Raw genomic sequence first — 115,343 nt, forward strand, 5'->3', positions numbered from 1 at the left:
TTATGCAATTAAAGCAATTAAACAGTTTTTAACAACAGAAATACCTATTTTTGGTATTTGCTTAGGTCATCAATTACTGGCATTAGCCAGTGGGGCTGATACTGTTAAAATGAAATTTGGCCACCATGGTGGTAACCATCCAGTAAAAGATTTAGTTAATAATCGCGTTATGATCACTGCACAAAATCACGGTTTTGCAGTCGATGAAGCAACCTTATCTGACAAATTGCGCGTGACCCATAAATCACTGTTTGATGGAAGTTTACAAGGCATACATCATACCGAGAAGCCTGTATTTGGATTTCAAGGGCATCCCGAAGCAAGTCCAGGCCCTAAAGATGCAGAACCCCTATTTGATTATTTTATTGAATTGATTAAAAAATATCGTCAAACAAATTTAGATACTCAAGTTGATTGATCAGGAGCGAAAAATGGCGAAGCGGACAGATATCAAAAGCATCCTGATTTTAGGTGCAGGTCCAATTGTTATTGGCCAAGCTTGTGAATTTGATTATTCAGGTGCACAAGCGTGTAAAGCACTACGAGAAGAGGGTTATCGAGTTATTTTAGTTAATTCCAATCCGGCGACAATCATGACGGATCCGGATCTAGCTGATGCGACTTATATTGAGCCAATTCAGTGGGAAGTGGTACGCAAAATTATTGAAAAAGAACGTCCTGATGCGATTTTGCCTACGATGGGAGGGCAAACTGCTTTAAACTGTGCTTTAGAATTAGAGCGTAAAGGCGTATTAAAAGAATTTGCTGTTACCATGATTGGCGCAACGGCTGATGCAATTGATAAGGCAGAAGATCGTCAGCGATTTGATAAAGCAATGAAGAAAATCGGCCTTGAAACAGCACGTTCAGGAATTGCTCATTCCCTGGAAGAAGCGTTAGACGTAGTAGCAAAAGTAGGTTTCCCATGTATTATTCGCCCTTCATTTACCATGGGCGGTTCGGGTGGTGGTATTGCATACAACCGTGAAGAGTTTGAAGATATTTGTCTGACAGGTTTAGATCTTTCACCGACCAACGAATTATTGATAGATGAATCGCTGATTGGTTGGAAAGAGTATGAAATGGAAGTGGTGCGTGACAAAAATGATAATTGCATCATTATCTGTTCTATTGAAAATGTCGATGCAATGGGGATCCATACGGGAGATTCTATCACTGTCGCACCTGCTCAAACATTAACTGATAAAGAATATCAAATCATGCGCAATGCATCGATGGCAGTGTTGCGAGAAATTGGTGTAGAAACTGGTGGTTCAAATGTTCAATTTGCCGTTAATCCTAAAACTGGCCGCTTAATTGTTATTGAAATGAATCCACGAGTATCACGTTCTTCGGCCTTGGCATCTAAAGCAACTGGTTTTCCTATTGCTAAGGTTGCAGCCAAACTTGCCGTAGGTTATACACTTGATGAATTAATGAATGATATTACCGGAGGACGGACACCTGCTTCTTTTGAACCTTCTATTGATTATGTCGTGACTAAGATCCCACGCTTTAACTTTGAAAAATTTCCGGGTAGTAATGATCGTCTGACAACACAGATGAAATCTGTTGGTGAAGTAATGGCTATTGGGCGAACTTTTCAAGAATCAATGCAAAAAGCATTGCGTGGATTAGAAGTTGCCGCAACGGGTTTTGATCCTAAAGTAGATTTGGATGAATTCGACTCGTTAACAAAAATTCGCCGTGAATTGAAAGATGCTGGTGCTGAACGTATCTGGTATATAGCCGATGCTTTCCGCGCAGGTATGTCTGTGGATGGTGTATTTAATCTAACCAATATTGATCGTTGGTTCTTGGTACAAATTGAAGAGCTTGTTCGTTTAGAAGAGAAAGTTACTGAGTTTGGCATTAATGGCTTATCAGCAGAATTCTTGCGGCTATTGAAACGAAAAGGGTTTGCTGATATTCGTTTGGCTAAATTAGTCGGTGTTTCTGAAGCTGAAATCCGTAAATTACGCCAAAATTATAAACTGCATCCTGTTTTTAAGCGAGTTGATACTTGTGCAGCAGAGTTTGCTACAGATACCGCTTATCTCTATTCCACTTATGAAGATGAATGTGAAGCCAACCCTGACAATAGCAAATCTAAGATTATGGTACTCGGTGGTGGACCAAACCGTATTGGTCAAGGAATAGAGTTTGATTATTGCTGTGTTCATGCTGCGTTGGCGTTACGTGAAGATGGCTATCAGACAATAATGGTAAACTGTAATCCTGAAACGGTTTCTACTGATTATGATACATCTGATCGTCTTTATTTTGAACCAGTAACGTTAGAAGATGTATTAGAAATAGTCAGGGTCGAACAACCTGAAGGTGTAATTGTGCAGTATGGTGGCCAGACACCTTTAAAATTGGCGCTTGCCTTAGAAGAAGCGGGGGTTCCAATTATTGGCACTAGCCCGGATGCGATTGATCGCGCTGAAGATCGAGAACGTTTTCAACAAGCAGTGGCCCGTTTAGGACTTAAGCAACCAGAAAACGCCACGGTTACAACAATTGAACAGGCTATAGAAAAGGCTCACAGTATTGGTTATCCATTAGTTGTACGTCCTTCCTATGTTTTAGGCGGGCGAGCAATGGAAATTGTTTATGATGAAACTGATTTACGTCGGTACTTTCAGACCGCGGTAAGTGTTTCCAATGATGCACCAGTATTGCTCGATCATTTCCTGGATGATGCCATTGAGGTTGATGTAGATGCCATTTGTGATGGGGAAACCGTATTAATTGGTGGTATTATGGAGCATATTGAACAGGCGGGCGTTCATTCTGGTGATTCGGCCTGTTCCTTGCCACCTTATACCTTGAGTCAGAATATACAAAATGTCATGCGTGAACAGGTAAAAGAGCTGGCCTTTGAACTACCCGTTCGAGGATTAGTAAATGTTCAATTTGCGGTTAAAGATAATGACGTCTATTTAATCGAGGTGAATCCCCGTGCTGCGCGTACAGTACCTTTTGTATCAAAAGCAACAGGAATACCACTGGCAAAAGTAGCCGCTCGTGTCATGGTCGGGCAATCCTTAACTAAACAGGGTGTAACGAAAGAAATTATTCCACCTTATTATTCGGTAAAAGAAGTCGTATTACCATTTAATAAATTCCCTGGTGTTGATCCTATTTTAGGGCCAGAAATGCGTTCCACCGGTGAAGTTATGGGTATTGGTCGCACTTTTGCCGAAGCATTTGCTAAAGCTATGTTTGGTTGTTCTTCTACTATGAAAAAATCTGGCCGCGCATTACTTTCAGTAAGAGAGAATGATAAAGCCAAGGTTGTTGATTTAGCGGCTAAATTAATTGCGCATGGTTTTGAGTTAGATGCAACTCATGGTACCGCAATTGTGCTGGGTGAGGGCGGAATTAACCCGCGTTTAGTTAATAAAGTGCATGAGGGACGGCCTCATATTCAGGATAGAATAAAAAATGGTGAATACAGTTATATTGTCAATACTACCGCGGGCCGTCGTGCAATAGAAGATTCGAAGCTGATTCGTCGTAGTGCATTACAATATAAAGTAAATTATGATACCACTATCAATGGCGGTTTTGCGACCGCGATCTCTCTCAATGCTGATCCTACAGAGCAGGTTATATCTGTCCAAGAGATGCATAAAATGATCCAGCATTAACTATTACTTATTTGAAATGGCCTGTTTAACCGGGCCATTTTCTTATTCTGGGCAAATAAAATCCATAATATTTAACTGCTTTTTTTATGTTTCCAATATACGACAAGTGAGCCGATAAATCCGCTAATGAGTAGCAGTATCGGTAAAAATATTAAAATATTCATAACGATATTCTCATGGCGTTTTATAAAAGGAATTTGATTTATTGCGTAACCCACAGAAACAATGATCCCAATCCATAATAGGCCGCTAAGCCAATTGAATAATTGAAAGCGCCGGTGGCTTAAAGTCGAAAGTCCTGCTAAAACTGGCAATAGTGTTCGCACAAAAGCTAAAAAACGACCGATCAAAAGCGCATACAAGCCTTGGTTGTTAAATAATCGGTTTGCACGATCGTGATACTCTTGTGGGATCTGTTTTAACCATTGTTTTACTAAATGGGTATCACTAAGCCAGCGTCCTTGTAAAAAACCTAACCAGCAACCTAAGCTAGCAGCAATAGTTAAAATAATAATTGTGGGAATAAAAGAAAGAACACCTTTTGCAATCAAAGCACCTGAAAGAATAAGCAACGTATCTCCTGGCAGAAATGCGGCAGGAAGAATACCGTTTTCTAATATAATAATGGTAAAAAGTACAGCATAAATAATCCATAAAATATCGGGATTATTTAGTTTAGCAAAATCATGATGCCAAATTGCAATCACGATCTCATTGAGAACTTGCATAGCTTACCCTGTTAGGAACAACCAAATGAAAAATCGATATAGTTGCCAGTTTACCTTAAAAAACTGAATTATGTTGGATTTATTCAAGCGTTAAGTATAAAAGCCAGTTAGATAAAAAATGTTTATTTGAGATAAGGAAGTATTAAAAATGGCAAATATCTGTTGCGATTATCAGTTATTAGAACAAGTCAAATTGCAGCAAAACTTATTGATAGCAGTTAAATAAATAAAAAATTCATCAAATAGTAATGATAATTACTATCAAATGATTTAATGTCTGGTATGATCACTCAGTTTTTCATAATGTAAGCGTGGTAAATCAAAATTTACTACCAATAGACTAGCTGGCATAAGTTATGTTCAGCTAAAAGGATCACATTAAATAACCGAAGAGTGATAGCCAACTGATGCGTAAATTGATAGCTTCTATTTTATTGGCAATGAGTTTGATAAATATAACATTCGCCGAGACAAATCCGGCAGGTCTGTCTGAGCAGTTTCAGCCTGTTAATACACCTAACCAGCAAAATATATCCACTACAAATCAAATCCAAACGACTTCAGCTAATGAAGAGCAATCGAGCGAGAAACAGCTTGCTGCGGAAAAAAATTTAGTGAGTCTACAGCAGGAGCCTAATTTATTAACCGCACAAGGAGGATTTGATCAAGATCTTTCGATTTGGAGTATGTATCAGCATGCTGACATGGTTGTAAAGGTAGTAATGCTAGGATTAATTGTTGCTTCAATCATTACCTGGGCACTGTTTTTCTCAAAAGGCATCGAATTGATTGGAGCATACCGACAGCTACGAAAAGAACAGCAAAAACTATCTAAAGTAAAATCACTCGATGATGCGGTAGAAATTGCTGTAACATTTAAAAAAACTAGTGTTACTAGAAAATTATATGATGAAGTCGTGGCAGAAAAAACATTATCAGCTGGCAGTCATGATTTAAATGGAACCAAAGATCGCGCCAGTTTTCGCCTTGAAAGAGTGGTTGCTTCAATTAGTCGTTACATGGGACGAGGTAATGGTTATTTAGCAACTATAGGGGCAATTTCTCCCTTTATCGGTTTATTCGGTACGGTTTGGGGAATTATGAATAGCTTTATTGGTATAGCCCATTCTCAGACGACAAATTTAGCAGTTGTTGCGCCTGGTATAGCAGAAGCTTTGTTAGCCACAGCAATAGGGCTGGTAGCTGCGATACCGGCGGTGGTTATTTATAATTTATTCGCACGCATGATTAATACTTACCGTGGTCAACTGGGTGATGTAGCTGCTCAAGCGACGGTATTATTAGGTAGAGATTTGGATTTAGCTGATAGTAAAAAAGAAAGGTAAGTGCTTATGGCGATCCGTTTAAACGATGATTTAAATGATAGTGGTGAAATGCATGAAATTAATGTTACACCATTTATTGATGTAATGTTGGTTTTACTGATTATCTTCATGGTTGCTGCACCTTTAGCGACAGTAGATATTAAAGTTGATTTACCGGCTTCTGCAGCTAAACCCCAACCTAGACCGGAAAAACCGTTATTTTTGACAGTGAAAGCGAATGGTCAAATGTATGTTGGAGAGCAAAATGTCTCTCAAGAACAATTGGCATCAGCATTGGATCTAATAACCGGTACAAATAAAGAAACCACTATTTTTTTTCAAGCAGATAAAACAGTAGATTATGAAAGGATAATGGATGTAATGAACTTATTACGTAAATCTGGCTATCTTAAAGTGGGATTAGTTGGCATGGAAATGTCACAGAGTACAAAATAGAGTATTGCTAATAATGTCAAAGCTGGGTAATTAAATACCCAATATTTATTCAATTATGTTATTAATAAATCAATAGAGTTATATATTTTTATATTTAATATCCATGTTATTTATATGGTTAATAAGTAATATAATTAATAATTCCAAATTTATTAATGTAGCAAAATAATAAACTATTAATTGAAGTTAAAATATCACAACAAAAAATTTATATTCATATTTTATATTATTTAAGGTTATTAATTTCATTTTTCCTTAAGCTAATAAATGAGAAGTAAATATTAGCAATTTTTTATTCATATACTAGTTAAATTCTATTTATAATATATATAATTCTAATGAATTAACTAAGCAAGATCAGTTTAATGTACAGTATAATTACCTATAAAAAATAAGGTAATTTAATTGCGTTATAAATTGACAAAATAATTTAACAAAAAACACTTGCATCAAAATAGATTTTAATTATAGAATAATTATTATAAATATTAGATAATATATTATTAATACTGCTGATAATCACTATTGATAGTAGAATCTTTGTATTTATAAATCATTTGTGTAAATAATATAGTTATGTTTACAATAGAATTTATATCTAATTGTATTTATTAGCTAATTAACATAAGCATTTACTAAGCTAGCTATGATTTACAGCTATTTTTTAGAAATTTTAATGGGCTGACTATTTAATCACTATATACAGCAAAGTATATCAATAATATTTAACTATATTAGTATTAACGTTATCTAGCCAAGATAACGTTTTTTTTAATCTATTTAATATTTTCAATATAAAAATCGGTATATTCAATTCTCTGTTAAGTAAATAAGAAAAATTCTTATTTGCTTTTTAATATATTTATATTATTGATTTTAATAAAACTGCCGGTCTTATATAACTAAAACAGTTATTGCTATTATTTTTAGCGATAAAATCCTAATCTGAGAATCATAAATAATAATCTATATAGTTGGCAATTTTGTAATAAAAAATATATAAGTTATTACAAATAATTATATTTATTCATTTAAACAAGTAAAGGTATAGTGATATGAGTTTATTTATCATTCAGCCCAGAAGGGGGAATTTACCTAGTCGATAAAATTAAATTGGCGATTAAAAATCGCCATTCCCAGTGATTTTAGTGCATTAACAAGCCAATCACATTAAGTATTCATTTCTGCACCTAAAGCATCAATTAGGCATTTTATCAACGCACTTATTTCGTTTGTCATCAAGATATAATCAGCATCAAAACGTTGGGCAAAATCTGTTTTATCAATATCATCATTTTGTTCTTTTATTAGATCACTAAATTTTAGTCTTTTAACAGTTCCATCGTCCGAAAGAATGAATTGAATACGCTCTTCCCACTCTAATGCTAATTTTGTTACCCGTTTTTTAGCTTCAATATGGGCAATAATTTCATCGCTGCATAAATCTTGTTTTTTACAATGGATCACGCCCTCTTCTTCAACAGGTGCTTTTAATTCAGCTTCACCCAATAAACTAAAACCATTGGCTGGTTGGCCCGAGCGTAGCCACTTAGTTAATGTCAGTTCGATCGGATTTTGATAACTTAAAGGAACAACTGGCAGCAAACCTAATGTTTTACGTAAAAAAGCCAGGTTATCTTCAGCACGCTTAGTACTGGCTGCATCTACGATAATCAGGTTATTGATTATATCTAACCAGATATAAGTATGACTGATTTTACTAAAAGCTCTGGGCAAAAGCGCATGAATTACTTCGTCTTTCAATGGATCTTTTTCGCTTTTTTTCAGTTTTCGCGCCTGAGCTGTTTCTAGTTTTTTAATTTTTGCTTGTAACTCTTGTTTGATAACTTGTGCTGGCAGCAGTTTTTCTTCTTTCTGTGCACAAAGTAGAATTTGATTATTAACCGAGTGTATTAGCGCTTCACTGTGAGGTCCCATCGGTGATGTCCAACCTATTTTCATCATATCTTGGCTTCCGCATGGGCTATAAGCCAGTGTGGCAAGTTGTTTTTCAAGCTTATCGACGGATAATGTAAATTCCCGATTTAAGCGGTAGATCATTAAATTTTTAAACCACATCTCAAGGCTTCCTCGTTATTCCATTTCAAAAGATCGTGGATATAATAACGGATCATACACCTCTACCCTAGTTTTCAATTGCAATTTTTATTGCTTAAGTCAATTTTAATGGGTTTTAACCATCTGGATATGTCACTCTTATCTTAAATAATAATGTATTTATAGTGATAAATTGATTTTAAAATTAAACTTTTGCAATATAAGGTAATATTTTGTTATCCATTATGATTAAAATAAACTTCTAACAATAAAAGGATAATTTTAATAATAAGAAAAAGAATAAAAACAATATCTTGTTTTAATGATTAAATTTAATAAATAGATTGATTAATTATAATATAAGCTTTTATGCCAACAAATAGAATGTAAATATAATATTATTTTAAACATAAAAATAATTTTTTTATTGTATTATCACATTTGCTTTATTAGTAACTTGCTGATTTTATTTGTTAGTTTCTCATTTCACTAGTGGTGAGACTTTAATAAATCCTTATTCTTTGTTTATTTTTCAAAACATTTTCTATTTATTATTTCAGTGTAAATTTTTAAATTACCTTAAAGCAAATTGATTAACTTTATTATTTGAAGTGAGATTTTTAAATTATTTTATTAGCTTAAATTAATGGGTGTTCTTATGGTAAGAAAATTAAAACCCATCATAAAATTTATTGTTACTTTATCTTTATCACAGATTACACAGGCAACAAGTATTTATGATGATCAATATACACGTTTTGATATTTATGGGCAGATTAGATTAATAAATAGTTGGGATACTGAAAAGAATAAAACCATTATTGGTGATGATGGAAGCCGTATTGGTTTTTATGCCGAGCATAAGTTGCCTCATGAGGTTAAAGTATTTGGCAATATTGAATTAGGTTTAGATACGCAAAAATCGAATAGTAATAATCCCAACAGTCGGTTTGAGCTCTATAATCGCGTTGGATATATCGGTGTTTCCCATGCAGAATATGGTAAAGCACACACGAGTTTCGCACCAATAAAAAAACGCGCTATTTTTAAGTTTAATTCAGCATGATATATAAATAGACAAAACCTTATAAATTAAATACAAATTATTGTAATTTAATAAAATTTATGTTTTAGTAACTTGCAGATTAACCATTGCTTTTAAGCCATTTCTAGAACTTTATATGCCTGTGCGAAACTCGTGGCACAATTTGACCGTACTTATATGCCTATCGATTCCGTTGCAAAATCTAATTTAGGTTATAACAATACTGGAATGCTTTATTTTGCTGATGTACTAGGTCGTAATACCGGTATATCTTCCGGTTTTGTAGCGCAACAAAATGGTAATACCATCTATCGTGGTACTGGACAGAATCGTTTTACCCTACCACGAGTTTCGCACCAATAAAAAAACGCGCTATTTTTAAGTTTAATTCAGCATAATATATAAATAGATAAAACCTTATAAATCAAATACAACTTATTGTAATTTAAGAAAATTCATGTGTTTTAGTAACTTGCAGATTGATCATTGCTTTTAAGCCATTTCTAGAATTTTATATGCCTGTGCGAAACTCGTGATTTTGCCGCAAATTGAGTTAATTTTTTCCAAAGACTTTGAAACGCACGTCATCGTCAATATATGTTTTTTCATTGGCTGGTTGTTTAATTGCACCAAAAACTAATTGAGCGCGTAATTTCCACGAGTTTGGGATATGCCAACTGGCATGCACTTTTTCATCAATTAATGGATTGTAGTGTTGTAGTGATGCGCCCACTTTTTCTTGCGCCAGGCTAGTCCAAACCGCATATTGTGCCATACCACTACTCTGTTCTGACCAAACTGGAAAATTATCGGCATAAAGTGGAAATTTTTGCTGTAATTGTTCGATAATATTTTGTTCTTCAAAAAATAATACCGTACCTGCGCCGGCAGCAAAACTATCGATTTTTTTCTCTGTCGTGGTAAATATCTCTTTAGCCACAATTTCTTTTAGTGTTTCTTTGGTAATGTTATGCCACAGTTTTTTATGTTCATCACCAAATAGAATAACTACACGCGATGTTTGCGAATTAAATGAAGAGGGCGTTTCTTTAACTGCTTCTTTAACCAATGTAATAAGTCTTTCTTCAGAGATAGGTAATAAATTATCTATATTATAAATAGTTCTTCGTTTTTTAATCATTTCAATAAATTTGTTTGGCATTATATTTTCCTTATATTAATAAGGTCATAAATTAATTATGTGTAGATAGGTTATTGATAACTATAATCTGGTCGATAAAAAATCATAGATAAAAATTTTAACCATATCGTTCAAAAATTCAGTTATTAATTAATTTTGTGAATTAGATATCAAATCTCATATCTCATATTTAGCCTGAAAATTTGCAACTTGACGAAATTCGCCACAATATTTCATAAAATGGTCATAAATATGAAATAATGGCGCCTACTAATTTGATAATGAAATAATGATAGGATCAATCATGGTAAGACGTATTCTGGTCGTCGAAGATGAAACCGCGATCCTTGAGATGGTTTGCTTTGTATTAGAACAGAATGGATTCCAAACCATTGAGGCTGATGATTATGATTCAGCTATTGCGCAGCTCATAGAGCCTTATCCGGCACTCATCTTGTTAGATTGGATGATCCCGGGTGGTTCGGGTATCCAGCTTATTGCCCATATAAAGCGTGATCAACTGATCCGAAATATCCCGATTATGATGTTAACTGCAAGGGGAGAAGAAGAAGATCGGGTGCGAGGTTTAGAAATTGGGGCAGATGATTATCTGACAAAACCTTTTTTACCTAAAGAGCTGATTGCTAGAGTAAATGCAATTTTGCGTCGCGGTTCAGCTATGGTTAGCGACAATGTTATTGAAATGAAGGGGTTGAAGCTAGATCCTACCTCTCATCGGGTAACGAGTGAGACAACGTCGATAGAAATGGGGCCGACAGAATACAAATTACTGCATTTTTTTATGACCCATCCAGAACGAGTTTATAATCGTGAGCAATTATTAAATTATGTTTGGGGTGTGAATATTTATGTTGAGGATCGGACAGTAGATGTGCATATTCATCGTTTACGTAAAGCACTTGCTGTGGGGGGTCATGATAAAATGATCCAGACAGTTCGAGGTACAGGCTATCGTTTCTCTGTCCGTTATTGATTGTTGGTTATAAGGAAAAGTCGGCGTGCTTGAACGTTTGTCGTGGAAAAAATTAGTGGTTGTTCTGATTTTATTCTGTTTACCGGCATGTGGATTATCACTTTTTATTGGCCATCTATCTTGGTTGCTCGTGATTTCATTATTAGCCGCTTTGTGTTGGCATAGTTATCATTTACTGAAATTATCTGATTGGCTTTGGCTTGAACGTCGTTTACTGCCACCAACTGGACAAGGTGCTTGGGAGCCGATTTTTTATGGTATTTATCAATTACAGCAACGCAATCGTAAACGTCGGCGTGAATTGGTACAGATTATTAGGCGATTTCGGAGTGGTGCAGAATCTTTGCCTGATGCCGTTATTATCATGACAGCAGAAGGTAATATTGTTTGGTGTAATCGTTTAGCTGAATATTTATTGGGGTTTCGTTGGCCAGAGGATAGTGGGCAATCTATTTTCAATTTACTCCGTTATCCTGATTTCAACCATTATTTTATGTTAGCCGACTATTCTGTGCCGTTTACGATAGCGTTAAATAACGGTGCGATGGTTGAATTTCAAATTATGTCTTATATTGACGACCAATTATTAATGGTTGCAAAAGACATAACGGAAAAGGTGAAATTGGAAAAATTACGCGGCGAATTTTTTGCTAATGCTAATCATGAATTACGTACACCATTAACTGTTTTACAAGGTTATTTGGAAATCATGGATGAGCAAATCGATAGTCATTCGGCTAACAAAAAAGCTTTACACTCAATGCGTGAACAATTGGCACGCATGGATAGTTTAATTAAACAATTACTTCAGCTTTCCCGCATTGAAATAGCACCACATATTAATTTGAATGAGCAGATAAATATTCCGGCAATGCTAAATACAATAAAACAAGATGTAATAAATTTAAGTTTGGGAAAGCATGAAGTTATTTTTGATGTGGATAAAAAATTACATGTTTATGGTAATGAAGAGCAACTGAGAAGCGCTATTTCAAATCTTATCTATAATGCGATTAACCATACACCGGTTGGAACATCTATTCATATTGGTTGGCAACAAATTAAACAAGGAGCACTTTTTTCTATTCGCGATAATGGTCCGGGAATTGCTTCAGTGCATTTGACTCGGTTAACCGAACGTTTTTATCGAGCAGATAAATCGCGTTCACGTCGAATGGGGGGTGGTAGCGGATTGGGATTGGCAATTGTCAAACATGCATTAATACACCACCATTCCCAATTAGATATTGAAAGTCAATTAGGTAAGGGGTCGGTGTTTAGTTTTATTTTACCGTCTAGTTTAATTGTAACAACAAAAAATGGCCAAAATTAAATTTCATTTGCTGAATTTTAGTTAAACAGATTTAGCTAAATAATGCATTTGCATGAATAGATGTTAGTGTTGATTAAATTTTATGCAAATCATATAACGTATATTGAGTAAACACTAAAACTAATCACTAAATAAAAAATTTATTTCAGATTTTTATTCTGCTTTTTCGATTTACTATTGCCTTTTATCATTATAAAAGTTTTACTTGTAATTTGTTATTATTGGCGGATTTTTCTGTTTTTACTAAATTTATCAGGTTAATTAAATATTCTTATTGATTAAAAATCAGCAGAGATAAGCGTCAATAAATAATAAGTGGTTTAGGTTTTGGTTCTACTTAAGCTGAATTATAAATAACAACAAATTAACAAATAATTATGGCATATCGTTTAACATCTCGAGATATTTTAGCGTTAGGGTTTATGACCTTTGCGTTATTTGTAGGGGCAGGAAATATTATTTTTCCTCCTATGGTTGGATTGCAAGCTGGTGAACAAGTATGGACAGCGGCAGCTGGATTTCTGCTAACAGGTGTCGGTTTGCCTGTTATTGCAGTTATTGCGCTAGCAAAAGTAGGTGGTGGCATCGAACAGCTTAGTGCTCCAATTGGTAAATGTGCGGGGTTATTGTTAGCTATTGTCGCCTATTTATCTGTTGGGCCATTATTTGCCACACCTCGTACGGCAACAGTTTCTTATGAAGTCGGAATTGCCCCACTAGTAGGCGGTGTTTCATCGATTTCATTGTTTATCTATAGCCTAGTTTATTTTGCTGTGGTGATAGCTATTTCACTCTATCCAGGTCGACTACTCGATAGCGTAGGGCATATCTTAGCGCCAATAAAAATGCTTGCATTGGCTATTTTGGGCATTGCTGCAGTACTTTGGCCGGCAGGTGAACCCATTATATCAACGCCATCATATACTGAAATGGCATTTTCTAATGGTTTTATTAATGGTTATCTGACAATGGATACCTTGGGTGCGATGGTGTTTGGCATTGTTATTGTTAATGCTGCCCGTTCACGTGGTGTCGAAAATTCTGCTCTTTTAACCCGTTATACCATGTGGGCTGGATTAATTGCCGGCGTGTTATTAACATTGGTTTATGTTTCACTGTTTAAACTGGGTGAGAATAGCGGCACCTTATTACCTAATGCCAGCAATGGTGCTGATATTTTGCATGCCTATGTGCAACATACTTTTGGTAATTTTGGTAGCTTTTTCTTAGCGATACTCATTTTTGTTGCTTGTCTGGTAACTGCGGTTGGGCTCACTTGTGCTTGCGCGGAATTTTTTGCGCTTTATGTGCCGATTTCTTATCGTAAATTAGTCTGGATACTTGGAATCTTTTCTATGGTGATCTCGAATTTAGGATTGAGTAAACTGATTGAATTTTCTATTCCTGTATTAATCGCGATTTATCCACCATGTATTATATTGATTTTAATGAGTTTTACCTTGAAATGGTGGAAGTGCCCATCCAGGGTGGTTGCACCAACTATGTTGACCAGTCTAATCTTTGGCTTATTAGGTGCGATGAAATCTTCTGAACTTTTGCAAGCATTTATTCCTGATGTCGCGAAGAAATTACCACTTTATGTTCATGATTTAGCTTGGTTGTTACCTTCATTAATCGTTTTAGTGATTTTTGCACTCTATGATCGTATTAGCACTAAACAACACTGATATAAAGCGAGCTACTTAAAGAGTGTTATTTAATCGGTAATAAACCCTAGCCTCTAATCAGCTAGGGTTTATTTGTTTTCATTAATGGCGCTCTTTTTTCTGATAGAGTTTCGGCAAAAGCGATCATTGCTGGATAAAGTTGCCAAAAAAAAGCAGAAAAATCACGGTAATGCAGAATAAAATCATCAAAAGAGCCGATTAAATTAGCCAGTTTAGGACGCCTGCGAGCCATGCTGTTTAATACATTATTAATATATTCAGGTTCTGCATAATGGATCAGCCAGTTTTGTGACCATAAATACTCATTTAATTCTTGAAATTTTTCTGGGGTATAATATAGGTTTGGTTCAATTTGCTGGCGAGCATAATGAACAAATTGGGGTAGAGTCTGTTTTGCTTCGATTTGATCCCAATATAAAGCGAGAAAATGATCCCAAACTAAATCGAGAGTGATCGCTGCGACTCGGCGGTATGGCGGTCGAAAAAGTTGCTTGGCATTAATCACAATGGAGTGCTGGTCAGTGAATTTATCTACCTGACGATGCATTCTGATCCCGGCTACAACATCTGGTGAATATAAGCCTTCAGGATCACCGCGAACGAAATCCGCCATTAAATTTCCTAATAAGGAACTTTGTGCTCGTTGAGCTAAATGTAAGTGTGCAAGAAAATTCATAGTGTCATTATAAGTGAATTTTTAATTTTCGTGATGCTTATTTGTTGCACTGTTTTTATCGCCGCACTAGACTAGTGCGCTTGTTTTGATCAAATAGTGTAAAGAAATGCGTGTCTCTGATTTTGCTTTTAAATTACCTGATGAGTTAATAGCCCATTATCCCTTAGCCAAACGTAGTCATTGCCGGCTACTTTCTTTGAACGGTTCAACAGGTGAACTGGCACATGGTATATTTACTGATATTGTTGATAAATTAGAATCAGGTGATTTGCTGGTTTTCAATAATACTCAGGTTATACCGGCTCGTCTTTATGGTCGTAAAATGTCTGGCGGCAAAATTGAAGTATTGATTGAACGCATATTGGGAAGTCATCGGGTGTTGGCGCATATTCGTGCTTCTAAAGCACCCAAGGTAGGAACCGAATTATTATTAGGTGATGATGAAAGTGTCAAAACCATTATGTTGGCAAGACACGATACGCTATTTGAAATTGATTTTCAGGATAAGCGAGATGTGTTAGCTATTTTAAATGATATTGGTCATATGCCATTACCACCTTACATTGACCGCCCTGATGAAGAGGTTGATAGAACACTTTATCAAACAGTTTATGGCCAAAGGCCTGGTGCCGTTGCTGCGCCGACGGCAGGATTACATTTTGATGAATCATTACTAGCGGCGCTGCAGCAAAAAGGGGTGGCAATGGCGTTTGTGACGCTACATGTTGGTGCCGGCACATTTCAACCTGTGCGGGTGGAGAATGTTGCTGAACATACCATGCATGCAGAATATGTTGAAGTATCGCAACAGGCTGTTGATGCAATATTGGCGTGTAAAGCGAGAGGTAAACGGGTTATTGCAGTTGGCACAACTTCGATTCGATCATTAGAAAGCGCGGCTTGTGCATGTAAAGAAGCTATTATTGGCCCCTTTTTTGATGATACTCGAATTTTTATTTACCCAGGCTTTCATTTTAAAATTGTTGATGCATTAATTACTAATTTCCATTTACCTGAGTCTACTTTGATTATGTTGGTATCTGCTTTTGCTGGCTATCAAAATACGATGAATGCCTATCAACAAGCAATCGCAGAAAAGTACCGTTTTTTTAGTTATGGTGATGCCATGTTTATCACGCACAATCCTAAAGCAGAAAGTGAAAAAGTGGCTAACTAGTTGTTAACTATTAAATTGATATCAGCAATTTATTTAACTGAATATGTAACTAACCCATCAGACTGTTTTTCTGATGCTAGAGAGGCAAAGTGAAATATGAATTACAAAGCCAAGACGGCCAAGCTCGTCGTGGTCTCTTGATTTTTGAGCGTGGGATTGTAGAAACGCCTGCTTTTATGCCGGTTGGCACTTATGGTACAGTCAAAGGGATGACGCCAGAAGAAGTTAAACAAACCGGAGCCCAAATCCTGTTAGGCAATACTTTTCATTTATGGTTACGTCCTGGACAGGAAATAATGAAATTACATGGCGATCTGCATGATTTTATGCAATGGCAAGGACCAATTTTGACTGATTCCGGTGGATTTCAGGTTTTTAGCCTTGGTGCCATGCGTAAAATTAAAGAAGAGGGTGTTTATTTTCGCAATCCAATCAATGGCGAAAGGGTTTTCCTGAGCCCTGAAAAGTCGATGGAAATTCAGTACGATCTTGGTTCGGATATTGTCATGATTTTTGATGAATGCACACCCTATCCGGCAGAGTGGGGTTATGCCAAAAAATCGATGGAAATGTCTCTTCGCTGGGCAAAACGTAGTCGCCAACGATTTGATGAGTTAGCTAATAAAAATGCGTTGTTTGGCATTATTCAGGGCAGCGTTTATCCGGATTTACGTGATATATCCGTAAAAGGCCTGGTCGAGATTGGTTTTGATGGTTACGCTGTTGGTGGTTTAGCTGTCGGTGAACCTAAAGCGGATATGCACCGTATTTTAGAGCATGTTTGCCCACAAATCCCGCACAATAAACCACGCTATTTAATGGGGGTCGGTAAACCGGAGGATCTGGTTGAAGGGGTTCGGCGCGGTATTGATATGTTTGATTGTGTAATGCCAACTAGGAATGCTCGAAATGGCCATCCATTTGTCACTGAAGGTGTAATTAAAATCCGTAACGCTAAATACAAATCGGATACTTCGCCGTTAGATGCCCATTGTGACTGCTATACTTGCTCTCACTATAGCCGTGCTTATTTACATCATCTTGACCGATGTAATGAAATTCTTGGTGCCAGGCTTAATACCTTACACAATTTGCGTTATTATCAACGGCTAATGGCTGAAATTCGACAAGCGATTGAAAAAGGTGAGTTTGAGGCTTTTGCAGTAGATTTTTATCGACGGATCAATAAATCGATTTCATCAAACTAGAGTATAATTTCAGTCGTGCTAATTGAATCAAATCAGTGTAGGATTTATAGGCTTGGATTAATTTTTTGAGCTAGAAATATTGTTTTAATCACAATGAGGAAATTTTGATGAGTTTGTTTATTTCTGAAGCAGTCGCTTCAGCTGGTGGCCAAGCGCAAGGAAACCCATATTCTTTGATCATCATGCTGGTTGTTTTCGGATTGATTTTTTATTTGATGATCTTACGCCCACAGCAGAAGCGAGCTAAAGGGCACAAAAAATTAATGGATTCTATTGCTAAAGGTGATGAGGTACTAACAACCGGTGGATTAATTGGCCGCGTCACTAAAGTATCTGAAACGGGTTACATTGTTGTTGCATTAAATGACACCAATGAAGTAACCATTAAACGTGATTTCGTTGCTGCTGTACTTCCAAAAGGTACAATGAAATCTATCTAATTTCTGATTTTCCCGAAGGGAATTGCCGTGCTAAATCGTTATCCTTTGTGGAAGTATTTGATGCTGATCGCTGCGTTGCTCATCGGTCTGCTGTATGCGCTTCCCAATCTTTATGGAGAGGATCCGGCTGTTCAGATTACTGGCGTGCGGGGAACCGCAGCCAATGAACAGACTTTGGATCAAGTTCGCAATATTTTAAAGAAAGAGAAAATCGAAAGTAAATCAATTGCACTGGAAAGTGGTGTAATTCTTGCTCGTTTTAATAATCCAGATGTCCAGCTACATGCACGCGAAACTTTAGTTGCCGGTTTAGGAGAGCAGTATATCGTAGCGTTAAATCTGGCACCTGCAACCCCTCATTGCTTAAGAGCATTGGGCGGTGAACCAATGAAATTAGGGTTAGATTTGCGTGGTGGCGTTCACTTCTTAATGGAAGTGGATATGGAAACAGCCTTAGGTAAATTGCAAGAACAGAATATGGATGGCCTGCGTAGTGATTTACGTGAAAAAGGGATCCCATATTCAACTATACGTAAAATAGATAATTACGGTGTTGAAATTCGTTTTCGTGATAATAGTGGGCGTTCGCAAGCGGAATCTTATTTGACACCACGTTATCGCGATTTGGTTTTTACTGCTGGCAATAACAATCTATTAACGGCAGTAATGACAGATGAGCGGATCCGTGAAGCACGTAATTATGCAGTATCACAAAATATTAATATTATCCGTAATCGTGTTAACCAATTAGGCGTTGCTGAACCATTGGTACAGCGTCAGGGCGCTGATCGTATTGTCGTTGAATTACCGGGTATCCAAGATACGGCGCGAGCAAAAGAGATCCTTGGTGCTACTGCAACGCTGGAATTTCGCTTAGTTAATGTCGGCATAGACAGTTCGGCTGTTCAACGTGGCCATATTCCGGGTGATTCTGAGATAAAATATACTCGCGATGGTGAGCCTGTTGTTCTTTATAAACTCGTTATTTTGACAGGCGATCATATTACTGATTCGACATCGGATTTGGATGAAATGGGCAGCCCGCAGGTAAGCATTGGTCTGGATAGCGCTGGTGGCTCAATTATGTCTGATTTTACCCGTGATAATCAGGATAAATTGATGGCAACCCTATTTGTTGAATATAAAGATAGCGGGCGAAAGGATGCCAATGGTCGTGCTATTTTGGTAAAAGATGAAAAAGTCATTAATGTCGCCAGAATTTCTGCCCGCTTTGGTAGCAAATTTCGTATTACTGGTATCAGTCATCCAACTGAAGCTCGTCAATTATCTTTATTATTACGTGCTGGCGCATTAATTGCACCTATTCAAATTGTTGAAGAACACACAATTGGGCCAACATTAGGATTGCAAAATATTGAGCAAGGAATGAAAGCATCATTAGCCGGTTTGCTAGCTTCAGTTCTATTTATGGTCATTTATTATCGCAAGTTTGGTCTGATTGCCAGTTCTGCATTATTAGCAAACTTGATCCTCATTATGGGGATTATGTCGCTATTACCGGGGGCTACTTTAACCATGCCGGGAATTGCTGGTATTGTTTTAACGCTTGCTGTTGCCGTTGATGCGAATGTGTTGATTAATGAACGTATTAAAGAAGAATTAAAGAATGGTCGTTCAATACAGCAAGCGATACATGAAGGTTACAAGGGGGCATTTTCCAGTATCTTAGATGCGAATTTGACAACTGTGATCACGGCAACCATTTTGTATGCGGTAGGCACCGGCTCAATTAAGGGTTTTGCCATTACTACGGCTATTGGTATTGCCACCTCCATGTTTACTGCAATTGTAGGAACACGTGCTATCGTGAACTTATTGTATGGTGGTAAACGTATTAAAAAGCTGTCTATTTAAGGAGCGTGGTTGTGGCGCAAGATTACACAGTAGAACAGTTAAATCATGGCCGTAAAGTTATTGATTTTATGCGTTGGGATTATTTAGCTTTTGGTATCTCAATTGCTTTATTTATTCTTTCGGTTACGGTTATTTCATTGAAAGGATTTAACTGGGGATTGGATTTCACCGGCGGGACTGTTATTGAAATTAATCTCAGTCAACCTGCGGATCTTGATAAAATTAGAGAGAGTTTAGCGAATAATGGCCATCAAGAGCCGTTGATTCAAAATTTTGGTAGTAGCCGAGATATTATGATCCGATTGCCTCCTACTGAAGGCGTGGCAGGTCAAGAAATCGGTAAGTCCATTATTTCAGTCATTAACAAAAATGTTGATGATCAAGCAACGGTTAAGCGCATCGAATTTGTCGGGCCGAGTGTAGGCAGTGAATTAGCTCAAACCGGTGCAATGGCACTGTTAGCTGCTTTGATCTGTATTTTGATTTATGTATGTTTCCGTTTTGAATGGCGTCTGGCTGCTGGTGCAGTAATATCATTAGCGCATGATGTGATTATTACATTAGGCATTGTATCGCTTTTTCAGATTGAAGTTGATATGACTATCGTTGCTTCATTAATGTCGGTCATCGGTTATTCATTAAATGACAGCATTGTCGTCTCTGATCGTATTCGTGAAAATTTCCGCAAGATCCGCCGCGGTACTTCTTACCAAATAGTTAACGTTTCATTGACCCAAACATTGAGTCGAACACTTATTACATCAGGAACTTCTTTATTAGTGGTATTGATGCTCTATCTTTTTGGTGGGTCAATACTGAAAGGATTTTCTCTAGTTATGTTAATTGGCGTGACGATTGGAACCGTTTCTTCTATTTATGTTGCTTCTGCTCTAGCATTAAAGATGGGAATGAAACGAGAGCATTTGCTTCCTCCTAAAGTAGAAAAAGAGGGAGCGGATCAACATTCTCTGCTGCCGTAAAGGCGAATTTTGTTAACTCACACCCTGTTAGATTGCGCTAGCAGGGTGTTTTTCATTGATAGCTGAGTTAAACTGAAAAACCGGACCCTAAAATCAGGAAATTTTATGCATTGCCCATTTTGCACCGCTGTAGATACCAAAGTGATTGATTCACGTCTGGTTGGCGATGGTTCGCAGGTTCGTCGTCGTCGACAATGTCTTGAATGTCATGAACGTTTTACTACTTTTGAAGTGGCTGAATTAGTCATGCCGCGTGTGGTAAAAAGTGATGATGTACGTGAGTCATTTGATGAACACAAACTTAGACGAGGTATGCAAAAAGCATTAGAAAAACGCCCGGTAAGTTCCGATGATGTGGAAACAGCTATTAACAATATAAAATCGCAACTTCGCGCAACCGGAGAGCGAGAAATTCCGGCGAAGATGATTGGAAAAATTGTCATGGATGAGTTGAAAAAGCTGGATAAAGTTGCTTATATACGTTTTGCTTCGGTATATCGTAGTTTTGAAGATATTCGTGAATTTGGCGAAGAAATTGCTAAGTTACAGGATTAATAGTAAAAATGACCACGTTTGATAAGCAGTTTATGAGCCGTGCGTTGTCATTGGCCAAGCAAGGACGATTTACTACCTCACCAAACCCGAATGTAGGCTGTGTCATTGTACGCAATGGTGAGGTTGTGGGTGAAGGTTTTCATTGCAAAGCAGGCGAGGCGCATGCTGAGATTCATGCTTTACAAATGGCGAGTGAAAAAGCGAACGGAGCAACTGCTTATGTCACATTAGAACCCTGCAGTCATTATGGTAAAACGCCACCTTGTGCAGATGCGTTAATTAGAGCAGGTATTCGGCGAGTTGTTGTGGCTATGCAAGATCCAAATCCACAGGTTGCAGGGCGTGGTTTACTTAAATTACAGCAGGCTGGCATCGAAGTATTACATGGTTTACTGATGGATGAAGCTGAACAATTAAATCAAGGTTTTCTAAAAAGAATGCGAACAGGGTTCCCCTATGTTCAACTTAAGTTAGCCGCATCACTTGATGGGCGGACGGCCCTTGCATCAGGTGAAAGTAAATGGATCACTTCGCCAGTAGCTCGCCAAGATGTACAAAGTTTCAGGGCTCAGGCGAGCGCAATTTTGACTACCAGTGCTACTGTTTTAGCTGATAATCCAGCTTTGAATGTTCGTTGGACAGATTTTGCGCCTGAGCTACAAAATATTTACCCTAAAGAGCGTCTTCGACAACCAATAAGAATTGTTTTGGATAGTGAGAATCAAGTAAAACCAGAACATATTATAACAAAATCAGATGGTGAATGTTGGCTTATTCGCCCTAATCCCATATCGCAAAATTGGTGGGGTGATGTTGAGCAAATCGCCATCCCAACCTACGAAAAAGGCATTGATTTAGTTTTGCTGATGATGCAGCTGGCTAAACGTAATATTAATTCAGTTTGGGTCGAAAGCGGTCCAACACTTGCCGGTGCTTTGTTAACACTAGGATTAGTTGATGAATTGATTGTTTATATTGCGCCTAAAATTTTAGGTGGAACCGCAAAAGAATTAATTAATATTCCAGCATTACAAAAATTGAAAGATGCAGCTGCATTTGAATTTATTAATATTGAACTTATTGGACCTGATTTACGTTTAACACTTCGACCATTGTAATGTCATATTCATTAACTGGTTAGCTTAATATAGTAAAGTAGTATAGTTAAAGTAATGTAACATTTAATTGATTAAATTTAGCGTTCCTAATGACTGTTTTAAAGTTAGCTAAATTCAGCAGCGCAGTATAGAAAAGAATATGATAAAATTGTCGTTTCTGTAAAGAATAATTAGTATTTAAGGAAGGCTATGAAGGTAATAAAAGGTACGGTAGCAGCACCCAAAGCTCGTATAGCAATCGTTGTTGCACGTTTTAATCATTTCATCAACAATAGCTTGCTGGAAGGCGCTATTGATACCTTGGAACGTGTTGGCCAAGTTGCAAAGGAAAATATTACGGTAGTTTGGGTACCAGGTGCTTATGAACTGCCTTTGACGATTAAAACATTAGCAGAAACCAAAAAATATGATGCAGTTGTTGCACTTGCTAGCGTTATACGTGGTGCAACCTCGCATTTTGAATATGTAGCCGGTGAGTGTAGTGCTGGACTTTCTAATGTTGCGATGACAAGTAATATTCCGGTTGCCTTTGGTGTATTAACCACCGAGGATATTGAGCAGGCAATTGAGCGCGCAGGTACAAAAGCGGGAAATAAAGGTGCAGATGCTGCATTAGCTGCACTAGAAATGGTTAATGTAATTCAAGCCATTAAAGGCTAACTATTTTATTTAAGGGGAATTTTGTGAAACCTGCTGCTCGTCATCGCGCGCGTGAGTGTGCTGTTCAGGCGATTTATTCTTGGCAATTATCGGGTAATTGTATTGCTGATGTTGAAGTGGAATTTTTATCTGAACAGGATATGTCAGATGTTGATGTAACTTATTTCCGTGAACTACTTAATGGCGTTTCAACTCATGTGTTAGAACTGGATAAAAAAATGGCTCCTTATCTTTCTCGTCAGCTTGGCGAGCTTGGTCAGGTAGAGAAAGCGGTTTTACGTTTAGCTATGTTTGAACTCTGTTATCGTGATGATGTACCTTATAAAGTTGCTATTAATGAAGCGATTGAATTAGCAAAAGTTTTTGGTGCCGAGGAGAGTCACAAATTTATCAATGGTGCGCTCGATAAAGTTGTTCCTACTACTGTGCGTAAGAAATAATGGTGTTCAGGCTTTTCGAATAATCTGATGTTCATTTTGATTATAAGGTGCAGTGATAGCCTTATAGCAATCGGAGCATGGTATATTGGAATATTATTATGGTTTGTGGCGAATTTGATATCATCGCGCGTTATTTTAATCGTCAACAGCAAAATCGGCATGACGTTAATATCGGTATTGGTGATGATTGTGCATTGATAACAATACCGGAAAGACAGCAATTAGCGATTACTACCGATACACTAGTTGCAGGTATCCATTTTCTTGATAGTATTTCACCTGAAGATTTAGCCTATAAATCTTTGGCGGTTAATTTAAGTGATTTAGCCGCTATGGGAGCGGATCCTGCCTGGGTTTCTCTGGCGTTGACATTGCCACAAATCAATGAAGATTGGCTGGCAAGATTTAGCTCTAGCTTATTTGAACAGCTTAATTACTATGAAATGCAACTTATTGGTGGCGATACAACACGAGGGCCAATGAGTTTAACCTATACAGCCCATGGTTTGATTCCGACAGGAAAATCACTAACCCGGTCTGGAGCCTGTAATGGTGATTGGATTTATGTTACCGGAACATTGGGTGATAGTGCTGCAGGTCTTGCGATTTTACAATCACAGCTGGTTGTCGATGATGAAAAAGATCGTCATTGGTTGATCCAACGTCATTTAAGGCCACAGCCTCGTATTTTGCAAGGGCAAGCTTTACGTCATCTTGCTTCTTCTGCGATTGATATTTCTGATGGCTTGATTTCTGATCTTGGACATATTCTCAAAATCAGTGGCCGTGGCGCTAAAATTAAATTAGATTCTTTGCCATTATCAGAGGTATTGCGCAGACAAGTTACCTCAGAACAGGCGTTAACCTGGGCGTTAAGTGGTGGAGAAGATTATGAACTGTGCTTTACAGTGCCTGAGATAAATCGTGGTGCATTAGAGTCAGCACTAGCGCATACTGGGGCAAATTTTCATTGTATCGGCCAGATAACACCAGAATCAGAAGGGATCCGCTATTTTTATGGGAATAAAGAGGTTTCACCTAATTTAACTGGTTTTGATCATTTTATTGTGGAAGCTTGCTATGACTGATGCAAAATCTCGTTTAAAGCTATCAAATCCCTGGCATCTATTGGCAACCGGATTCGGTAGTGGTTTATCACCCATCATTCCTGGAACAATGGGATCGTTAGCTGCTATTCCATTCTGGCTACTGATGTATTGGTTATTACCCGTTTGGTTATGTTGGTTTATTATTTTATTTGGTTTTTTTGTTGGTATTGTTATTTGTCAACGGACATCCGATGATATGCAAGTTCACGACCACGGTAGTATTGTGTGGGATGAATTTATTGGCATGTGGATGACCCTGATGGTGATACCGTTAGTTAGTTGGCAATGGGTATTGATAGCGTTTGTGCTTTTCCGCTTTTTTGACATGCTAAAACCTTGGCCTATAGGTTGGTTTGATCGGCAAGTAGGTGGCGGGCTAGGTATTATGTTAGATGATATTATCGCGGCTATTTTTGCTATGGTTATCGTGGCTGCGCTTGCACACTGGTTACCCGTTTTATAATGTAAGTGAATTACTAAAAATCAAAAGCGTTTGGTAAACCGCTGCTTTTGATTTTCAACATATTTATTAATTTATTTGGCGTAATAGTTGTTAATTGATTTTACAATTCCTTCCGCATTAAGTCCTAATTCAGCCTGAATTTCTGTTTGATTTCCTTGTGCGATATAGTGATCAGGCAAGCCGAGGTTAATGATAGGCATAATGTGATGGGCTTTTAATAAAAATTCATTAACGCCGCTACCGGCTCCCCCCATAATTGCATTTTCTTCTAATGTTACTAATAGCTTATGGTTGTGAGCTATTTCCAATATCAATGTTTCGTCCAACGGTTTTACAAACCGCATATCGACCACGGTGGCATCGAGTAATTCTGCGGCTTTCATCGCTTCATTAAGTAATGTGCCAAAATTTAGGATGGCAACATTTTTTCCTTGGCGGCGAATTATTCCTTTACCGATTGGAATTTTTGCTAAAGGTTGTAGAGTGGTGCCAGAGCCTGTTCCCCTTGGGTAACGAACCGCAACAGGGCCATCCTGATAGTGATAACCCGTATGTAGCATTTGCCGGCATTCGTTTTCATCACTCGGCGACATAATGATCATATCTGGTAGACAACGTAAAAACGATAGATCGAAAGCACCTTGATGGGTTTGTCCGTCGGCACCAACAATGCCTGCTCTATCTATAGCAAACAGGACAGGCAATTTTTGAATGGCGACATCATGGATCACTTGATCATAAGCGCGTTGTAAAAAAGTAGAATAAATAGCAACGACAGGTTTATAGCCTCCAATGGCAAGGCCAGCAGCAAAAGTCACAGCGTGTTGTTCTGCAATAGCAACATCAAAATATTGTTTGGGATAGGTTTTGGAAAATTCAACCATTCCCGATCCTTCTCGCATGGCTGGTGTGATAGCCATCAGCTTAGGATCATCTGCTGCTTCTTGGCATAACCAATCGCCAAAAACTTGTGAAAATGTTAATTGACTATTATTGTTTTTTGGAAGGCTAAAAGTTGCTGGATCAAATTTAGGCACCGCATGCCAGCTGATAGGATCTTTTTCGGCGGGCTCATACCCCTTGCCTTTTTTGGTCATGATATGTAAAAACTGTGGGCCTTTTAACTCACGCATATTTTTTAATGTTTGTACTAATGTGAGTACATCATGGCCGTCAATGGGACCAATGTAGTTAAAGCCTAGTTCTTCGAACATAGTACTAGGGATCACCATACCTTTAAGGTGCTCTTCGGTTTTCTTTAACAATTCTTTGATTGAGGGAATATTGGAAAATACCTTTTTGCCCCCTTCACGTAAACTAGTATATAGATTGCCCGATAACAGTTGCGCTAAATGATTATTTAACGCCCCGACGTTTTCTGAAATTGACATTTCATTATCATTGAGGATCACTAACATATCTTTATGAATGTCACCCGCATGGTTCATTGCTTCAAAAGCCATACCTGAGGTAATGGCGCCATCACCAATAACACAAACCGTTTTGCGATCTTTATTTTCATATTCAGCAGCTACTGCCATGCCAAGTCCAGCACTGATAGAAGTCGAGGAATGACCGACACTGAGAATGTCATATTCACTTTCTGCTCGCCAGGGGAAAGGATGTAAGCCATTTTTTTGTCGTATGGTATCAATCCGGTCGCGGCGGCCAGTTAATATCTTATGTGGATATGCCTGGTGACCGACATCCCAGATAAGATTATCAAATGGGGTTTTATAGACATAGTGTAAAGCGACAGTAAGTTCAATGGTTCCTAATCCAGAAGCAAAATGTCCACTGGAACGGCTAACACTATTTAATAAAAATTGTCGCAACTCTTCACATAATTTGACCAGACTTTCTTTTGGTAAAAGTCGCAATTCTTCCGGCGTTTCTATTAATGCTAAAGTTGGATAGGAAGTGATATCAATGCTCATGTCTGCCCATTAAATAATTGTTTTTTGTTTATACCCATGACGCTGTAGTAGGCCGCCAAAAGATTATTTTGAATTTTTATTACTGGTAAAATATTCTGTTTTTGAATCAAGAAAATTAGCTTTTTCGTTCGATAATAAAGTGTGTTAAATTTTGTAGTGTTTCCGTATTTAATCCATACTGTTGTTCTAACCTATAAAGCGCATCCAGTGTTTGTTCAAATAAATTGTTGGCTTTTTTTTGTGCTTGTTCAACACCGATTAATGATGGATAGGTGCTTTTTTTATGTTTTTCATCAGATCCCTGATTTTTACCTAAAGTGTCTGTATCACCAGTAACATCAAGAATGTCATCGTGGACTTGGAATAGCAGTCCAATCGCATTGGCATAATTATCTAATAATGGTAGTAATTTGTAGCTTTGGCTGCCAGCCGCAAGTGCACTCATTCTGATGGCGGCACGAATTAAAGCGCCGGTTTTATGATGGTGAATAGATTTTAAGGTTGCTATATCAATTTGTTGACCTTCTGATTCCATATCGAGTGCTTGACCGCCACACATGCCGGCTGCTCCACTAGCAGTAGCCAGCTCAGCTATCATTGCCAGCCGATTAGTATCACTAACATCAGGCATAGCGGAACGAGACAAGATGTCAAAGGCAAGTGTTTGCAGGGCATCACCAGCCAAAATGGCATGAGCTTCACCGAAGGAAATATGGCAGGTAGGCTGGCCACGACGTAGATTATCGTTATCCATTGCGGGTAAATCATCGTGGATTAATGAATAAGCATGAATACATTCAACGGCCACAGCAGGTACATCCAGGTTTTCCACGGCAACATTTAACATATCACCTATAGCATAAACTAAAAAAGGCCTTAGTCGCTTTCCACCAAGTAATGTGCCATATTTCATCGCTGTGACCAGTTGACTTTGATTAAACGGTAGGCGCTGGAATTGCTTTAGTAGTGTTTTATTGACGCGATCCTGTACCCATTGGCGTTGATCCGCAAAAGAAAGTGTCACTATTTCAGACATGATTTATTTATCTTCCGGCGTAAAGTTGTCTAGTGGTGCATGGTCATCGGCTTGTAACAAAATTTGGACACGTTGTTCTGCCTGTTGCAACGCTTTCTGGCCTTGTCTGGCTAATTGGATCCCTTGTTCAAATTCACTTAATGCTTTTTCCAGCGGAAGTTCGCCTGATTCTAAGCGTGTGACTATCTGCTCTAACTCTGTCAGAGAAGTTTCAAAAGATAGCGGATCTTGTCTATCAGATATTTTCTTTTTAGCCATAATCGTTTTACTTGCCTTAATATCAGGTGAATATGCCCGTCAGGCGATTTATTTTACTACATTTATGCAGAAAATTTATTCTTTTTGTGATTTTTAGCGACGAACAGCAATATAGTGATATACTTCCCATCTTAAAATCAAATGCTCTGCTAATAAATATGCATAATATGCGTTTATTCGCAAAAATAAAAACCGACTTTTATACAAAATTATGAAGTTTATTATTAAACTATTTCCTGAAATTACCATTAAAAGCCAATCAGTGCGCTTGCGCTTTATTAAGATCTTGGCTAGCAATATTCTTAATATATTGAAGGTGTTAGATGCGGAAATAACCGTTATTCGCCATTGGGATAATATCGAAGTTCGCACCAAAAAAAACACATATCATGATGAAATTTGCGATGCCTTAACCAGAATTCCTGGCATCCATGATATTCTGTTAGTTGAAGAATATCAATTCCGCGATCTCCATGATATTTTTGAGTTAGCTTATGCAACTTATGCTGAATGGCTAACCAATAAAACTTTTTGTGTACGCGTTAAGCGTCGTGGTCAGCACGACTTTACTTCAATTGAAGTAGAACGTTATGTTGGTGGGGGATTAAATCAACATATTTCATCAGCTAAGGTAAAACTCAATCAGCCTGATATCACCATCAATCTTGAAATTGAAAAGGATAAAGTCATGCTTGTTAAATCCCGTATTCAAGGGATTGGTGGCTTTCCTATTGGTACTCAAGAAGATGTTTTGTCGTTGATATCGGGTGGCTTTGATTCAGGTGTGTCTAGCTATATGTTAATGCGGCGTGGTTGCCGAGTTCATTATTGCTTTTTTAATCTGGGTGGCGCCAGTCATGAAATTGGCGTCAAGCAGGTTGCTTACCATCTTTGGCATCGTTTTGGTCGTTCACATAAAGTGCGTTTTGTCGCGATAGATTTTGCTCCGATTGTAAGCGAAATTCTTGAAAAAATTGATGATGGCCAGATGGGCGTGGTATTGAAAAGGATGATGGTTCGCGCTGCATCTATAATAGCAGAACGTTATGGGGTTCAGGCTTTAGTAACCGGAGAAGCGTTAGGACAGGTTTCTAGCCAGACATTAACCAATCTACGTGTAATTGATAATGTTATAGATACATTAATTTTGCGGCCATTAATTTCACATGATAAAGAAAATATTATTAACATTGCTCGCAAGATAGGAACGGCAGATTTTGCCCGTACTATGCCTGAGTTTTGTGGCGTGATTTCGAAAAAGCCAACTGTGAAAGCAGTAAAAGCTAAAATTGAAGCGCAGGAAACTAATTTTGATTTTTCTCTGCTTGATCACGTTGTTAGTACAGCACAAAATATTGATATTCGTCAGATAATGAATGATAGCGAAGATAAAACGCTAGAAGTGGAAATTGTCACTACATTTTCAGGCGATGATATTGTGCTGGATATTCGTTCCCCTGATGAACAGGAAGCGCGTCCACTGAAGCTTGAAGGTGTTAAAGTAAGGTTATTGCCATTTTATAAGCTAAATAACCAATTTGGTGAGTTACCACAAGAAAAACCCTATTTGCTTTATTGTGAGCGCGGTGTTATGAGCCGCTTACAGGCACTTTATTTACATGAACAAGGTTTTAAAAATGTAAAAGTGTATCGTCCTTAGTGGTAATCTATTGACTTTTTCGTCTCAAGGATAGGCGAGTTTTAAGTGAATATACACAATTTGCCATATCACCGTTAGTTGGCATAGTTGTAAATACCAGGCGGCAGGACAAGCTGCGAAGCAACTTCCGCTGCCTTTTTTTTGCCAACTAATAGCTCGATAAGTTTAAGTGAAAAGTCAATAGCTGTGGCAGGCCCTTGGCTAGTAAGTAGTTTTACCCGTTCATCATAATAGACACGACAATCAACGCGTTTGTGGCTGGCAATTTTACTTTGTAAAGCCGGATAACCGGTCATATTGCCGATTGGAAATAAATTATGGTGTTCTAGTACGATTGCCGGCACGGCACAAAGAGCAGCAATGATTTTACCCTGATGATGAGATTGGCGAATTTTTTCAATGATCAGCGGATTATCACGAAACGCCTCCGCGCCTTTCAATCCACCAGGTAATACAATAGCAGCAAAATCCTGTTCAATGATATTGACTAACTGAGTGTCAGCAACAATTTTTACTCCACGTGAGCAAGTTAACACCAATTCGCTATTATCTGCGGTACTTGCAGTTGTTACTGGGATCTCGGCTCTAGTTAACAGATCAATCACTGTTACGGCTTCTATTTCTTCGCTACCATGCGCCAGGCAGACGAGAACGGTTGGTGACATTAGAGTTTCTCTCGGTCTAATTAATGGATAAATGATTGGATTTAGCATGTTGTCAGCCATAACTTGCTAACAGCGCCAGCACTAAAGATCGCTATTGTTTTTTATCTGACTGAATCAATTATGCTTTTTGGGGAATTTATTTAACATTAAGTATAGAGCTTTTGCTGATAATAAAAAGTAGTATTATGCTATTTTATGAGTAATAAGGAGGTCATGAAATATGCCATCATTTGATATAGTTTCTGAAATTGACATGCATGAAGTGAGTAATGCCGTTGAAAATGCGCAACGTGAATTGGCTAGTCGTTGGGATTTTTGCAATGTTGAAGCCAGTTTTGAACTCAATGAAAAGAATGAGTCGATTAAAGTAACGAGCGTGTCCGACTTTCAAGTAAACCAATTGGTAGATATTTTACGCGAGAAATTAGCTAAGCGTGGAATAGATGGCGCTGTCTTGAATATACCTGACGATATTGTTCATAGTGGCAGAACTTATAGCCTTGATGCTTCCTTACTGCAAGGCATTGATTCGGTAATGGCAAAAAAGATCATTAAACTAATTAAAGAAAGTAAATTGAAGGTTCAGGCGCAAATTCAGGGAGAACAAGTGCGAGTAACCGGTAAGTCACGCAATGATTTACAATCTGTGATAGCGCTAGTGCGAGAGGCTGAACTTGGGCAACCTTTTCAATTTACTAATTTTCGTGACTAAATTTATCATTCCTGCTGTATCCTACAGCAGGTAGTGTGTTATTGGTTATTAATAATAGTTTCCAACTGTTGCCGACTGATAATTTTTTTATCTATTTTAATGTAGGCACTAAGTGCTTTAAGATCGAACATCACTTCCCGCACACCGGGCTCATTCATTAATTGGCTTTGTAGTAAATTAACATCTTTGATCTGTTGGGGGAAAAGTAAACGAATGCTACTAGTATAAGCAGGTTGATGCATATTTAAGCTAATAAAAAACCAACATGTACAAAGTATCAGTCCGGCCATAAAGACCAAGGAAGCACCATTTAATTGAAAAAGCCATCCCCCTAAGATCCCGCCTAAAGCAACGCCTAGAAACTGACTGGTTGAGTAGAGACCCATCGCGGTTCCTTTATATCCAGCAGGCGCTTCTTTACTGATAAGTGAAGGCAATAATGCCTCCACAACATTAAAGGCAATAAAAAATAGCTGAAGACCTAATACGATTAACCAAAATTGTTGTTTGGAAAAACAAAATGTTAATTCAGAGATAAATAAGATGCCAATGCATAATAGAAAAACTTGTTTCATTCGACGCTGCTTTTCAGCATAGATAACAAAAGGTAGCACCGTAATGAAAGCAAGAAGTAAAGTTAGTAAATATATTTTCCAATGTTGATTAGCTGCCAGACCTGAATCGATCATCACTAACGGTAAAGCAACAAAATTTGCCATCAACAACGTATGTAAACAAAAAATGCCAAAATTAAGTTTAACTAGTTGGCGATTATTAATCACTGTTTGTACACTATTTTTTATAAAATGGGTTTCGCGATTAACGCTATGATATCGGCTATCTGGTACGGCAAAGCGAGTTATTAATATCCCGCCAAAGGCAAGTAAGCTTATTCCCCACAAAAGGCCATGTAAACCGATAGCATGGGTGATAATTGGGCCGAGAACGAGTGCAATAGCAAAAGTGATGCCAAAGCTTATTCCCATAAAAGCCATCGCTTTAGTTCTATTTTGTTCGCTAGTCAGATCGGACAGCAACGCCATAATTGCAGCAGAAATAGCCCCTGCGCCTTGTAACGCGCGACCTATAATGATACCCCAGATAGAATCTGTCATTGCGGCAATCACACTACCGGCAATAAAAATGAGTAAGCCGGCGATAATTAATTGCTTACGACCAAATCGGTCGGACATTAAACCAAATGGGATTTGGCAGATAGCCTGACTGATACCATAAATGCCAATAGCCAGACCAAGTAACAATTCATTGGCATCTTTCAGTTCGCGTCCATAGCTGGCTAAGATGGGTAATACCATGAACATGCCTAACATACGTAATGTAAATACCGCCCCTAACCCCCAAGTTGCCTTTAATTCAGTAGGCGTCATTTTAGTATCATTCATAGTTTATCTCAGAAATTTTACAAGTGAACATTGTAAAATGGTTTAATCTATTAGTTAATCTATTTGTCGAGTAAGCATTAGCAAGATATAGATAAAAAAGTGAGGAATTCATTCGCATATTGGATGTTTTAACCGTGAAGGTAGTGGCAATTATCTGCCACTATTTAAGATCAATTATTATTTGAGATAGACAAAAATCTGTTCAGCGGTAACAGTTGGATTCAATCGACATCATGACACTGAGAGAAGTAATTGCCAGGATAGAGAATATAAACAGTTTCCGTGCCCAAAGGCGATCATCATTCTGATTTTTAAAGCCAGAAATTGCCATACCAAGCCACCATAAACTCACCGCGGCGGCAACAATAAGATATTTGTAGCCGGCATAGCCACTAATGGTGAGCATAATGGTTGCTACCATAAAAGCAAGGATATATAAAAAGATATGAGTTTTGGCGACCGAAATTCCTTTAATCACTGGTAATACGGGAATATTGGCGGTTTGATAATCTTTGAAGCGAAAAATAGCAATTGCATAAGAGTGTGGCATTTGCCATAAGCTAAAGATCAATAGCAGAATCAATGCTCCCATATCAAATTGATCAGCAACAGCGCAGTAACCAATAACTGGCGGCGCAGCGCCGGACAAGCTACCTACCAGGGTGCCATAAACCGATTTACGTTTCATATAGAGACTATAAATACCGACATATATGATAAAACCGATAACGGCCAGTAGTGCCGCTAAGGCATTGGTGGCAATATAAAGTAAAGCTATGCCAGCAATACCCAGTAGGGTGGCATAAATTAGGCAAAATTTCGGCGCAATAAGTCCTTTAACTAAAGGTCGATTTTTGGTTCTCTCCATCATTCGGTCGATATCTCGGTCAATATAGTTGTTAAAAACACAACCAGAAGCGATAACCAGAGATACGCCGAGTAATGTGGCAATAAATAGTGGGTAATCTATTATACCTTTAGCTGCGAGCAGAAAGCCGCCAATAACAGAAATTAGATTACCGAAAATAATGCCTGGTTTGGTCACTTGTAGATATTGCTTCATTAGATCCACAACTCTTTAGTCGAGCATCATATTGATGTTCAGGTTATACATTATCCACAGCGAGCCAATAACGACAATGCCTATAATTAGCATTGTGAACAGGAAGGCAACCAGATTCCAACGGTCATCTGAAGAGGTATTCATATGTAAGAAACAGACAAGATGTACCAAAATCTGGCTAATTGCCGTACCAACAACGATCCATAAGACAGTGTCATGGGATGCGGTACTATTCATTACCATCCAAAAGGGGATGACCGTTAAAGTGACCGAGAGTATAAAGCCAATTAAATAAGTCTTCATACTGCCGTGGCTAGCACCAGAGTGCGGTGTATTTGTGTAACTCATGCAAGTGCCCCCCAGCAGATAAACAACGGTGAATACACAGATCCAAACAACATCTAAGAAATGCCAAAAAAGACTTAAACAACTTAAACGGGTTTGATTGACGGCAGTGAGGCCATGACGTGAGATATGGATTATCATGATGATGATCCAGGCTACACCAAAGCTTACATGAATACCGTGAGTACTAACTAGCGTAAAGAAAGCGGAAAGAAAAGCGCTGCGATCAGGCCCATAACCTTCAGAAATGAGCTCATGAAATTCGTAAATTTCCATGATAACAAAGCCGAATCCGAATAAAAAAGTAATCAGTAGCCATAATTTCACCAGATTTATTTTCTGCTTATGCATCGCAAGCATGGCAAATCCATAAGTGATGCTACTAAACAATAACAGGAAGGTTTCGACCAAGACAAAATTGAGGTCGAAAATCTCTTTTCCTGTCGGGCCTCCGGCAGTACCATGAACTAGAACAACGTAGGTAGCAAAAAGGCAAGCAAACAGGATCAGATCGCTCATTAAATAGATCCAAAAACCAAATATTTTTGTTGCGCCTATGTCATGATGCCCATGATTTTCATGGGCAATATGTTGATTAGCTATTGAATTAGTTGACATGATGGATACCTGCTTTTTTCAGTTCATCGTAATGCTGTTTTTCAATACGTTTAATTTCTTCTACAGGGACATAATAATCAACATTGTCATCAAAACTTTTGCCAATCCAGGTGGCTATAATACCAGCAAAACCAATAATCGCTAGCCACCAAATATGCCAGACCATAGCAAAACCGAAGATTAAACAAAACGCTGAAATAATTATTCCGGCAGCAGTATTTTGTGGCATATGAATGGGTTCATATTTGGTTGGTTGTTGATATGCAATCCCTTTTTCTTTCATATCCCACCAAGCATCACGCGTATCAATTTGTGGTTCTTTCGCGAAGTTATAAAAAGGTGCAGGGGACGATGTTGACCATTCTAATGTACGACCATCCCATGGATCGCCGCTGAAATCGCGATTTTTGTGGCGATCGCGAATACTGACAATTATTTGAATGACTTGGCAGAGAATACCGATAGCGATAAGCGCAGCACCGAGTGAAGCGACCATCAGCATTGGATGATATTGTGGATCAATATTTTGACTTAAACGACGAGTCATTCCCATAAAGCCCAGTATATAAAGTGGCATAAAGGCAATAAAGAAACCACTGATCCAAAACCAAAAAGCACGAACGCCCCATTTTTCATTTAATGTAAAGCCAAATGCTTTCGGGAACCAGTAGGTCATACCAGCAAAGCAACCAAAAACCACTCCACCGATAATGACATTATGGAAATGGGCAATCAGAAATAAACTATTGTGCAGCACAAAATTTGCACCGGGAATGGCCAATAGTACGCCAGTCATCCCACCAATCGAAAAGGTAACAATAAAACCAATCGTCCAGAGCATTGGTGTTTTAAATTCGATACGGCCATGGTACATGGTAAATAACCAATTGAATATTTTTACTCCAGTTGGAATAGCAATAATCATGGTAGCTATACCGAAGAAGGCATTGACATTTGCCCCACCTCCCATGGTAAAGAAATGATGTAACCAGACGACAAACGACATTACAGTAATAACAATGGTCGCCCAGACCAGAGACGTATAACCAAATAAACGTTTTTTACAGAATGTCGCTGTGACTTCCGAAAATACGCCAAAAACAGGTAACACTAATATATAAACTTCAGGATGTCCCCAAGCCCAGACCAAATTGATATACATCATCATATTGCCGCCCATATCATTAGTGAAGAAATGGGTGTCTAAATATCGGTCAAGTGTGAGTAGTGCGATAGTAACGGTTAGGATAGGAAATGCTGCAATAATTAGTACATTAGTACAAAGCGCTGTCCAAGTAAAAACAGGCATTTTCATCATTGACATACCAGGCGCCCGCATCCGTAGAATGGTGGCAAAAAAGTTTATTCCGGTTAGGGTGGTGCCAATGCCTGATATTTGTAAACTCCATATCCAATAATCTACCCCGACACCAGGATTGTATTCCTTACCTGACAATGGGGGATAAGCTAGCCAACCGGTCTGCGCAAATTCTCCGACACCTAATGATAGGTTAATCAAGATAACACCAACGACAAATAACCAAAGACTGAGAGAATTTAAAAACGGAAAGGCTACATCGCGAGCACCAATTTGCAATGGCACAACTAAATTCATTAAGCCAACCACGAAAGGTGTTGCCATGAAAAAAATCATGATCACACCGTGAGCGGTAAAGATTTGATCATAATGATGAGGAGGTAAAAAACCGGCCTCGCCGGCTGACGCTAATGCTTGTTGACCTCGCATCATTATGGCATCAGCAAAACCGCGTAGTAGCATTACCATGGAAACGATAATATACATAATGCCAATTTTTTTATGATCTACACTAGTTAGCCATTCGCTCCACAGCCACGTCCATTTACCAAAATAGGTGATAACGCCTAAAATAGCTATGCCAGCTAATAAAATACAGATCACAGTGATGACAATAATTGGCTCGTGAATAGGGATTGCATCGAGCGTTAATTTACCCAACATACTATTTATTCCTTAGCATCGACATGAGCAGAGTGGTTCATATGCATTATTTGATTGCCAGACATTTCATGTTCGGTTTTGTTAGCATGATTGATATGATGTTCATGGCCGAATTTTAATATCAGTTCTTCATAGAGATTTGGTTTCACGCTTGAAAAATAGGTAACAGGGACATTGTGGCTAGGTTTAGCTAATTGATTAAATGTAGCCATGCTATCTAGCGTTTTGGTAGATGTTTTTACTTTTTGCACCCATTTATCAAAGCTTGCCGTATCAGGTGTTGCAATTACATTAAATTTCATGTCTGAAAATCCGTGACCGCTATAACTTGATGAGAAGCCTTTATAGGTACCAGGTTCATTAGCGATTAAGTGAAGCTTCGTTTGCATACCAGCCATCGCATAAATTTGACCACCAAGTGCAGGGATAAAGAAAGAATTCATCACTGACTCGGCCGTCACTTTAAAGTTAATTGGCACACCGACAGGAATGGCGATTTCATTAACGGTAGCGATATTTTCTTCTGGATAGACAAACACCCATTTCCAATCGGTAGAAATGACCTGAATGGTAATCGGTTTTTTATCGCTTTCTAATGGTTTATAAGGATCCAGTTGATGCATTGTTTTCCAGGTTATTACGGCAAGAATGATGATGATGATGATAGGAACTGTCCAGCAAACTAACTCAATTTTATTTGAATGTGCCCAATCTGGCCGGTAGGTTGCTTGTTTATTGCTTGCTCGATATTTTCTGGCGAAGATAATTGCCATAAAAATGACTGGAATGACAACAATTAACATTAAACCAAGCGCAGTCAGTATCAGTCTTTTTTGTTCAACACCAATGGCTCCCTTGGGATCCATTAATACCATATCGCAACCAGTTAGCAGGAAAACAATAGCAAGCAGTGAGATGACTCCAATACTTCCTTTATATTTTATAAGTCTCATTTAGCGACCCCAAATGACAAAGATGGTTATTGTCGTTTTGTTCAGTGTGGGTATTTTACGGTAAGGTTATATTAGTGTAAACAATTGTAAGGCGCACAAATATAATTGTTATTACTTTCTGTTAAAGTGATCAGAAGTAAAATTGAATTCATTATAGAACTGTTTAAATGATTATTTTTTGGTTCACAATTATTTACATTAAATAATTTTATTATTAATAAAAAGAAGCAGATAAAAGGAAATCAAAATGTGATTTTATAGATCGAAAATTAATTATTATGCTAAATAATAGTTAGTTTTAAATATTTATTATTTAGCATTAGTTAAAAAATAGTATTCATTTTCAAATAAGCTGGCTTTACGTTAGCTTACGTGATTAAAAATTATATTTGATGGTATAAATGATCCCGTCGTTATAAAAATCATCACCAAGTTTGTTATCAGCATAGCGATATTGAATACCTGCAGATAAGGTTTCAAAAGGCGTCCACCATAAGGCTATCGGACCGTTAACACCTTCTTTGCCGCCATTGCCATAGCCTTTTGCGCGATTAAATTCCATCTCATGCCAATTAGTGATAGAAAAGTTTTGTGACCATAACACGAGTTTCGCAATCTCCAAAAAAGAAGTATAAATTTAAAAACAAGAAAAAATCAGGGTGTTCATATTTTGTCGGGTTATCCATGTATTAAAGATATCTATAAAACATTCTTACAAGTAAGCAGTTTAAGATACTCTGGTTTAGCGTTATCAGAAGTAAGCCCATCGCCTTTATCTCATGACACTGTTAGCCGATGGCTAAAAAGTAGATGTTTTAGACCTAAAGACCTATGGCGATTAGTTGAACCTTCTATAGACAAAAAAAGCCCTTGCGTACTAATTGCCGATGATACATTGATTGCCAAAACACGTAGTAAAAAAATAGTGATGGTCCATTATCAATATTCAGGTAATGAACATGAGGTTATTGCTGGCATAGGTTTAGTTAATTTGCTTTGGCATGATCTGACGAAGGTTGAATCAATTCCTATCAATTATCTTATTTATGATAAAGATTCTGATGGAAAAACAAAAAACACGCACTTTTCCGAAATGCTCACTCTTGCTAAAAAAAGAGGGATCATGCCAGAAGCGGTAGTGATGGATGCTTGCTTGGTATTCTAGCCTGGATAACCTGAAATCAATTCGCTCTCATGGTTGGATCTGGGTAACCACGCTGAGGAAAAATAGGATTGTTAACCATAACAAACAACTGAACAAGTTAGACATCTCAGAAGAAGGAACGTCAATACACTTGCGAGGATATGGTTGGGTAACCGTTTTCAAATTTACAGCCAAAAACGGCCGTATTGATTACATAGTAACAAACAAAGAGAATCCCACCCGTCAATACCTCAAATCTATCATGGATGCCCGTTGGTCTGTTGAAGTTTATCATCGAGAAGTTAAACAAAACTGTGGTATTGAACGCTGTCAGGCTCGCACGAGCCGAGCGCAAAGAAATCATATTTTTCTCGCTATTTCTGCGTGATTTGAACAACATAAACGTCGTATATCTGAAAAAATAACCCTTTATCAACAAAATTGGGACGTAATCAAAAGTGCTATTACTGAGCAAATCCGTGTTTTATTAGCGTACCCAAATTAGTTTTGTGCGAAACTCGTGTATGGTTGAAGCTCTGGAAAAACTGAAAGGTTGGACACAGCACACGCTCAGCGACGAACTTCGACAATCACTTCGGCCTCAACCCCGAAAAAGGAAGAAATAATGAAACTTAGCCCCGTTATTAGCGCGCTGCGTACTCATTGCCCTCGCTTTGAACAACGGATAGGCGGCACGGCAGAATATGGCACTGCCCTCGAATGTACTCAATTGGAATTACCGTCAGCGTATGTTGTGCCTAGTGGATCTACTGTTGGCGAACAACGTTCGCAAACCGATTATTGGCAAGTATTAACCGACCAATTTTCTGTGATTGTTATTCTAAATAATACCGATAAACGTGGTCAGTACACATCCTGTGATTTGATTGATGAAGTCCGCAGTGAAATCTGGCGCGCTATCCTGGGATGGACACCTGATCCGGCCTACGGAGCGATTGAATATGCGGACGATGAATATCTGGATATGAACCAGGATGAATTGATCTGGCAATTTAATTTTAAAGTGGAAATCGAAATCAATGCCGAAGACACACGGCAATACGCCGATCTGAATAATTTACCTGATTTACATACGGTTGCTATTGATATGAACGAACAGTCAGGCAACGTAAAATCGCATCTGGAGATACAGATAAAATGATGGGTACCCCACCTGAAATTGTTTTTATTAAGCCTAAGCACGGACGAAAAGTGCCTATTCCGCAATATATGCGCGATACCAAAGAGTATTTTGGTGAATATTTGCTAGAAAAAGGATTACGTGTTGAAAAAACGCTTTTTTGGATAAGAAGAAAACAGGACGATGATATTGAGGAAGTGAGTGAATCCGACAATCCCCCGCTTGCAATCAATCAAGAGACGATTGATACCACAAAAAACAAGCTAAAAAAAGCTAAAGAGGAGGCTCAGGAATGACCATCAGCTTTAATACCGTGAACGCGAATCTGCGTGTGCCTGGGTTCTATCCAGAAATGGATAACAGCGCTGCCAATACGATGCAAGCCAGCGGCCCTGCACTGCTCATTGGCCATGCATTACCGAATGCAAAAATCACCCTGAATTCACCGATGATCATTCCCTCGGCAGAAATGATGCAACAGTTAGCCGGTCGGGGCAGCCAGTTGCACCGCATGGTGCGAGCATATCGCCGGATTGATGCTGTCGGTGAACTGTTTGTCATTGCTGTACCTGCTGTACATGAAAACAAGGGGACGAAAGCAACAGGCGAGATTGCCATTAGTGGCACCGCAACCGATTCCGGTGTCGTTACGCTGTATATCAGCAACCAGCGTATTTTATCTGCTGTCAAGGAATCGGATACCGCGAATACCGTTGCAGCCGCCCTTGGTAAAGCGATCAATGACAACGAAGATTTGCCTGTCACCGTGGCAATTTCAGCTGGAAAAATCAGCTTGACCGCAAAGCATAGAGGGTTAACTGGCAACGATATTCCCTTGATGATGAACTATTATTCGCCGACAGGCGGTGAGAATACGCCTCACGGTCTCAATATTACCATTACTGCCATGAGTTGCGGCGCTGGCTCACCCGATATGGATGGCGTTATCAGCGCAATGGGTGACTTATTATTTGATTTTATTGGGCTGCCTTTCTCTGATGCTGCCTCTTTGCAAAAGATGGGCGCGGCGATGAACGACAAGAACGGGCGCTGGAGTCCCTATCAGCAGTTTTACGGTCATGTTTATACCGCAAAAAAAGGGACGGTCGGTGAACTGGTCGCTTTTGGCGACACGCTTAATGATCCGCATCTCACCATTGCAGGCTATGAGAAAGCGATACAAACTGCGCTTGATGAACTGGTTGCGGCACGACTGGCACGGTGCGCGATATTTCTGCGTAATGATCCGGCCAGACCCACCCATACGGGTGAATTAAACGGGGTATTACCCGCACCGTCTGGCAAGCGATTCACCTTGACAGAGCAGCAATCCCTCCTTTCACACGGTATCGCCACCGCCAATGTCGAAGGTGGCGTATTACGCATTCAGCGCGATGTAACGACGTATCAGAAAAATAGTTACGGGGTGGCCGATAACAGCTATCTAGACAGTGAAACACTCTATACCAGTGCCTATGTTTTGCGGCGATTAAAATCCGTTATCACCAGCAAATACGGGCGACAAAAACTGGCTGATGATGGTACCCGATTCGGCGCAGGGCAAGCGATTGCTACGCCAGCCGTTATCAAAGGCGAACTCTGTGCGGTTTATCGTCAGTTGGAAAAAGAAGGCATTGTCGAGAATTTTGACGCTTTTCGTAAAAATCTTATCGTTGAACGTAACGGAAATGACGCTAATCGAATTGATGTGGTATTCCCGGCGGATTATATCAACCAACTGCGGGTATTTGCGTTGGCGAATCAATTCAGACTGCAATATAACAATGGTGAGGTGATGTAATGACGGGTACAAGAAAAATAGGCGGTGTCTTGTATGTTAAGACAGATGGTAATCAATTATCAGTAAACGGTACGCTTGAATTACCTATTAATACCGTCATTCGAGAGGACATTGTCGGCGCTGATGGCAGTGTACATTACAAAGAAACGCACAAGGCACCGTATATCAAAGCCGAATTCAAGGTCGAGAAAAATTTTCCTATCCAAAAATTGACCAGCGCCGATGAAATGACCATTACCGCCGAATTGGCTAACGGCATGGTGTACGTATTGTCTGGCGCATGGTTGTCAGGTGAATCTACCTATAACCCACTTGAAGGAACAGTCGAGATGGAGTTTCACGGAGACGAAGGATTTTATCAATGAAATCAATTACACTTAGCAAACCAATTAAAGTACAGAACAAAGAAGTATCGGTATTGGATATTCAGGAACCTACGTTTGATCAGGTAGAAAAATTTGGTATTCCGTTTAGTTATTCGGAGCGAGGCGATACACGCCTGGATACGCGCTCAGCACTCGCTTATCTTCCTGAACTGGCTAATATCCCACGCTCTTCAGCGCAACAGTTATCGTTACATGATGTATTTGTCGCCTCGATGACCATCGTGAGTTTTTTTACCAGTGCCCAGAACTTAGCAGTCTCAGACGACGATTTTACAACGTTGCCTGGTTCTGGCGCATAAACCCCTTTGAATTACGCCAGCATCCGCTAAGCCAGTTCTTTGATCTGGAAGCAGAGGCTGTTCGTATCAACGAGGAGCGACAGGGTGGCTAATAGTTTTGAGTTAAAAGCAGTTATCACTGCCGTTGATAAACTCTCCGCCCCGCTAAAGGGGATGCGGCGTGAAATGAAGTCCTTCAAGAAGGAGTTTAGCGCAGGACTGGCAGGGGCTGCTGCATTAGGGGCTGGCGTTGTTACCGCAATGGCTGGCCCTATCAAGCAGGCGATAGACTTTGAATCAACGATGGCGGATGTCCGCAAGGTGGTTGATTTTGATACACCCGAGCAGTTTAAACAGATGTCAGAAGATATTCTTAAGCTGTCGACGGAATTGCCGATGGCCGCAGATGGCATTGGTCAGATTGTGGCCGCAGGCGGTCAGGCAGGGATAGCGAAAGAAGAATTAATGTCCTTCGCTCAATCCGCTGTAAAAATGGGTATCGCCTTTGACCAGACGGCTGAGCAATCTGGGCAGATGATGGCACAGTGGCGTACCGCCTTCCAGTTGACGCAAAATGATGTCGTCTCGCTGGCCGATAAAATTAACTACCTTGGCAACAAAGGGCCAGCCAATGCCGCGAAAATCTCTGAAATTGTGACACGGATTGGCCCGCTGGGTGAAGTGGGCGGTCTCGCCTCCGGTGAGATAGCGGCCCTTGGCGCAACCATTGCCCGAATGGGTGTTGAGTCAGATGTGGCGGCAACCGGCATTAAGAACTTTATGCTGGCGTTAACCAAGGGGAAATCAGCGACAAAATCGCAAAAAATCGCACTACACACCTTAAAAATCAGCCCCAAAAAACTGGCCGCACAGATGCAGAAAGACGCGAAAGGCGCGATGTTGATGGTTTTAAAATCCCTTGAAAAATTGCCTAAAAAAGATCAGATGGCATTATTAAATGACTTGTTTGGCTCTGAATCTCTGGGATCAATTGCGCCACTACTCACCAACCTTAAATTACTGGAAGTTAATTTTGATAGAGTTGCAGACAAACAAAAGTACCGCGGCTCAATGCAGAAGGAATACGCTAGCCGTGCGGCAACCACGGCAAATGCTATCCAACTGTTTAAAAATCAGATGCATGTTGCCAGCGTGAGTATTGGTAGTATTTTTCTGCCTTCAATTGTTGAAGCAACAAAGAAAATTCAGCCGTTGATTGAGCAATTTCGTACTTGGACAAAAGCCAATCCAGAACTGATTAAATCCTTTGCCAAGTGGCGACTTTATCTACTGGGCACCGCGACGGCGGTAGGGGTTGTTACCCGTGCTTTCAGGATTTTTAACAGCGTGATGAAAATGTCGAGGCTAGGTAAACTGGTCACGTTAATGGTAATAGGCGGTGGACTTATTGTCGACAACTGGGAAACGATCGGCCCGATTATTAAAGCAGTCTGTCGAAGTATTGACGGTGTAGCACAGGCCTTGGGAGGGTGGGAAAACATCCTTAAAGGCATTTTAGTGTTTGTCGCTACAAAATGGTCGGTCGATATGATTTCCTCTATTGGTGGTGTAACAAAAGAAATGGGCAAACTTGGGAAAGTGACAAAGGCAACAGGATTATTGGGTCTGGGCGGTAAATTTGGATTATATGGTGCAGCCGCTACTATGCTTTACGATCCCGTTAAAAGTGCTATGGATAGTACGATAGGAAAAACCGATGTCGGAAAATGGATGGATAACCACGGTCTGTTCACTGCGACTGACTGGACTCCCTTTTTTAGCAGAGATGAGCGAGATCGCTATCAAGCCGGTCTGGATGAAGCTAAACGCTATGAAAGCAACACGGTTAACCCTGCACTATCCCCTATCCTTTCGCAGGAAAAAGGGGAGGTGGTTGTTAGATTTATGGATGTCCCGAAGGGAACAAGCGTACAAACAGAAGGAAAGCAACCATCTTGGTTGAATTACGATGTTGGGTATAACCGCTTTGCAAGACAATGACCGCTTCGGCGGTTTTTTCTTTTTCAGGAGTCTTGATGACCAATTGGAAAGATTACTTACGCCAAGCGTCCTTTCGCGGTGTCCCGTTTCAGGTAGACGATGACGAGGGAACGTTCGGGCGACTGGTACAGGTTCACGAATACCCCAACAGGGATAAACCCTATACCGAAGATCTTGGACGCGCCACCCGGCGATTTACTATCAATGCCTATCTGGTCGGTGATGATTTCTTCGATGCCCGAGATCGGCTCATTGTGGCTATTGATACGCCAGGGCCGGGAACGCTGGTACATCCCTACTACGGTGAAATAGCTGTCTGTATTGACGGTGAAGTGAGAGTAAGCCATAGCGGGCGCGAAGGTCGTATGTGTCGTGTTAGTTTTAGCGTGGTTGAGGCTGGAGAGCTTTCTTTCCCAACAGCCGGTGTTGCGACGGGCCAAACGTTAATTTCTTCCTGTTCAGCACTAAATGATCGCATTGGCGAAGCTTTTGCTCATGTGGGCTTAAAAGGCTTACCGGATTTTGCACAGGCTGGCGTGTTAGCACGGACTAAAAGCATGATTAACAACGTCACCAAAGCCTTTGACACTATTGATAACGGCATTACTGCCGCGTCAAGGCTATTGCATGGCGATATTTCGGTGATCTTAAAGTCCGGCTCATCCGGTAAAAACCTGGTCGAAGCGATACAGCGGATGTGGCGTGCTGGCAGGCGTACCGCGCAAGATGCTTCTACATTGTCACAGCAAATCAAAACGCTATCGGGTGTCACACTAGGGAATGATTTAGCGCCGCGTGGAGTATGGAAAAGCGACAGGCCAAGCGTACAGTCTGAACGCATTCAGGGTAATGCTATCGCCGCTGTTTTGCGCACGACCGCGATCCATGAAGCCGCCTGGCGATTAACACAATTACCGCCGCCGCGTACAGCCCTATTACCGGTTAATCAACGTGCAAAACGTCAGGTACACTTCAATATATCCCATCCCGCATTACACGCGGTTTCTCATACGGCAGGCAGTCACATTGAAGGACTGGCGGCGGTAACGTGGGATGCGTTGGTCACGGTGCGAGAAACGCTGAATCAGGCTATCGAGCACGAACAGGCATTAACGCTTGATGATGCGCTGTTCCTTGCCTTGCAACAGGTGAAAACCGATGCTAACCGGGATATTGCAACACGACTGGCGCAAGTTGAAAAAACGGTAACACGCACGCCCGAGGCAGTGCTACCGGCGCTGGTTCTGGCTGCCAAGTGGTATGACAATGCGGCACGGGAAACCGATATCACCAGCCGGAATGCCGTTAATCATCCAGGCTTTATACCGGTTAAACCCTTGAGAGTACCTGCAAGATGAGTGATTACGTGATATTGCGCGTCAACGGTCGCGAATGGGGGGGCTGGACGCGGGTACAGATTTCAGCAGGCATAGAGCGGCTCTCACGCGATTTCAACGTAGAAATCACCCGCCAATGGCCCGGTGAATCGGGAAGCGTACCACTACAGCCCAGAATTAAAAAAGGCGAGCTTGTCGAAGTCCTAATGGGTCAGGATAAAGTCCTCACCGGCTGGATTGAAGCAACCCCGATACGCTATGACGCCAAGAGTATCCAGGTTGGCATCAGTGGCCGGAGCAAGACAGCCGATTTGATTGATTGCGCCGCAAACTCGACTGTATTTACAGGGAAAACGCTTTATCAAATCGCGTCAGAACTGACAAAACCGTTTGGTATTAAGGTCATTAGCCAAAAAGCCCCAAAAACGCCGCTACAGACTTTTCAGGCGGATTATGGGGAAACTGTCCATGAAGTGCTAAACAAGGCGTTAGGAAGCCAACAGGCGCTCGCCTGGGATGACGAAGACGGCAATTTGTTATTGGTCTGGTTGGTAATGACAAAGCTACCACCGCGCTGGTTTGGGGTGAAAATATTCTTACCTGTGATACCGAGCAGAGTATCCGTGAACGTTTTTCGGAATACCAGGTCGCAGGGCAAAGGGTAGGTGATGACACAGATCACGGTGAAGCGACGTTAACGGCACTGCGCCCAGAGCCAGGGATAGTCAGATAACGCGCTATCGTCCGCAACATATCCAGCAATCCGGTAATGCAACAGGGGCCAGTTGTAAAGCACGTAGCGAATTTGAAGCCAGGCAGCGAGCAGCCAGAACCGAAGAAACCACCTATACCGTGCAGGGGTGGCGACAAGGTGACGGCAGTCTGTGGAAACCTAACCAGCGGGTTATCGTTTTTGACCCCGTGTTAGGTTTTAACAATCGGGAACTCGTGATTAGTGAGGTGGTGTATACGCAGGATGAAGGCGGAAAATGCTGTGAACTCCGTGTTGCACCCGAAGCCACCTATATTCCGCCGCTTGAAGCGTTAAAGGAAAAAGAGACAGAAGATATCGGCGACCTATAGAAATTTTAAAATATCACTTTTTCTTTAGTTTAACCTATTAATGAGAGAAGCAATGCAAAATATTTTTTCTCGGTTGCAGCGAAACCTTGCGCGCCTATGGTCACGAGCGGTAATACAACGTCTGAATAACGCGACCGCTTGCCAACAGGTTGATATATCCATGATGGCGGGCGAAACGAAAACAGGTATGGAGTACCTGGAACCTTACGGTTTTACCTCGACTGCCCATGCAGGTGCAGAAGGGGTTGCTCTATTTCTCGCTGGCGACCGTTCTCACTGCGTTTTGATTAACGTTGCTGACCGTCGCTACCGGATAAAAGGGCTAAAAAGTGGTGAGGTGGCTATCTATACCGATGAAGGCGATAGCATCGTGCTCAAACGCGGACGGTTGATAGAGGCGAGGACAGAGACGTTCATCCTGAATGCCAAAAACAAGGTGGTACTTAATACCGCATTAATTGAAACACCCGGTGAAATCAAGGCGGAGAAATCGATCACGTCTGCTGCCGAGGTGCAAGATAAAGTGGGTTCATTAAGCACGATGAGGAAACAGTACAACAGCCATGCTCATTCAGGCGATAGTGGCGGTATGACCGGCACACCTACTCAAGGTATGAAATAACATGACAGGCGTTCCCATTCAACATGATGACCGATTAAGCCGTGCCGTGATTATCTCGCTGTTCACCTGGCGACGCGCTGAGCCGGATGATGACACAGATACGCCGTTTGGGTGGTGGGGCGATACGTGGCCGACCGTACAAAACGACCGGATTGGCTCTCGATTGCACTTGTTAAAACGCAGCACTTTAACTAACCAGACGGCGCAAAAAGCAAAAGAATATATCGCTCAGGCGCTCACATGGATGACAGACGACGGTCTCGCGCTTCGGGTTGATATTGAGGTAGTACGCTCAGGCATCGATAGATTAATGGCAACTGTCATCCTGACGTTACCTGACCATAACATAAAAACGATGACATTCAACAACCTGTGGAGCGTAATCCATGCAAACTAGCGGTTTTTCGCGCCCGACCCTGTCACAACTGATAGACACCATTCGCGGTGATTTGCTCACCCGATTTAATGAAGATAGCGTATTACGCCGCCTCGATGCTGAAGTGTACGCCAGAGTACAGGCCGCCGCTATTCATACCCTATACGGCTATATCGATTATTTAGCGCTAATATCTTGCCGGATTTGGCGGATGAGGAATGGCTGATTCGTCACGGTAATATCAAACGCTGCCCACGTAAAGGGGCAACCAAAGCGAGCGGATTTGTTTGGTGGGAGGGTGTACAAAATGCCCTATCGATGCCCGCTGACACGGAAATACACCGTGATGATGGTCAAATCTACACCACAACGGCCCCAACAATATCAGCAAGGGGTGTACTTCGCGTGCCCGTCGTTGCAAACAGCAGCGGTCAGGCTGGCAATTGGAAGATGGTATCGCGTTACGTCTTGCAACCCCGATAACGGGACTGTCGTCTACCTGTTATGCCGATAACATCAGGACGGGAACCGATATTGAAGATTTGGATAGCTGGCGACAACGCATCATGGCGCGCTGGTACGATACACCACAAGGGGGTGGGGATAGTGATTATGTTCGCTGGGCGAAAGAAGTTTTAGGCATAAGTCGTGCATGGACACATCGACATAAGAACGGTATCGGCACGGTTGGGGTGATGGTGGCGAGTGATGATGTAGACCATCCTGCCCCCACACAGGAAATCTTAACCAAAGTCAGAGAGCATATCTTACCCCTTGCTCCTGTTGCCGGTAGTGGTTTAACGGTCTTTCCGGTTACGGCAAAAACTGTTCCCATTTCGATAGCCTTATCAACGGATACGCCAGAAATACGGACAGCGGTTATCGCAGAAATCAAAGCCTTCTTACAGCGAGAAGGCAAGCCTGGCAGCAAGCTTTTTCTTTCAAGATTCGCTGAAGCCATCAGTCTTGCAGCAGGTGAGGTCGCCCATCGTCTTATTGCGCCAACGGTAGATATTGAATTAGCCCAGACGGAAGTGCCGGTATTGGGTGAGGTCACGTGGGCAAAATATAAGGAGTGAGCATCATGACAAATCTGGACGACGAATATACGCAATTGTTGCGAACGTTATTGCCGCCTGGCCCCGCATGGGATGAAGAAGATCTGCTCATTAAAGGGCTAGCCCCTTCACTGGCACAAGCCCATCAACATGCTGATAGCCTGATGATTGAAATTAACCCGGCCCAATCGGTTGAATTAATTAACCGTTACGAAAAATTATGCGGACGGCCGGATAAATGCCTCGCTAATAGAGCGCAAACGCTAGAAGAAAGGCAACAAGTGCTTGATGCCAAAGTGAATAATGTTGGCGGTATTAATGCGGCTTTTTTCAAAAAGCAGTTGGAAATATTGGGCTATCCAACAGCAACAATAGAACAATTTCAACATCTTGATAGTACGCCAGATCTGACTTGGGACGATAAGTGGCGCTATTACTGGCGGGTGAATATTCCTGCTGAAGCGAATGTACGCTGGATTAGCTGTACCAGTGCTTGCAATGAGTCGATTAGGACGTGGGGAGATAGCGCCGTGGAATGTGTTATTGAGCGCCTGTGTCCTTCACATACCCAAGTACTTTTTGCCTACATTAAAGGAGAAAATGATGCATCGAATTGATACCTCTACCGCCCAAAAAGATAAATTCGGGCAGGGAAAAAACGGGTTTACCAACGGCGATCCGACTACCGGCACACCGTCAACAAAATTGAATAGTGATCTTTATGATGCACTACAAGAGGAAGTGTGTACCGTTATTGAACGCTCAGGTATTCGTCTTAATAAAAGCCAGCATGACCAGCTTTATCAGGCGGTGAAAAAATTGTCTGAGGCAGAAGCGAATAAAGCGAAACTCGCGTTAGTTGATGGTGCGACAGTGGATTTGAATACGCTAAACAAGCTTGCAAAAGCCCTTGGCAATGATGCGAAATTTTCGGAAACAGTGATTAATTCATTAAATCAAAAATTAGCAAAAAATCAAAATGGGGCTGACATCCCAGACAAGAATCTTTTTCTAAAAAACCTTGGTTTTATTAAATAGAGAATTTAGCTAATATTTTGCCCAAAACCAGCAATGACAAGGCTTTCAGAGGGAGAATAAGAGGCTAAAATGGCAAAAATAGGCTATATGAGGGTGTCAAAAAATGACCAAAACACCGATTTACAGCAAAAATCCTTGATTTGCGCAAATTGTGAGCAGATTTTTGAGGATAAAATCAGCGGAAAAACAGATCAGAGACCCGGATTAAAACGCGCGCTAAATGCACTGAAATCGGGTGACACCTTAGTCGTCTGGAAGCTGGATAGACTGGGTCGCAGCATTAAACATTTGATTACTTTAATATCCAAACTGGAAGATGAAGGTATTCATTTTCATAGTTTGACGAATGCATTGATACCTCTACATCCGCTGGCCGTTTTTTCTTTCATGTGATGAGTGCGTTAGCACAAATGGAGCGAGAACTGATTGTTGAGCGGACTAAAGCAGGTTTAGCAGCAGCAAGAAGTAGGGGGCGTATTGGCGGCAGACCTCAGTCGCTATCTTTTGCACAGCAACAGGACGCTCAAAAATTATTGGCTAACGGTCATAGCAGAAAACAGCTTGCATTACTGTATGGTGTTTCATTGACCAGCATCTACAAATATTGTCCCGTTGATCGTACCACTCAAACAGACCAAAGTGCCTCCGATGAAAAATGACAGTGTAATTTCGTTGCACTGATGGAAACAAAAGTAGCCTGCCATTTATCGCACGTTTTGGCTTCAAATATCGCACGCCGCATCATGATCGTTAGTGGATCAGTTTTGCATGATCGCTGACAACGGGGAACACCGCTGGCATATTTGTAATCAAACTGCTCCAACGTCTTTATCACTGGCAGCCCAGATAAACGGAGTATCGTTTGACGCCGACGTTCAGTAAGTCCTTCATACTGGAGTCGTAAAACAGACTCTAGAAAGTCAGCGTGTGTACCGTTCTTGTCGACAGTTCCTTGCGCTACAGCTGGCCACTCTGTGCTTAGTCTGTCCAGTTTAAGCTGCTGGCAGAATTTTTCGATGCGTTCATACTGAAGATTCATATCGGCATCTCCAGAATCGACTGATAGACGGACAAAGGATGTTGTAGGCTCTCTATAGGAATGGGGCGAGTCTGATGTATCGGTAAAGGAAATGCTTGCATGACTTTCGGCAGCGGCAACAGTGCCAAGCGTTCTTGTAGCATGCGCTCTTCCGGCGATACACCCGTAGTGCCGTGTTTACATACATTGCGGGCGCAAAAAGCCATGGAGATGGCAACCCTCGCCGAGCGCAACGGGCTTAATGCGCTACCCGATAGTGCCTTTTCACCGGGCATTAAACAATGCCAGTTCTGCAAAGCAAAAGGCGGATTGTGTTTTGCTCAGGCGCAGTTTGTCCATAATGAAGTCAGAGGCGATTTTGTCGATTTAACCCAACCTTTGAACCCCCAACTAAGTAATGCACCAAAACGCATTACGCTACTAACCCCTGAGCAAATGGCAACACTCTACCCGCATGTCGATTTGATAGAGAGCTTTTGTAAAGCCTTACGCAATCGGGTCGCCGAGGCATTACACAACGGGCAATCGCGTATGGGGTGATGAACGTGAAGCCGAAACGCTGTTAAAAAATGCCAAACTTAAACAGGAGCAAATCTACCACAAGAAAATTATCAGCCCACCACAGGCTGAAAAATTGCTTAAAAAAGACAAACCGAGTCGCTGGGCAAAACTAGAAGCACTTATTGAACGTGCAGACGGTAAACCTGTTATCGCACCGGAATCTGACCCTCGACCTGCCATTATTACTAACCCCTTAAACGACTTTGACGATGTGACCGAAGCGGCACTCGCTGATAAATCCATTTAATTAAAAGGTAACGTGATGAAAATTAAATTAACCTGAGTTCGGGATAAGAAATAAAGAGAAAGTCTTGATATTCAAATAGTTGAATGAGCCTGTTTTGTTAAAATACTCTAACAGTCTGGTTAAAGAGTAGAGCATTGTTAAACAATTATGGAAAATCTTACTGAACTTTATTGCCTGATGGATGATTTTTGCAAAGACTTCGAGCCAAAAATGCATGAATATTTGCTGACTAACGGTACTAAGCGTCGTAGACGGTCTACTCAGCTTTCGTTGGCGGAAATGATGACACTGGTTGTGTTGTTTCATCAACTCCGATTCAGGCAATTCAAGGTATTTTATCTCTATTATGTCCGCTTATATCTCCGGAAGGAATTTCCTAACTTGCCATCCTATTCACGCTGTGTAGAGTTACTTCCGCGTAGTGCCTTAGCGTTAACGGCACTGTTTGAGTCAATTAAGGGAAAATGCACGGGGCTATCGGTTGCCGATTCTACTCCGATAGCGGTGTGTGATAACTTACGGATCCGCAGACATAAAGTCTTCAATGGGATAGCTGAACGGGGAAAAAATTCAACAGGTTGGTTCTTTGGTTTCAAGCTTCATGTAATTATCAATCATTTGGGGGAAATACTCAGTTTTCGACTCACACCAGGAAACACCGATGATCGGAAACCATTGCCTGAGCTGACAAAGGATCTTTCTGGTTGTTTGTACGCAGATAAAGGGTATTTATCGGCTTCACTGAAACAGCAACTCAAAACGATGGGAATTAGCCTTATAACGAATATCAAGAAGAAAATGAAGCCTATTAAACAGACTTGTTTCGACAAAGCCATCTTGCGTCATCGTTCTGTCATTGAAACGGTATTTGATGAGTTAAAAAATCTTTGTCAAATAGAGCATACGCGACATCGCTCTCCGGCTAACTTTGTAGTGAATTTATTAGGCGGACTGGTTGCATATTGTTTAATGCCATCTAAACCAAAGATACCTGTTGCAGGTACGTATCTTCAAGTATAATTGATAATGCTTATCCCGAACTCAGGTTAAATTAAACAACGTACGTCTGGCTTTTCCTGAATTATTTGAACCTACACAAGTCAGTGGCCAGGGCGCCTTCAAATACCGAACAAATTTCCTTATCGCCAAAAATCGTACTGACCTGATTGAGGAAATCAAAACGGCGATTAAGGCGGTCATTAAGGAAAAATGGGGAGCCAAAGAGGTAGAAAAAATTTATAACAGCATCTGCCACTCCAATAACCGTTTTTGCTTCCGCGACGGGGACAATAAGGAATACGACGGTTATGTCGGAAATATGTACATCACCGCCAGTAACAAAGATCGGCCGTTAGTCATTGACGTAAATCGCACACCACTCACCGCACAGGACGGACGCCCCTATTCGGGCTGTTACGTTAACGCCACCATTCAGTTTTACGCGTATGACAATAATGGTAAAGGGGTTTCAGCCTCCTTAAGAGGGGTTCAGTTTTTCCGGGATGGCGATGCGTTTGCAGGTGGAAGCGTGGCCTCCGTTGACGAATTTGACGACCTGAGCATGGCTGAGGAAGAAGAATTATTAGCCAGCTAAGTTAACACCAGGGGAACTACCGCCGCCTGAGGTGGTGAAATAATCAGGCACCGCGCTAAATTCCTTGAGGAGGGTTAAAAATGAAATTAAATAATATTGGTGAAACCATTGCGCTCACTAACCCCAGTAATAACAGCCATTATTTGCTTAACTTAGCGCAACCCGTTTACGCCGATGAAGAAACCAAAACATTAATCAGTATGATTCAACTACTGGCAGAAGAAAACCAGTACCTGAAAAAAGAGAATAAGCGACTGGCAAAAAGCCATCGGTAAAATGGTGGGCTATGCAGGACTCGAACCTGCAACCGATGGGCCAAAAGCCCTCTGCTCTATCATTAAGCTAATAACCCACTATATTTGTTATAACAATCCCTTTAACAAAAATGGTGGAAAGTAATTATCAAATCGTTCCGCTATCCCGTAGTCTCTTAGTTGTTTTCGTGTGTAAATATCAATCTTTTTATATATCTGTTGTATTATTTGCTCTACAACACAACAATAGGTACCTAACCGCAATGCGATTTCTTGATTACTCATAAGTTTCATCGCGAAAAAAAGCACATTAAGTTCTTCAGTCGTAAATATATTATTCGGTGGGTGATTTGTTAGGAAATACGGGGTGTTAGGGTTTTTAAAGAAATGTTCTGATAGTAATCTAGGTGGTATTTTTCTTCCGTGACTGATAGTACCTGCAATTTTACTGTGATTGTAATAAACCGATTTTTTTACGAAAAAAGGCTGGGGTAATCTTTTTTTTCCTGTAATGTGATTGATAACATAAAATAACGTATTACCAGATTTCAAAACAATTTGTTGATGAAAATGAACTATATCACCATATTCACACCATGATACAGGACATTCACAAATTAGCTTTCCTTCAATATCCAAATTCATTGGTAAAAGGGAAATGATAAAAGCAGCTTTATTGGCATGGATAAAACGTGATTCAGTATCTGCAATACACCAAAAATCTTGCTGTCGTTCCATAAACGAGATGAGGTGTTTTGTTAGTACATCAGATGTTTTCATAGATATTACGATTATAAATTTATTTTTATAATTAAGTTTAGCTTTTTAATAAAACAAAAATCAATATCGCTTTTTTATTAAATCATCTCGTGTACTGACAACCACGGGTACGAAGGTGAACTAACCCACTTCTTCAAACGTCACTAATTAACCCAAAACCCCTTTTTATAGGAGCAATCATTAATCAATTTAAATATTGAGGAATTTTTAGATGCAAAATTTACTGTTTTGCGATTTAGAAACCTACAGCGATACCCCCATTAATTGTGGCACTCACCGCTATGCTGAGCGTGCCGAAATATTACTTTTTGCGTACGCTTACAATCATGGTTCTGTCAAGGTTTGGGATGTGACGCAAGATAAAACGATGCCAAAGTTTAAAAGCCTATCTTGATGACCCTGCGATCTTAACTGTATGGCACAATGGCGGTATGTTTGATACGGTAATTTTAAGCAAAGTGTTAAATATTGACTTACCGTTATCCCGCGTTCACGACACCTTAGTACAAGCACTGGCACATGGTTTACCTGGTGCACTAGGTTCGCTTTGCGATATCTTCAACGTCAATAGCGATAAAGCCAAAGATAAAGAAGGTAAAGCCCTTATCTCTTTATTTTGCAAACCGCGCCCTAAAAATAGCAAAATACAACGCGCCACGGCGTTAACGCACGTAGAGGAATGGCAACGTTTTAAGCAATATGCAGGTTCTCATATTTTAGCCATGCGCGAGATTTATCAATATTTACCGCGTTGGAATATGAATGCTGATGAAACCCAACTATGGCAGCTAGACCAAAAAATTAATCGCCGTGGAATGTGTATGGACGTTGAACTGGCGAAAAGTGCCTTGACTGCCGTTGAAAACGAGCAAAACCGGTTATCAACCGTCACCCGGCAATTAACAGATAATGTCGTACAAACCGCAACGCAACGCGATGCTTTGCTACAGCATATCACCTCGTCATTTGGCATCACGTTACCGGATATGCAAGCCAGCACGCTACAGCGCCGAATTAATGACCCGAACATCCCACAGGCTTTATGCGAACTGCTGTCAGTCCGTCTGCAATCGTGCACAACCAGCACCAGTAAATACAAGGCACTGTTAAAATCGGTAAGCGCAGATGGGCGTCTTCGAGGGACTAAGCAATTTTGTGGTGCCTCACGCACCGGACGATGGGCGGGACGTATTTTTCAGCCGGATAATCTCCCCAGACCCACGCTTGACTCAAACACTATTAATGACGGGATTGAAGCGTTAAAAGCCGGTTGCGCCGAGCTGATTTTTGATGACATTATGCAATTGACCAGTTCTGCGCTAAGAGGATGTATTATTGCGCCACCCGGTAAAAAACTGGTTATCTCTGATTTATCAAATATTGAGGGCCGCATGCTGGCATGGCTGGCGGGTGAAAATTGGAAAGTCAACGCTTTTAGCGAGTTTGATAACGGCAAAGGCGATGACCTCTATAAACTCGCCTATGCGCACGCATTTAATCTTTTACCTGAGAACGTCACTAAAGCTCAACGACAAATCGGTAAGGTAATGGAACTCGGCTTAGGTTATGGCGGTGGGGTTGCGGCATTTCTAACGTTCGCCCTCGCCTACGGTCTGGATTTAGATGAACTGGCGGAAGCCGCATTACCTAACATACCGTCTGGCGTTAAGCGAGAGGCAATAAGCTGGTATCAAAAATCTGTTGAAACAGAGAAGACTTATGGCCTCAGCGAAAAAGTATTTGTTACCTGCGATTCCCTTAAGCGCATGTGGCGCAATGCCCATCCACAAACCGTATCATTCTGGTACGACATTGAAGAGGTAGTAAAACAGGCCATTCAGTCACCGGGGATAGCGTTTAAGTGCCGTAAACTTAGCGTCCGTCGCGATAAAGGCTGGCTCAGGATTTGTCTACCATCAGGACGGAGTATTTGCTACCCTTCTGCGCGAATAGAAAATGGACAAATCACCTATATGGGTATTAATCCCTACAGCCGAAAATGGGAACGGTTAAAAACCTACGGGGGAAATTATGTCTCGCCAAAGGAACACTTGTGTTGACTATAACGGGTTGGATGCCTATAGAAATCTTTTCACAAGATGCTTATGTATGGGATGGTATCGAATGGGTATGCACAGATGGCAGTGTTTTTAATGGTAATCAAGAAGTTATTCAGGCTTACGGAGTTTGGATGACCCCTGATCACCAAGTATTGACGGAAAAGGGTTGGAAAAGTGCATCACAGAGCAAAAGATATAACAGGTCTTCGTGTCGGCTACCTGACGGCTATGAACTACCACGGTTCAGACGGAAAGAAATCAATCTGGAAAGCACGTTGCACCTGTGGACACGAAATAATCATAGCAGCAACAGAATTACAAAAACAAAGAAAAAAAGGTATAACTGCCTCCTGCGGATGCCGAAAGGCACAAACAATATCATGCAAAAACCAAAAGCACGGAATGTCAAAACACCCCGCTTTTGCTGTATGGAGCAGCATGTTAGCCAGATGTACTCGCCCTTCCCACAAAGCATGGCCAAATTATGGTGGTCGGGGAATAACGGTTTGCAAACGTTGGCAAAAAAGTTTCAGCAATTTCTGGGTAGACATGGGCAAAACATACCAACCCGGCTTATCTTTAGATCGCATCAACAACAATGCAGGTTACCACCCCAAAAACTGCCACTGGGCTACGTCGCGTTAACAAGCTCAAAATACTCGACGAGCAAGATACGTGCAAACTCCCCTCGGCACAATGAATATACAGGAATTAGCTCGCCTAACAGGGATTGCTTCAAGCACGCTTTACTATCGCCTGGTAAAAAAGGTAAGTCCAGTACAACTAGTGGAACACCCCAACATATCGCGGAAGTTTACGACCTGATCAATTGCGGGCCTCGCAACCGTTTTGTAATAGCAACACCCGATGGGCCCTTAATTGTTCATAATTGCGAAAATATCTGTCAGGTCGCCGCACGGGATGTCTTGGCATATAACATGCCGTCTATTGAAAAGGCGGGTTATGAGATTGTCCTAACCGTCCATGATGAAATTATCAGCGAAACGCAGGATACCGCACAATTTTCCGCCGAGGGGTTAAGTACACTGTTAAGTGCCAAGCCTGACTGGGCTTTTGATTTACCGCTTAGCGCAGCGGGGTTTGAGACTTATCGCTATCGAAAAGAATAAAAAAGTATTCACCACGTTTAACAGGGAAATCATAAGGTTTATCCACTATGCAAGACCCACTCAATATATTACCGCTGAAAAAAATACCCTTACGAAATAGCTACGTTTTCCAGTTTTCTGGAAAAATGCGGATTAGGTAAAATTATGCCGAAAATGAAAGGGAATTTTATATGCCACGAGTTTCGCACCAATAAAAAAACGCGCTATTTTTAAGTTTAATTCAGCATGATATATAAATAGACAAAACCTTATAAATTAAATACAAATTATTGTAATTTAATAAAATTTATGTGTTTTAGTAACTTACAGATTAACCATTGCTTTTAAGCCATTTCTAGAACTTTATATGCCTGTGCGAAACTCGTGTATGCTATGAATTAGCCTGTGGGGCATACATCAACCTATACCGCAATAAGACCATTCAACTACAAGGTAATCCGTCAGCAACCTCAACGATTGAAAAAATACTTAAAACACATTTACCCCACTATTCACCCCCTAAGAGCGATATCCTTCCCACAGACTAGGAAGGAGTTTATTTTTGGAGCTATCATGGCCTTTAGAAAAAACGACAGCCCACTTTATTTCAAGGCGGCACAGGATGCAGTTCACCTTGAACAATCCGGCCAGGCCAATACCATGACGCTGCGCGCGCATGGTCACAGGCAAACCGGCTGGCGCGCAATCGCAATAACCGTATCTGGAGTGAGAACCGCGCCGATTTTTGCCTGATGCAAATAAAACGGGAAGACATAAAAAGGATGTATCCATGCGGTTAATCAGGGAAGAGAGTATCGAAAAACATTTAGTGCGTGAGGTGCGAAAAATCGGTGGTATTGCCTATAAATTTGTTTCACCTGGACGACGGGGTGTACCTGACCGATTAATCGCCCTGCCCAATGGCAAGATTATTTTCGTGGAATGTAAAGCACCGGGCGAAAAACCTAGCCCCTATCAATTACGCGAACACGCACAGCTTTTTGCACTAGGCCATCAGGTTATCGTACTGGACAGTCAGGATTTAAGCAGCATTTTACCCGCTATCGGTTGAAAATTAACTCATCTTGTTGATTCCCCTTGTTTAACTACGGAGGCATATTTTTATGTCCAAATTAGTCACAATTCAAAACACGCAATTACCCATTATCGAATACAAATCTCAGCGAGCAATCACAACCGACATGCTTGCTCAAGGATACGGTACAGACTCAAAAGTGATTTCTAAAAATTTTAATCGTAACAAAAATAGATTTAATGAAGGTAAACATTATTTCAAAATAGAAGGCAGTGAATTAGATAATTTGCGTTCGTCATTAAGGGGAGTGCAAATTTCAAACAAAGCAAGAAGCATTTATTTATGGACAGAACGCGGTGCTTCCCGCCATGCGAAAATATTAGAAACGGATGAAGCATGGAATTGGTTCGAAGCTTTAGAAGACAATTATTTCAATCAAGCTATCTTGCAAATAAAATCTCACAAAGACGAAGGCAGTGGATTACCTGAATTTCGTAAAGCAAAAGCAATAGAAATTCAGGCGAAAGCCATCCAAATTCAAATGGAAAATGTGAAGAAGATATTTGAATGGGCAACAAACCTTTCCGATAACGCCAGACAAACCATTATAGCCGGACTGATTAATCCTATTGCGGGTAGTGAAGTGATCCCCTTGCCGCTTATCACCGAAAAACATTATACCGCAACAGAGATTGGTAAAATATTTGGTGTTTCCGCAAATAAGATTGGGCGGATCGCTAATGACAATAAAATGAAAGTTAAAGCGTATGGCGATACCTATCTTGATAAATCCCCTTACAGTAATAAAGAGGTTGAGTCTTTTCGCTACAACGACAAAGCTATTAAGAAATTCAAGGAAATTCTTGTCGCAAAACAGGAATCAGCAACAAATGAACTTGTTTAATGGACAAGCTTGAGAATAGCTGTAAGCGCACCTATAGCCAAAATTAGCATGCCACCAAGTCTCACTGTTAATTGCAAGCCAAGTTTGTCAAAGCGATTTTCCATGTCTTTGCGAACATCAGCGATTTGAGCATCAACTTTATCAAATCTTACATCTATATCTTTACGGACATCAGCAATCTCAGCAGATAAGTCTTTGCGAACATCAGTAATTTCTTTTCTGACATCAGATATATCACGCTTAACATCAGCAATATCAGCTTTAGTCGCTATATCAGCAACCTCATGAGATTTACGTACAACAAGCGAAATAGCCTTGGCTTGCTGACTAGTAAGACCAGCAGTTTGAAGTTCTTCTGATGCTTGTAGTGTATCAAATGCAACTTGCCCCATAGGGAATCCTCCTTTTGGATAAGTATAACCTAACAATACCCATTGACGAAAGAAGAAATCATGCGCTATAGTTTACTTGCATCTGCAAAATCAGATGTCGGGATTAGCCTCTCGCTGGAATACCGTGTCGTAAATTGACACGCATTAGCGTGTTTTTTTATGCGCCTTAGTCCACTTCTATGGTGGCTCAGGTAGGGGAACCGTAAGGTTCGCCGGTACGGTATCCGGTAAGGCTAACCCTGTCTGGGCTACCACCCAAGATTAGCCTCTAAAATGGTAGCAATATCCTTAAATACCGTATGAGGTCATTATGACAACATTATCTACCACACCATTTACTTTCGAGAATCACATAATCCGTACTGTTATGATAAACAATGAGCCATGGTTTGTTGCTCAGGATGTTTGTGACGCGTTAAAACTTGCGAATTCTCGTATGGCATTAAAACCTTTAGATGAAGATGAAAAAACTGACGTAAGTTTAACTTACACCAGCTCAAATGGTGTTGTTCAAAATCGTGACACTAACATAATCTCTGAATCAGGAATGTACACTTTAGTACTCCGTTGCCGTGATGCAGTAAAACAAGGAACGCTTTCTCATCGTTTCCGCAAATAGGTAACAAATGAAGTCCTTCCATCGATCCGCAAAACTGGCAAATATGAGCACCATCAACCCCACACTAAAGCCGTAGAGCGTTTTACCCATTCGGATACACGTAACCTAACGCATTTAGTCTGGTGCATGACAAATGGTTTTCGATTTGAGCGTTCGTGGAGTAATGCGGTGTGGCTGGCTTTGCGCGAAGTGACCGGCACGCCATCACCGGAGAGTTTTCAGGTAGCGCATATACCCTTAATGGCTGACGAATGCAGACGTATTTACTACATCACCGAGACATTGCGCCAAATTATTAATGACGCGGAAAAGCAGACGATTAAGCGACTTTTACGTAAACGTGAAAATATTGATACGGTATTAACGGATATCAAACAGCTTTTTGAGCATTTCCACCATCAACAAATCGGGATAGTTACCGCACGCACTGACCATTGGTACGAAGGTGAACTGACCCATTTCTTAGAACGCCACTAATTAATCTTAACGCCCCTTCCTATAGGGGCAATCTTTCATCAATTTCATTATTGAGGAATATTCTTTATGTCAAATTTAATAACTTTCCAAAGTTTAACTATGTCAAGCCTTGAGATTGCTGAACTCGTTGGAAGTCGCCATGACAAAGTTAAACAATCAATAGAACGCCTTGCAAACCGTGGCACTATCCAACTTCCCCCAACGAGGAAAGTTAAGAATAAACAATCAAATAGCCCAAATCGCCACACTGAAGTTTTTATTTTTGAAGGTGAACAAGGTAAACGTGACAGCATTATTGTTGTTGCTCAACTTTGCCCTGAATTTACGGCTCGCTTGGTTGATCGTTGGCAAGAACTGGAACAGAAATTAAACACCCCTTCATTACCCACTAACTACATTGAAGCGCTTGAAGCCTTCGTTATCTCAAAAAAGGAAAAGGCTGTTATTACTGACCAGAGAGATGAAGCTATCCGTACCAAATCCCATATTAGTCGCAAAAGGGAAGCCACTGCACTCCAACGTAATTCAGCCTACCAGCGCATTGCTAATCGTGCGATACGAGAGCGTGAAAAAATGGCCGCCCGATTTGGCGCAAGTAAAGAATGGGCTTCTCAACAGGCAGTGTGGAGAACGACGGGAAAAATGTTTGGCTGGAAAGTGTTAAATGCCTGGCTCGACAAACACGATATTTATGACGCACTCACCTCGGGATACCCAACCTGTTTCAATCCTGACCAAAACCGCCATGAAGTGATTTATCCGAGGGAGGCGTGGCTTGAAATACACGGTATCGATATCGCTGAATTATTTTAAAAACAGCTAAAAGGCAATTTATGAAAACCTTCACCCCTCGACCTTACCAAAATCTCATTATCAATCACCTGCTCGATATCAAACGCTCAAATGTCTGGGCGGGAATGGGAATGGGTAAAACAGCAGCAACGCTGACGGCGTTAGAAAATCTCTATTTATCAGGCAGTGAACCCAAACCCACACTGGTGTTAGCCCCTTTACGGGTAGCCCAATCCACTTGGCCTGACGAAGCGCTTAAATGGAACCACCTCCATAATATCGAGGTGCAACCCATCATTGGCACCGTCAAAGCACGGATGGCAGCGCTCAAAAATACCCATGCCAGCGTATTTACGGTCAATTATGACAATCTCGTCTGGCTGGTTGACATCCTCGGAGACAGTTGGCCTTTTGGCACGATTATCGCCGATGAGAGCACCCGGTTAAAATCATTCCGGTTACGCAAGGGCGGTAAACGCACCGCTGCACTTGCTAAAATCGCGCATAAATCGGTTCATCGCTGGGTAAACCTAACCGGTAGACCTTCACCCAATGGCCTAATGGACTTATGGGGGCAAGCGTGGTTTGTCGACCAGGGCGAACGCTTAGGCAGAACGCATAATGCGTTTACGTCCCGCTGGTTTAATCGTATCCAGTTCCCTGGGCAACAGTGGAGCAGGTTTGAGCCTTTAGGGTTTGCTCATCTACAAATTCAGGCGGCACTCAGTGATGTCTCCTTATCTCTTAATGCCGTCAACTGGTTTGATATCGACGAACCTGTTCACAACGTTATCAACATTACGTTACCTGCAAAAGCGCGAGCACACTATCAGGCCATGGAAAAAGAACTGTTTTTTGAGTTGGGCGACAGTGCGATCAAAGCATTAAATGCCGCTGCCAAAACAATAAAAACCTTACAAATTGCCAGTGGTGCTATCTATAGCGATGACAATCACAACTGGACAGTGATACACGATGCCAAAATCCATGCGCTGGAAAGTATTGTCAATGAGGCCGGAGGAATGCCAGTACTGGTTGCTTACCACTGGAAACATGACCTTGACACGAGTTTCGCACCAATAAAAAAACGCTCTATTTTTAAGTTTAATTCAGCATAATATGTAAATAGATAAAACCTTATAAATTAAATATAACTTATTGTAAATTAAGTGAATTTATGCATTTCAGTAACTTGCAGATTAATCATTCCTTTTAAGCCATTTCTAGAATTTTATAGGCCTGTGCGAAACTCGTGCTTGAAAGACTGTTAAACGCTTTTCCAAAAGGCAAAATCTTAGACGCTAACCCACAAACCCTTACCGACTGGAATAATGGCAAAATTCCAGTGCTTTTTGCCCATCCTGCAAGCTGTGGACACGGCTTAAATTTACAGGACGGCGGTAATATTCTGGTTTTTTTCTCCCACTGGTGGGACTTGGAGCAGTACCAGCAAATTATCGAACGTATCGGCCCTACTCGTCAAGCGCAAGCCGGACACAATCGCCCTGTCTTTATTCACCATATCGTCGCTAAAGATACCCTTGATGAAGTGGTTATGAAACGCCGCAACTCAAAACGAGAAATTCAAGATTTATTACTGGAAGTGATGAAAAGGAAATAACAGCATTTTTAATTAAAGGAGTCCCCGCCATGTGGATTTTAATCTTAGCCATGTACGCCAGCCCTTACGCCTCAAGTAACTTTGCAAGTGTTCATACTCAGGAATTTGACACTGAAAATATGTGTCAATTTGCCGCTAAACAGTTTGAGCGTGAATTTGAGACTTTCAAGGATATCAACACCAAAGCGATTTGCGTTAAGAAATAAGGTAATTTCATTAAGGCTAAACCATGAAACTTAACATCATCAAATTACTAATCACGACATTACTTTTTATCAGTGCAGCGTTCGCCTTCGAAATGGTAGTAGGACATCTTGCACACGCCGATACCGTCATCGACCCGCAAATCAGGTTTAAACGTGGTGAATTAGGCAATATCCATTTAGGCGGACAAGAGCTACTGGTTATCGGCGTCATGATAGTGCCAGCACTCCTGGTCTATTTGGGGGTATTCCTTGATACCTTGAAAAAGTAGCATAGAGCTAATAAGTATTATCCCACCTGAATTTACCCCACTTAAACTACCCATAACGAAAAGATGTAATAAGGAGAAAAATCCTATGAATGAATCCCCTTTTGTCAAAACCAGTGAACTGGCAAAAAGGTACAAAGTGACAATACACACTATCAGACAGTGGGCGGGTAATGGAAAACAAAGGCGGGAAGGTTTTCCACGCCCTCGGTTTAGATCTGATGAGCTTAATTTTGCCCGACAGGATATTCTGGATTGGGAAATGGGTAAACGATTTGATTAACTTTATTCCACCAGCGCTCATAAGCCTCTCGCTGCTCTTCCAGGTAGGTATGTTTGTCGTATACCTGCCAAACGCCGGGTAATTTATGGCCTAGCATGATTTCAGCAACATGGGGCTGGGTTAACTCCGCAACCCCTGTGCGCATAGTTTTACGTAAATCGTGAATTGACCAGTGAGTATAGTTTTCAAATTTTAACGCCATTTTTTTGTTGAGATTGCTAATAAAACTAATATGCCCACTGACGCACAAAGGTTTCCCTTCCGATACAATAAACAAATAATCGCTGCCATGACTTAATTTTTTAGCCGTTTTTATCAATTCCTCTGCCGCTGGAATAATAGGACGTATAATGGGCTTTTTGCTTTTTCGCCCTGTTTTATGATTTTCGGGCGGTACTGTCCATATTCTTTTAGCAAAATCGAAATCGGTGATTTTTGCTTTTAGCAATTCCCCTATCCGGCAACCAAATAATAACGCTAATTTGATTATCAGAGCGTTTCTAGGGTTATAGTTTGTCGCATCAATTAACGCAAATAAAACTCTGAGTTCATCTTCACTTAATACCCTTTCGCCCTGTTGTGTTTTTACGCCTAAGTCCTGTGCGGTAACATCGATAAGTGGATTTAAACAGATCATCCCCCTTCGTATCCCCCACCGATGGGCTTTTTTGGTATAAAGTAAAATCCGGGCCCCTATTGCTGGTTTTGCTTTTACCACCTCTTCAATTAGTGATAACCAGACATGCAAGTGGGTTTCGTCATGGGGTAAATTGCCAATCTTGGGGAAAACATAAAGCTCAAATGAGTGTAATATCTCACCTGCTTTTACCTGTGCATTTTTAAGCGATTTTTCCCACCAGTCCCGGATAACCGCCTCAACGGTGTGCGCTTCAACTGACTTTTGTTTACGAGTGCGTTTGATCACTTTAGGGTTTCTGTGCTGTTCCAGTTCACCACGGTAAAAAAGCGCACTATCACGGGCATCTTTTAAACTGATTGCCGGATACGTTCCAATGTCTATCCGATCACCTTTCCCCTGCCAACGATAGCGATATTGAAAAATGACTTTTCCTTTTGGTGTCACGCGAACTGATAAACCCTCTCTGTCTGATTTAGTCACAATTTTAGTTTGCGGCTTACCATTTACCGCTCTTAACCATGAATCACTTACCGCCATTTTTTTTCTCCTTGCGTCTAATCTTTTTAATGATATTTCATGTACATCAATATGTACATAAATTTCATGACACAAGGATTATAATAGGCGACTAAAAACAGCTATTATATGCTAAGGTAAAAAATAAAATATTATAAAATAGTGTATTAACGATAAAATCTCGTCTATTGATGACTGTTGACGACCATTGTTTATTGCTATATATTATTTGCATTACAAATACTGACTCTATTATCACCGATTGTTATTCAAGTTATTATGGATAAGGTGCTTATCCATCAAGTCTTTAGCACTTTAGATGTGCTTATTTTTGCCTTAATAATCGCCGCGTTTATTGAAGTTATATTAAAAGGTTTCAGAGAATATATATATGTCCATACCGCCAACCGTATTGATATCCGACTCGGATTAAAACTGATTAGGCATCTATTACACTTACCACTCTCCTTTTTCAAGACCCGTCAAGTAGGCGCAATTGTTAATCGGGTTAGAGAATTAGAAACAATCCGTGAATTTTTAACCGGCAGTATGTTTACTTTGATGGTCGACGTGCTTTTTTTATTCGTCTTTATCTATGTAATGTCGATTCTATCAACGACACTAACACTCATTTTTTTGCTGTCGATCCCCTGTTATTTACTGTTAACCTGGCGAATAACGCCAAAGATAGAAAAAGCGGCCGAAACACAATTTATGCATGCGGCAATCAATACCTCTTTTTTAACTGAAAGCGTCGCTGGCAGTGAAACCATTAAAAGTTTGGCGGTTGAGCCACGTTTTATCCGCCGTTGGGATGCGCAAACCGCCGACATGGTTGCGAGTAACTTTCAGGCACAGCAAATAAATTCACAAGGCAGTCATATTGTCATGCTGATTGAAAAATTGACTATGGCGATAATTTTATGGATTGGGGCTGCGGAAGTACTGGCATTAAATATGACGATAGGCCAATTAATAGCCTTTCAAATGATGGTCTCTCACAGTAGTCAACCATTGGGGAAATTGGTGCAATTATGGGGGGGATTATATCCGTACTCGGGTTGCCATTGATAAACTAGCACAAATCATTAATTTACCAGCCGAACAACATAGTGATGGTTTGCACCCGCAATTAACCGGCAAAATCCAGTTTCAAAATATGGATTTTCGCTATCAACCAGATCTTCCCCTTATTATTAATCAATATAATTTATCCATTAAAGCCGGAGAGATGATAGGCATTGTTGGTGCTTCAGGTTCCGGTAAAAGTACCTTAGCGCGTCTGTTATTACGCCTTTATACACCAGAAAAAGGCGGTATATTACTTGATGATATTCCTCTTTACCAAATCAACATAGCTAGCTTACGGCAACAAATTGGTATCGTATTACAGGAAAATTTTCTGTTTAACCAGTCGGTATTTAACAATATTGCTCAATCAAAACCTGATGCGACTTTAGATGAAGTGATTACCGCAGCTAAATTAGCCGGTGCCCATGATTTCATCTTAAAAATGCCTTCAGGTTACGATTCGCTAATTGCTGAAGGTGGCCAATCATTATCAGGCGGCCAGCGCCAGCGTATTGCCATTGCTCGCACACTACTTAGCAATCCTCGTATTCTGATCTTTGATGAAGCCACCAACGCTTTGGATGATCAAACACAAGCCATGATCCAACAAAATCACGAGTTTCGCAATCTCCAAAAAAGAAGTATAAATTTAAAAACAAGAAAAAATCAGGGTGTTCATATTTTGTCGGGTTATCCATGTATTAAAGATATCTATAAAACATTCTTACAAGTAAGCAGTTTAAGATACTCTGGTTTAGCGTTATCAGAAGTAAGCCCATCGCCTTTATCTCATGACACTGTTAGCCGATGGCTAAAAAGTAGATGCTTTAGACCTAAAGACCTATGGCGATTAGTTGAACCTTCTATAGACAAAAAAAGCCCTTGCGTACTAATTGCCGATGATACATTGATTGCCAAAACACGTGGTAAAAAAATAGAGATGGTCCATTATCAATATTCAGGTAATGAACATGATGTTATTGCTGGCATAGGTTTAGTTAATTTGCTTTGGCATGATCTGACGAAGGTTGAATCAATTCCTATCAATTATCGTATTTATGATAAAGATTCTGATGGAAAAACAAAAAACACGCACTTTTCCGAAATGCTCACTCTTGCTAAAAAAAGAGGGATCATGCCAGAAGCGGTAGTGATGGATGCTTGGTATTCTAGCCTGGATAACCTGAAATCAATTCGCTCTCATGGTTGGATCTGGGTAACCACGCTGAGGAAAAATAGGATTGTTAACCATAACAAACAACTGAACAAGTTAGACATCTCAGAAGAAGGAACGTCAATACACTTGCGAGGATATGGTTGGGTAACCGTTTTCAAATTTATAGCCAAAAACGGCCGTATTGATTACATACACGAGTTTCGCAATCTCCAAAAAAGAAGTATAAATTTAAAAACAAGAAAAAATCAGGGTGTTCATATTTTGTCGGGTTATCCATGTATTAAAGATATCTATAAAACATTCTTACAAGTAAGCAGTTTAAGATACTCTGGTTTAGCGTTATCAGAAGTAAGCCCATCGCCTTTATCTCATGACACTGTTAGCCGATGGCTAAAAAGTAGATGTTTTAGACCTAAAGACCTATGGCGATTAGTTGAACCTTCTATAGACAAAAAAAGCCCTTGCGTACTAATTGCCGATGATACATTGATTGCCAAAACACGTAGTAAAAAAATAGAGATGGTCCATTATCAATATTCAGGTAATGAACATGATGTTATTGCTGGCATAGGTTTAGTTAATTTGCTTTGGCATGATCTGACGAAGGTTGAATCAATTCCTATCAATTATCTTATTTATGACACGAGTTTCGCACCAATAAAAAAACGCTCTATTTTTAAGTTTAATTCAGCATAATATGTAAATAGATAAAACCTTATAAATTAAATATAACTTATTGTAAATTAAGTAAATTTATGCATTTCAGTAACTTGCAGATTAATCATTACTTTTAAGCCCTTTCTAGAATTTTATAGGCCTGTGCGAAACTCGTGTATGATAAAGATTCTGATGGAAAAACAAAAAACACGCACTTTTCCGAAATGCTCACTCTTGCTAAAAAAAGAGGGATCATGCCAGAAGCCGTAGTGATGGATGCTTGGTATTCTAGCCTGGATAACCTGAAATCAATTCGCTCTCATGGTTGGATCTGGGTAAACACGCTGAGGAAAAATAGGATTGTTAACCATAACAAACAACTGAACAAGTTAGACATCTCAGAAGAAGGAACGTCAATACACTTGCGAGGATATGGTTGGGTAACCGTTTTCAAATTTACAGCCAAAAACGGCCGTATTGATTACATAGTAACAAACAAAGAGAATCCCACCCGTCAATACCTCAAATCTATCATGGATGCCCGTTGGTCTGTTGAAGTTTATCATCGAGAAGTTAAACAAAACTGTGGTATTGAACGCTGTCAGGCTCGCACGAGCCGAGCGCAAAGAAATCATATTTTTCTCGCTATTTCTGCGTGGTTTGAACAACATAAACGTCGTATATCTGAAAAAATAACCTTTTATCAACAAAATTGGGACGTAATCAAAAGTGCTATTACTGAGCAAATCCGTGTTTTATTAGCGTACCCAAATTAGTTTTGTGCGAAACTCGTGACTGAAACAATCACGGGTATTGAAACCGTTAAAACAACCGCCACCGAGAATAGGTTTTTACAACGCTGGCAAAAAATCTTAAGTCACCAATTACAAAAAAGCTTTCAGGTACAAAAAAGCAGTATCATTGCCAGTCAAATTATTACACTGGTCAATAAAATAACTACTGATATTCTATTATGGTTTGGTGTTAAAGCCGTTATGCAAGGCCAACTTAGTCCTGGAGAATTAATTGCTTTTAATATGCTTAGCGCACATGTTACTCAACCGATCCTTCGCCTGGCGCAAGTATGGCAAGATTTTCAGCATACCCTTATAGCCCTTAAACGTGTTGGTGATATTCTTGATGAACCTACTGAATTTGGCCAAAAGGGGTTAGCCAATACAGCATCTATTAATGGTAATATTGAATTTAATCATATCAGATTTCGTTATGCTAACGACATGCCAGAAGTATTGCAGAACCTATCCTTGTCAATTAAGGCCGGACAATTTATCGGTATCACAGGCCCTTCAGGATCAGGAAAAAGTACCTTAACAAAGTTATTACAACGACTTTATGTTCCTCAGCAGGGTCAAATTACTATTGATGGTATGGATCTGGCTGTCGCCGATCCCGTTGCTTTACGTCTTAATATGAGTGTAGTACTTCAAGAAAGTATTTTGTTTGCAGACTCGATAGCAGATAATATCCGCTTAAGCCAACCGGCAGCTTCTGACGAAGCCATGACCCAGGCAGCACAAATAGCAGGCGCACTGGATTTTATTCAACAACTTCCTCAAGGTTTCAATACGCAGTTAGCAGAGAGAGGTATGAATTTATCAGGAGAACAACGGCAACGTATAGCACTTGCCCGAGCCCTGTTAACACAACCACGGATTTTAATTCTTGATGAGGCCACTTCTGCACTAGATTATGATTCAGAAGCCGCTATCATGAAAAATATGCATTATTTGTCTGCTGGTCGAACTGTTATTAGTATTGCCCATCGCCTCAATACCATTCGTCATGCTGATAAAATTTGTGTGATTAATGAAGGTCAAGTGATTGAATTCGATAGCCATGATAATCTACTCAAGTTAAATGGGTTTTATGCTCAACTCTGGCATCAACAAATAGGAACAATAACAAAAATTAACGCTTAAAAATAACGCCAGTCGCCAGTAAGATCACTTTTTATACGTTTTACTGGCTATTGCTAATTTCAGTTACTCACTAATAGGCTGCTTTATCAATTGAGTATATTTTATCTGTTAGTAGCGATAGTTATCATGCTAGGGTATGATTGGTTTAAGTAACTAGCAAATTTCCATCAACATTTAAATTTATGGCAAAAGAGCAGACTGATCGCACAACCCGGGATTTATTCGCCGATGAACCTAGACCAGGGCGTCCAAAAACCAATCCTTTATCTCGACATGAACAATTAAAAATTAATAAACGTAATCAGTTAAAACGTGATAAAAGCAAAGGTTTACGCCGTGTCGAACTAAAAATCAATGAGCGTGCTGTTGCGGCATTAAATATGCTAGCTCAAGAACAAAAAATAAGCCGTAGTGAATTAATAGAACAAATATTGCTGACACAATTAGCAAAGAAAAACCGATGAATTGCAATTTTACTGGTTTATTTTGCCTAAAACACACAAAATTGACAGAATTATGCCGTTATTTTCGTCAAAATAACGGTTATTTAATTATTTATTAATCAATCGTTATTATCTTTGCTATTACTACTGTTAATAACGATAAGATAACAAAACAACTCAAATTAAAATTAAGAGGTTTATTTACTTTATGGCAATCATAGGTATCTTCTTCGGCAGTGATACTGGCAATACAGAAAATATTGCCAAAATGATCCAAGAAACCCTTGGCGGCGCTGAAATTCATGATATTGCTAAAAGCAGTAAAGAGGATATTGAAGCATTTGATATTTTACTATTCGGTATTCCTACCTGGTATTATGGTGAAGCACAGTGTGATTGGGATGACTTCTTTCCGACATTAGAAGAAATTGATTTTACCAATAAGCTAGTAGCTATTTTTGGTTGTGGCGATCAAGAAGATTATGCGGAATATTTCTGTGATGCTATGGGTACTGTGAAAGAGATTATTGAACCTAATGGTGCTATCATTGTTGGCCATTGGCCAACAGAAGGTTACCACTTCGAAGCATCAAAAGGGCTCGCTGATGACTCTAACTTTATTGGCCTTGCCATTGATGAAGACAGGCAGCCGGAACTAACCGCTGAGCGAGTGGAAAGCTGGGTAAAACAAATATCTGAAGAGCTAAATTTACAAGCTATTATCGATTGATAGCTGTCAATATTTTTTGTATATGATAATTCCTGCAAATTGTGTAATGATATTGTGACATATATAATTGTAAAATTAGTTTGAAATAAACAGTATACTACTGTTAACGATGTTTTGATATTATTGAATTCACTGCTAATGCAACAAGGTAGGATCCCCATGACCGACAACAATAAAGCATTGAAGAATGCAGGGCTTAAAGTAACACTTCCACGTTTAAAAATTTTAGAGGTATTACAAGAGCCTGAATGCCATCATGTCAGTGCGGAAGATCTCTATAAAAAACTCATTGATATGGGGGAAGAGATTGGCCTCGCAACGGTTTATCGTGTTCTAAATCAATTTGATGACGCAGGTATTGTTACTCGCCATAATTTTGAAGGCGGTAAATCGGTTTTTGAGTTGACACAACAACATCACCATGATCACTTAATTTGCTTGGATTGTAGTAAAGTCATTGAATTCAGCGATGAATCCATTGAGACACGACAAAAAAATATTGCGGAACGTCATGGCATCAAGCTCTCTAATCACAGTCTCTATCTATATGGACATTGCTCCAAAAAAGATCATTGTGATGAAAACGATTTGGGCCACCCTGCCCGCAATAGTAAAGAAGAAAAATAACACAGCCTATTACTATTTTTGTTATTAATCAGTTAAAAATAAAAGGAGAATTGCAGTCCAATTTCTCCTTTTATTTTCAAGTTTGTAGCGCATAAATAAGACTATGCCTGACATAATTTGAATGTGCCGCTAAAAAGTTGTCTTTTTTGTTCGTTGCTTGGGGAATAATATTAATTTTACCAATATGATCAACCGCAAAAAATTTATCCATCTTCGGAATAACATCACCTTCGACATAATGATGATTGACATTATGCATAGCCTTCTCTAAATCTAAACTACCATGTTGCTTTAACAAATCGCGCTGTAAACATCGGCCAAATTGAGCACTGCTAAAACATTCCGCCAAAATAACATTTTCTTTGCTAGATACCTTCAGGGCTGCATAAGCAGCTAAACCACCACCTAATGAATGACCACTGGTTGAAAGCCTGTATCCATTCCATTCCCCATCCATTTGAACCAGTTGTTGCAGATTATGCATTAATTGCGCAGCCTGCTTATAGCAAGCTGGAACACCACCAAATACCAATCGAATTTCCCGCTCAACCTTATTGCGAAAGATATAAGCCACCAATCCAGTATGACTATCTTCTAATAGACCATCTTGTGGATAAAGTTTTATATTAACCTGAGTTCGGGATAAGAAATAAAGAGAAAGTCTTGATATTCAAATAGTTGAATGAGCCTGTTTTGTTAAAATACTCTAACAGTCTGGTTAAAGAGTAGAGCATTGTTAAACAATTATGGAAAATCTTACTGAACTTTATTGCCTGATGGATGATTTTTGCAAAGACTTCGAGCCAAAAATGCATGAATATTTGCTGACTAACGGTACTAAGCGTCGTAGACGGTCTACTCAGCTTTCGTTGGCGGAAATGATGACACTGGTTGTGTTGTTTCATCAACTCCGATTCAGGCAATTCAAGGTATTTTATCTCTATTATGTCCGCTTATATCTCCGGAAGGAATTTCCTAACTTGCCATCCTATTCACGCTGTGTAGAGTTACTTCCGCGTAGTGCCTTAGCGTTAACGGCACTGTTTGAGTCAATTAAGGGAAAATGCACGGGGCTATCGGTTGCCGATTCTACTCCGATAGCGGTGTGTGATAACTTACGGATCCGCAGACATAAAGTCTTCAATGGGATAGCTGAACGGGGAAAAAATTCAACAGGTTGGTTCTTTGGTTTCAAGCTTCATGTAATTATCAATCATTTGGGGGAAATACTCAGTTTTCGACTCACACCAGGAAACACCGATGATCGGAAACCATTGCCTGAGCTGACAAAGGATCTTTCTGGTTGTTTGTACGCAGATAAAGGGTATTTATCGGCTTCACTGAAACAGCAACTCAAAACGATGGGAATTAGCCTTATAACGAATATCAAGAAGAAAATGAAGCCTATTAAACAGACTTGTTTCGACAAAGCCATCTTGCGTCATCGTTCTGTCATTGAAACGGTATTTGATGAGTTAAAAAATCTTTGTCAAATAGAGCATACGCGACATCGCTCTCCGGCTAACTTTGTAGTGAATTTATTAGGCGGACTGGTTGCATATTGTTTAATGCCATCTAAACCAAAGATACCTGTTGCAGGTACGTATCTTCAAGTATAATTGATAATGCTTATCCCGAACTCAGGTTATATTAGTCATTTTAGACACAAACCTTGCCAATTCAGACCCTGTACACGATTCTGTGTAAATGCCTTTTCTCAGTAGTGACCGTCCAGGCGGTCACCGAACTCGATAATAAAGCGGCTCATCGCCATACGCCAGTCCCTCAGCGGCATTGTCCATTTCTGTGACGCCGCCTGGATTGCCAGCCACACCACCTTTTTCACTGCGTCATCCGTCGGGAACACCTTACGCTTTTTGATGGCATGCCGGATCACGCTGTTCAGCGACTCTATGGCATTCGTTGTGTAGATCACCTTGCGGATGTATGCCGGGTAAGCGAAGAACGTCGCCAGGTTGGCCCAGTTTGTCTGCCAGCTCCGGCTTATCTGCGGGTAGCGGCTGTCCCATGCGCTGGCGAACGCTTCCAGCGCCTGCTGGCCTGCTTCTGTTGATGGCGTCCGGAAAGCCTTTCAGACCGTCGACACAGGCGATGAGGATATCGTTCAGACCACGGTTTTTTAGTTCTGTCAGCACACTGAGCCAGAACTTCGCGCCCTCGTTTTCGGCCAGCCACATACCCAACAGTTCTTTCTGACCTTCGATGTTGATACCCAGGACCAGAAACACGGATTTATTGATAACGCGACTGTCCTGCCGGACCTTCAGGACGATACAGTCAAGATAAACAATAGGATAGACTGCATCCAGTGGGCGATTTTGCCATTCGGTAACCTGCTCCATCACGGAATCGGTGACCTTCGAGACCAGCGCCGGTGAGACATCCGCGTCATACAGTTCTTTGAACGCAGCCGCTATCTCGCGGGTGGTCATCCCTTTGGCGTACAACGATAAAATCTGGTTATCCATCCCGGTGATCCGGGTCTGGTTTTTCTTCACCAGTTGCGGTTCGAAAGAACCGTCACGATCGCACGGAGTGCGTAGTTCCAGAGGACCATCGCCGGTGATAACGGTCTTTGTGGAATAGCTGTTGCGGGAGTTGGCAACCGGTTTGGGCTGATTTTTATCGTAGCCCAGATGGTGGGACATTTCGGCGTTGAGAGTCGCCTCAACGCTGATTTTCTTCAGCAGACGATCGAACTGGCTGAGATCGTCAGGGGTTTTGAGATTTTTGGCCAATTTATTAGCCAGAGCCTGCAATTGTTTTTCGTCCATAAATTAACCTTCATTTGATGCTGGATTGAACATATCAAAATCAGGCAATTACACAAATTTATGTACAGGCTCGTCTTTGTACCGATATAAAGGCATCACTGTTATAAATACTTTTTAATGGACAGGTGAAATTGATCTTAGGTGATATCGTTTGCAGTTCTGCTTGTAAAACCGCTTTTTCTATTGGAAGAGATCAATTAATAAACTTAAGCATGATATAACATCCTTGTTAGTAACCAATTGATTTTTTTGATAAGGATATTGACTACATATTTTTTTGACTTGCTCTAAACGAATAAAAATTTATAACAGAAAGCCATTTTTCTGTTAATAAAAATATCTCGTGAACAATAATGACGATATTTTTTAATAAAAAGCGTGGCTATAAACCACGCTTTTTACCATAACTCTTAACGGGGTAATTTCTTAGCTTGCTATTTTTGCCCAACTATCTCTTAAGCCTACAGTGCGATTAAATACCAGCTGCTTAGCTGTATGATCATGGCTATCTGCACAAAAATAACCCTCGCGTTCAAACTGATAAGCTTTTCCCGGTTGCGCGGTAATTAAACTTGGTTCAACAAACCCATAGCGAATCACTAAAGAATCAGGATTAATGGTAGCTAAAAAGTCCTCTTCTGCGGCAGGATTAGGCACAGTAAATAAGCGATCATACAATCGGATCTCTGCTGGCAAGGCATGTGATGCACTGACCCAATGGATAACCCCTTTGACTTTACGTCCATCAGCAGGATCTTTATTTAATGTATCAGCATCATAAGTACAATAAATCGTGGTAATGTTGCCTTCTGCATCTTTATCAACCCGATTAGCTTGTACAATATAAGCATTTCGTAAACGCACTTCTTTACCCAAAACTAAGCGCTTATATTGCCGATTAGCTTCTTCACGAAAATCAGCTCGATCGATATAAAGTTCCCGACTAAATGGCACTTGTCGAGCGCCCATCTCAGGTTTATTAGGGTGATTATACATCGTCAGCATTTGCTCATCAGCAGACATATTTTCAATCACTAACTTTATGGGATCTAAGACCGCCATTGCCCGTGGTGCATTTTCATTTAGATCATCACGAATACAAGATTCCAATGCTGCCATTTCAACAGTATTATCTTGCTTAGTCACGCCAATACGCCGACAAAATTCACGAATCGACGCTGCCGTATAACCACGACGACGTAAACCTGAAATGGTTGGCATTCTGGGATCATCCCAGTTTTCAACCCTATTCTCCGCCACTAACTGATTTAGTTTACGTTTTGACATCACCGTATAGGCAAGATTTAGACGCGAAAACTCATACTGTCTTGGATGACAATCAATGGTAATATTATCTAATACCCAATCATATAATCGGCGATTATCTTGAAATTCCAGGGTACAAAGTGAGTGGGTAATCCCCTCCAATGCGTCCGAAATACAATGAGTAAAATCATACATTGGATAAATACACCATTTATTACCCGATTGGTGGTGTTCAGCATATTTTATTCGATATAACACCGGATCGCGCATGACAATAAAAGAGGATGACATATCAATTTTAGCACGTAGACAGGCCTTTCCTTCTTCAAATCCACCCGCTCGCATCTTGTCAAATAGCTGCAAATTCTGCTCAATAGTGCGATGACGATATGGACTATTTTTACCTGGCTGCCTTAAAGTTCCGCGATATTCACGAATAGCATCGGGACTTAATTCATCAACATAAGCTAAGCCTTTTTTAATCAGCTCAATAGCATATTGATATAGGTCATCAAAATAATCTGACGAATATTTTACGTTACCACTCCAACTAAACCCTAACCATTTCACATCTTCTTGAATGGAATTAACATATTCAACATCTTCTTTAACTGGATTAGTATCATCAAAACGCAAATTGCATTGACCCTGATAATCCTCTGCAATACCAAAATTCAAACAGATTGATTTGGCATGACCAATATGTAAATAACCATTAGGTTCAGGTGGAAAACGGGTATATACATGAGTATGCTTACCTGTAGCCAAATCTTCTTCAATAATCTGGCGAATGAAATTTGTTGGGCGAGTATCTGCCTCATTCATTGTCATAGCTCCTCAATGCAAAAGCATGTTAATAACGCTTTTATCATCTACGATATCCGAATTAGAAACAACCGTTTATTAACATATATTATTAGGCTTTATTTAATCAATAAAAAGCTCATACATGCTGTTCCAAATAATCGAGATCTAATTTCAGGATAGGCTGACCTACCTTTACATCACTATTTTCTTCAACTAAACGCTCACAACCCTGCCCTTTTAACGTTACAGTATCAATACCCATGTGACCGATCACTTCAACACCTTCATTTGTCTCGATGCAGAAAGCATGATTGGTAGCAAAAATTTTCACAATCTTACCGGATACAGGCGCTAATACCTCACCACTCGTTGGCTTAATCGCTAAACCATCACCGACAATGCGGCTAGCAAAAGCTTCATCCGGAACTTCATCAAGGGAATAAATTTCACCACTAACCGGTGCCACCAGCGTTAAAATTGTTTGCCCCACATGCTTATTTTTTACTTTTACTGCTGACTGTCGATTATCTTTCTCAACAAAATTTAACGGTGCAACAACTTCTCGTGCGGCAATCTTTTTCATTGCTTCCGCAATCATTTCTGCCGGGGTTCCAACAATAATTTGCACACTATGTTTATTTAAACGAATGATGCCTGATGCACCCAGTTTTTTTACCAAGTCATCATTAACAATATCAACGGCTTTTACACCTAAATATAAACGAGTAATACAGGCATCGATTACTGTTAAATTATCGGTTCCGCCCACCGCCGCAAGATATTGGTATGCTTCATGGGTAATATCCTTAGCACTGGTGGTGATATCTTTGTCATAATCATCAACGGCTTGATAGTCGTTGATTATTTCACGACCTGGGGTCATTAAATTGAACTTATTAATCACAACGCGAAATATGACATAGTATAAACAAAAGAAAATTATCCCTTGGAAAATCAACATATACCAATGCACTGCTAATGGGTTACGACTCTGCAGTAACATATCGACTAAACCAGCACTAAAACCAAAACCCGATATCCAGTGCATTGCAGCTGCAATATAAACAGAAAATCCAGTTAATAGAGCATGAATGACATAAAGAACCGGCGCCACAAACATGAATGAGAATTCGAGCGGCTCAGTGATCCCAGTAAAAAAGGCGGCGAAAGCACCTGCCATCATGATACCTGCGACTTTTGCTTTATTTTCAGGACGAACACACTGATAAATGGCCAATGCCGCACCAGGCAAACCAAACATCATGATAGGGAAAAATCCAGCTTGATAACGCCCAGTAATACCTTTTTCGGCTAAACCTGTAGCTAACGATTTAGCGCCAGCCAAAAAGTTAGGAATATCATTAATACCCGCCACATCAAACCAAAATACTGAATTTAATGCATGATGTAATCCAACCGAGATTAATAGACGATTAAAAAAAGCATAAATACCGGCACCTAATGAACCCAAATCTTTAATATTTTCACCAAACAGTACTAATGCATTATAGATAAATGGCCAAACATACATCAGAACGAAAGATAACAGGATAATCAAAAATGAAGTCAATATAGGTACTAAACGGCGGCCACTAAAGAACGACAATGCTTTCGGTAACTCGACACCGCATAGCGATTATAAAGTTCCGCCGCCAATACACCAACCAATATCCCAACAAACTGATTATTAATTTTACTAAATGCTGCAGGAACTTGCTCGATAGCAATACCCATAATCATCGAATAAGCCGTTGGTGAACATAGGGTTGTTACCACTAAAAAACCGACAAAACCGGTTAATGCCGCCGAACCATCTTTATCTTTTGATAAACCATACGCAACGCCAATTGCAAATAATATTGACATATTATCTATAATTGCTGAACCCGATTTAATCAGTAAAGCAGCAATAGTACTATTAGCTCCCCAGCCATTAGGATCGATCCAATAACCGAGCCCCATTCAAATCGCAGCGGCAGGCAGCACAGCGACAGGCACCATCAAAGCACGGCCTATTCGCTGTAAATAACTTAACACATTCACTATGTTTTCCCCTTGAATAACCTCATTACTGAGATCTTATTGCTAAATATTATAAATATTCAATTTTTTGCATATATTATCATTAAGTAATTCAGACCCAATTATTTTGCATCACAAATTATATCAGCTAAAGTTGTGATAAAAGTCTAAATATGACCCTGTTATTTGATTAAAATAGTGGCTAAACAAAAAACCTTTTTTTTCATGAAAAATATCTTATTGTACTAGAATTCAGGCGTTAATAAATAGACAATCTTTGAGTTATAAAAACTCAAGTAATAACAAAGAATAATACAAAATTATTAAAATATAGCTGATATGAAACAAAATTAAGTGAGGTAAAAAAATAATGAGGCTTATTCCTCTAACAACAGCAAAAGATGTCGGTCTTTTTTCCGCCAATTACATTGCAAACAAAATTAATCAATTTAATCCAACGGCTACACATCCATTTGTATTAGGGCTGCCCACAGGCGGAACACCACTAGCTACCTACCATGAGCTAATTAATCTCTATAAAGCAGGTAAAATTAGTTTTAAACATGTAGTTACTTTTAATATGGATGAATATGTCGGCATCCCAAAAAATCATCCACAAAGCTATCATACTTTCATGTATGAAAATCTGTTTAACCATATTGATATTACAAAAAATAATATTAATTTACTCGACGGTAATGCAAAAAATATCGACGCTGAATGCAAACGTTACGAAGATAAAATTAAGTCTTATGGTAAAATACATCTATTTATGGGAGGCGTTGGTAGTGATGGCCATATTGCCTTCAACGAACCTGCTTCATCTCTTTCTTCTCGCACCCGGATCAAAACGCTAACACCAGAAACCCGACAGGCAAATTCTCGTTTTTTTGATAACAATATTGATAGGGTGCCTAAATATGCTGTCACTGTTGGGGTAGGAACCCTACTTGATGCGGAAGAAATTTTAATCTTAGCAACCGGTGCAAATAAAGCATTAGCCGTTGAGGCTGCGGTCGAAGGTTCGATTAACCATATGTGGACGATTAGCTGCCTACAAATGCATGCAAAATCGGCTTTAGTTTGTGATGAACCAGCAACCCTTGAGCTAAAAGTAAAAACTTTAAAATATTTTTGTCAATTAGAATCTGACATCATTTAATCAATTTGCTAGTTAAATTAAAATAGCAAAATTCAATATAATAAACCAAAAATTCGATAAATTATACTATTTTTAGCCATTATAGAAGAGTAAAATATCATGTATGCATTAATCAACTGCATTATTTACACAGGTTATGACGACTGGACAATCATGCAGTTATTATTGAAAAAAAACAGATAAAACAAGTTTGTCCAATTGCAGAATTACCTCAGGATATTGAAATTCATGATTTACAAAATGCGATCCTAGCGCCGGGATTTATTGATCTACAAGTTAATGGCTGCGGTGGTGTACAGTTCAATGATAATCCAGCAAATATCTCTATTCAGACGCTGGAAATTATGCAAAAAGCAAATGAACGAAATGGCTGTACCAGCTTCCTGCCTACATTGATCACCAGCCCTGATCCACTGATTAAAACAGCAATAGAGACGATGCGTGACTACCTGGCCAAATATAAAAACCAAGCATTAGGGCTACATATTGAAGGGCCTTACATTAACCCAGTCAAAAAAGGTACCCACAATGTTGAATATATTCGTCAGCCTTCTGCCGAAATGATCAACTATCTATGTCAAAATGCCGATGTGATCACTAAAATTACCTTAGCACCAGAAATAGTTGCAGAAAAATATATTCACCAATTAGTTGAAGCCGGTATTGTTGTTTCAGCAGGCCATTCCAATGCCACTTATGAAGAAGCACAAAATGGCTTCAAGGCAGGTATTCAATTCTCAACCCATCTTTTCAATGCCATGCCTGCTATTTCAGGTCGAGCCCCGGGATTAGTGGGTGCTATTTACAACACTCCTCATGTATATGCAGGAATTATTGCCGATGGGTTACATGTTCACTGGGCGAATATTCGTGACAGTAAACAATTAAAAGGCGATAAATTAGTTCTAGTAACAGATGCCACCGCACCTGCTGGCCTGGATTCTAATGGCAGTGAAATGGATTATTTTACCTTTGCTGGTAAAACCATATATTATCGCGATGGATTATGTGTTGATAAAAATGGTACATTAAGCGGTTCATCCTTAACGATGATAGATGCTGTCAAAAATATCGTTGAACATGTAGGTATTGCATTAGATGAAGCATTACGAATGGCCACACTTTATCCAGCTCGTGCTATTGGTGTCGACAAAAAACTTGGGAGCATAGAAAAAGATAAAGTTGCAAACCTTATCGTATTTGATCACGACTTCATCATCCGCAAAACCATTGTTAATGGCCGTGAAATAGAACTGTAACGAGCATATATACTGATGAGTAACAATTACATCTTGAAGCAAATTGGTAATATTGATTTAGTTAAACAATTAAATAGTGCTGTTGTATATCGAATTATTGATCAAAATGGCCCTATTTCTCGAATTCAGATCTCAGAACAAAGCCAGTTGGCGCCTGCTAGTGTAACCAAAATAACCCGCCAACTACTGGAGCGTGGTTTAATTAAAGAAGTCGCTCAATAAGCCTCTACCAGTGGTCGCCGACCAATTTCAATTATTTCTGAACATCGTATTTTTCATAGCATCGGTGTCAGATTAGGCCGTCGTGACTGTACATTAGCACTTTACGCCTTAAACGGCAAAATGCTCGCCGAAGCGCATTCACCCTTACCAGAAACCGGTCAACAAGAAACAGAAAATCATTTAATTGCCGCCATTGAAAATTTCATTCAACAACATCAACGCCCTAATCGCGAGTTGATTGCTATTTCAGTTATTTTACCTGGCTTAGTCAATCCACAAGCAGGAATTGTCCATTATATGCCCCATATAAAAGTACATAACTGGCAATTGCTGCGTAATCTGAAAGAGCATTTCAAAATAACCTGTTTTATCGGTCACGACATTCGTAGTTTTGCACTGGCAGAACATTATTTCGGCGCTACACAAAATTGCGCCGATTCAATTTTTGTACGCATCCATCATGGCGCTGGTGCAGGTGTGGTTATGGGTGGTGAAATTTTATTGAACAACCGTTACAATCTGGGTGAAATCGGCCATATACAAATAGATCCATTAGGAGAACGTTGCCATTGTGGTAACTTTGGTTGTCTGGAAACCGTTGCAGCTAATAGCGCTATTGAAAATAGAATTAGGCAACAACTTGACCAAAATTATCCGAGCCAATTAAAATCAAATAACTGTTCTATTAAAGCAATTTGCCAGGCGGCAAATAAAAACAATCCGTTAGCAATTGAAGTAATTAAACACGTAGGCCATCATCTTGGTAAAGCAATTGCCATTATTATTAACCTATTTAATCCGCAAAAAGTGGTCATTGTAGGAGAAATTACAGCAGCTGAAAAAGTTCTCCTACTCGCCGTGCAAAACTGTATCAAAACCCAAGCGCTAAAAGATTTCCGCAATGATTTACCGATTGTTACTTCACAACTGTTACATAATTCAGCTATTGGCGCTTTCGCCTTAACTAAACGTGCTATGTTAAATGGTGAACTTTTACAACATTTGCTTGAATAGCAATAGCGTTGTAATACATTTATCTATGCTTTTACTAGCGCGAATATAAAGAATTTATGGTGCCACTCACATTTATCTTTTATTTTAATAGACAACAGCAATTATTAATCGCTGCAAACTAGCTGCATAGATATACAATATTACGCGCTAATTTGTTTACTTTTGCCCACTGACAAGTTGCTCAATGGCCATCAACATTTTATCGCAAGATACCAATAAGATGCTTTTGGTTGTTAATGGAAATTATCACTACCATTGAAATAAAAAGCATCTCTTCACTTCATGAGCAAAAATATCTTAACTTAATTAGCTTTTATATTTAACATATCAAGCTATTATTATTTGGCGACCACGTCGTTATTTTTTGTCGATTTTATCGACAAAATGATTACAACCCAAACAAACAGATACTTTTCTGTAGAAATCGTAAAAAAATCAGTTGACGACTCGGGTCGATATACGCATAATGCGCCCCGCAACAGCCGATAAAGGTTATGCAAAAAGATGGCTACGTAGCTCAGCTGGTTAGAGCACAGCACTCATAATGCTGGGGTCACAGGTTCGATTCCCGTCGTAGCCACCATATTTGCGGGAGTGGCGAAATTGGTAGACGCACCAGATTTAGGTTCTGGCGCCGCAAGGTGTGCGAGTTCAAGTCTCGCCTCCCGCACCATTCTTTATAAAAATTATTTATATTCTCGTTGGGGTATCGCCAAGCGGTAAGGCACCAGGTTTTGATCCTGGCATTCCCAGGTTCGAATCCTGGTACCCCAGCCATATAAATCAAGAGGTTACAGTGAGTTTTACTGAGTGAAATCCGTACTTGGAATTGACTTGGAATATCTAGTTGGAATATTCTCCTTCTTCAGGTGGGGGTGGAACGTCAAGAGTTGGTGATATTTTAACCTTTCTATCATATACCAAAATCTGACTTTCGGACTTATGTCCGCCGAATAATTGCTTATCTTTTGTACTACCTTTATAATCTGAAATTCCCTTAGCTTTCAAATCATGAAACGTACAGTCAAGCTCGTAACCAAGTTGAGAGGATGCTTTTAAACGTGCATCCACCCAACGATTAGTAAAACCACTTTTAGTATAATGTCCTTTATGTTTTCCCATGACCACAGCAGCATTAGATTGTGCTGGGGTAGAAAAAACCTTAGCCCTCTCTATCGCTGCCCTTAACCTAGGTGTCCACGCTTTGATTTGCTTAATACCTGTTTTACCTTGCTGAATAAAAATTCCCTGCTCGGTTATTTGTTGCCATTTCATGCCAAGCACATCAGATAAACGAGCGGCGCAAAGATAGGCTATCTCCATCGCAACTTTGACCACATCATCAGCAGCTTGATAAATGGCAAGATATTCCTTATCTGTAATATATCGTTCTCGTTTAAGCTCCTTAAATTTGGCAACTCCAGAGCAGGGGTTAGCTTTAACATAGCCTCTTTCATAACCCCATCGGTAAACGCGAGACATACTTGCCATTTCATGGTTCGCTTGCGTTTTACTCTGTAATCCACGCTTGTCCATAAACTCCCGAACATGTTGAGGTTTAATACTATCGGCCTTCATCTTTCCGAATACTGCAAATAATTTCTTCTGGTGCTGCATGTAATCTTGCTGGGTGCGCGGTTTTAACTCAATGAAGTATACGCTATCAATAAACTTCTCCCATAGTGTCACCGATCATGCAAAACTGATCCACTAACGATCATCTAAAACTGATCCACTTGGTATTATTCGCACATTTTTGTACGGATAATTTATGTTAACCAAGGAGATATTTGTGGATATTCATGTTCGCTTTGCACAAGGACAAAGCCTTCGAAAAATTGCCCGTGAATTGGGCATTTCCCGTAACACCGTAAAACATCATTTACAACAGCAGGGAATGCCAACTTATGCTAAAAGAAGTCAACAACCGAGTAAACTAGCACCCTTTAAACCTTATTTGCTTCAGCGAATTGAATTGGCTAAACCTGATTGGATCCCTGCAACAGTCTTATTTGATGAGGTAGTTGAAAGAGGTTATCAAGGCGGTATTGCTCAATTACGCCGATTTGTTTGTCAATTTAAACCAAGCATCGTTCCCGAAGCTGTCGTCCGTTTTGAAACACAGCCAGGTCAACAAATGCAAATCGACTTCACCACCATCCGGCGAGGAAAACAACCCCTAAAAGCGTTTGTTGCAACGCTCGGCTACTCGCGTGCGAGTTATGTAAAATTCTTTGATAATGAGCGAGCAGAATCCTGGCAACAAGGTTTAAAAGATGCTTTCGACTATTTTGGTGGTGTACCACAGGAAGTATGGTGTGATAACGCAAAAGCTCTCATCATCGAACGGGATGCTTATGCAGAAGGTGAACATAAATTAAATGTCGAAATGCTTCAGATGTCGAAAGATTACGGATTTAAATTGAGTGCTTGTAAGCCCTACAGGGCAAAAACAAAAGGTAAAGTAGAGCGCTTTAACCACTACTTAAAAAACAGCTTTATCGTACCATTAAATACCGACCTTCGTGCTCATAATCTTGAACTGGACATGGAGATAGCCAATGCAAAAGTGGGGCCCTGGTTACAACGAGTCGCTCATCAGCGGATTCATGGAACAACGTTAGAGAAGCCAGCAGATAGACTAGCTAAGGAAGTTAAGCATCTTCTACCCTTACCAGCAAGGGTTTGCCAATCTATCCTGCAGACTGATACGCTTAATATCCGTATCGTACCGCCCCTTGAATCTGTCAGTTTGCAACACTCAATCAGCGTATACGAAGCATTGCTGGGAGGTGAACATGTTATTGCATGAACAAATTGAACACCTGTGTGAGTCATTGAAATTAAATTCTATTCCGACTCATTGGTCATCACTTGCCGAACAATGCATTGCCCAAGACAAAAGCTACGGAGAGTTTTTACTGTGCCTATTAAAATGTGAGCAACAACAACGAGATGAACGAACCCGTAATCTTTTGAGTCGGATGGCAGGATTCCCAGCACATAAAGAACTTAATACGTTCGATTTTAAGTTTGCAACGGGGATCCCCAAACAACACATACAGGAATTAAGCGCATTAACGTTTATTGAACGTAATGAAAATGTCGTGTTGCTTGGCCCAAGCGGTGTAGGCAAAACGCATTTAGCTATTGGGTTAGGATTAAAAGCAGTACAGGCCAAGAAGAAAACCCGCTTTACCACGGCAGCTGAACTGATGTTGCAACTCTCAACTGCCAAACGACAAAATAAGCTCAAACAATATTTATCACGTTCGGTGATGGCCCCGAAATTGTTGATTATCGATGAGATTGGATACCTGCCGTTTGGGCGAGAAGAAGCAAACCTGTTTTTCAATGTGATTGCCAAGCGTTATGAGCATGGCAGTGTCATATTGACGAGTAACTTATCATTTGGGCAATGGCCAAATGCTTTTGCTGATGACGCAACATTAACTGCCGCTATGCTTGATCGTTTACTTCATCATTCGCATGTACTGCAATTAAGCGGTGAAAGCTATCGATTGAAAGATAAGCGGCGCTCAGGAGCAATGACTGAGTAAAAGTGGATCAATTTTGATTGATCGGATTTAGCTAAAAAGTGGATCAGTTTTCGGTGATCGTTGACACCATAGTTGACTAAAGGTGATGGGTTTACGCGCTGAATTAACAACTTCCTCGTATTTTTTCCAGACTGCGGCAATACCGTCTTTGATTGGTATCAACGTTATCGATTCGCTTGATGTCGGTTTCCAGACATAACTGTAGCCGTTAGAATAAACTCGATTGGGCAGTTTATTGTGCTCAGGATTAAGTCGTTTTCTCCCCATTCAAATAGCTCCAAAATTAGGTTTATCTTCTGCAATAGTGCTGTTATTTTCAGTGTTCAAAAAATACGAGCGTACTATGATTGGATTGCCTTCTTTATCTTCCCAGAAGGGAATATTGCGTTTAGCCAACCATTTTTTCTGATACGCGCTGTACTTATATTTGGTCAATTTAATAATCTCTTCTTTTTCAAGAAATAATTTACTCATACTTTCTTCTCCTGAAAATAGTTACCTGCGATGTTTTTTCTACTTCATCGCCTCTAATAAAATGTCTTATACTTTGCGTTTTAAGTTGAGTCGACTCCACTCGGATAAGGTGATCGATACCATAATGACCTCTGCTAAAATCAAGCCACTGTGCCGTATGTCATGACGGCGAGCAGGCGGTGAATTGTAGGAAGGGTGGGTTGTTGTGATACAATGAAGGAGTGTTGGTCTGTCGCTACCAATCTATTTAATTTGCTATTCTTATATCTCTGAATTAATGGGATATTATATTGATCTGCCTAATACGGGGAAAAAAGAAATTGATAAGGATTATTGCCTAAAAATCGCTTTATCAACGTAGTAAAACTAGGTTTTTTTGAAGCTATCGTTTGATCGAACGTTTAGACATTCCTAGCGATGTAAAAAGAAATCTCTACTTTGATCTCCAATGTAATCATCAGCAATATCTTAAAACGGCCATTTTTACTCTTGATGGATTAATTTTATATTCGCAAGTGGATCATTTTTGTACTGGTAGCGATAACAACAAACTAAGGTTAACAACTTCCCTCAACGCTGCTAATATCATGCCCCTGTGATCGGGCTATTTGGTTATTCTGTTTTTTTAGGCCAGTCGTTCTCGGGTGCGGTGGCGGTGTCAATATCATTGAGTTTTACGCTGTACATTTCCCAAGCGCGTAAAGCGGTTTTTTCACTATTGGTGGCCATGCCTAAGCGTACTTTACGCTCAAGCAAAGTGATTTTTGATTCCGCTTCGTCGATTAACTGGTGTTTTGTTTGATTTGCGGTGTTGATTTGGTCTGCTTTCATCACCTGATTATCCGTTACCCATTTTTTGCCATCCCATTTATCGAATCTCGTCGCCGGTGCTAACAAGGTAAAGCCGGTTTTTATCTCGCCGAGATAATCAACGGTGCAGGAAGCCTGACTGTCGGTATTAAAGACCGTCTTGCCGCGGTGGTCTGGCACGTATCGCCACTGTTTGCCGTCATCACTGCGAACAATGGCAATGTCGTCATTATCGGGTATCTCTGGTGCATCAATATAGGAATATTGACCGACACTCACCCCTTTATAGAGCAATTCCATTGTCGCGCCGAAATATTCATACGGCGGTTCATTCCTGGACATATAAGTTTTTATCCAGCCTCTGTTTTTCGCAAAACCGTTTTCATCGATTTCTGCTTTGGGTATTTCTGTACTGTATTTCATTATGCTGCCCTTACGATGTATAAAAATGCGACATTTCGTGGTCTGTTTTCATTTGCAGTGGGTACGACACGAGATGCATTAAAAGAAGCGACGGAACCCCAATCATCATTTTCGCCGCCAGCGACTCTAGCATTGTGATTACTGTCTATGAAAAAGACACCATCAGCCCATACAGGTGGTGCACCCCATCCTTGTCGCGCATAGCCAATACGTCCTGTGATATTACGAATAGCGTCCCCCTGATGAGTTAATATTTTTCTACCCGGGTCGACTTTTCCTTCTAAATCCAGACCACGAATAAATTCACCGTACAAATTCGGTAATTTTCCAGAAGGGTAAGCGAGGGCTAATTCGGGATAGTCGGCTTTAGTAAACGTTTGACCATTACAAATCAAATAGCCTGCTGGTGCCGTTTCGTGTGGCCAAGGAATGGGCGCACCGACCGGATAATTGTTAATCGCGTCCACATCAGCAGTTAAAGCCAGCGTGCCAGTTTTATTGGACGGAATAGTGACAACGGCTTTATTGTTATCTTTAGCATCTCTGTATACAAAATAGGCATCGCCAAGGGTATTTTCGAGCAACAACTTGTTCCCATCACCTTTGATAAGGGACAAGCTGGCATAATTGCCGTTACTCCTTATGTCTATTTGACCTGCGGTAAATCTTTCCCAAGAATTTTTCTTGGCATAATTGTCGTCACAGGCTTTTTGGCTTATCACTTTATCAGTGGCATTGCCTGTCGTTTGCAAGACACTTGCTTTATCGAGTTTTTTATTGACTTCCTCAGTCACGGTTTTCTGACTCACAACATCCGTGGTTGAATTACCCAGGATCTGCTTTATTTTCCCACCAAAAGCCGTTCCGGCTAATTTTATAATCGCCTGATAAAGCTGGTCATGCTGACTTTTATTCAGTCGGATACCTGAACGCTCAACCACAGTACAAACTTCTTCCTCTAGCGCATCACAAATATCACTATTCAATTTTGTTGACGGCGTGCCCGTAGTCGGATCACCGTTGGTGAACCCGTTTTTCCCCTGACCGAATTTATCTTTTTGTGCTGTGGGGGTATCAATCCGATGCATCATTTTCTCCTTTTATGTAGGCAAACAGGACTTGGGTATGTGAAGGACATTGGCGTTTAATAACGCATTCCACGGCGCTATCTCCCCATGTCCGAATTGATTCATTGCAAGCACTGGTACAGCTAATCCAGCGTACATTCGCTTCAGCAGGAATATTGACTCGCCAGTAGTAGCGCCACTTGTCACCCCAAGCCGGATCGGGTGTACTATCAAGATGTTGAAATTGTTCTATTGTTGCTGTTGGATAGCCCAATATTTCCAACTGCTTTTTGAAAAAAGCCTCATTAATACCGCCCACGGTATTCACCTTGGCATCAAGCACCCGTTGCCTTTCTTCTAGCGTTTGCGTTCTATTAGCGAGGCATTTATCCGGCAGCCCGCATAATTTTTCGTAACGGTTAATTAATTCAACCGATTGGGCTGGGTTAATTTCAATCATCAGGCTATCAGCATGTTGATGTGCTTGTGCCAGTGAAGGGGCTAGCCCTTTAATGAGCGGATCTTCTTCATCCCATGCGGGACCGGGCGGTAATAACGTTCGCAACAATTGCGTATATTCGTCGTCCAGATTTGTCATGATGCTCACTCCTTATATTTTGCCCACGTTACCTCGCCCAGTAACGGCACTTCCGTATTGTCTAATTCAACATCTGCCGTTGGCGCAATAAGACGATGAGCGATTTCACCTGCTGCAAGACTGATAGCTTCCGCGAGACGTGACATAAAAAGCTTGCTGCCGGGTTCTCCTTCTCGCTGTAAGAAGGCTTTGATTTCTGCGATGACAGCGGCTCGAATTTCGGCGGTATCCGTCGATAAGGCAAGCGAGAGAGGGACGCTTTTTTCTGTTACCGCAAAAACCGTTAAGCCACTACCCGCAACGGGGACAAGGGGTAAGATGTGCTCTCTGACTTTGGTTAATATTTCCTGTGTGGTGGCAGGATGGTCTACATCATCACTGGCAACCATGACCCCAACTGTGCCGATACCGTTCTTGTGTCGATGTGTCCATGCTCGGCTTATTCCCAGGACTTCTTTCGCCCAACGAACATAATCACTATCCGCACCGCCTTGTGGCGTATCGTACCAGCGCGCCATGATGCGTTGTCGCCAGCTATCCAGGTCTTCAATATCGGTTCCCGTCCTGATGCTATCGGCATAGCCGGTAGACGACAGTCCCGTTATCGGGGTTGCCAGACGTAGTGCTATACCGTCTTCGCAATTGCCAGCCTGACCGCTGCTTTTTGCAACGACGGGTACGCGAAGTACACCCTTTGCTGATGTTGTTGGGGCCGTTGTGGTGTATATTTGACCATCATCACGGTGTATTTCAGTGTCAGCGGGCAGCGATAGGGCATTTTGTACACCCTCCCACCGAACAAAACCGCTCGCTTTGGTTGCTCCTTTTCGGGGACAACGCTTGATATTTCCATGTCGGGTCAACCAGTCTTCATCGGCTAAATCCGGCAAGATATTACGCGCTAAATAATCGATATAGCCGTATAGGGTATGAATAGCGGCGGCCTGTAATCTTGCGTACACTTCGGCATCGAGGCGGCGTAATACGCTATCTTCATTAAATCGGGTGAGCAAATCACCGCGAATGGTGTCTATCAGTTGTGGCAGGGTCGGGCGCGAAAAACCGCTATTTTGCATGGATCACACTCCATAAATTGTTGATGGTCATCGTTTTTATGTTATGGTCAGGTAACGTCAGGATGACAGTTGCCATTAATTTATCGATGCCTGAGCGTACTACCTCAATATCAACCCGAAGCGTGATACCGTCGTCTGTCATCCAGGTGAGCGCCTGAGCGATATATTCTTTCGCCTTTTGCGCCGTCTGGTTAGTTAAAGTGCTGCGTTTTAACAAGTGCAATCGAGAACCAATCCGGTCGTTTTGTACGGTCGGCCAGGTATCACCCCACCATCCGAACGGCGTATCGGTGTCATCATCCGGTTCGGCCCGTCGCCAGGTGAATAGCGAGATAATCACGGCACGGCTTAATCGGTCATCATATTGAATGGGAACGCCTGTCATGTTATTTCATACCTTGAGTGGTTGTGCCAGTCATACCGCCGCTATCGCCTGAATGAGCATGGCTGTTGTACTGTTTCCTCATCGTGCTTAATGAACCCACTTTATCTTGCACCTCGGCAGCAGACGTGATCGATTTCTCCGCCTTGATTTCACCGGGTGTTTCAATTAATGCGGTATTAAGTACCACCTTGTTTTTGGCATTCAGGATGAACGTCTCTGTCGTCGCTTCTATCAATCGTCCACGCTTGAGCATGATGCTGTCGCCTTCGTCCGTGTAGATCGCTACTTCACCGCTTTTTAGCCCTTTTATCCGGTAGCGCCGATCAGCAACGCTAATCACGATGCCGTGAGAACGGTCGCCAGCGAGAAATAGAGCAACCCCTTCTGCACCTGCATGTGCAGTCGAGGTAAAACCGTAAGGTTCCAGGTACTCCATACCTGTTTTCGTTTCGCCCGCCATCATGGATATATCAACCTGTTGGCAAGCGGTCGTGTTATTCAGACGTTGTATTACCGCTCGTGACCATAGGCGTGCAAGGTTTCGCTGTAATGCAGAAAAAAATATTTTGCATTGCTTCTCTCATTAATAGTTAAAATTTCTACAGGTCGCCGATATCTTCTGTCTCTTTTTCCTTTAACGCTTCAAGCGGCGGAATATAGGCGGCTTCGGGTGCAACACGGAGTTCACAGCATGTTCCGCCTTCATTCTGCGTATACACCACCTCACTAATCACGAGTTCGCGGTTGTTAAAACCCAGTACCGGATCAAAGACAATCACGCGTTGGTTAGGTTTCCACAAACTGCCGTTACCTTGCCGCCAGCCCTGGACGGTATAAGTCGTTTCTTCGGTTCTGGCTGCTCGCTGCCTGGCTTCAAATTCGCTACGTGCTTTACAACTGGCTCCGGTTGCATTGCCGGATTGCTGGATATGTTGCGGACGATAGCGCGTTATCTGGCTATCCCCTGGCTCTGGCGCGGAGTGCTGTCAGCGTGGCTTCCCCCGAAATCGTCATCATCACCCGATCGTTGACCTGCTACTTGATATTCAGAAAAGCGTTCACGGATACTTTGCTCGGTATCACAGGTAAGAATATTCTCGCCCCAAACGAGCGCTGTCTTAGCCCTGTCATTGCCAACGGTGCCAATCAGCAGGTTTCCTTCCTCATCGTCCCACGCAAGTGCCTGTTGGCTTCCTAGCGCCTTGTTTAATACCTCGTGTACTGTTTCGCTGTAATCGGCCTGAAAAGCCTGTAGTGGCGTTTTTGGGGCCTTTTGGCTAATGACCTTAATGCCAAACGGTTTTGCCAGTGCTGACGCGATTTGATGCAGGGTTTTGCCCGTAAAAAGCGTCGTATTCGCCGCACAGTCGATTAAATCCGCTGTCTTACTACGACCACTGATACCAACCTGGATACTTTTAGCGTCATAACGTATCGGGGTGGCTTCAATCCAGCCGGTGAGGACTTTATCCTGACCAATGAGCACTTCGACAAGTTCACCTTTTTTAATTCTGGGCTGTAACGGCACACTTCCCGATTCACCTGGCCATTGTCGGGTAATTTCTACGTTGAAATCGCGTGACAGCCGTTCTATCCCTGCTGAAATCTGTACCCGCGTCCAGCCCCCCCATTCGCGCCCGTTGACGCGCAATATCACGTGATTACTCATCTTGCGGGTACTCTCAAAGGTTTAACGGGCATAAAGCCAGGATGATTAACGATATTTCGGCTGGTAATATCGGTTTCCCGTGCCGCATTGTCATACCACTTGGCGGCCAGAACCAGCGCCGGTAGCACTGCCTCGGGCGTGCGTGTTACCGTTTTTTCAACTTGCACCAGTCGTGTTGCAATATCCCGGTTAGCATCGGTTTTCACCTGTTGCAAGGCAAGGAACAGCGCATCATCAAGCGTTAATGCCTGTTCGTGCTCGATAGCCTGATTCAGCGTTTCTCGCACTGTGACCAACGCATCCCACGTTACCGCCGCCAGTCCTTCAATGTGACTGCCTGCCGTATGAGAAAGCGCGTGTAATGCGGGATGGGATATATTGAGGTGTACCTGACGTTTTGCACGTTGATTAACCGGTAACATGGCGGTACGCGGCGGCGGTAATTGTGTTAATCGCCAGGCGGTTTCATGGATCGCCGTCGTGCGCAAAACAGCGGCGATAGCATTACCCTGAATGCGTTCAGACTGTACGCTTGGCCTGTCGCTTTTCCATACTCCACGCGGCGCTAAATCATTCCCTAGTGTGACACCCGATAGCGTTTTGATTTGCTGTGCCAATGTAGAAGCATCTTGCGCGGTACGCCTGCCAGCACGCCACATCCGCTGTATCGCTTCGACCAGGTTTTTACCGGATGAGCCGGACTTTAAGATCACCGAAATATCGCCATGCAATAGCCTTGACGCGGCAGTAATGCCGCTATCAATAGTGTCAAAGGCTTTGGTGACGTTGTTAATCATGCTTTTAGTCTGTGCTAACACGCCAGCCTGTGCAAAATCCGGTAAGCTTTTTAAGTCTACATGAGCAAAAGCTTCGCCAATGCGATCATTTAGTGCTGAACTGGAAGAAATTAGCGTTTGTCCCGTCGCAATACCTGCTGTTGGGAAAGAAAGCTCACCAGCCTCAACGACGTTAAAGCTGACGCGACACATCCTTCCATCGCGTCCGCTATGGCTGACTCTCACTTAACCGTCAATACAGACAGCTATTTCACCGTAGTAGGGATGTACCAGCGTTCCCGGCCCTGGCGTATCAATAGCCACAATGAGCCGATCTCGGACATCGAAGAAATCATCACCGACCAGATAGGCATTGATAGTAAATCGCCGGGTGGCGCGTCCAAGATCTTCGGTATAGGGCTTATCCCGATTCGGGTATTCGTGAACCTGTACACGCCGTCCGAACGTCCCCTCGTCGTCTTCTACCTGAAACGGTACGCCGCGAAAAGACGCTGGACGCCGGTTATCTTTCCAGCTCGTCATCTAACCCTCTATATTTAAATAAATGTGATTTTAATCAACAAATGTTATTGTATTACCAGGGCTTGTTTTTCAGTTCAACGGTGCGAAGTTTTTCCATTACATAATTGAAATAATTATCTGCATCTATTTTATTATCGAAAGGAACTCGTTTTAGACCAATCCCATCAAACAGAATTTCAAAGGGGGAATTGGGATTTGACTTGTTAGGATAATACTTTTTTACAAATCTCAGTTTAGGGCCTGTCATCAAATAAGCCAGACGACGGCAGCGGCCAGATGGATAGCGCCAAGAAAGTTGATGGCGGTTTTATCGTAACGGGTAGCAATAGCGCGATACTGCTTCAGTCGAGCAAAGAAGTTTTCGACTAAATGGCGAGCTTTGTAGAGGTGTTTGTCATACGTGCGGTGTTGTTTTCGGTTCGAGCGAGATGGGATCACTACCGCCTTGCCTTTGTCTTTCAATGGCTGGACAAGGCGCTCTTGAGCATCGTAGCCTTTATCGGCAATAATCGTTTGGCCTTGTGTATCCTCAAGCAACACATCGGCACCTTCTAGGTCGTGGGCCTGGCCCGGCGTAAGATGAAAGCCTGTAGGGTTACCGAGAGCATCGACTGTGACATGAATTTTGGTGCTTAACCCACCGCGACTACGCCCGATAGCTTGTTTGTCTGTATCCCCCCTTTTGCTCCAGCGCTATGCTGATGGGCCCGCACTATAGTCGAGTCAATCATCGCATACTCGTTGTCAGCATCCTGCGCCAGGGCGTTGAAAATGCGCTCCCATACGCCAGTCTTGCTCCAGCGTGAGTGACGTAAGTGCACAATACGAAAGTCGCCAAAACGTTCGGGCAGGTCTCTCCAAGGAATACCTGTTCGATAACGGTAGATCACCGCCTCTACGAACAACCGGTTGTTACGTGCGGTCATGCCCACATGGCCTTTCCGTCCAGGAAGGAATGTCTCAATCCGAGCCCATTGATCATCTCGAAGTGCATAGCGACGCGTCATCTCTTTCTCTTTGGCCGAAGTGGATAATCATATATGGGGCATATCATACACGTTTATCCCGACATTTGATGACAGGCCCTAGATAGGTTAATAATAATGTCTTCGTTTTTGTCATCTTCACGATATTTTATTCTTGCAAATTTCATCGCTTTTACCCCTTGCGGTTTTCTTTTGGTGATAAATCAATTACCTCTAATTTACTGGCTATATACTCGAAATAATCATCACGTTCTTTTATTGTTTTAAAATACTTAACTTCAGGGTAAATATTTATATTTGGGCCATTTGGTATATTGGATGGAATATATTGTTTGCCTCCTTTTTTTATTTCTTCTATAGCCTCAAAATTAATCCCTATCGTTTTCGTTGGTTCGTAGGCGTCGCCATTGTCGTAATTATCAACGTCTATTGTTAAAAAACTCATATTACTTCTCCTTTGTTTTTACTTACTGCTTGGAAAATCGGTTATAGCCGACATCGAAACTCACCCAGGGTAGGGCATCACCAACGGGGGCGACACGCATACCTGGCGGAGTGTTTTCAAAGATAAATCTGACCTCACCGTCTCGGGGCTCAGTTTTGCTAAATGAATCCAGGGTGTTTTTGGGGGCTTCCGTAAATTGCCAGTTACCCTTGTCATCTTTAAGTAAATGACTGTTGCCAATCATTGAACGACCAAACTCGCTCCAATCCCGCGCTGTCCGGATATTTTGAAACCATTCATTACCGCCAAACACCGCATTAAGACCCTTGTCGACAAGCGGTTCGACGCCCATTGATATCCCCCCAATCAGCCCGGCTTTTCCCAGTACGCCCTTGATGCCAGAGGGACTGTTTTTAGCCAATGTTTTCATCTCACGGGTGACATTGCGAATCGATTTCACCATATCGACAGCCCATTTTGTCGTCACAAAAACGAGAATGCCGGCAAGCACGGTTTCCCAACCGCCGATTGCCTGAATAACGTCATCAATATCTTGCCACACCGCTTTAATAATCGGGCCGATCGTTTCCCAGTTGTCGACAATAAGTCCACCGCCTATGACCATTAACGTGACCAGTTTACCTAGCCTCGACATTTTCATCACGCTGTTAAAAATCCTGAAAGCACGGGTGACAACACCGACTGCTGTCGCGGTGCCCAACAGATAAAGACCCCATCTGGCGAAGGATTTAATCAGTTCTGGATTGGCTTTTACCCAGGTGCGAAATTGCTCAATCAACGGCTGAATTTTCTCTGTTGTTTCAACAATTGATGGTAGAAAAATACTACCGATACTTACGCTGGCAACATGCATCTGGTTTTTAAACAGTTGGATAGCATTTGCCGTGGTTGCCGCACGGCTAGCGTATTCCTTCTGCATTGAGCCGCCGTACTTTTGTTTGTCTGCAACTCTATCAAAATTAACTTCCAGTAATTTAAGGTTGGTGAGAAGTGGCGCAATTGATCCCAGAGATTCAGAGCCAAACAAGTCATTTAATAATGCCATCTGATCTTTTTTAGGCAATTGTTCAAGGGATTTTAAAACCATCAACATCGCGCCTTTCGCGTCTTTCTGCATCTGTGCGGCCAGTTTTTTGGGGCTGATTTTTAAGGTGTGTAGTGCGATTTTTTGCGATTTTGTCGCTGATTTCCCCTTGGTTAACGCCAGCATAAAGTTCTTAATGCCGGTTGCCGCCACATCTGACTCAACACCCATTCCGGCAATGGTTGCCCCAAGGGCCGCTATCTCACCGGAGGCGAGACCGCCCACTTCACCCAGCGGGCCAATGCGGGTCACAATTTCAGAGATTTTGGCGGCATTGGCTGGCCCGTTATTGCCAAGGTAGTTGATTTTATCGGCCAGCGAGACGACATCATTTTGCGTTAACCGGAAGGCGGTACGCCACTGTGCCATCATCTGCCCAGATTGCTCAGCTGTCTGGTCAAAGGCGATACCCATTTTTACGGCGGATTGTGCGAAGGACATTAATTCTTCTTTCGCTATCCCTGCCTGACCGCCTGCGGCCACAATCTGACCAATGCCATCTGCGACCATCGGCAATGCTGTCGATAGCTTAAGAATATCTTCCGACATCTGTTTAAACTGCGCAGGCGTATCAAAATCAACCACCTTGCGGACATCAGCCATCGTCGACTCAAAGTCTATCGCCTGCTTGATAGGGCCAGCCATTGCGGTAACAACGCCAGCCCCTAATGCAGCAGCCCCTGCCAGTCCTGCGCTAAATTCCTTCTTGAAGGACTTCATTTCACGCCGCATCCCCTTTAACGGGGCAGAGAGTTTATCGACGGCAGTGATGATTGCTTTTAACTCAAAACTATTAGCCACCCTGTCGCTCCTCGTTGATGCGAACAGCCTCCGCTTCCAGATCAAAGAACTGGCTTAGCGGATGCTGGCGTAATTCAAAGGGGTTTATGCGCCAGAACCAGGCAACGTTGTAAAATCGTCGTCTGAGAGATCCAAGTTCTGGGCACTGGTAAAAAAACTCACGATGGTCATCGAGGCGACAAATACATCATGTAACGATAACTGTTGCGCTGAAGAGCGTGGGATATTAGCCAGCTCAGGAAGATAAGCGAGTGCTGAGCGCGTATCCAGGCGTGTATCGCCTCGCTCGGAATAACTAAACGGAATACCAAATTTTTCTACCTGATCAAACGTAGGTTCCTGAATATCCAATACCGATACTTCTTTGTTCTGTACCTTAATTGGCTTACTGAGTGTAATTGATTTCATTGATAAAATCCTTCATCTCCGTGAAACTCCATTTCGACAGTGCCTTCAAGTGGGTTATAGGTAGATTCACCTGACAACCATGCGCCAGACAATACGTACACCATGCCGTTAGCTAATTCGGCGGTAATGGTCATTTCATCAGCAGAGGTTAATTTTTGGATTGGAAAACTGTGTTCTACTTTGAATTCAGCCTTAATATACGGTGCCTTGTGCGTTTCTTTGTAATGTACACTGCCATCAGCGCCGACAATGTCCTCTCGAATGACGGTATTCATCGGCACTTCCAGATTACCGTTTACTGATAATTGATTACCATCTGTCTTAAAATACACGACGCCGCCTATTCTTCTTTTGCCCGTCATCACACTACCTCACCTTGGTTATATTGCAGCCTGAATTGATTCGCCAACGCAAATACACGTAATTGATTGATATAATCCGCCGGAAAGACGACATCAATTCGATTAGCGTCATTTCCGTTACGTTCAACGATAAGATTTTTACGAAAAGCATCAAAATTCTCGACAATGCCTTCTTTTTCCAACTGACGATAAACCGCACAGAGTTCGCCTTTAATCACGGCTGGCGTCGCAATCGCTTGCCCTGACCCAAATCGAGTACCATCACTAGCCAGTTTTTGCCGCCCGTATTTGCTGGTGATGACGGATTTTAATCGCCGCAAAACATAGGCACTGGTATAGAGTGTTTCACTGTCCAGATAGCTGTTATCGGCGACGCCGTAACTGTTTTTCTGATACGTCGTTACATCGCGCTGAATGCGTAATACGCCACCTTCGACATTGGCGGTGGCGATACCGTGTGAAAGCAGTGATTGCTGCTCTGTCAAGGTGAAGCGTTTGCCCGACGGTGCGGGTAACACCCCGTTTAACTCACCTGTATGGGTGGGTCTGGCCGGATCATTACGCAAAAATATCGCGCACCGTGCCAGTCGTGCCGCAACCAGTTCATCCAGCGCAGTTTGGGTCGCTTTCTCATAGCCTGCAATGGTGAGATGCGGATCATTAAGCGTGTCGCCAAAAGCGACCAGTTCACTGACCGTCCCTTTTTTTGCGGTATAAACATGACCGTACAACTGCTGATAGGGACTCCAGCGCCCGTTCTTGTCGTTCATCGCCGCGCCCATCTTTTGCAAAGAGGCAGCATCAGAGAAAGGCAGCCCAATAAAATCAAATAATAAGTCACCCATTGCGCTGATAACGCTATCCATATCGGGTGAGCCAGCGCCGCCACTCATGGCAGTGATGGTAATATTGAGACCGTGAGGCGTAGTCTCCCCGCCTGTCGGCGAATAGTAATTCATCATCAAGGGAATATCGTTGCCGGTTAACCCTTTATGTTTTGCCGTCAAGCTGATTTTGTCAGCATCTATCGTCACGGTGACGGGTAAGTCCTCGTTATCGTTAATGGCCTTGCCAAGCGCGGCGGCAACCGTATTCGCCGTATCCGATTTCTTGACGGCAGCTAAAATACGTTGATTGCCGATATACAGCGTGACGACACCAGAATCGGTTGCTGTCCCGCTAATCGTGATGTCGCCTTTTGCTTCAGTGCCCGTTGTTTCAGGTACAGCAATGACAAACAGTTCACCGATAGTATCAATCCGGCGATATGCTCGCACCATGCGGTGTAACTGACTGCCACGACCGGCTAATTGTTGCATCATTTCTGCCGAGGGCATGATCATCGGTGAATTCAAAGTCATTTGTGCAGTGGGTAATGCATAACCAATGAGCAAGGCAGGCCCACTTGTTTGCATCGTATTGGCAGCGCTGTTATCCATTTCGGGATAGAAACCAGGCACTCGCAGATGGGCGTTCACGGTATTAAAGCTAATCGTCATTCCTGCGTCTCCTCTTTAGCTTTTTTTAACTTGGTTCTTGCGGTATCAGTCATCTCTTGCAAGATTGGGGGATTATCAGGTTAACTGACTTCTTCAATATCATCGTCCTGTTTTCTTCTGATCCAAAAAAGCGTTTTTTGAACCTGCAAACCTTCTTCGGGCAGATAGTCACCAAAATATTCTTGGGTATCGCGCATATATTGCGGAATAGGCACTTTTCGCCCGTGTTTAGGCTTAATAAAAACAATTTCTGGTTGTGTCCCCATCATGTTATCTGTATCTCCAGATGCGATTTTACGTTGCCTGACTGTTCGTTCACATTAATAGCAACGGTGTGTAAATCAGGTAAATTATTGAGGTCAGCATAGTGGCGGGTATCTTCGGTGTTGATGTCTGTTTCAGTATTAAATTTAAACAGGTAGTGATATTCGGCGCGGTTTGAATCGGCTTCCTCTGCACCGGCATAGTTAATCGCACCACAACCCGGCTCTGACTGCCAACCCAGTAATGCCCGCCAGATTTCAGACCTGACTTCATTTAATGTGTCGACAGAAGGATATTGTCCCTTTTGATTACGTGCATTGTTTAAAATCACCACGACATAAAAACTTTCGGTTAATGATTGCCAATAATCCGTTTGTGACCGTTGTTCTCCGACGACATCTTCTCCCGGAATAACGTAAGCAGCGGGTAAAGCCAGTTTGCCGCAATCGGGTAAATCCTCATATTGAGAGACACTGCCCACTCTGTTTTCAAAACGGGGGCACAAGGTTCGTAATGCCGCAATAATGGGACTAAGTTTCATGATTTTTTCCTTTTCTTCACTCTGCGCGCAGTGATTGACGCAGTGCTCTTTTGAGGGTGTAGGACGTCCAACTTTTCAGCCGCGTTAACGTGGTGACCATGTAATTTTGACGTTTTTCAATGCGCCAACCCCCGCGTTGGTGGTGACGTTTTTGTCGTTTGTGCTGTTTAGACATGCCGCGAGAAGCGCTACGTACCCCGTAATGCAGAAAAATAGGGTAGAAATCGCCTTCAATCGGTTTACTACCGACACCCCGTTTCTGATTGGGGGCGATCTTAACCATCAACCCAGGTCGCCGTGAGGAAGCGCGAGGGATGTAGTAACCAATAGATCGGGCTAATCCTCGGGTTTGCCATCGTGGAGTTTCACCGGGTCGTGAACGGCCATCTCGCTTCATCAGTTGACGACGTGCGGCTTCAGATGCATTTGACCTATTTTTACAAAAGCACGACGGATCCTGGCGCGATTAAAGACAAATTCTTTGGGTTGATGAAAATCAATATGGAGATTATCCAAAATCATTTCCTCTTTCTGGTTGACTGCTTATTTCTTCACAGGAAAAAGACAGAAAACGACCCGCACTGTGGATATCAGTAACGCCTCGTATGAGGTAGACGACACCGTTAATCAGTGCTTGATCACTTGAGTAAAGCGATTGTCTGTATCTCACAATGATTTTATGCGTTATCTTTTCTTGAGTCTGAAAAGAGTTAATGCGTAGGGTGTCACTCACGGGGATCAACTTCCCCCAAACCGTACACTCGCCTTGATTCGTTGCCTGTACCCCGCTATCACCTATAGGTTCATCATGTTGGGTATAAAACAAAACACGCTTATTTAATTCATCGGGAAAACGGGAATAGGGTTTATGATATCAATATTTCATAGTCCGCTCAGCCTATAATCATCCACCAGGAACTTAAAAACAGAAAAATGAGGCAACTGCTCAAGATCGGCTACTGCACCACGATGCTCATGTAAACTCGTCACCAATAGCAACATGCCTTGAATAATCGCCGCATTAATGACGAGACCGTCAGGATCGTTTTTTGGAACCGATTTTTGGTATAAATTACGGTTAAGATGCGAAATGGTTTTTTGCTCTACGGCGGCGATATAACTATCAAGCAGCACATCTTCACTGCTATCGTCTAACTCAATCTTGCAGTGTCGCTTGACTAGTTCTTTGTTAATAAACATGTTGGTTTAATTTCCAGTAAAAAAATGGCCTACATCGGTAGGCCATTGTGTTTAATGTTGATTACTAGCCACCACTATCTGATTGACCGCCTTTACCAGTACTCCCTGCATTTGACGGAGCGGAAGGCGAAACCTCTATCTCGGTTAAGTCACCTTTGATAAACGCTTCGGGGCGGTAAACCGCGAGCGCTAACCTTTCTTCACAACGAATTGAAATCATGTTCTTTTCAAAATCGTCGGTATTCTCGGAACTGATCACCACATTTGCTTCTTCACGGTCAAACAGTTGCGCCCCTAAATTGAAAGCCCCCACCAGGAATTTATCTTTAAACTCAGCGGCTTCTGTCACGACAACGGGTAAGCCCCACAATGTGGGTGTCGTCAGGGCTGCCGGATTGGAAAGGAGATAACGCCCCAGCGTATCCTTGATAAGTTCAATCTGTGCCCAGTTGGTAAAGTGCAACACATGGCCTGTCGCGGGGATCCGTGCCAGTTGCGCTTGTAGCATGGCAAGCCGCAGATCATCGATCGCGGTGCGATGTGCTGGTTTTAATTCCGCTTTGAATGCAGTGGCCTGAGTAAAGATCCCGTGCAGGTTTGAACCGGTACCGTCACCGAAGAGAATTTGCTGCTCTTCAACGTATTTCAGGCCATAACGTAGCTCCATATCGATAAGGGAGGCCAGTTGCGAAAAGTCATCCAGAATTTGCTTGGAGGCTTTAAACATATGGGCAATCGTGCGAACAGGTACTGTTGCTTCTTCAAATTCAATCGTGCTATAGGGCTTAGCGGTATTTTCCGCAACCGTCTTGGCATTATTGGTCAATCCTTTCTGCTTCACGTAATAAATCGTGTTGCTTTGCGTCTTTCCACTGGCGATTAAATCACGAATAAACAACCGTTGCTTCGGCTTGGTCAAGATGTCTGATTGACGGTCTGGGGCGACAATCGTTCCGGTGACATCCGATGAAATCAGGGCAGCGTTAATCGGCGCTATCACCCGTTTACTGGATTCCATGCCCGAGCCTAAAGCCTGTACTACCTCCATGCCAACCACCTGTTGACCAATAGAACTCACCACGTTCAACGCATTAGCCACAGGCATTTGGGCAAGATGTTGTTCAACTTCGCCTACCTGGGCTTTCAGGGTTTTTTCTGCTTCGCGTAAGGCGTTCAGTTCGACCGCCATTTTATCAACGGCCGCTTTGGTTTCAGCGGAAAGCTCACCCGATTTTTGCGCTTCCTTCAGGGCTTTCTCTGCCTGGGCGCTATATTTGCTGCTGGCTTCTTCGATAGAAGCCGTTACTTTCTTAAGCATTTCATTAATATCAGACATATTCACGAGTTTCGCACAAAACTAATTTGGGTACGCTAATAAAACACGGATTTGCTCAGTAATAGCACTTTTGATTACGTCCCAATTTTGTTGATAAAGGGTTATTTTTTCAGATATACGACGTTTATGTTGTTCAAACCACGCAGAAATAGCCACGAGTTTCGCACCAATAAAAAAACGCTCTATCTTTAAGTTTAATTCAGCATAATATGTAAATAGATAAAACCTTATAAATTAAATATAACTTATTGTAAATTAAGTAAATTTATGCATTTCAGTAACTTGCAGATTAATCATTACTTTTAAGCCATTTCTAGAATTTTATAGGCCTGTGCGAAACTCGTGATAGCGAGAAAAATATGATTTCTTTGCGCTCGGCTCGTGCGAGCCTGACAGCGTTCAATACCACAGTTTTGTTTAACTTCTCGATGATAAACTTCAACAGACCAACGGGCATCCATGATAGATTTGAGGTATTGACGGGTGGGATTCTCTTTGTTTGTTACTATGTCACGAGTTTCGCACAGGCGTATAAAATTCTAGAAATGGCTTAAAAGTAATGATTAATCTGCAAGTTACTAAAACACATAAATTTTATTAAATTACAATAAGTTGCTTTTGATTTATAAGATTCTGTCTATTTATATATTATGCTGAATTAAACTTAAAGATAGAGCGTTTATTTATTGGTGCGAAACTCGTGTATGTAATCAATACGGCCGTTTTTGGCTGTAAATTTGAAAACGGTTACCCAACCATATCCTCGCAAGTGTATTGACGTTCCTTCTTCTGAGATGTCTAACTTGTTCAGTTGTTTGTTATGGTTAACAATCCTATTTTTCCTCAGCGTGGTTACCCAGATCCAACCATGAGAGCGAATTGATTTCAGGTTATCCAGGCTAGAATACCAAGCATCCATCACTACGGCTTCTGGCATGATCCCTCTTTTTTTAGCAAGAGTGAGCATTTCGGAAAAGTGCGTGTTTTTTGTTTTTCCATCAGAATCTTTATCATAAATACGATAATTGATAGGAATTGATTCAACCTTCGTCATAACGCTAAACCAGAGTATCTTAAACTGCTTACTTGTAAGAATGTTTTATAGATATCTTTAATACATGGATAACCCGACAAAATATGAACACCCTGATTTTTTCTTGTTTTTAAATTTATACTTCTTTTTTGGAGATTGCGAAACTCGTGATATTGTCTCCAGTTTAATAGGGTATCGACACCAGACGACGCAAGGCATTATCCAGTTGTGTCAAGGTCTCGGAAGAAACATCAGGGGTAGCGGACAGCGTACCGTGAGAGGGCGTGACAGCGCTCGGCATATCACCCCGTAAAGCTTTAAATAATCGTCGACGTTCAGCGCGAGGTGTATTGGTTTTCGCCAACAGGGCATCCAGTTTTCTCAGTGCGGCGGTAGGCGAATCGTTATCCTGTTGTGTGCTGTCAGCGGGCAGGAAGGCATCCGCAAACCCTTTCTCCACCGCTTCGCCACCATTAATCCAGGTTTCATTATCCATCATCACGGTGATCGTCTTTTCATCCATGCCGGTTCTGGCGACGTAAACATCCCGCATGGCAAAATCAAAGGGGGTCATTTTTTCGGCAATGTCGGCAAAGTCATGGCGATTACCGACGGCCATCCCCCAGGTGTTGTGGATCATCAGGAAAGCACTGCGCCCGATTTGTATCTCATCGCCTGACATGGCAATGATTGAAGCCGCAGAAGCCGCTAATCCCAATATTTTCACGGTGACTTTGCCCGCGTATTCACGGAGTTGATTGAAGATAGTCAGCCCTTCAAACAGATCGCCACCCGGCGAATTGATATTGACGGTAATATCTTTACCTTCCAGTGAACGCAATATTGCGCCAATTCGTTTAGCGGTGATCCTGATGCGGCGTGCGATATTTGAAGCCAAAACGTGCGATAAATGGCAGGCTACTTTTGTTTCCATCAGTGCAACGAAATTACACTGTCATTTTTCATCGGAGGCACTTTGGTCTGTTTGAGTGGTACGATCAACGGGACAATATTTGTAGATGCTGGTCAATGAAACACCATACAGTAATGCAAGCTGTTTTCTGCTATGACCGTTAGCCAATAATTTTTGAGCGTCCTGTTGCTGTGCAAAAGATAGCGACTGAGGTCTGCCGCCAATACGCCCCCTACTTCTTGCTGCTGCTAAACCTGCTTTAGTCCGCTCAACAATCAGTTCTCGCTCCATTTGTGCTAACGCACTCATCACATGAAAGAAAAAACGGCCAGCGGACGTAGAGGTATCAATGCATTCGTCAAACTATGAAAATGAATACCTTTATCTTCCATTTTGGATATTAAAGTAATCAAATGTTTAATGCTGCGACCCAGTCTATCCAGCTTCCAGACGACTAAAGTGTCACCTGATTTCAGTGCATTTAGCGCGCGTTTTAATCCAGCTCTCTGGTCTGTTTTTCCGCTGATTTTATCCTCAAAAATCTGCTCACATTTTGAGCAAATTAACGATTTTCGCTGTAAATCGGTGTTTTGGTCATTTTTTGACACCCTCATATAGCCTATTTTTGCCATTTTAGCCTCTTATTCTCCCTCTGAAAGCCTTGTCATTGCTGGTTTTGGTCAAAATTTAAGCCAAATTCTAAATTGCATAAAACCTTGGTTTGTTAGAACCTCGCTTTTCTACCTTTTTTAACGGTGGTGTGTTTGCCGTTCCAGAAAGCATTACGACCGTTTATGTTTCAGGCTGTGGAGCAGGGGGCGGTGGTGGCGGTGGACTTGGCTATCTGAATGGTTATACCTCTGGCGGAGGTGGCGGAGGTGGCGGTGGTGCGGGAAAAACGGTTATACGTGAAGCTGTGAAAGTAACACCAGGTGAACAGATAACCATTACGATAGGTCGTGGTGGCAAAGGCGGTGCAGGAGGAGCGTCGAATAATTCAGGAATAAAAGGCGGAAACGGTGGCCTGACGGCGCTAGGCGATTTACTCACGTTACCCGGAGGTGATGGTGGGCCACCTGGTATAGGAGGAACAAATGGCTACGGTGGTGCCGGTTATCCCTATGGCGAGACGGCTGTTGGCGGCAACTTGAATGCCATGAGCACTTTTTATATGGTAGCGGCTAGCGGCGCATCCTGCGCTTTTGGTGGAGGTGGCCCAGGTGGCCATGTCGGGTCACAAGGAGCGCACCATGCCCGACCTGCTTACGGCTATGGTGCTGGAGGGGGTGGTGGCGGTGGAACACGCATCTCTGGGACGGCTGGCGGTAACGGTAGCGATGGTGCCAATGGTTGGTTAACGATTGAGTGGTAATGAAAAATACCGCGTGCTGCTAAACCGTGTCGATATCAGCAAAACGCTGGATATTGCGTGACCGGAAGCTCCGAAAAGATAAAAACTTTATGCTGCCCTGACAATGTAGTTAAACGCGACATTTCGCGGCCTTGTTTCTGACGCGGTTCTCAAACCAGATTGAAAACTGGCTGAGCAATCAACAGCGAATACGCCGCTGGTTCCAGAACCAATACTGCTGCCGCCTGTTCGACTACCCATTTTGAAAATCCCACTGGTTGGTGATTGACCGACAAACTGAATGCCGGTTATGTTTCCAGTGAAATTTTGAAGGGAATCACCTTGTACGCTTAATATTTTGCGTCCGTTATCCACTTTTCGTCCTGCATCCCAGCCCCGAATAAATTCGCCGCGTAAATCAGGGAGCTTTCCCGACGGGTAAGCCAGCGCTAAAAGTGGATATTGTTTTTTATCAAAGCTCTCACCATTGCATATACGCCAATCTGTCGGAGGCGTTTCAGTAGGCCAAAGAAGAGGAACGCCGACAGGGATTTCTACACGTAATATTTCTGGAGTAACAGCATGAACATCGGTTGCGGTTAGATGCACATCCTGAGTCAGCGTTTTGCCGTTAATTTTACGCTGATTGGGTGTGGCATTTTTAGCCAGATTTATGGTTTTCAACAAACCAAGGTTTTTTATAAATTGATTTTTGTCCAGGATGTCCGCCCCATTCTCATTTTTTGCCAGTTTTTGACTCAACAGTTGCATGACGTTTTCAGCAAATTTGGGGTTATTGCTGATGGCCTGGGCCAGCTTGTTCAGCGTATCTAAATCGGACGGCGCTTTATCAACAACCGCATTCACCCGGTCATTGACCGCCTTGGGTGTCGCGGCGGTAGTGTCGTCCGCGCTGCGAGGGGAACTGTTTAACTGCACAATCCCTTTGCGGTGCACCGTGGCTTCCTGAATACCGTCCTGGGTCGCCAGTTTGCCCAGCCCCAGATGCGTGCGGGCCTTTTCCTGCGCCGTCTTACCCGCTGCCGCAATCTCCGTCAATGCCTGGGTTTTCAGTAACGCCTCCTGACCGATAATCGCCCGGATAGCCAGCGTCAGCTGATTTAACTTGCCCTTATCCGGGCGGATGCCCGCGGCGTCCAGCAAGGCCAGTTGTTCAGCTTGCTGGATATTGAACCAGTCTTCCCCCGGCCAGCTGATGCCCTTGTGGCCGTCGCCCTCGGTAAACCATAACGGCGTGGTGCTCTGGGTTTCTTTCAGCGGCGGCATGGTGGCAATGCCGCTGTTGTTATCTAAAAAATACATTAGCCTTTCTCCTTTTTGTCAGCATACACATAGCGAAAGTCCTGATGCGCCGGCTTATAGCGGTTTAACAGGCATTCCAGTATTCCTGCATAATAAATACGCAGCGGCGTGGTGATCGGGTCAAGCACATGCATCGGGCGATAGTCCACGTCGGTCTCAATCGTCACCATCGTGACCCACTGATTATCCGGTAAGGTGCTCATGTTCACCGTAAAGCCGTAAGACCGCGCCAGGTCAATGTAAAACTGCCGGTTGAGGCTCGGTTTCATGCGCAGTTTGTTGGCCGCATAGCGCTGGCGCTCATCGATACCGGCATCGTCGCCGATATCACAGTCCGGTAGCCCTAAAAAACGCTCCCAGTCAGCCAGCAACAGTGTGGCGGTCAGCGGAAAACGCTCGGCCAACAATTGCTCGGCGCGTTCGGTGACGCGTGCTGTGCTGCGGGCCAGGCCGTCGGCCAGCGACGCCAGCAGCGTATCCGGCGCTTTGTTCCAGGCCAGGCCATTAGGCAGCAGTTGCAGCAGTGCGCGCTGGTGTGCTTTTAAAGCCATGTGATATCCCCCATCACCAGTAGCTCGGTTTTTCCGCTACTGACCGGCGTCAGCGGGTTTTTCAGGGCGTAATCATCCAGCCCGCTTATCCCGGACAGCACACGCCAGAATGCCGAAGGCAACAGGGTTTCGCCTGGTTTGGCCGCGGTGTAAAACAGTTGCCTGAGCGCCTCGCGGATACGGGCCTGGTTATCCGGGGTATTGGGGGCGATACGCAGCGTGATATCGACCTTTTTTGCCCCTGGCGCAAACACCGTCACCGTCGGCCCCTCCGGTTGGCCGACCCACTCGCCGGTGGCCGGGTCCCGGTGGCGCGCGAGATAGTCGGTCACCCGCGCAATATCGGTCGGGCCGGGGAAGATATCCGGGTGATGGTCCATCACGAAGGTCACGCCCACCGTGCCCGCCCCGTTCCAGGTGGGCAGACACCAGCTACGCGTGACGCCCGGCACCTCGCGCGCCCAGCGTTCGTAATCCCAGCGCGTGCCGCCGCCCGGCGGAAACTGCACCCGATACAGCAGGCGCGACAGCAATTCCTCCACGCGCTCGCGGTCAGCGCCGCCCCGAATACCCGGTGCTTCCGTCAGCGCCTGCTGGGCCACCCCGGCAACCGGGGTCACAAAACCGAGGGACTGTCCCGCACCGCAGTCACCCGCCAGCCCCGGCTGGTCGGCCTCAACGTTGACCGTTACGCTGCCGGCCTTGCCCTCGGCGGCGTCTGTCAGGCGGTAAAGCGCGCCGTCAGCCCGTTGCAAACGTGTGCCGACCGGCACACTGGCGGCATCATACAGCGACAGCCTGACCGGGCCGCTGGCCCGTGCGGCCTGTTTGCGCACCACGCCCCAGAACGCACAGTGTTTGAGCAGTTCGCTTTCGTCGGCGTCGCTCGGAATGATTTGCCGGGCTATCCAGCCCAGGTGCTCATGCTCCAGCGCCGACAGCCCGGCCTGCGCCATCGCCATGGCACCCAGCAGACTGTCCTGGGCCGGTAGCGCGCCCGGCAGGCGTTGCGCCACATCCTGCTGCGTCTGGCTGATAAGCTCGCCGAGCGTGGGTATCTGATACGGCATTTACATCCCCTCCAAACGGGCTTTAAAGGTAAACGGGCGCGCACTGCCGTCCTTGAGCGTCAGGCGCACGGTCAGTCGCAGCCAGCCCGGCAGCGGCGCACTCGCCTGGCAATGCAACTGGCTTATCATCCCGGCGTCCAGCAGGCCACGCAGCGCCTCATGGGCGTAGGCTTCCGCCCGCGCCAATACCGCAGGCAGCGCCTTTTCCCGTGACAGCAGCCACAGCCGCGCGCCAACCGGGCGGTCGCGGTAACTGTCCGCCCACCATCCGCGCCGGTCATGGCCGCCATCCGGCAAACAGTCGGAGACCTCGGCACGCCGGTCGGTAAACAGGCACAGCAGCACCGTGGTCGTCAGGCTGTCGTCGGCGAGTAAATCCGCGCCCTCTTGTACCAGCATCCCCTCGCCATTCATCCAGCGTAGCGCCGCGTCGCTCATTGCGGCCCCCCGGTCAGACTGCCCCGGCCATTTTCCTGATGGCGGTGAGCACTCTGTTTGACACCGCCGATAACGGCTTCCGGTGCGGTTAAGGTGCCTTTAGATTCAGCACTGCCCTCAATCGTGATGTTCTGTTTCACGCTCACGCTCTTTGCTATTTCCACATCACCGGTAAAGCGCGCTGTCGGAGTGTTAAACACCGCCTCCTGCTCGGCGACCACTTCCAGTGTTTTACAGGTGATGATGCAGCGCCCGTCCCGGGTCAGACGCAGACGATGCCCCTCATAGTGATACAGGCCGCTATCCCCGGCGGGCAGTCCGGTGGGTCGATAACGGCGGTCTTCTACCACTAGCACGGTCGCCTGGTCACGACTGCCGCCCAGGCAGGCAAACACCACCTCAGCCCCCGGCAACGGCACGCTGATATGCCCGTATTGCTGCGGGCGCTCGACCTCATCGAAGGTTTCGCCGTCCAGCGCCGTCAACTGGACGTTTTGCGCTTTCAGGCTGTCATTGACCCCGGTCAGAACGCCACGCCCAAACAACAGCCGGATCCCGCGTATCACCGGGGCAAGCAGCCGTTGCAGTGCGATATTACTCATCGAGTTTATTCCCCTGGTTAAGCCAGGCCCGCACCAGACCGTCGACGCCGCCGTCAGTACCGCCCGCCTGACGCTCGGCCTCCGCCGGCACAATAAACGCCTCGCGCGGGGCCAGTGTTAACGTTGTGCGTTCCCCCTGGTCCGCATCGAGATCAAACTGCACCTGGCTAATCAACAGGTCACGGCTGACCATCGACAGACGCGGCGCAATGACGCGGGTCAGCCGATTGGTCTGCCACAGTTCACCGCTTTCGCGCCGCCAGCCCTTGACCACGGTGGTAAAGCGTTCTGACTGGGCCAATGCCCGTCGACTTTCCCGCAGGGCGCGCGCCCGTGCGGTGGCGGGGGTCAGTGTGCTGTCAGCCAGAATCACTTTGGGGCGGTAACGCCCCATCGCGGGGTCGTCGCTTTCTCCCTTGGGGGCAGCGCGCAGTGCGTTGGTGTTGGCGTCGCCGGCGTGCCCACCGCCGCCGCCGTGGCCTTTAACCCGATACTGACTGTGGCGGTCGCGCCAGTCCTCGGTGTACTCGGCGGACAACAGATTTTCACCCAGACGCAGGGTGTCAGTGGCGGTGTTCGCCGCCTGGGTAAACACCAGATCGCCATCGGCATCACTGGTCACCAAAACCCCCCGGTAACGCGCCGCCCGGCTCAGCACATCCGCTACGCTTTCAGACAGTTCAAGGGTAAAGGAGGTAAAGGGTTTGGCGGCCTCGGGGTCAGACACCGCCCAGCGCACCGCAATGCCAAAAGGGCTGCACAGGTCTTGCGCAATCTGTTGCAGGGTGCGCTGACGCCATTGCCCGCCCGGATAGACCGCCGAACAGTCCACCAGATCGCCGGTTTTATCCCGGCCCTTTATCGTCACCTGTGCCGCGTCGGCCGCCATCTTGTGCGATACGCTGTCCAGGTAGCCGGTGATGACCGGTTGCCCGTCAAGGGTCAGCGCGAGCGTTCCGCCGGCGCGCAGGCTGTCGGGCAACGCCTGGCCGGGCATCATGATCCCGAGGGTAAAATCCCCGGCCAGACGCGACAGCCCGCGGGTAATACTGACCGAGAGCCAGTGGGTGAAAATCCGGTTGTCGATGCGCAACGCCACCTCAGCCACCGAGCACCTCCACGCGCTCGCCCCCCGGCACAAACAGCGGATGACGCAGCCGGTTGCGACGAATAAAGCGCGCCGTGTCACGCGCATCGCCGGTGATGCGGTACAGGGTCACCAGCGCCGGCTCGGTGATTGTCACTGCGGCCTGGATCAGGCCGGGTAACGCCACGCCGCGATGGGATAAATCCGCCACAAAGGCGCGGCTTAACGCCCGCACCTGCAAGGCCAGGCTCTGATAGCCCAGCGCCGAGCTGGTCAGGGCACACGCATCCAGTCGGCGCGCGACCTGCTGGCTGACGCGCACCACATCCGGCGTACTTTCCAGCCAGACGCTGGCGCTGTCACTGAGCGGCAGCGGGGCGGGCGAGACCGTGTGTGGCAACACCTGCGCCGGTGCGTTTTGGCCGACCGCGGCCAGACTGGCGGTAAGCAGGGACGACAACATCTGTACCTGCACCACCGCCACCGCCAGGCGCAGCGTATTGTGCAGCAGTTGCAGCGTGGCGCGGGTGGCAGGTTGCAGCCCCTGCCTATCGCGCAGGCGATCCTGACGGACCAAAGCGCTGTCCAGCCGGTCGGCCAGCTGGACTATCTGGTGTTGGAGAGCGCCGGGCTGCGGGGAGACCGGCGCGCGTGCCCGGTTTTTTATCTGCTCAGGTTGGGGGTAAGCCGGCAGGCGCTGTATGCCCTGAAAAATGCCCTTGAAGGCCAGCGCCAGGCGGTCGGGGGTGCTGATAAGCCCCTGGATATTGCCGCGCAGGGCGGTAAACGAGGCACTAAAGCTCTGCATATCGGCCAGCAGCCCCAGACCCGTGAGGGCGCTTTCCAGCGTGTTGGCCTGCTCGCTAACGGTATCCATCAACGCCTGCGCGTCATGCAGCGAGGCCTGCCAGCCATCAGCCAGCGTTGAAAAGAGTGCGGCCAGTGTGCTGTCGCCCTGGCGATTGACCACCCCAGCCGTATCTTGCGCCACCGCAGGGGCGGTCTCATCGGCCACCGGCACCACCGTGACGGTAAACTCCACCAGACGCTGGTTATCGACGCTGTAGCGGCTTTCAAAATGTTCAACCAGCACCGACAGCGTACCCCAGTCAGGGTGCAACACCTCGCCCGGTCCCGGCGCATTCAGCGCCTGCGTCAGCCGTACCCGCTGCGCCTGCACATCATCGCCGGTCAGTGACAGGGTGAAGGTGTGCTCAGGCAGTTTTTTTCCTAAATCGTCTGCCCCGCCGTGTTCGCGCAGCGGGTAATCACGCCGCACCACCCGGCGACCGCCGCGACTGCGCTGCTCTTTGTAAACCCAGAAAGGCACGCCGCGAAAGCGGCCCTGACCGGTACTTTTCATCTGCGCACCTCAATAAATACGGTAGTTGTCGCCGTTATACACATCGAGCTGTAAGCCAAAGGCGTTGCTGTCGGTGACGGCGCTGTTTTGCAGCACCAGGCCCGGGGCCAGGGCGATACGCATGTCGGCCTGGGCTTTCACTGCCTGCGGTATTGCCTGTTGCTCGTCCTGCTTGTCCCACCGGGCGTAGATATCGCCCAGCCAGCCGCCGAGTTTTTCGCCGAGTACGCTACCCAGCATCGAGCCGGCCACCGCGCCAATCGGGCCGCCGATAGCGCCGACGAGTCCGCCCGCCGTCGCCCCGGTTGCCGACCCCAGTGCGCCGCCTTTATCTTCGGCTGTCGCGTCTTTATCGAGCAGCGTAGGGGCAACCGACAAAGCCGTGAGTAACGGGCCGCCGAGCCGACTGCCAAACCGCAGGGCACCGCGACCGAGTGCGCCGGCCTTATTACTCAGCCAGCCGGTCGCGCCCGACAGTGTCTGCATTGCGCCGCCGAACAGGCCGCTGGCCCGCTCGCCCACCTGACTCAACCAGCCGCCGGCGCGGCGGCCAATGGAGGCCATAAACCGGCCTGCACGAGCCACACCCGGCACGCTGCCAAGCAGGGTGCCTGCACGATTGACCAGGCCGCCAAAGAAGCCTGAGACGGCGGAGGCCGCCCGCCCCAGACGGGAGCGCGGCACCGGGGCCGCTGGACGGCCCGGACGCAGGCGCGAGCCTTTACGGCGGGTGCGTCCGCTGCCATCGACATAAGTCTCACTGCCTCCCCCGACGCCGCCCGCCGGCCAGTTGGTGACAAACACGCTCACCGGCGCACCCAGTCCGCCGCCCATCGCAAACGGTGCCGGGCCAGGCAAACCCGCCGGGGCATTTTTGCCGCGCCCACGCCACCATCGATAAGCCCGCCACGGGTAACGCACCGGCGCACTGGCCAGCCCCCAGGCGGGACGGGCTATCGCCATGCCGACACGGGCCAGTTTCGAGGCGACGTAAATCGCCAGCATGGCTTTGGCGGTGTTAGCGGCATATTTGCCGATAGTGTCGAGGGTGTCGCCGTAACCGGCCTGGCGTAGCGCCATCAATTCAGCATTGACCCGGCTCAGGCCATTTTTAAACAGCGTGACGCCCCGTCGGGCACTGTCGAATACCCCGTTAAAACGGCTGGCCAGCCGGTTGGCCCATTGGTCCTGCAAACCGCTTTCCTGCGCCTCGCCGGCAACATCCAGAAAGTCTTTTAACTCGGTTTTAAGCCGTTTAAACGGCCCTTGATTCATTACCTTGACGGCGAACTGCTGCCAGACATCACCCAGCTGGGAAGTGAGTCCCGTCCACGAGTTCATCGCGTCTTTCTGCGCCCCTTTGGCCTCTGCCCGCATCGCCTGAAACAGCAAGCGAATAGACTCAGGCCCCAGCAAGCCTTTTTCCCCGCGAGCCTGCATTTCAGGACGTGTTTTTCCCAGCGCCCGGCCAAGGATGCTGTAAACATCAACGCCATAGCCGGTTAACAGGTTCGCATCCTGCGCTTGAATGCTTTTGCGGGAAAACATCTGCTTAAGCTGAAGGGAGGCACCTTGCGCTTCCGGCAGCGTCCAGCCGTGCCGCGCGCCCTGGTCTTCCAGCATGGCGACAAAAAGCCTCGCCTGCTCTCGGTTCATGCCAAATTCACGGCTGGTCGTGTACTCCTGAATGACGCCCTGCAAGCCCCAGGTGGTGTCTTTGGCGTTTTTCGTCGCCCACTGAATATCGTCGTCGGTCTGTCCCTTGTTCTTGTTATTCTGCGCGTTCAGGCGAATGGTGTAGTTTTCCATTGCCGCCGCCGGGTCGATAAAGGCTTTTTTCAGGCCAACCAGTGCCGCGCCCCCGGCCAGCAGCCCGTAAAGGCGTGCTACGCCGCCATAGGCCGCCTTGGCGCGCGTCTCCAGATGGTCAAAACCGGATGACACCGACGCCAGCCCCAGGCGCAGACCGCTAAAGGTGCGCTGGCCCTGATGGCCCAGCCGGTCAAGCTGACTTCCCAGGCTATTCGCCCGCAGACCGAGACCGTGCAGGGATGCGCCGCCTTGCCGCCCCATGCCGACCAGACTTTGACCGAACAGCCGCGCCTGCCGGGGCAGGGTGCCCAGCAGGTCAACAATGACGGCGGCTTTGACTTTTTTTTCTGCCATCGGTTACTCACGCTGTAATAAATGGGTGGCTTGCTGGCAGTGCCGGTAGAGCCGGATTAACGGCAGGGAAAGCGCCCAGTCCATGCCCGATTTGGTAACGGTTGCGAGCATCAGCGCCGCTTCCTCAATTTTTTCCCGACACTGCATCCAGTCGCCCCGCATCAGCCGCCAGCTGGCCGGCCAGCGCGCTGCCGCCCAGACGCTGGGCGATGATAAGGCGTTCAATATCCCGCGCCGACAGGCTTTTCAGTTGCAGCAGCGACAATGGGCCGTTGAGGTTGCCCAGCCGGGCGACCTGGCGGCGCAGCAGCTCAAACTCCACCATCGCTGGCGAACGCACTAACTCTGAGCCGTTAGCCGTCTGCACCACCCGCTCGGCGGCCAATTCGGCATCAATAATGTCCTTGCCGGTTAATGGCCGCAGGGTGACGTCCGTATGGCGCTGTTCATCATCACCGCTGCCGGTGACCAGACCGTCAACCAGGGTCAGTTGCCCGCGCGCCAGTTCG

General features: G+C 42.9%; 103 protein-coding genes, 4 tRNA genes and 29 pseudogenes (2 of these 136 cut by a window edge). 72 read left to right on the forward strand and 64 right to left on the reverse strand.

Annotated features, from left to right (window positions below):
- Both carA and carB read left to right on the forward strand, forming a co-directional pair.
- Positions 1–418, forward strand: partial view of a glutamine-hydrolyzing carbamoyl-phosphate synthase small subunit gene (gene carA, locus V3224_RS06300; RefSeq protein ID WP_442889955.1) — the 3' end only. The gene continues 749 nt to the left of window position 1, outside the view; 418 of the gene's 1,167 nt are visible here — the last part of the coding sequence; its start codon lies off the left edge, out of view; the stop codon is at positions 416–418.
- Positions 419–431: 13 nt separating this feature from the next.
- The gene (gene carB, locus V3224_RS06305) at positions 432–3,656 is read left to right on the forward strand and encodes a carbamoyl-phosphate synthase large subunit (protein WP_334470324.1); all 3,225 of its coding nucleotides are present in this window, start codon (positions 432–434) and stop codon (positions 3,654–3,656) included.
- A 71-nt stretch (positions 3,657–3,727) separates the two neighbouring features.
- Here carB and V3224_RS06310 read toward each other — a convergent pair whose 3' ends face one another.
- Complete coding sequence (locus tag V3224_RS06310; RefSeq protein ID WP_334469368.1) at positions 3,728–4,384, reverse strand: DedA family protein; 657 nt, start codon at positions 4,382–4,384, stop codon at positions 3,728–3,730.
- A gap of 407 nt (positions 4,385–4,791) precedes the next feature.
- On the opposite strand from V3224_RS06310, the gene exbB reads away from it, so the two are divergent.
- Complete coding sequence (gene exbB / locus V3224_RS06315) at positions 4,792–5,730, forward strand: tonB-system energizer ExbB (RefSeq protein WP_334469370.1); 939 nt, start codon at positions 4,792–4,794, stop codon at positions 5,728–5,730.
- 6 nt (positions 5,731–5,736) lie between these two features.
- Complete coding sequence (gene exbD, locus V3224_RS06320) at positions 5,737–6,165, forward strand: TonB system transport protein ExbD (protein WP_032115095.1); 429 nt, start codon at positions 5,737–5,739, stop codon at positions 6,163–6,165.
- A 1,170-nt stretch (positions 6,166–7,335) separates the two neighbouring features.
- Here exbD and rdgC read toward each other — a convergent pair.
- Positions 7,336–8,244 carry a recombination-associated protein RdgC gene (rdgC, locus tag V3224_RS06325; protein ID WP_334469372.1) on the reverse strand — a complete coding sequence of 303 codons (909 nt, stop codon included), beginning with the start codon at positions 8,242–8,244 and terminating at the stop codon, positions 7,336–7,338.
- Positions 8,245–8,881: 637 nt separating this feature from the next.
- On the opposite strand from rdgC, the gene V3224_RS06330 reads away from it, so the two are divergent.
- Both V3224_RS06330 and V3224_RS06335 read left to right on the forward strand, forming a co-directional pair.
- Positions 8,882–9,289 carry a porin gene (locus V3224_RS06330; RefSeq protein WP_334469374.1) on the forward strand — a complete coding sequence of 136 codons (408 nt, stop codon included), beginning with the start codon at positions 8,882–8,884 and terminating at the stop codon, positions 9,287–9,289.
- A gap of 132 nt (positions 9,290–9,421) precedes the next feature.
- Positions 9,422–9,631 (forward strand): hypothetical protein, encoded by a 210-nt coding sequence (locus tag V3224_RS06335; RefSeq protein ID WP_334469375.1) that lies wholly within the window; start codon positions 9,422–9,424, stop codon positions 9,629–9,631.
- A 190-nt stretch (positions 9,632–9,821) separates the two neighbouring features.
- On the opposite strand, the gene V3224_RS06340 is transcribed toward V3224_RS06335, so the two are convergent.
- The gene (locus tag V3224_RS06340) at positions 9,822–10,430 is read right to left on the reverse strand and encodes a nitroreductase family protein (RefSeq protein WP_334469376.1); all 609 of its coding nucleotides are present in this window, start codon (positions 10,428–10,430) and stop codon (positions 9,822–9,824) included.
- Positions 10,431–10,713: 283 nt separating this feature from the next.
- Between V3224_RS06340 and phoB the strand changes: the two genes are divergently transcribed.
- The 3 genes from phoB to brnQ all read left to right on the forward strand — a co-directional run bounded on the left by phoB (position 10,714) and on the right by brnQ (position 14,424).
- Positions 10,714–11,403, forward strand: coding sequence for a phosphate regulon transcriptional regulator PhoB (gene phoB / locus V3224_RS06345; RefSeq protein WP_334469377.1), 690 nt, complete (start codon positions 10,714–10,716; stop codon positions 11,401–11,403).
- Between the two features lie 25 nt (positions 11,404–11,428).
- Positions 11,429–12,736: a phosphate regulon sensor histidine kinase PhoR gene (phoR, locus tag V3224_RS06350; protein ID WP_334469379.1), complete on the forward strand. Its 1,308-nt coding sequence runs from the start codon at positions 11,429–11,431 to the stop codon at positions 12,734–12,736.
- A 377-nt stretch (positions 12,737–13,113) separates the two neighbouring features.
- The gene (brnQ, locus tag V3224_RS06355; protein ID WP_334469380.1) at positions 13,114–14,424 is read left to right on the forward strand and encodes a branched-chain amino acid transport system II carrier protein; all 1,311 of its coding nucleotides are present in this window, start codon (positions 13,114–13,116) and stop codon (positions 14,422–14,424) included.
- A 61-nt stretch (positions 14,425–14,485) separates the two neighbouring features.
- Here brnQ and V3224_RS06360 read toward each other — a convergent pair whose 3' ends face one another.
- On the reverse strand, positions 14,486–15,100 hold the full coding sequence (locus V3224_RS06360; protein WP_334469382.1) for an acyl carrier protein phosphodiesterase: 615 nt from the start codon (positions 15,098–15,100) through the stop codon (positions 14,486–14,488).
- A gap of 106 nt (positions 15,101–15,206) precedes the next feature.
- On the opposite strand from V3224_RS06360, the gene queA reads away from it, so the two are divergent.
- The 11 genes from queA to pgpA all read left to right on the forward strand — a co-directional run bounded on the left by queA (position 15,207) and on the right by pgpA (position 25,125).
- A complete protein-coding gene (queA, locus tag V3224_RS06365; protein WP_334469384.1) occupies positions 15,207–16,277 on the forward strand; it encodes a tRNA preQ1(34) S-adenosylmethionine ribosyltransferase-isomerase QueA in 1,071 nt (356 codons plus the stop codon).
- Between the two features lie 89 nt (positions 16,278–16,366).
- Positions 16,367–17,485 (forward strand): tRNA guanosine(34) transglycosylase Tgt, encoded by a 1,119-nt coding sequence (gene tgt, locus V3224_RS06370; protein WP_334469386.1) that lies wholly within the window; start codon positions 16,367–16,369, stop codon positions 17,483–17,485.
- A 107-nt stretch (positions 17,486–17,592) separates the two neighbouring features.
- On the forward strand, positions 17,593–17,925 hold the full coding sequence (gene yajC, locus V3224_RS06375) for a preprotein translocase subunit YajC (protein WP_334469388.1): 333 nt from the start codon (positions 17,593–17,595) through the stop codon (positions 17,923–17,925).
- A gap of 27 nt (positions 17,926–17,952) precedes the next feature.
- Positions 17,953–19,800, forward strand: coding sequence for a protein translocase subunit SecD (gene secD / locus V3224_RS06380; RefSeq protein WP_334469390.1), 1,848 nt, complete (start codon positions 17,953–17,955; stop codon positions 19,798–19,800).
- Positions 19,801–19,811: 11 nt separating this feature from the next.
- Entirely contained in the window at positions 19,812–20,780 is a 969-nt protein-coding gene (gene secF, locus V3224_RS06385) for a protein translocase subunit SecF (RefSeq protein WP_334469392.1), read from the forward strand.
- 105 nt (positions 20,781–20,885) lie between these two features.
- The gene (gene nrdR / locus V3224_RS06390) at positions 20,886–21,335 is read left to right on the forward strand and encodes a transcriptional regulator NrdR (RefSeq protein ID WP_026821453.1); all 450 of its coding nucleotides are present in this window, start codon (positions 20,886–20,888) and stop codon (positions 21,333–21,335) included.
- Between the two features lie 8 nt (positions 21,336–21,343).
- The gene (gene ribD / locus V3224_RS06395; RefSeq protein WP_334469400.1) at positions 21,344–22,453 is read left to right on the forward strand and encodes a bifunctional diaminohydroxyphosphoribosylaminopyrimidine deaminase/5-amino-6-(5-phosphoribosylamino)uracil reductase RibD; all 1,110 of its coding nucleotides are present in this window, start codon (positions 21,344–21,346) and stop codon (positions 22,451–22,453) included.
- Positions 22,454–22,642: 189 nt separating this feature from the next.
- On the forward strand, positions 22,643–23,113 hold the full coding sequence (gene ribH / locus V3224_RS06400; protein ID WP_032115107.1) for a 6,7-dimethyl-8-ribityllumazine synthase: 471 nt from the start codon (positions 22,643–22,645) through the stop codon (positions 23,111–23,113).
- Positions 23,114–23,136: 23 nt separating this feature from the next.
- Complete coding sequence (nusB, locus tag V3224_RS06405) at positions 23,137–23,553, forward strand: transcription antitermination factor NusB (protein WP_334469402.1); 417 nt, start codon at positions 23,137–23,139, stop codon at positions 23,551–23,553.
- Positions 23,554–23,651: 98 nt separating this feature from the next.
- Positions 23,652–24,641, forward strand: a complete 990-nt coding sequence (gene thiL / locus V3224_RS06410; RefSeq protein ID WP_334470326.1) for a thiamine-phosphate kinase — start codon at positions 23,652–23,654, stop codon at positions 24,639–24,641.
- Positions 24,634–25,125 carry a phosphatidylglycerophosphatase A gene (pgpA, locus tag V3224_RS06415; RefSeq protein ID WP_334469403.1) on the forward strand — a complete coding sequence of 164 codons (492 nt, stop codon included), beginning with the start codon at positions 24,634–24,636 and terminating at the stop codon, positions 25,123–25,125. Before thiL ends, pgpA begins: the two co-directional genes overlap by 8 nt.
- 71 nt (positions 25,126–25,196) lie before the next feature.
- On the opposite strand, the gene dxs is transcribed toward pgpA, so the two are convergent.
- From dxs to xseB, 3 genes are all read right to left on the reverse strand, one after another.
- A complete protein-coding gene (gene dxs / locus V3224_RS06420; protein WP_334469404.1) occupies positions 25,197–27,062 on the reverse strand; it encodes a 1-deoxy-D-xylulose-5-phosphate synthase in 1,866 nt (621 codons plus the stop codon).
- Positions 27,063–27,177: 115 nt separating this feature from the next.
- On the reverse strand, positions 27,178–28,098 hold the full coding sequence (gene ispA, locus V3224_RS06425) for a (2E,6E)-farnesyl diphosphate synthase (protein WP_334469405.1): 921 nt from the start codon (positions 28,096–28,098) through the stop codon (positions 27,178–27,180).
- Positions 28,099–28,101: 3 nt separating this feature from the next.
- Positions 28,102–28,356 carry an exodeoxyribonuclease VII small subunit gene (gene xseB, locus V3224_RS06430; protein WP_032115113.1) on the reverse strand — a complete coding sequence of 85 codons (255 nt, stop codon included), beginning with the start codon at positions 28,354–28,356 and terminating at the stop codon, positions 28,102–28,104.
- Positions 28,357–28,567: 211 nt separating this feature from the next.
- On the opposite strand from xseB, the gene thiI reads away from it, so the two are divergent.
- Positions 28,568–30,016, forward strand: coding sequence for a tRNA uracil 4-sulfurtransferase ThiI (gene thiI / locus V3224_RS06435; protein ID WP_334469407.1), 1,449 nt, complete (start codon positions 28,568–28,570; stop codon positions 30,014–30,016).
- A 74-nt stretch (positions 30,017–30,090) separates the two neighbouring features.
- On the opposite strand, the gene yajL is transcribed toward thiI, so the two are convergent.
- The gene (yajL, locus tag V3224_RS06440; protein ID WP_334470328.1) at positions 30,091–30,681 is read right to left on the reverse strand and encodes a protein deglycase YajL; all 591 of its coding nucleotides are present in this window, start codon (positions 30,679–30,681) and stop codon (positions 30,091–30,093) included.
- A 220-nt stretch (positions 30,682–30,901) separates the two neighbouring features.
- Between yajL and V3224_RS06445 the strand changes: the two genes are divergently transcribed.
- On the forward strand, positions 30,902–31,393 hold the full coding sequence (locus tag V3224_RS06445; protein ID WP_334469408.1) for a YajQ family cyclic di-GMP-binding protein: 492 nt from the start codon (positions 30,902–30,904) through the stop codon (positions 31,391–31,393).
- A gap of 38 nt (positions 31,394–31,431) precedes the next feature.
- Here V3224_RS06445 and V3224_RS06450 read toward each other — a convergent pair whose 3' ends face one another.
- From V3224_RS06450 to V3224_RS06480, 7 genes and pseudogenes are all read right to left on the reverse strand, one after another.
- The gene (locus tag V3224_RS06450; RefSeq protein ID WP_334469409.1) at positions 31,432–32,796 is read right to left on the reverse strand and encodes an MFS transporter; all 1,365 of its coding nucleotides are present in this window, start codon (positions 32,794–32,796) and stop codon (positions 31,432–31,434) included.
- Between the two features lie 202 nt (positions 32,797–32,998).
- On the reverse strand, positions 32,999–33,859 hold the full coding sequence (gene cyoE, locus V3224_RS06455; protein ID WP_334469411.1) for a heme o synthase: 861 nt from the start codon (positions 33,857–33,859) through the stop codon (positions 32,999–33,001).
- A 15-nt stretch (positions 33,860–33,874) separates the two neighbouring features.
- Positions 33,875–34,207 (reverse strand): cytochrome o ubiquinol oxidase subunit IV, encoded by a 333-nt coding sequence (locus tag V3224_RS06460; RefSeq protein ID WP_334470329.1) that lies wholly within the window; start codon positions 34,205–34,207, stop codon positions 33,875–33,877.
- Positions 34,208–34,216: 9 nt separating this feature from the next.
- A pseudogene (locus V3224_RS06465) lies at positions 34,217–34,822 on the reverse strand (cytochrome o ubiquinol oxidase subunit III); the annotation flags it as partial.
- Positions 34,812–36,803: a cytochrome o ubiquinol oxidase subunit I gene (gene cyoB / locus V3224_RS06470; protein WP_334469413.1), complete on the reverse strand. Its 1,992-nt coding sequence runs from the start codon at positions 36,801–36,803 to the stop codon at positions 34,812–34,814. The gene cyoB and the pseudogene V3224_RS06465, both read right to left, overlap by 11 nt.
- 5 nt (positions 36,804–36,808) lie before the next feature.
- On the reverse strand, positions 36,809–37,756 hold the full coding sequence (cyoA, locus tag V3224_RS06475; RefSeq protein ID WP_334469414.1) for a cytochrome o ubiquinol oxidase subunit II: 948 nt from the start codon (positions 37,754–37,756) through the stop codon (positions 36,809–36,811).
- A gap of 376 nt (positions 37,757–38,132) precedes the next feature.
- A pseudogene (locus tag V3224_RS06480) lies at positions 38,133–38,354 on the reverse strand (outer membrane protein OmpK); the annotation flags it as partial.
- Between the two features lie 72 nt (positions 38,355–38,426).
- On the opposite strand from V3224_RS06480, the pseudogene V3224_RS29775 reads away from it, so the two are divergent.
- The 15 genes and pseudogenes from V3224_RS29775 to V3224_RS06560 all read left to right on the forward strand — a co-directional run bounded on the left by V3224_RS29775 (position 38,427) and on the right by V3224_RS06560 (position 50,680).
- Positions 38,427–39,405 (forward strand): annotated as a pseudogene (locus tag V3224_RS29775) (IS701 family transposase).
- A gap of 120 nt (positions 39,406–39,525) precedes the next feature.
- Complete coding sequence (locus tag V3224_RS06495) at positions 39,526–40,062, forward strand: phage tail terminator protein (RefSeq protein WP_334469420.1); 537 nt, start codon at positions 39,526–39,528, stop codon at positions 40,060–40,062.
- Complete coding sequence (locus V3224_RS06500; protein WP_334469421.1) at positions 40,059–40,337, forward strand: DUF2635 domain-containing protein; 279 nt, start codon at positions 40,059–40,061, stop codon at positions 40,335–40,337. Before V3224_RS06495 ends, V3224_RS06500 begins: the two co-directional genes overlap by 4 nt.
- A complete protein-coding gene (locus tag V3224_RS06505) occupies positions 40,334–41,842 on the forward strand; it encodes a phage tail sheath subtilisin-like domain-containing protein (protein WP_334469422.1) in 1,509 nt (502 codons plus the stop codon). The genes V3224_RS06500 and V3224_RS06505 overlap by 4 nt, the downstream gene beginning before the upstream one ends.
- Positions 41,842–42,207 (forward strand): phage tail tube protein, encoded by a 366-nt coding sequence (locus V3224_RS06510; RefSeq protein WP_334469423.1) that lies wholly within the window; start codon positions 41,842–41,844, stop codon positions 42,205–42,207. Before V3224_RS06505 ends, V3224_RS06510 begins: the two co-directional genes overlap by 1 nt.
- Positions 42,204–42,527, forward strand: coding sequence for a phage tail assembly protein (locus tag V3224_RS06515; protein WP_334469425.1), 324 nt, complete (start codon positions 42,204–42,206; stop codon positions 42,525–42,527). Before V3224_RS06510 ends, V3224_RS06515 begins: the two co-directional genes overlap by 4 nt.
- An 84-nt stretch (positions 42,528–42,611) precedes the next feature.
- Entirely contained in the window at positions 42,612–44,507 is a 1,896-nt protein-coding gene (locus tag V3224_RS06520; protein ID WP_334469427.1) for a phage tail tape measure protein, read from the forward strand.
- A gap of 35 nt (positions 44,508–44,542) precedes the next feature.
- Entirely contained in the window at positions 44,543–45,865 is a 1,323-nt protein-coding gene (locus V3224_RS06525) for a DNA circularization protein (RefSeq protein ID WP_334469429.1), read from the forward strand.
- Positions 45,862–46,927, forward strand: a pseudogene (locus V3224_RS06530) (phage baseplate assembly protein). The gene V3224_RS06525 and the pseudogene V3224_RS06530 overlap by 4 nt, the downstream one beginning before the upstream one ends.
- A gap of 52 nt (positions 46,928–46,979) precedes the next feature.
- Positions 46,980–47,549, forward strand: a complete 570-nt coding sequence (locus V3224_RS06535) for a phage baseplate assembly protein V (RefSeq protein WP_334469431.1) — start codon at positions 46,980–46,982, stop codon at positions 47,547–47,549.
- A gap of 1 nt (position 47,550) precedes the next feature.
- On the forward strand, positions 47,551–47,946 hold the full coding sequence (locus V3224_RS06540) for a phage GP46 family protein (protein WP_334469433.1): 396 nt from the start codon (positions 47,551–47,553) through the stop codon (positions 47,944–47,946).
- A pseudogene (locus V3224_RS06545) lies at positions 47,936–49,004 on the forward strand (baseplate J/gp47 family protein). The gene V3224_RS06540 and the pseudogene V3224_RS06545 overlap by 11 nt, the downstream one beginning before the upstream one ends.
- 5 nt (positions 49,005–49,009) lie before the next feature.
- On the forward strand, positions 49,010–49,600 hold the full coding sequence (locus V3224_RS06550) for a YmfQ family protein (protein WP_334469435.1): 591 nt from the start codon (positions 49,010–49,012) through the stop codon (positions 49,598–49,600).
- Positions 49,587–49,794: pseudogene (locus tag V3224_RS29780) on the forward strand (hypothetical protein); the annotation flags it as partial. The gene V3224_RS06550 and the pseudogene V3224_RS29780, both read left to right, overlap by 14 nt.
- Before the next feature lie 296 nt (positions 49,795–50,090).
- Positions 50,091–50,680: pseudogene (locus tag V3224_RS06560) on the forward strand (recombinase family protein).
- Here the strand turns inward: V3224_RS06560 and V3224_RS06565 are convergent.
- On the reverse strand, positions 50,647–51,060 hold the full coding sequence (locus tag V3224_RS06565) for an ATP-binding protein (protein ID WP_334469439.1): 414 nt from the start codon (positions 51,058–51,060) through the stop codon (positions 50,647–50,649). The pseudogene V3224_RS06560 and the gene V3224_RS06565 sit on opposite strands and share 34 nt — an antisense overlap.
- Positions 51,057–51,203: a hypothetical protein gene (locus V3224_RS06570; protein WP_334469440.1), complete on the reverse strand. Its 147-nt coding sequence runs from the start codon at positions 51,201–51,203 to the stop codon at positions 51,057–51,059. Before V3224_RS06570 ends, V3224_RS06565 begins: the two co-directional genes overlap by 4 nt.
- A 67-nt stretch (positions 51,204–51,270) precedes the next feature.
- Here V3224_RS06570 and V3224_RS06575 point away from each other — a divergent pair.
- From V3224_RS06575 to V3224_RS06590, 4 genes and pseudogenes are all read left to right on the forward strand, one after another.
- Positions 51,271–51,868 (forward strand): annotated as a pseudogene (locus tag V3224_RS06575) (DUF2800 domain-containing protein).
- A gap of 147 nt (positions 51,869–52,015) precedes the next feature.
- Positions 52,016–52,888 carry an IS982 family transposase gene (locus tag V3224_RS06580; RefSeq protein ID WP_334467716.1) on the forward strand — a complete coding sequence of 291 codons (873 nt, stop codon included), beginning with the start codon at positions 52,016–52,018 and terminating at the stop codon, positions 52,886–52,888.
- A gap of 22 nt (positions 52,889–52,910) precedes the next feature.
- Positions 52,911–53,462: pseudogene (locus V3224_RS06585) on the forward strand (DUF2815 family protein); the annotation flags it as partial.
- 80 nt (positions 53,463–53,542) lie between these two features.
- On the forward strand, positions 53,543–53,737 hold the full coding sequence (locus V3224_RS06590) for a hypothetical protein (protein WP_334469442.1): 195 nt from the start codon (positions 53,543–53,545) through the stop codon (positions 53,735–53,737).
- 2 nt (positions 53,738–53,739) lie between these two features.
- Here the strand turns inward: V3224_RS06590 and V3224_RS06595 are convergent.
- Together V3224_RS06595 and V3224_RS06600 are read right to left on the reverse strand one after the other, a co-directional pair.
- Positions 53,740–53,814: transfer RNA gene (locus V3224_RS06595), tRNA-Lys, on the reverse strand.
- A 10-nt stretch (positions 53,815–53,824) separates the two neighbouring features.
- Complete coding sequence (locus V3224_RS06600; RefSeq protein WP_334469443.1) at positions 53,825–54,496, reverse strand: helix-turn-helix transcriptional regulator; 672 nt, start codon at positions 54,494–54,496, stop codon at positions 53,825–53,827.
- Positions 54,497–54,707: 211 nt separating this feature from the next.
- Between V3224_RS06600 and V3224_RS29785 the strand changes: the two are divergent.
- The 5 genes and pseudogenes from V3224_RS29785 to V3224_RS06620 all read left to right on the forward strand — a co-directional run.
- Positions 54,708–56,532: pseudogene (locus V3224_RS29785) on the forward strand (DNA polymerase); the annotation flags it as partial.
- A gap of 917 nt (positions 56,533–57,449) precedes the next feature.
- Positions 57,450–57,686, forward strand: a pseudogene (locus V3224_RS29790) (DNA polymerase I); the annotation flags it as partial.
- A 674-nt stretch (positions 57,687–58,360) separates the two neighbouring features.
- Positions 58,361–58,465, forward strand: coding sequence for a hypothetical protein (locus tag V3224_RS29795; RefSeq protein ID WP_442890162.1), 105 nt, complete (start codon positions 58,361–58,363; stop codon positions 58,463–58,465).
- Positions 58,456–58,737, forward strand: coding sequence for a VRR-NUC domain-containing protein (locus V3224_RS06615; RefSeq protein ID WP_334469445.1), 282 nt, complete (start codon positions 58,456–58,458; stop codon positions 58,735–58,737). The genes V3224_RS29795 and V3224_RS06615 overlap by 10 nt, the downstream gene beginning before the upstream one ends.
- Before the next feature lie 52 nt (positions 58,738–58,789).
- Positions 58,790–59,605: an ORF6N domain-containing protein gene (locus tag V3224_RS06620; RefSeq protein WP_334469447.1), complete on the forward strand. Its 816-nt coding sequence runs from the start codon at positions 58,790–58,792 to the stop codon at positions 59,603–59,605.
- On the opposite strand, the gene V3224_RS06625 is transcribed toward V3224_RS06620, so the two are convergent.
- Positions 59,602–59,997 (reverse strand): DUF1640 domain-containing protein, encoded by a 396-nt coding sequence (locus V3224_RS06625; RefSeq protein ID WP_334469449.1) that lies wholly within the window; start codon positions 59,995–59,997, stop codon positions 59,602–59,604. The two genes, V3224_RS06620 and V3224_RS06625, sit on opposite strands and share 4 nt — an antisense overlap.
- A gap of 310 nt (positions 59,998–60,307) precedes the next feature.
- Here V3224_RS06625 and V3224_RS06630 point away from each other — a divergent pair, with 310 nt between their 5' ends.
- The 7 genes and pseudogenes from V3224_RS06630 (at position 60,308) to V3224_RS06660 (ending at position 63,981) form a co-directional block, all read left to right on the forward strand.
- Positions 60,308–60,616: a BRO-N domain-containing protein gene (locus V3224_RS06630; RefSeq protein ID WP_334469451.1), complete on the forward strand. Its 309-nt coding sequence runs from the start codon at positions 60,308–60,310 to the stop codon at positions 60,614–60,616.
- A 126-nt stretch (positions 60,617–60,742) separates the two neighbouring features.
- On the forward strand, positions 60,743–61,093 hold the full coding sequence (locus V3224_RS06635) for a hypothetical protein (protein WP_334469453.1): 351 nt from the start codon (positions 60,743–60,745) through the stop codon (positions 61,091–61,093).
- 66 nt (positions 61,094–61,159) lie between these two features.
- Entirely contained in the window at positions 61,160–61,906 is a 747-nt protein-coding gene (locus tag V3224_RS06640; RefSeq protein ID WP_334469455.1) for a Rha family transcriptional regulator, read from the forward strand.
- A gap of 20 nt (positions 61,907–61,926) precedes the next feature.
- Positions 61,927–62,943 (forward strand): annotated as a pseudogene (locus V3224_RS06645) (SNF2-related protein); the annotation flags it as partial.
- A 197-nt stretch (positions 62,944–63,140) separates the two neighbouring features.
- A pseudogene (locus tag V3224_RS06650) lies at positions 63,141–63,506 on the forward strand (ATP-dependent helicase); the annotation flags it as partial.
- A 29-nt stretch (positions 63,507–63,535) separates the two neighbouring features.
- On the forward strand, positions 63,536–63,712 hold the full coding sequence (locus V3224_RS06655; protein ID WP_334469457.1) for a hypothetical protein: 177 nt from the start codon (positions 63,536–63,538) through the stop codon (positions 63,710–63,712).
- A 23-nt stretch (positions 63,713–63,735) separates the two neighbouring features.
- The gene (locus V3224_RS06660; protein ID WP_334469458.1) at positions 63,736–63,981 is read left to right on the forward strand and encodes a hypothetical protein; all 246 of its coding nucleotides are present in this window, start codon (positions 63,736–63,738) and stop codon (positions 63,979–63,981) included.
- Positions 63,982–64,205: 224 nt separating this feature from the next.
- Here V3224_RS06660 and V3224_RS06665 read toward each other — a convergent pair whose 3' ends face one another.
- A complete protein-coding gene (locus V3224_RS06665; RefSeq protein WP_334469459.1) occupies positions 64,206–65,438 on the reverse strand; it encodes a tyrosine-type recombinase/integrase in 1,233 nt (410 codons plus the stop codon).
- A gap of 207 nt (positions 65,439–65,645) precedes the next feature.
- On the opposite strand from V3224_RS06665, the pseudogene V3224_RS06670 reads away from it, so the two are divergent.
- From V3224_RS06670 to fur, 8 genes and pseudogenes are all read left to right on the forward strand, one after another.
- Positions 65,646–67,101: pseudogene (locus tag V3224_RS06670) on the forward strand (peptidase domain-containing ABC transporter); the annotation flags it as partial.
- Between the two features lie 69 nt (positions 67,102–67,170).
- Positions 67,171–67,857 (forward strand): annotated as a pseudogene (locus V3224_RS29800) (IS701 family transposase); the annotation flags it as partial.
- Positions 67,858–67,926: 69 nt separating this feature from the next.
- Positions 67,927–68,295 (forward strand): annotated as a pseudogene (locus V3224_RS29805) (IS701 family transposase); the annotation flags it as partial.
- Positions 68,296–68,495: 200 nt separating this feature from the next.
- Positions 68,496–69,098, forward strand: a pseudogene (locus V3224_RS06680) (transposase); the annotation flags it as partial.
- A gap of 15 nt (positions 69,099–69,113) precedes the next feature.
- Positions 69,114–70,262 (forward strand): annotated as a pseudogene (locus V3224_RS06685) (ATP-binding cassette domain-containing protein); the annotation flags it as partial.
- Between the two features lie 182 nt (positions 70,263–70,444).
- Complete coding sequence (gene ybfE, locus V3224_RS06690) at positions 70,445–70,726, forward strand: LexA regulated protein (protein WP_032116243.1); 282 nt, start codon at positions 70,445–70,447, stop codon at positions 70,724–70,726.
- Positions 70,727–70,913: 187 nt separating this feature from the next.
- Positions 70,914–71,435, forward strand: coding sequence for a flavodoxin FldA (fldA, locus tag V3224_RS06695; protein ID WP_334469464.1), 522 nt, complete (start codon positions 70,914–70,916; stop codon positions 71,433–71,435).
- Positions 71,436–71,594: 159 nt separating this feature from the next.
- Complete coding sequence (gene fur / locus V3224_RS06700; RefSeq protein ID WP_334469466.1) at positions 71,595–72,062, forward strand: ferric iron uptake transcriptional regulator; 468 nt, start codon at positions 71,595–71,597, stop codon at positions 72,060–72,062.
- 76 nt (positions 72,063–72,138) lie between these two features.
- Here fur and V3224_RS06705 read toward each other — a convergent pair whose 3' ends face one another.
- On the reverse strand, positions 72,139–72,636 hold the full coding sequence (locus tag V3224_RS06705; RefSeq protein WP_334469467.1) for a lipase family protein: 498 nt from the start codon (positions 72,634–72,636) through the stop codon (positions 72,139–72,141).
- 172 nt (positions 72,637–72,808) lie between these two features.
- On the opposite strand from V3224_RS06705, the gene V3224_RS06710 reads away from it, so the two are divergent.
- Entirely contained in the window at positions 72,809–73,681 is an 873-nt protein-coding gene (locus V3224_RS06710) for an IS982 family transposase (protein WP_334467716.1), read from the forward strand.
- 98 nt (positions 73,682–73,779) lie between these two features.
- Here V3224_RS06710 and V3224_RS06715 read toward each other — a convergent pair.
- The 3 genes and pseudogenes from V3224_RS06715 to nagE all read right to left on the reverse strand — a co-directional run.
- Positions 73,780–74,857, reverse strand: a pseudogene (locus V3224_RS06715) (IS256 family transposase).
- Positions 74,858–75,283: 426 nt separating this feature from the next.
- Complete coding sequence (gene glnS / locus V3224_RS06720) at positions 75,284–76,948, reverse strand: glutamine--tRNA ligase (RefSeq protein WP_334469469.1); 1,665 nt, start codon at positions 76,946–76,948, stop codon at positions 75,284–75,286.
- Positions 76,949–77,081: 133 nt separating this feature from the next.
- Positions 77,082–78,892, reverse strand: a pseudogene (nagE, locus tag V3224_RS06725) (N-acetylglucosamine-specific PTS transporter subunit IIBC); the annotation flags it as partial.
- 430 nt (positions 78,893–79,322) lie between these two features.
- Between nagE and nagB the strand changes: the two are divergent.
- The 6 genes and pseudogenes from nagB (at position 79,323) to V3224_RS06755 (ending at position 83,386) form a co-directional block, all read left to right on the forward strand.
- Positions 79,323–80,114 carry a glucosamine-6-phosphate deaminase gene (gene nagB / locus V3224_RS06730; protein ID WP_334469471.1) on the forward strand — a complete coding sequence of 264 codons (792 nt, stop codon included), beginning with the start codon at positions 79,323–79,325 and terminating at the stop codon, positions 80,112–80,114.
- A gap of 99 nt (positions 80,115–80,213) precedes the next feature.
- A pseudogene (nagA, locus tag V3224_RS06735) lies at positions 80,214–81,373 on the forward strand (N-acetylglucosamine-6-phosphate deacetylase).
- Positions 81,374–81,388: 15 nt separating this feature from the next.
- A pseudogene (locus tag V3224_RS06740) lies at positions 81,389–82,609 on the forward strand (ROK family protein).
- 506 nt (positions 82,610–83,115) lie between these two features.
- Positions 83,116–83,192, forward strand: a tRNA-Met gene (locus V3224_RS06745).
- Positions 83,193–83,197: 5 nt separating this feature from the next.
- Positions 83,198–83,282: transfer RNA gene (locus V3224_RS06750), tRNA-Leu, on the forward strand.
- A gap of 29 nt (positions 83,283–83,311) precedes the next feature.
- Positions 83,312–83,386, forward strand: a tRNA-Gln gene (locus V3224_RS06755).
- A gap of 66 nt (positions 83,387–83,452) precedes the next feature.
- Here V3224_RS06755 and V3224_RS06760 read toward each other — a convergent pair.
- A complete protein-coding gene (locus V3224_RS06760) occupies positions 83,453–84,298 on the reverse strand; it encodes a tyrosine-type recombinase/integrase (RefSeq protein ID WP_442889977.1) in 846 nt (281 codons plus the stop codon).
- Positions 84,299–84,380: 82 nt separating this feature from the next.
- Here V3224_RS06760 and istA point away from each other — a divergent pair, with 82 nt between their 5' ends.
- Together istA and istB are read left to right on the forward strand one after the other, a co-directional pair.
- On the forward strand, positions 84,381–85,421 hold the full coding sequence (istA, locus tag V3224_RS06765; RefSeq protein ID WP_334469473.1) for an IS21 family transposase: 1,041 nt from the start codon (positions 84,381–84,383) through the stop codon (positions 85,419–85,421).
- Positions 85,408–86,169, forward strand: coding sequence for an IS21-like element helper ATPase IstB (gene istB / locus V3224_RS06770; RefSeq protein ID WP_334469475.1), 762 nt, complete (start codon positions 85,408–85,410; stop codon positions 86,167–86,169). The genes istA and istB overlap by 14 nt, the downstream gene beginning before the upstream one ends.
- Positions 86,170–86,235: 66 nt before the next feature.
- Here istB and V3224_RS06775 read toward each other — a convergent pair.
- From V3224_RS06775 to V3224_RS06910, 28 genes and pseudogenes are all read right to left on the reverse strand, one after another.
- A pseudogene (locus V3224_RS06775) lies at positions 86,236–86,436 on the reverse strand (tyrosine-type recombinase/integrase); the annotation flags it as partial.
- Positions 86,437–86,643, reverse strand: coding sequence for a DUF4224 domain-containing protein (locus tag V3224_RS06780; RefSeq protein ID WP_334469477.1), 207 nt, complete (start codon positions 86,641–86,643; stop codon positions 86,437–86,439).
- Between the two features lie 612 nt (positions 86,644–87,255).
- Positions 87,256–87,876: a tail fiber assembly protein gene (locus V3224_RS06785; protein WP_334469478.1), complete on the reverse strand. Its 621-nt coding sequence runs from the start codon at positions 87,874–87,876 to the stop codon at positions 87,256–87,258.
- Positions 87,876–88,964 carry a phage tail protein gene (locus tag V3224_RS06790; protein ID WP_334469480.1) on the reverse strand — a complete coding sequence of 363 codons (1,089 nt, stop codon included), beginning with the start codon at positions 88,962–88,964 and terminating at the stop codon, positions 87,876–87,878. The genes V3224_RS06785 and V3224_RS06790 overlap by 1 nt, the downstream gene beginning before the upstream one ends.
- Positions 88,951–89,541, reverse strand: a complete 591-nt coding sequence (locus V3224_RS06795) for a YmfQ family protein (protein ID WP_334469481.1) — start codon at positions 89,539–89,541, stop codon at positions 88,951–88,953. The genes V3224_RS06790 and V3224_RS06795 overlap by 14 nt, the downstream gene beginning before the upstream one ends.
- A 5-nt stretch (positions 89,542–89,546) precedes the next feature.
- Positions 89,547–90,617 (reverse strand): baseplate J/gp47 family protein, encoded by a 1,071-nt coding sequence (locus V3224_RS06800; RefSeq protein ID WP_334469482.1) that lies wholly within the window; start codon positions 90,615–90,617, stop codon positions 89,547–89,549.
- Complete coding sequence (locus tag V3224_RS06805; protein WP_334469483.1) at positions 90,607–91,002, reverse strand: phage GP46 family protein; 396 nt, start codon at positions 91,000–91,002, stop codon at positions 90,607–90,609. Before V3224_RS06805 ends, V3224_RS06800 begins: the two co-directional genes overlap by 11 nt.
- 1 nt (position 91,003) lies before the next feature.
- A complete protein-coding gene (locus V3224_RS06810) occupies positions 91,004–91,567 on the reverse strand; it encodes a phage baseplate assembly protein V (RefSeq protein ID WP_334470332.1) in 564 nt (187 codons plus the stop codon).
- Between the two features lie 34 nt (positions 91,568–91,601).
- Positions 91,602–92,671 (reverse strand): annotated as a pseudogene (locus V3224_RS06815) (phage baseplate assembly protein).
- Positions 92,668–93,990, reverse strand: a pseudogene (locus V3224_RS06820) (DNA circularization protein). Before V3224_RS06820 ends, V3224_RS06815 begins: the two co-directional pseudogenes overlap by 4 nt.
- Positions 93,991–94,042: 52 nt before the next feature.
- Entirely contained in the window at positions 94,043–94,237 is a 195-nt protein-coding gene (locus V3224_RS06825; protein WP_334469484.1) for a hypothetical protein, read from the reverse strand.
- Positions 94,237–94,997 (reverse strand): IS5 family transposase gene (locus V3224_RS06830; protein ID WP_334468159.1). Its coding sequence is split into 2 segments (ribosomal slippage): positions 94,237–94,659 and positions 94,662–94,997, totalling 759 coding nucleotides; the frame shifts between segments, so codons are not numbered across the junction. Before V3224_RS06830 ends, V3224_RS06825 begins: the two co-directional genes overlap by 1 nt.
- A gap of 151 nt (positions 94,998–95,148) precedes the next feature.
- The gene (locus tag V3224_RS06835) at positions 95,149–95,421 is read right to left on the reverse strand and encodes a hypothetical protein (RefSeq protein WP_334469485.1); all 273 of its coding nucleotides are present in this window, start codon (positions 95,419–95,421) and stop codon (positions 95,149–95,151) included.
- Positions 95,422–95,443: 22 nt separating this feature from the next.
- Complete coding sequence (locus V3224_RS06840; RefSeq protein WP_334469487.1) at positions 95,444–97,327, reverse strand: phage tail tape measure protein; 1,884 nt, start codon at positions 97,325–97,327, stop codon at positions 95,444–95,446.
- A gap of 84 nt (positions 97,328–97,411) precedes the next feature.
- Positions 97,412–97,735 carry a phage tail assembly protein gene (locus tag V3224_RS06845; protein WP_334469490.1) on the reverse strand — a complete coding sequence of 108 codons (324 nt, stop codon included), beginning with the start codon at positions 97,733–97,735 and terminating at the stop codon, positions 97,412–97,414.
- Positions 97,732–98,097: a phage tail tube protein gene (locus V3224_RS06850; protein WP_334469492.1), complete on the reverse strand. Its 366-nt coding sequence runs from the start codon at positions 98,095–98,097 to the stop codon at positions 97,732–97,734. The genes V3224_RS06845 and V3224_RS06850 overlap by 4 nt, the downstream gene beginning before the upstream one ends.
- Positions 98,097–99,596 carry a phage tail sheath subtilisin-like domain-containing protein gene (locus V3224_RS06855; RefSeq protein ID WP_334469493.1) on the reverse strand — a complete coding sequence of 500 codons (1,500 nt, stop codon included), beginning with the start codon at positions 99,594–99,596 and terminating at the stop codon, positions 98,097–98,099. Before V3224_RS06855 ends, V3224_RS06850 begins: the two co-directional genes overlap by 1 nt.
- Before the next feature lie 80 nt (positions 99,597–99,676).
- Entirely contained in the window at positions 99,677–99,865 is a 189-nt protein-coding gene (locus V3224_RS06860; protein ID WP_334469494.1) for a DUF2635 domain-containing protein, read from the reverse strand.
- Positions 99,862–100,401: a phage tail terminator protein gene (locus V3224_RS06865; protein WP_334469496.1), complete on the reverse strand. Its 540-nt coding sequence runs from the start codon at positions 100,399–100,401 to the stop codon at positions 99,862–99,864. Before V3224_RS06865 ends, V3224_RS06860 begins: the two co-directional genes overlap by 4 nt.
- A 16-nt stretch (positions 100,402–100,417) precedes the next feature.
- A pseudogene (locus tag V3224_RS06870) lies at positions 100,418–100,923 on the reverse strand (hypothetical protein).
- Positions 100,910–101,233 (reverse strand): annotated as a pseudogene (locus V3224_RS06875) (phage head closure protein); the annotation flags it as partial. The pseudogenes V3224_RS06875 and V3224_RS06870, both read right to left, overlap by 14 nt.
- Positions 101,234–101,283: 50 nt before the next feature.
- The gene (locus tag V3224_RS06880) at positions 101,284–101,601 is read right to left on the reverse strand and encodes a head-tail connector protein (protein WP_334469498.1); all 318 of its coding nucleotides are present in this window, start codon (positions 101,599–101,601) and stop codon (positions 101,284–101,286) included.
- A gap of 64 nt (positions 101,602–101,665) precedes the next feature.
- Positions 101,666–102,937 (reverse strand): phage major capsid protein, encoded by a 1,272-nt coding sequence (locus V3224_RS06885; RefSeq protein ID WP_334469500.1) that lies wholly within the window; start codon positions 102,935–102,937, stop codon positions 101,666–101,668.
- A 21-nt stretch (positions 102,938–102,958) separates the two neighbouring features.
- Positions 102,959–103,093, reverse strand: coding sequence for a hypothetical protein (locus tag V3224_RS06890; RefSeq protein ID WP_334469502.1), 135 nt, complete (start codon positions 103,091–103,093; stop codon positions 102,959–102,961).
- A 146-nt stretch (positions 103,094–103,239) separates the two neighbouring features.
- Positions 103,240–103,470 carry a transposase gene (locus tag V3224_RS06895; protein ID WP_334470334.1) on the reverse strand — a complete coding sequence of 77 codons (231 nt, stop codon included), beginning with the start codon at positions 103,468–103,470 and terminating at the stop codon, positions 103,240–103,242.
- A 170-nt stretch (positions 103,471–103,640) separates the two neighbouring features.
- Positions 103,641–104,071: pseudogene (locus tag V3224_RS06900) on the reverse strand (transposase); the annotation flags it as partial.
- 83 nt (positions 104,072–104,154) lie between these two features.
- Positions 104,155–104,904, reverse strand: a complete 750-nt coding sequence (locus V3224_RS06905) for a head maturation protease, ClpP-related (protein ID WP_334469506.1) — start codon at positions 104,902–104,904, stop codon at positions 104,155–104,157.
- A 21-nt stretch (positions 104,905–104,925) separates the two neighbouring features.
- Positions 104,926–105,515, reverse strand: a pseudogene (locus V3224_RS06910) (recombinase family protein).
- Between the two features lie 128 nt (positions 105,516–105,643).
- On the opposite strand from V3224_RS06910, the gene V3224_RS06915 reads away from it, so the two are divergent.
- Entirely contained in the window at positions 105,644–106,255 is a 612-nt protein-coding gene (locus V3224_RS06915; protein WP_334469508.1) for a glycine-rich domain-containing protein, read from the forward strand.
- Positions 106,256–106,342: 87 nt separating this feature from the next.
- Here V3224_RS06915 and V3224_RS06920 read toward each other — a convergent pair whose 3' ends face one another.
- The 5 genes from V3224_RS06920 to V3224_RS06940 are packed head-to-tail and all read right to left on the reverse strand — an operon-like array spanning position 106,343 to position 110,122.
- Complete coding sequence (locus V3224_RS06920; RefSeq protein ID WP_334469509.1) at positions 106,343–107,557, reverse strand: tail fiber protein; 1,215 nt, start codon at positions 107,555–107,557, stop codon at positions 106,343–106,345.
- Positions 107,557–108,108 (reverse strand): YmfQ family protein, encoded by a 552-nt coding sequence (locus tag V3224_RS06925; protein WP_334469511.1) that lies wholly within the window; start codon positions 108,106–108,108, stop codon positions 107,557–107,559. Before V3224_RS06925 ends, V3224_RS06920 begins: the two co-directional genes overlap by 1 nt.
- A complete protein-coding gene (locus V3224_RS06930) occupies positions 108,099–109,178 on the reverse strand; it encodes a baseplate J/gp47 family protein (protein ID WP_334469513.1) in 1,080 nt (359 codons plus the stop codon). Before V3224_RS06930 ends, V3224_RS06925 begins: the two co-directional genes overlap by 10 nt.
- Positions 109,179–109,616: a phage GP46 family protein gene (locus V3224_RS06935; protein ID WP_334469514.1), complete on the reverse strand. Its 438-nt coding sequence runs from the start codon at positions 109,614–109,616 to the stop codon at positions 109,179–109,181.
- The gene (locus V3224_RS06940) at positions 109,613–110,122 is read right to left on the reverse strand and encodes a phage baseplate assembly protein V (protein ID WP_334470336.1); all 510 of its coding nucleotides are present in this window, start codon (positions 110,120–110,122) and stop codon (positions 109,613–109,615) included. Before V3224_RS06940 ends, V3224_RS06935 begins: the two co-directional genes overlap by 4 nt.
- Between V3224_RS06940 and V3224_RS06945 the strand changes: the two genes are divergently transcribed.
- Positions 110,042–110,239 carry a hypothetical protein gene (locus tag V3224_RS06945; protein WP_334470380.1) on the forward strand — a complete coding sequence of 66 codons (198 nt, stop codon included), beginning with the start codon at positions 110,042–110,044 and terminating at the stop codon, positions 110,237–110,239. The genes V3224_RS06940 and V3224_RS06945 overlap by 81 nt on opposite strands.
- Here V3224_RS06945 and V3224_RS06950 read toward each other — a convergent pair.
- The 5 genes in view from V3224_RS06950 to V3224_RS06970 are tightly spaced (at most 9 nt apart) and all read right to left on the reverse strand, a layout consistent with a single transcriptional unit that may run on beyond the window.
- Complete coding sequence (locus V3224_RS06950; protein WP_334469516.1) at positions 110,211–111,326, reverse strand: phage baseplate assembly protein; 1,116 nt, start codon at positions 111,324–111,326, stop codon at positions 110,211–110,213. The genes V3224_RS06945 and V3224_RS06950 overlap by 29 nt on opposite strands.
- Positions 111,319–112,668, reverse strand: a complete 1,350-nt coding sequence (locus V3224_RS06955; protein ID WP_334469518.1) for a DNA circularization protein — start codon at positions 112,666–112,668, stop codon at positions 111,319–111,321. Before V3224_RS06955 ends, V3224_RS06950 begins: the two co-directional genes overlap by 8 nt.
- Positions 112,669–112,677: 9 nt before the next feature.
- On the reverse strand, positions 112,678–114,834 hold the full coding sequence (locus V3224_RS06960) for a tape measure protein (protein ID WP_334469520.1): 2,157 nt from the start codon (positions 114,832–114,834) through the stop codon (positions 112,678–112,680).
- A 3-nt stretch (positions 114,835–114,837) separates the two neighbouring features.
- A complete protein-coding gene (locus V3224_RS06965; RefSeq protein ID WP_334467923.1) occupies positions 114,838–114,981 on the reverse strand; it encodes a hypothetical protein in 144 nt (47 codons plus the stop codon).
- Positions 114,959–115,343, reverse strand: the 3' portion of a protein-coding gene (locus tag V3224_RS06970) for a hypothetical protein (RefSeq protein WP_334467921.1). The gene runs 77 nt beyond the window's last position; 385 of the gene's 462 nt are visible here — the last part of the coding sequence; the start codon falls outside the window, past its right edge; the stop codon is at positions 114,959–114,961. The genes V3224_RS06965 and V3224_RS06970 overlap by 23 nt, the downstream gene beginning before the upstream one ends.

The organism is Arsenophonus sp. PmNCSU2021_1 (genome assembly GCF_036919435.1).
In the GTDB taxonomy this organism is placed as follows: Bacteria; Pseudomonadota; Gammaproteobacteria; order Enterobacterales; family Enterobacteriaceae; genus Arsenophonus; species Arsenophonus nilaparvatae.

Excerpts from the sequence above, each read along its gene's own strand:
- V3224_RS06450 (WP_334469409.1), bottom strand. The coding sequence starts at position 32,796 with ATGAATGATACTAAAATGACGCCTACTGAATTAAAGGCAACTTGGGGG.
- cyoE (WP_334469411.1), bottom strand. The coding sequence starts at position 33,859 with ATGAAGCAATATCTACAAGTGACCAAACCAGGCATTATTTTCGGTAAT.
- V3224_RS06665 (WP_334469459.1), bottom strand. The coding sequence starts at position 65,438 with ATGGCGGTAAGTGATTCATGGTTAAGAGCGGTAAATGGTAAGCCGCAA.
- V3224_RS06795 (WP_334469481.1), bottom strand. The coding sequence starts at position 89,541 with ATGACAAATCTGGACGACGAATATACGCAATTGTTGCGAACGTTATTA.
- V3224_RS06515 (WP_334469425.1), top strand. The coding sequence starts at position 42,204 with ATGAAATCAATTACACTTAGCAAACCAATTAAAGTACAGAACAAAGAA.
- V3224_RS06505 (WP_334469422.1), top strand. The coding sequence starts at position 40,334 with ATGACCATCAGCTTTAATACCGTGAACGCGAATCTGCGTGTGCCTGGG.
- V3224_RS06785 (WP_334469478.1), bottom strand. The coding sequence starts at position 87,876 with ATGAAATACAGTACAGAAATACCCAAAGCAGAAATCGATGAAAACGGT.
- exbB (WP_334469370.1), top strand. The coding sequence starts at position 4,792 with ATGCGTAAATTGATAGCTTCTATTTTATTGGCAATGAGTTTGATAAAT.
- pgpA (WP_334469403.1), top strand. The coding sequence starts at position 24,634 with ATGACTGATGCAAAATCTCGTTTAAAGCTATCAAATCCCTGGCATCTA.
- ribH (WP_032115107.1), top strand. The coding sequence starts at position 22,643 with ATGAAGGTAATAAAAGGTACGGTAGCAGCACCCAAAGCTCGTATAGCA.
- V3224_RS06500 (WP_334469421.1), top strand. The coding sequence starts at position 40,059 with ATGATGGGTACCCCACCTGAAATTGTTTTTATTAAGCCTAAGCACGGA.
- V3224_RS06540 (WP_334469433.1), top strand. The coding sequence starts at position 47,551 with ATGACAGGCGTTCCCATTCAACATGATGACCGATTAAGCCGTGCCGTG.
- V3224_RS06920 (WP_334469509.1), bottom strand. The coding sequence starts at position 107,557 with ATGTATTTTTTAGATAACAACAGCGGCATTGCCACCATGCCGCCGCTG.
- thiL (WP_334470326.1), top strand. The coding sequence starts at position 23,652 with ATGGTTTGTGGCGAATTTGATATCATCGCGCGTTATTTTAATCGTCAA.
- V3224_RS06445 (WP_334469408.1), top strand. The coding sequence starts at position 30,902 with ATGCCATCATTTGATATAGTTTCTGAAATTGACATGCATGAAGTGAGT.
- istB (WP_334469475.1), top strand. The coding sequence starts at position 85,408 with ATGTTATTGCATGAACAAATTGAACACCTGTGTGAGTCATTGAAATTA.
- V3224_RS06655 (WP_334469457.1), top strand. The coding sequence starts at position 63,536 with ATGTGGATTTTAATCTTAGCCATGTACGCCAGCCCTTACGCCTCAAGT.
- V3224_RS06640 (WP_334469455.1), top strand. The coding sequence starts at position 61,160 with ATGTCAAATTTAATAACTTTCCAAAGTTTAACTATGTCAAGCCTTGAG.
- V3224_RS06615 (WP_334469445.1), top strand. The coding sequence starts at position 58,456 with ATGCGGTTAATCAGGGAAGAGAGTATCGAAAAACATTTAGTGCGTGAG.
- V3224_RS06310 (WP_334469368.1), bottom strand. The coding sequence starts at position 4,384 with ATGCAAGTTCTCAATGAGATCGTGATTGCAATTTGGCATCATGATTTT.
- thiI (WP_334469407.1), top strand. The coding sequence starts at position 28,568 with ATGAAGTTTATTATTAAACTATTTCCTGAAATTACCATTAAAAGCCAA.
- yajC (WP_334469388.1), top strand. The coding sequence starts at position 17,593 with ATGAGTTTGTTTATTTCTGAAGCAGTCGCTTCAGCTGGTGGCCAAGCG.
- V3224_RS06635 (WP_334469453.1), top strand. The coding sequence starts at position 60,743 with ATGACAAATGGTTTTCGATTTGAGCGTTCGTGGAGTAATGCGGTGTGG.
- V3224_RS06905 (WP_334469506.1), bottom strand. The coding sequence starts at position 104,904 with ATGGAAACAAAAGTAGCCTGCCATTTATCGCACGTTTTGGCTTCAAAT.
- V3224_RS06535 (WP_334469431.1), top strand. The coding sequence starts at position 46,980 with ATGCAAAATATTTTTTCTCGGTTGCAGCGAAACCTTGCGCGCCTATGG.
- exbD (WP_032115095.1), top strand. The coding sequence starts at position 5,737 with ATGGCGATCCGTTTAAACGATGATTTAAATGATAGTGGTGAAATGCAT.
- nagB (WP_334469471.1), top strand. The coding sequence starts at position 79,323 with ATGAGGCTTATTCCTCTAACAACAGCAAAAGATGTCGGTCTTTTTTCC.
- brnQ (WP_334469380.1), top strand. The coding sequence starts at position 13,114 with ATGGCATATCGTTTAACATCTCGAGATATTTTAGCGTTAGGGTTTATG.
- V3224_RS06510 (WP_334469423.1), top strand. The coding sequence starts at position 41,842 with ATGACGGGTACAAGAAAAATAGGCGGTGTCTTGTATGTTAAGACAGAT.
- V3224_RS06360 (WP_334469382.1), bottom strand. The coding sequence starts at position 15,100 with ATGAATTTTCTTGCACACTTACATTTAGCTCAACGAGCACAAAGTTCC.
- cyoA (WP_334469414.1), bottom strand. The coding sequence starts at position 37,756 with ATGAGACTTATAAAATATAAAGGAAGTATTGGAGTCATCTCACTGCTT.
- fur (WP_334469466.1), top strand. The coding sequence starts at position 71,595 with ATGACCGACAACAATAAAGCATTGAAGAATGCAGGGCTTAAAGTAACA.
- fldA (WP_334469464.1), top strand. The coding sequence starts at position 70,914 with ATGGCAATCATAGGTATCTTCTTCGGCAGTGATACTGGCAATACAGAA.
- yajL (WP_334470328.1), bottom strand. The coding sequence starts at position 30,681 with ATGTCACCAACCGTTCTCGTCTGCCTGGCGCATGGTAGCGAAGAAATA.
- V3224_RS06805 (WP_334469483.1), bottom strand. The coding sequence starts at position 91,002 with ATGACAGGCGTTCCCATTCAATATGATGACCGATTAAGCCGTGCCGTG.
- xseB (WP_032115113.1), bottom strand. The coding sequence starts at position 28,356 with ATGGCTAAAAAGAAAATATCTGATAGACAAGATCCGCTATCTTTTGAA.
- dxs (WP_334469404.1), bottom strand. The coding sequence starts at position 27,062 with ATGAGCATTGATATCACTTCCTATCCAACTTTAGCATTAATAGAAACG.
- V3224_RS06835 (WP_334469485.1), bottom strand. The coding sequence starts at position 95,421 with ATGAGTTTTTTAACAATAGACGTTGATAATTACGACAATGGCGACGCC.
- V3224_RS06860 (WP_334469494.1), bottom strand. The coding sequence starts at position 99,865 with ATGATGGGGACACAACCAGAAATTGTTTTTATTAAGCCTAAACACGGG.
- cyoB (WP_334469413.1), bottom strand. The coding sequence starts at position 36,803 with ATGTTGGGTAAATTAACGCTCGATGCAATCCCTATTCACGAGCCAATT.
- V3224_RS06565 (WP_334469439.1), bottom strand. The coding sequence starts at position 51,060 with ATGAATCTTCAGTATGAACGCATCGAAAAATTCTGCCAGCAGCTTAAA.
- V3224_RS06955 (WP_334469518.1), bottom strand. The coding sequence starts at position 112,668 with ATGAAAAGTACCGGTCAGGGCCGCTTTCGCGGCGTGCCTTTCTGGGTT.
- V3224_RS06550 (WP_334469435.1), top strand. The coding sequence starts at position 49,010 with ATGACAAATCTGGACGACGAATATACGCAATTGTTGCGAACGTTATTG.
- V3224_RS06630 (WP_334469451.1), top strand. The coding sequence starts at position 60,308 with ATGACAACATTATCTACCACACCATTTACTTTCGAGAATCACATAATC.
- ybfE (WP_032116243.1), top strand. The coding sequence starts at position 70,445 with ATGGCAAAAGAGCAGACTGATCGCACAACCCGGGATTTATTCGCCGAT.
- V3224_RS06330 (WP_334469374.1), top strand. The coding sequence starts at position 8,882 with ATGGTAAGAAAATTAAAACCCATCATAAAATTTATTGTTACTTTATCT.
- V3224_RS06710 (WP_334467716.1), top strand. The coding sequence starts at position 72,809 with ATGGAAAATCTTACTGAACTTTATTGCCTGATGGATGATTTTTGCAAA.
- V3224_RS06590 (WP_334469442.1), top strand. The coding sequence starts at position 53,543 with ATGAAATTAAATAATATTGGTGAAACCATTGCGCTCACTAACCCCAGT.
- V3224_RS06845 (WP_334469490.1), bottom strand. The coding sequence starts at position 97,735 with ATGAAATCAATTACACTCAGTAAGCCAATTAAGGTACAGAACAAAGAA.
- V3224_RS06865 (WP_334469496.1), bottom strand. The coding sequence starts at position 100,401 with ATGAAACTTAGTCCCATTATTGCGGCATTACGAACCTTGTGCCCCCGT.
- phoB (WP_334469377.1), top strand. The coding sequence starts at position 10,714 with ATGGTAAGACGTATTCTGGTCGTCGAAGATGAAACCGCGATCCTTGAG.
- V3224_RS06570 (WP_334469440.1), bottom strand. The coding sequence starts at position 51,203 with ATGCTACAAGAACGCTTGGCACTGTTGCCGCTGCCGAAAGTCATGCAA.
- V3224_RS06935 (WP_334469514.1), bottom strand. The coding sequence starts at position 109,616 with ATGAGCGACGCGGCGCTACGCTGGATGAATGGCGAGGGGATGCTGGTA.
- nrdR (WP_026821453.1), top strand. The coding sequence starts at position 20,886 with ATGCATTGCCCATTTTGCACCGCTGTAGATACCAAAGTGATTGATTCA.
- V3224_RS06495 (WP_334469420.1), top strand. The coding sequence starts at position 39,526 with ATGAAACTTAGCCCCGTTATTAGCGCGCTGCGTACTCATTGCCCTCGC.
- V3224_RS06965 (WP_334467923.1), bottom strand. The coding sequence starts at position 114,981 with ATGCAGTGTCGGGAAAAAATTGAGGAAGCGGCGCTGATGCTCGCAACC.
- V3224_RS06620 (WP_334469447.1), top strand. The coding sequence starts at position 58,790 with ATGTCCAAATTAGTCACAATTCAAAACACGCAATTACCCATTATCGAA.
- V3224_RS06960 (WP_334469520.1), bottom strand. The coding sequence starts at position 114,834 with ATGGCAGAAAAAAAAGTCAAAGCCGCCGTCATTGTTGACCTGCTGGGC.
- carB (WP_334470324.1), top strand. The coding sequence starts at position 432 with ATGGCGAAGCGGACAGATATCAAAAGCATCCTGATTTTAGGTGCAGGT.
- V3224_RS06660 (WP_334469458.1), top strand. The coding sequence starts at position 63,736 with ATGAAACTTAACATCATCAAATTACTAATCACGACATTACTTTTTATC.
- V3224_RS06800 (WP_334469482.1), bottom strand. The coding sequence starts at position 90,617 with ATGCAAAATAGCGGTTTTTCGCGCCCGACCCTGCCACAACTGATAGAC.
- V3224_RS06625 (WP_334469449.1), bottom strand. The coding sequence starts at position 59,997 with ATGGGGCAAGTTGCATTTGATACACTACAAGCATCAGAAGAACTTCAA.
- V3224_RS06930 (WP_334469513.1), bottom strand. The coding sequence starts at position 109,178 with ATGCCGTATCAGATACCCACGCTCGGCGAGCTTATCAGCCAGACGCAG.
- V3224_RS06600 (WP_334469443.1), bottom strand. The coding sequence starts at position 54,496 with ATGAAAACATCTGATGTACTAACAAAACACCTCATCTCGTTTATGGAA.
- V3224_RS06945 (WP_334470380.1), top strand. The coding sequence starts at position 110,042 with ATGCCCGTATTGCTGCGGGCGCTCGACCTCATCGAAGGTTTCGCCGTC.
- V3224_RS06780 (WP_334469477.1), bottom strand. The coding sequence starts at position 86,643 with ATGAGTAAATTATTTCTTGAAAAAGAAGAGATTATTAAATTGACCAAA.
- istA (WP_334469473.1), top strand. The coding sequence starts at position 84,381 with ATGTTAACCAAGGAGATATTTGTGGATATTCATGTTCGCTTTGCACAA.
- V3224_RS06825 (WP_334469484.1), bottom strand. The coding sequence starts at position 94,237 with ATGACAGGCCCTAAACTGAGATTTGTAAAAAAGTATTATCCTAACAAG.
- V3224_RS06885 (WP_334469500.1), bottom strand. The coding sequence starts at position 102,937 with ATGTCTGATATTAATGAAATGCTTAAGAAAGTAACGGCTTCTATCGAA.
- glnS (WP_334469469.1), bottom strand. The coding sequence starts at position 76,948 with ATGAATGAGGCAGATACTCGCCCAACAAATTTCATTCGCCAGATTATT.
- V3224_RS06850 (WP_334469492.1), bottom strand. The coding sequence starts at position 98,097 with ATGACGGGCAAAAGAAGAATAGGCGGCGTCGTGTATTTTAAGACAGAT.
- ribD (WP_334469400.1), top strand. The coding sequence starts at position 21,344 with ATGACCACGTTTGATAAGCAGTTTATGAGCCGTGCGTTGTCATTGGCC.
- V3224_RS06580 (WP_334467716.1), top strand. The coding sequence starts at position 52,016 with ATGGAAAATCTTACTGAACTTTATTGCCTGATGGATGATTTTTGCAAA.
- V3224_RS06855 (WP_334469493.1), bottom strand. The coding sequence starts at position 99,596 with ATGACGATTAGCTTTAATACCGTGAACGCCCATCTGCGAGTGCCTGGT.
- V3224_RS06880 (WP_334469498.1), bottom strand. The coding sequence starts at position 101,601 with ATGTTTATTAACAAAGAACTAGTCAAGCGACACTGCAAGATTGAGTTA.
- queA (WP_334469384.1), top strand. The coding sequence starts at position 15,207 with ATGCGTGTCTCTGATTTTGCTTTTAAATTACCTGATGAGTTAATAGCC.
- V3224_RS06340 (WP_334469376.1), bottom strand. The coding sequence starts at position 10,430 with ATGCCAAACAAATTTATTGAAATGATTAAAAAACGAAGAACTATTTAT.
- ispA (WP_334469405.1), bottom strand. The coding sequence starts at position 28,098 with ATGTCTGAAATAGTGACACTTTCTTTTGCGGATCAACGCCAATGGGTA.
- V3224_RS06460 (WP_334470329.1), bottom strand. The coding sequence starts at position 34,207 with ATGAGTTACACAAATACACCGCACTCTGGTGCTAGCCACGGCAGTATG.
- V3224_RS06790 (WP_334469480.1), bottom strand. The coding sequence starts at position 88,964 with ATGCATCGGATTGATACCCCCACAGCACAAAAAGATAAATTCGGTCAG.
- V3224_RS06925 (WP_334469511.1), bottom strand. The coding sequence starts at position 108,108 with ATGGCTTTAAAAGCACACCAGCGCGCACTGCTGCAACTGCTGCCTAAT.
- rdgC (WP_334469372.1), bottom strand. The coding sequence starts at position 8,244 with ATGTGGTTTAAAAATTTAATGATCTACCGCTTAAATCGGGAATTTACA.
- V3224_RS06525 (WP_334469429.1), top strand. The coding sequence starts at position 44,543 with ATGACCAATTGGAAAGATTACTTACGCCAAGCGTCCTTTCGCGGTGTC.